We start from the raw sequence: 112788 nt of genomic DNA on the forward strand, positions 1-112788 counted from the left end.
GCCAGCTGCTGCCAGCTATCAACTGCTTGTGACCACTCCCGGGCACCTTCCCACAATTGGGCAAGCAGTTGGCGGTTTTCAGCACTTTGCTTCATCTGTCCCTTGGCCATGGCCGCTTCCAGCAGACGGGCTCCACGATAAGGCAGCCCTTGCCAGGCATAGAGACGGATCAGCTGATTGCGGGCAGACGCATCATCCATCAGTTTTCTGTCGATAGCTGTTTGCAACAGAGCCAACGCCTGATCGCCACGTTTGGCGGAGAGGTTGAGCGATACCGCCTGTTGCCACCATTTGCTCTCTTTGGGTTCGTGGCTGATCAACTCGGCCGCCTGATCGGCAGCCACGCCATAACGTTGCTGAGCGGTGAGGGCGGAGAGACGAATGATGGCGGCCTGTTTCTGCCAACCCTTCTTCAACAACTGTTCGCTCTGGCTGGCGGCGTCACCGTACTGCTTGTTGTGGTAATAGAGACCGGCCAGACGCAGGCGTAGTGCATCGTCTTGCTTGAGTGCCAGTGCCGCCTTGTAGCTGGCGATGGCACCAGACCAGTTGGATTGCTGGGCCTGAATATCGCCGCGCAGTCGCAGCAGCTGGAGCTGTTGTTGCTCGGGCCACTCTTTATAGGCAAGGGCCTGTTCGACATAACGGCTCGCCTGGGCGGTCTGTTGCAGATTGGCCGCCAGCGAGGCTTGCAGCTGCGCCAGCCAGGCACGCTCGGCATCGCTATTTGGCTTGAGGCCGGACGCCTTGCTCTGGGCTTGTTGCCACTGACCGGACTGATAGAGCTTCATCACGGGTTCAAGCTGACGGGAGAAGTGAGGGCTGACCTCCATCGCCAGACAGGCTTGGCCAACCAGGGCCAGCAGACAGATCCAGATCCGCAACATAGTTATGACTCCAGTTTGAATTTGAGCGTGATGACTTGCACCAGCTTGTCGGTAGCGCCCGGTCTCGGCTGATAGCGCCACTTGTTGATCGCCTGAATGGCCGCCCGCTCGAACTGACGCTTGGGCTTGGCCTCGACCACTTCCACATCTTGCACGCCACCTTCGGCATTCACGCTAAAGCGCAGGGTGACGAATCCTTCGATCCCTGACTGCTGGGCACGATAGGGGTAGACCGGCTCGATCCGTTGCAGCGGCATCAGCATGTCACCTGCGCCGATACCCGCTCCCTGCTGCTGACCGTGGTAGTTGCCACTCAATACCGGTGAGGTACTGGTCGCCACACCGGGGGCATAGACCTGCACCGCGCTGAGGCTGGAGACCAGATCCAGACTCGGCTCAACGGCCGCCAAGGGGGCCGCGGCAGGCATCGGCAGCGGTGTCGAGGCCAATGCCGCGGGAGGCTCTGGCAAAGGTTCAGGCTCCTGCGGCACCGGACGCTCGCGCACCTGCACCTCGGTCACCTCGTTCTGCATATTGATGACGATGGGCTTCTGTTCGCTCGCCACCTTCTCGCCCCGGGGCGGTTCAACCAGCGTGGCCATAAACAGCAGGATGCCCAGACTGAGGGCAATCCCCAGCCCCAGGCTCATCAGCTTGTATTTCATTTTGGCGCCACCGCCACGGCGATATTGGCGATACCCGCCGCCTTGGCCTCATCCATCACCCGCACCACCTTGCCGTGGGGCACCCGCTCATCGGCCTGGATCACCAGACTGGCATCGGGCTGCTCCGCCAGCAGGCGGGCGATGGTGGCCTGTACCCGCTCCACATCGATCTGCTTGCGGTCGAGGAAGATCTGACCCTGAGCCCCAATCGCCAGCATGATGCTGGAGGATTTCTGCGCCTTGGCCTGACTGGCCTGGGGTCTGTGCACCTCGAGTCCGGCTTCACGCACGAAGGAGGTGGTGACAATAAAGAAGATCAGCATGATGAACACGATATCCAGCATGGGGGTCATGTCGATCTGCACTTCGTCACGCTGGCGTTTGGATTGCCGTCTCATTGCATTACCTTCTCTTCTCGCAGGCCGTCCCGGGTCTTGGCCAGCGCACGCTTGGCCTGACTCTCGAGCCGACTGAGTAACAACACGCCGGAGAGCGCCACCACCATGCCCGCCATGGTGGGGATAGTGGCGCGGGAGATCCCGCCCGCCATGCTCTCCGGGTTAAAGCGGTTGGCCGCAGCCAACGCATCGAATACGCCGATCATGCCGGTCACAGTGCCCAGCAGCCCCAGCATGGGGCAGAGCACCACCAGGGTGCGGATGAAGATCAGATGACGGTTCAGTTCCAGCTCCGCCTGTGCCAGCCAGCGGCTGCGGATCGCTCGGGCGTGCCAGCTGTGGCGCTCGCTGCGGGCCTGCCAGCGGCCGAGCAGCTGTTGCTGCAACGGGCCAAAACCCAGATTGAGGTAGAGCAACCGCTCGATCATCAAAATCCACATCAGCACCAGCAGGGCCAGAATGACCCAGAGCACCGGGCCGCCACGGCCCATGAAGCTCTGCAGCTGTTGCCAGATGTCGAGCATCATGCTGCTCGCTCCATCCCGCCGTTATTGCTCTCGGCGCGCTCGGCCAGAATGCCGGCTACCTGCTGCTCCAGTACATTGGAGAGCTCGGTGAAGCGCGATTGCAGCAGGCTGTGGGCCAGGATCAGCGGAATGGCCGCCACCAGACCCTGTACCGTGGTAACCAGCGCCATGGAGATGCCGCCCGCCATGATCTTGGGATCGCCGGTACCAAACTGGGTGATCGCCTGGAAGGTGCCGATCATCCCGGTCACGGTACCGAGCAGACCCAGCATGGGGGCGATGGCCGCGATCACCTTGACCATGCCGATGCCGCGCTCCATGCGAGGAGTCTCCTGCAGGATCGCCTCATCAAGACGCAGTTCGAGGGTCTCCATGCTCAGCTCGGGGTGTTTGTCCGCCACCGTCAGCACCCGGCCGAGGGCGTTGTCGGCGTGATACTCGCCGCTCTTGAGCTGGCGGCGCACCCGACCCAGTTCGCGGGAGAGGCTCCACAGCCGTACCGCAGCGATACCCAAACCGATGGCGGCCAACAGCACGATAATGGCGCCGACCTGACCACCTTGTTGTACCTGCTGCCAGAAGGTAGGCGCCTGTGCCAGCATCGCCAGCAGAGTGCCATGCGAAGGATCCAGCGGCAGCGCTTCCCCTTCCTGACCCTGATAAGCCGCAACGGCAGAGAGCACGCTACCGGGCAGACCCAGTACCGGGCTCAAGCCTTCGGCGGTCGGTTGCAGGAAGCCTTCGCTCCCCAGCAGGGCAAAACTGCCAACCCGGGTCAGCAACTGCTCGCTGGCAGCCCCCTGGGCATCGAGCACCTTGCCGTTGAACTGAGCAATCCGGCCAGATTCGCGGATCTCCTGCAGCAGCGTGGCGGGCAGCAGGGCGAGGGCGGCGCGATCCGGCACCTGTTTATCCTGTGCCATGGCTTTCAGCGGGGCGAGACGCTCCGGGTACTGGCCCTCGACGGAGGATTCGCTCAGCAGCTTGACCGCATCGCTGGCGCCCTGACGGGTGACCGCGAAGATCTCGTTCATGTCGCCGGAGGCTTGCTCCCACTGGGCGTTAAGCTCGACCAGCTGCTTCTCGTTGCTGGCGAACTTGCCAGCCAGCTCCTTGCTCAAGCGCTGGGCCTCGGCCAGTCTGGCGCGGGCAGTGCCGAGCTCCTTGGCAACGGTCGCCAGATCTTGCTGAGCCTGCTGTTCACGAGCCTGTTCCTGCTGCTGCCACTCATCAGCGACAGCGGCATTGGCACCGCAGGAGAGAGCAATAAGGAGGGGGAACCACTTCATGGTGACTCTCATGATTGGGCCTCCTGACTACGGCTGACAGAGAGGGGGACATTGAGCAACTGGGGAACTTTCTTGTCGGCGGCCACATCCATCGCCTCGGCGATAGGGGAGAGCCACTGGCTGTCGAGGGCTTGCCACTGCTTAGACTCGGCAGACCAGCGCCATGCCTGACTGCGATCGGCCGTCATTGCCAGCAGGGAGACCCGACCCAGCGCCAGCACATCGACCCGACGCGGAGCACCATCCAGCTCCAGCTCGGCGGAATAGCTGTCCATCCGGCTGCCGTACTCGGCTTCAATCTGATAGGCCTGCAGCAGCTGACGGAATTTCTCTGCCTCGCTAACGTCTGCGCGGGCCAGGGTCGCTTTCAACTGTTCAACCCGCGCCAGCCGATCTTCCTTGCGCAGCGGAATGTCGTTTTGCACCAGCTGTTCCAGATCTGCCTGCATCTGCAACATCAGCGGGATCAAGCCCTGACGGGTCTCTTGCACCGCTTCCAGCTGCTGGCTCAATTTACCCAGCTCATTTTGCTGATCGGCCACCAGAGATTGCATGTAGCGGTTGTAGGCCTCGAGGTCACGCAGTTGCAGCTGGGCGTTTTGCAGCTCCAGTCGTGCGGCAACGGCGGCATCGGCGGCTTTTTCCACCCGCTGCTGGGAGGCTTTCCCGGCAGCTATGCTGTTCTTGAGGGCGGGAGCAACCAGCTCATCCCCGATGGCAGCAAAGTGGACTGACAGTGGCAGCAGGGCCACACCCCATAATTTGTTCATTGAAATACATCTTACTAATGATAACTATTATCATTATCTCAAATGCAGGGCGGACTGGCAACGAGAGGATTTTCTTGGCCTTTATGCACAAAAACAGGATAATTTTTAAACACGCACGGAATAAGTGGCGCCAATAGCCACCGCACAAATATAAATAACGAGAAAAAATCTTTTCGATCAGTGTGATAGAGATCGAAAAAGGAGAAAGTAATGCTCAACGATGCGATCTGGGAACATATCGACAAGTTCACCAAGGCAACAAAAACCAGCGATATCCAGCAACTGCTGGAGCGCTTCAGTCATCAAATGGGCTTTGATTACTTTCGGCTGCTGATTATTTTCCCCATCAGCATGCAAAAATCCCACGTGGCACTATTCAACAACTGTCCGACCACCTGGTTTGACGCATATAGCGAAAACCAGTATCTGACCCAGGATCCGGTGGTCTATCTGGGGCTGAAACAGACCCAGCCTATCTTCTGGAACAAGCTCGACTGCGACTCGCCCTGGCTGCCCAGCGCCAGCCGCGACGTGATGAACCTGGCCGCCGATTTCGGGGTACGCAATGGCGTCTCCTTTCCGCTGCACACCCCGCAGGGGGAGCACGGCATCCTCTCATTCATCACCAAGGAGAAATCCAACTCCGATCTGATGTTTGAAAATGTTCCGCTGCTGTCGTTCTGCGCCAGCTACATCTTCAACTCCGCGCTGCAACTGATCAAAAGCAGACCGGATATGATGAAATACCTGACCGAACTGTCGGATCGGGAGAAGGAGTGCCTGTTCTGGGCCAGCGAGGGCAAGACCTCCTGGGAGATCGCCACCATCCTCGGCATCAGTGAGCGGACGGTTAACTTCCATCTGACCCAGGTGACCAACAAAACCGACTCGAAGAATCGCAGTCAGGCCATCGCCAAAGGGATCACCAGCGGCATCATAGTGCCCTCCCTCGACGAGGTCACCATCACCAACCTGCGGCTGTCGTAACCCCTCAGCCGAAACAAAAAGAGCCGCAATTGCGGCTCTTTTTCATTTGAGAGAGTGACTTACTCGACGGTCACCGATTTTGCCAGGTTGCGCGGCTGGTCGACGTCAGTGCCCTTGATCAGGGCAACGTGGTAGGAGAGCAGCTGCAGCGGCACGGTATAGACGATGGGGGCGATCATCTCTTCCACATGGTTGAGGTTCATGACCCGCATGGTCTCGTCGCTCTTGAAGCCGGTATCGGCATCGGCGAACACGTAGAGGATACCGCCACGGGCGCGCACCTCTTCCACGTTGGACTTGAGCTTCTCCAGCAGATCGTTGTTCGGCGCCACCACAATGATGGGCATCTCGGCATCGATCAGCGCCAGCGGGCCATGCTTCAGTTCACCAGCGGCGTAGGCTTCGGCGTGGATGTAGGAGATCTCTTTGAGCTTGAGCGCCCCCTCCATGGCGATGGGGTACTGGCTGCCGCGGCCGAGGAACAGGCTGTGCTGCTTGTCGGCAAACTCTTCGGCCAGGGTTTCGATATCCTTGGCCAGTGCCAGGCTCTCTTTAATACGCAGCGGCAGGGCTTGCAGCGCCTTGACCAGTTCGGCCTCGGCGGCGGCGCTCAGGTGGCCACGGCAGTGACCGACCGAGGCCACCAGCATCAGCAGGCCAGCCAGCTGGGTGGTGAACGCCTTGGTGGAGGCCACACCAATTTCTGCCCCCGCGCGAGTCATAAAGGCCAGATCCGATTCACGCACCAGCGAAGAGCCCGGCACGTTGCAGATAGCCAGCGAGCTCATGTAGCCGGATTCCTTGGCCAGACGCAGCGCCGCCAGGGTATCGGCGGTCTCGCCGCTCTGGGAGAGGGTCACCAGCAGGCTGTTGGGGCGCACTACCGATTTGCGATAGCGGAACTCGGAGGCGATCTCCACATCGCAGGAGACGCCAGCGATCTCTTCGAACCAGTAGCGGGCCACCATGCCGGAGTGATAGGAGGTACCGCAGGCAACGATCTGCACGTGTTCGACCTTGTCAAAGATGGCGCGCGCGCCGTTGCCGAACGATTCGACCACCACGTGATCGCTGCCCAGACGCCCTTCCAGGGTGTTGGTGATCGCTTTGGGTTGCTCGTGGATCTCCTTGAGCATGTAGTGACGGTATTCACCCTTGTCACCGGCATCGTGGGAGAGTTCGGACTCCTGCTCTTCGCGCACCACAGCGTTGCCGTTGGTATCGAAGATCTGCACATCGCGGCGGGTCACTTCGGCCACATCCCCCTCTTCCAGGAAGATGAAGCGACGGGTCACCGGCAGCAGCGCCATCTGGTCGGAGGCGATAAAGTTCTCGCCGATACCGCGGCCGATCACCAGAGGTGAACCGGAGCGGGCAACCACCACGCGGCTGTCGTCGCGGCTGTCCATCACCACGGTACCGTAGGCACCGCGCAGCTGCTTCACCGCAGTCTGCATGGCGGCCAGCAGGCTACCGGCGCTCTTCAGCTCGTGATGGACCAGATGGGCAATCACCTCGGTATCAGTGTCGGAGCTGAACACATAGCCCAGCGCCTTCAACTCTTCCCGCAGCTCTTCGTGGTTCTCGATAATGCCGTTGTGCACCACCACGATATGCTCGGAGACGTGGGGGTGGGCGTTGCGCTCGGAGGGCTCGCCGTGAGTGGCCCAGCGGGTATGGGCGATGCCGGTACCACCGTGAACGGACTGCTCGTCGAGCGCCTTGGCCAGCTCGGCCACCTTGCCCAGACGGCGAACCCGCTGCAACGGCTGGTTGGCGCTAAACACGGCCACACCGGCTGAGTCATAACCGCGGTACTCCAGACGGCGCAGTCCCTCTACCAGAATTTCAGCCACATCACGTTGGGCGACAGCCCCGACGATGCCACACATACACTTCTCCTTGAGATGCAAATCGTAAAGTCAGTTGGATGGTTCAGAGCTCGTGTCAGCAAGTGACCGGGGCGCAGATAAGCGTCACCCCCTGGGCTTGAATCTGTTCTCTGGCCTCGCTGGCCAGCCCCTCGTCGGTCACCAGGGTATGGATGCTCGACCAGGGAAGTTCGAGATTGGGGATCTTGCGGCCGATCTTCTCCGATTCGACCATCACAATGACCTCCCGCGACACCTCGGCCATGACCCGCGACAGGCCCACCAGCTCGTTGAAGGTGGTGGTGCCACGCTCCGGGTCGATGCCGTCGGCACCGATAAAGAGCTGGTCGAAGTCGTAGGAGCGCAGCACCTGTTCCGCCACCTGCCCCTGGAAGGATTCGGAGTGAGGGTCCCAAGTGCCACCGGTCATTAACAGGGTAGGCTCATTTTCCAGCTCGCGCAGGGCTCCGGCCACATTGAGGGAGTTGGTCATCACGATGAGGCCGCGCTTGTTGCCCAGCATGGGGATCATGGCGCTGGTGGTGCTGCCGCTGTCGATGATGACGCGGTTGTGATCACGCAGCCGCTCGGCCGCCGCACGGGCAATGGCTAACTTTCGGTTCGAAACTTGCTCAGGGTTGACCTCGACCACCATCTCACTCGGCAAAGGGACAGCACCACCGTAACGGCGCAGCAGCAGACCGCCGGTCTCCAGTACCGCCAGATCTTTACGGATAGTCACTTCGGAGGTAGAAAAGTGTTTGGCGAGGGCGTCGACGCTCACTTCACCCTGCTCTTGTACCAGGGTCACTATGGTGTGTCGGCGTTGTTGAGTATTACGTTTGGTCATTTTTAAGTTTCGATTCGAAAGAACATCGAAATATTAGCCCCTTTTTCGGAAAAATAAAACAGCAAATAGGATCCGATTTGGTTCGATGCCAGAATGGGGTGCCAATTTGCGACGAGGATGCCATGCAAAAGAGAGTCATCTGGCTGGTGGAGGATGAGGCCAGCATCGCCGACACCCTGATTTACGCCCTGCAGACCGACGGGTTCGAGGTGGAGTGGTTCATGCTGGGCCAGCAGTTGCTGACACGACTGGAACAGACGCGACCCGACTTCCTGATCCTCGATGTGGGGCTGCCCGACATCAGCGGCTTCGAACTCTGCAAGCAGGTGAGGGCGCTGACCGATATCCCCCTGATGTTCCTCACCGCCCGCAGCGAGGAGATAGACCGGCTGATCGGGCTGGAGATCGGTGCCGACGACTATGTGGCCAAACCCTTCTCGCCACGGGAAGTGTGTGCCCGGGTGCGGGTCATCCTGCGCCGCAGCCAGCCCGTCGCCCCCCAGCCCAGCGCCCTGCTGGTACTGGATGAGGAGCGGGCCCGCATCCATTTTCGCGGCCAACCGCTGGCCCTCACCCGCTACGAATATCTGCTGCTCAAGACCCTGATGCAGGCGCCGGGGCGGGTCTACTCCCGCCAACAGCTGATGGACCTGGTGTGGCAGGATGCGGAGGAGAGTCTGGATCGCACCGTCGATACCCATATCAAGACCATCCGCGCCAAGCTGCGCGAACATGATCCCGAGGCCAACCTGATCCTCACCCACCGCGGGCTGGGCTACAGCCTGGAGCTGGCATGAGACTCGGACTGCAACTGCTGTGCGGCCTGCTGCTGATCTTCGCGCTGGCCGCCTGGTTCGTGCTGGAGATCTTCGTCGAGGAGATAAAACCGGGAGTGCGCAGCGCCACCGAGGATACTCTGGTAGACATGACCCAGCTGCTGGCACCGCTGGCGCTCGATGATCTGAAAGAGGGCAATATGATGAACGGGCGGTTGGCCAGCGCCTTCGCCCGCCTCAACCAGAATCCCATCAATGCGATGATCGATGGCCACCTCAAGCAGCAGGCGGAGTACCGCATCTATGTCACTGACCAGAAGGGCATGGTGATTTACGACTCCGACGGCACGGATCTGGGCAAAGACTATTCCCGCTGGAACGATGTCTACCGCACTCTGCGCGGCCAGTATGGCGCCCGCAGCACCCGCACCGATCCCGACGATGCAGCCAGCTCGACCATGTATGTGGCGGCGCCGCTGCGGGAAGGGGCCGAGATCATCGGCTCCCTCACCGTCGCCAAACCCAATCGCACCCTGATGCCTGCCATCGAGCGCGGGGAACAGGAGCTGCTGCGGGCCGGCGGCCAGATGCTGCTCATCTCGCTGCTGATCGGCAGCCTGCTGGTGTGGTGGCTCAACCGCGCCATCGGCAAGCTGGTGCACTACGCCGACTCGGTCAGCAAGGGGGAGGCGGCACCGCTGCCGCAGTTGCACACCGTCGAGCTGGATCGGCTCGGCCGCTCGCTGGAGACCATGCGCCACCAGCTCGATGGCAAAAGCTACATAGAAGCCTATGTGCACAGCCTGACCCACGAGCTGAAGAGCCCGCTGGCCGCTATTCGCGGGGCAGGGGAGATTTTGGCCGAAACGCCGCCCCCCGAAGTTGCCAAACGCTTTATCGGCAACATCAATCAGGAGAGTGCCCGCATGCAGCAGCTGATCGAGCGAATGCTGCAACTGGCGCGGCTGGAGTCGGGGCAGGGGCTGGATCGCCAGTCGGTGGAGCCAGCGAAACTGGGCAAGCGCACCCTCGATGCCCGCCAGATCATCGCCCAGCGCCGTCAGGTCGAGTTGGTGGCCGAGCTGGCCAGCGCGCCGAAACAGAAGTGGGATCCGCTGTTGGTGGAGCAGGCCATCGGCAACCTGTTGGATAACGCCATCGACTTCTCTCCCGCCAACGGGCAAGTCACCCTGAGCGGCAGCCAGCAGGAGGAGGGCTACTGTTTTCGGGTCACCGACAGCGGCCCCGGCATTCCCGACTACGCATTGCCGCGCATCTTCGAGCGCTTCTACTCCCTGCCGCGCCCCGACAAGGGCAAGAGCAGCGGTCTCGGGCTCAGTTTCGCCCATGAGGTGGCCCACCAGCATGGCGGCCGTCTGACCCTGAGCAACCGGCCAGAGGGAGGCGCGCTGGCGGAACTCTGGCTGCCATTCACCTAGTCCCCCCGCAACTTCACATTCCCCACACAAAGCGGCATTAGACTGCCGCTTTCTCTCATCCATTTGCTCAAGGAAATGCTATGTCCCGCCTGCTTCTCTCCAGCCTGCTGGCTGCCGGTCTGCTCGCAGCCCTGCCAGCCTCCGCCGCCAGCGGCTGCTTTCTCTATGCTGACGGCAACGGCCAGACCCTCTCCAGCGAAGGGGACTGCTCCAGCCAGCTGCCGCCCGCGTCCACCTTCAAGATCCCGCTCGCGCTGATGGGTTACGACAGTGGCTATCTGGTTGATGAAGAGCATCCGGCACTGCCTTACAAGCCGAGCTATGACGGCTGGCTACCCGCCTGGCGCGAAACCACTACCCCGCGCCGCTGGGAAACCTACTCGGTGGTCTGGTTCTCCCAGCAGATCACCGAATGGCTGGGGATGGAGCGCTTCCAGCAATACGTCGACCGCTTCGACTACGGCAACCGGGATCTCTCCGGCAATCCGGGCAAGCATGATGGTCTGACCCAGGCCTGGCTCAGTTCCAGCCTCGCCATCAGTCCGGAGGAGCAAGCCCGCTTCCTCGGCAAGATGCTGAGCGGCAAGCTGCCGGTCTCGGCGCAGACCCTGCAGTACACCGCCAATATCCTCAAGGTGAGCGAGATCGACGGCTGGCAGATCCACGGCAAGACCGGCATGGGCTACCCGAAGAAGCTGGATGGCAGCCTCAACCGCGATCAGCAGATCGGCTGGTTCGTCGGCTGGGCCAGCAAACCGGGCAAGCAGCTGATCTTCGTCCATACCGTGGTGCAAAAGCCCGGCAAGCAGTTCGCCTCCCTCAAGGCGAAAGAAGAGGTGCTGGCCGCCCTGCCCGGAAAATTGAAGACCCTGTAATCCCTCCAGAAACCGGCGCAATGCCGGTTTTTTTATCCCCCTTCACCACCACTTCACACAAGCCCATCACCCCTTCACGTCGGGCAGACAAACTCGCTCCATCCAACAAGGAGACGTGTCATGGTCAAACAGATATTCACCCACAAGATCTTTCTGCTGCTGTTGCTCAGCCTGCTGTTAATGATGCCGGTGCAATCCATCATGGAGCTGAACCGGGAGCGTCAGGCTTACCGCAGTCAGGCCATTCACAGCATCATGGCCAGCAGCAGCGGCCCGCAACGACTGATGGGGCCTATTATCGTGCAGCCCTATACCCGTTCGGTGACGGTCGAGCAGGAGGGCAAGCGCTTCGTCCGTCAGGAGCAGATCTACCGCTACCTGCTGCCGGAGCAACTGGATATCAAGGCCAACATGGAGGTCACCCCGCGCAAGCTGGGCATCTATCAGGCGCAGGTCTACCAGACCCAGCTCACCCTCTCGGGCTACCTGCCTACCCGACAGAGTCTGCTGGATAATGCGAACCCACCGCTTGATGAAGCGGCCGAGCTGGTGGCGGGCAAACCCTACCTGAGCCTGGTGCTCTCCGATGCCCGCGGTATCAACAGCGTCCCCGAACTGCAACTCGGCACACAGCGGATCCCGTTTGCCCCCGGCGCCCGCCTAGGTGACGCGCTCGCGGGTATCCATGCTCCGCTCGACAGCCTGCCGCAACAGGATGGCACCTTTCATCTGGAGCTCAATCTGCAGGGGATGAACACCCTCGACATAGTACCGCTGGGCAAGGAGAGCACCCTGTTGCTGGCGGGCAACTGGCCCCATCCCAACTTTATCGGCGACTTTCTGCCGGGCAGTCGCACCCTGAGCCCGCAAGGGTTTGAGGCCAACTGGCAAACCAGCTGGTTCGCCAGCGACATGGAGACCCGCTTCAACCGGATGATGAACGGGGGCGATAGCAATCTCTCCACTTTCAGCGTCAGTCTGGTGCAGCCGGTGGATCACTATCAACTCAATGAGAGGGCGGCCAAATATGCCCTGCTGTTTATCGGCCTCACCTTTATCAGCTTCTTCATGTTCGAGCTGCTCAAGGGGCTGAGGGTTCACCCGATCCAGTACGCGCTGGTGGGCATGGGGCTGGCTATCTTCTATCTGGTGCTGCTAGCCCTGACCGAACACCTCGGCTTTGGCTGGGCCTATCTGGTGGCCGCACAGGCCAGCGTACTGCTCAACGGTTTCTACCTCAGTCATGTGCTGGGTGGCCCGAAACAGGGGATCGGCTTCGCAGCGCTGCTCGGGCTGGTCTATGCCATCCTCTACAGCCTGCTGCAGGCCGAAGAGATCGCCCTGCTGCTCGGCGCCCTGCTCTTGTTCGCCACTCTGGCACTGATCATGATGCTGACCCGCAAGCTCGACTGGTATCAGGTGATGGACTACAGCGCACCCGCGACCACATGGGCGGCCCCCCAGTCATCGACCAGTGACACCAACCATCAGTCATAAGCCCAAAAAAACCGGCGCCATCAGGCGCCGGTTCTATTTTATTGATCGGGCATCACTTCTTCTTGACCGGACGAGCCCAGTTCTTGATGTGACGCTGGGGTACCCGGGTTATCACGAGTTCATTTTCACCCACGTCCTTGGTAATAGTAGAGCCGGCACCCAGGGTGGCACCCTTGCCGATGCGAACAGGCGCTACCAGTTGGGTATCAGAACCGACGAACACATCGTCCTCGATGATGGTCTGGAATTTGTTGACCCCGTCGTAGTTGCAGGTGATGGTACCGGCACCGATGTTCACCCCGGCACCGATCTCGGCATCACCCAGATAGGTCAGATGACCGCACTTGGAACCAACCCCAAGACGGGCCTTCTTCATCTCGACGAAGTTGCCAACGTGCGCATCCTGCTCCAGAACCGCCCCCGGACGCAAGCGGGTAAACGGACCCACTGAGCACTGTTCTGCCACCTGTGCACCCTCGATGACCGAGTAGGGTTTCACCTCGGTGTGATCGCCAATGACACAATCTTTCAGTACGCAACCGGCTCCGATACGAACATGATTGCCGAGAGTCACCTTGCCCTCAATGATGACGTTTGCATCAATAACAACCTCTTCACCAATTTCCAAAACCCCACGCAAATCAAAGCGTGCGGGGTCGATCATGGTTGCGCCTGCAATCATCAGTTTCTCAGCCTGCATCTGCTGATAGCTGCGCTCAAGTTGGGCCAATTGCACCCGATTGTTGGCCCCTTCAACTTCAGCGGCACGCTCTGGATGCACAGCGGCAATCGGGCAATTATCGCCGTGAGCCATGGCGATCACATCCGTCAGATAGAACTCACCCTGGGCATTCTTGTTGTCGAGACGAGACAACCATTGACGCAACTGGCCCCCATTGGCCACCAGCACGCCGGTATTCACCTCACGGATCGCCAGCTGTTCGGCATTGGCATCCTTCTGCTCGACGATACCGACTACCTGACCATTTTCACGGACGATGCGGCCATAGCCGGTGGGGTTGTCCAGTACCACGGTCAGCAGTGCCATCCCGTTTTCAGCCTTGGCAGCCAGCAGTCGCTGCAGGGTCTCTGGCTGGATCAGCGGGGTATCGCCGTAGAGCACCAGCACATCGTCTTCATCCTTCCAGAACGGGATGGCCTGGGCGACGGCATGACCGGTCCCCAGCTGCTGCGCCTGCAGCACCCAGTTCACATCGGCCGCCACGATCCGCTCTTTCAGCAGCTCGGCACCGTGGCCATAAACCAGATGCAACTGCTCGGCACCGACCTGACGGGCGGTATCGATCACATGGGAAACCATAGGTTTGTTGGCTACCGGGTGCAGTACCTTGGGCAGGGAAGAGCGCATACGGGTACCTTTACCCGCAGCCAGGATCACGACGTTGAGAGACATGACTTCGACCTTGAACTTGTGTGGAAATACTCGGCGGAGTCTATCGAACGGGTAAAAAAAAAGCGACCCGAAGGTCGCTTTTTACATCACCGTTATTAGCGGTAATTCTTTTTGACGATATCGATGACTCGCAGTTGAGCCATCGCCTTGGCCAGCTCGGTGGCGGCCTGGGCGTAGTCGATATCACCATGGGAGCTGTGGATCCGCTCTTCGGCTGCACGCTTGGCTTCCTGGGCTTTCGCCTCATCCAAGTCGTCAGCACGAATCGCGGTGTCCGCAAGCACGGTCACGGATTCAGGTTGTACTTCCAGCATACCGCCGGAGATGTACAGCACCTCTTCAGTTCCGTTCTGCTTCACCAAGCGGACCAGGCCCGGCTTGATGGCAGTCAGCAACGGAGCATGACCGTGGCGGAGACCCAACTCACCTTCGGAGCCTGATACCTGAGCGGATTGCACGCGACCGGAAAACAGTTTTCCTTCGGCGCTCACCACGTCCAGGTGAAAGGAGATCATCTCTGCCATGGGCCCTCCTGTCGAGGCTTACAGTTTCTTGGATTTCTCGACGACTTCGTCGATACCGCCAACCATGTAGAACGCCTGCTCGGGCAGATCGTCATACTCGCCTTTCAGGATGCCCTGGAAACCACGGATGGTCTCTTTCAGCGGCACGTATTTACCCGGAGAACCGGTAAACACTTCTGCTACGAAGAACGGCTGGGACAGGAAACGCTCGATCTTACGGGCACGGGCTACGGTCAGTTTGTCTTCTTCTGACAGTTCATCCATACCCAGGATGGCGATGATGTCCTTCAGCTCTTTGTAGCGCTGCAGTACGGTCTGAACGCCACGAGCGGTCTCGTAGTGTTCTTTGCCAACCACCAGCGGATCCAGCTGACGAGAGGTAGAGTCCAGCGGGTCAACGGCCGGGTAGATACCCAGTGCCGCGATTTGACGGGACAGTACGACAGTCGCATCCAGGTGGGCGAAGGTGGTCGCCGGAGACGGGTCAGTCAAGTCATCCGCAGGCACGTAAACGGCCTGTACGGAGGTGATGGAACCAGTCTTGGTGGAGGTGATACGTTCTTGCAGAACACCCATCTCCTCGGCCAGGGTCGGCTGGTAACCTACTGCGGAAGGCATACGGCCCAGCAGTGCGGATACTTCGGTACCGGCCAAGGTGTAACGGTAGATGTTGTCCACGAAGAACAGCACGTCACGACCCTCGTCACGGAACTTCTCAGCCATGGTCAGGCCGGTCAGCGCAACGCGCAGACGGTTTCCGGGCGGCTCGTTCATCTGACCGTAAACCAGAGATACTTTGTCCAGTACGTTGGACTCCATCATCTCGTGGTAGAAGTCGTTACCCTCACGGGTACGCTCACCTACACCGGCGAACACAGAGTAACCACTGTGCTCGATCGCGATGTTACGGATCAGCTCCATCATGTTTACGGTTTTGCCTACACCGGCACCACCGAACAGACCAACCTTACCACCCTTGGCGAACGGGCATACCAGGTCGATAACCTTGATGCCTGTTTCCAGCAGATCGTTACTGTTGGACTGATCTTCGTAGCTGGGGGCAGCGCGGTGGATAGACCAGCACTCTTCTTCACCGATCGGACCTTTTTCGTCGATTGGCTCGCCCAGTACGTTCATGATCCGACCCAGAGTCGCAGTACCGACCGGAACCTGGATGGATTTACCGCTATTCACTACTTCCAACCCACGACGCAGACCGTCGGAGGAGCCCATGGTGATGCAACGAACGACGCCGCCACCGATCTGTTGCTGAACTTCCAGCACCAGACCCTGGCCTTGACCTTCGCTAACGACCTTCAGTGCATCGTACACCTGGGGCACGGCATTCTGCGGGAACTCGATGTCCACCACAGCGCCGATGATTTGGACGATGAAACCGTTACTCATGTCAAATCCTCTAAACCTTTGATAACCCTTGCCTTACACCGCAGCAGCACCGGATACGATCTCTGTCAGCTCCTGGGTAATACTGGCCTGACGGGCCTTGTTGTATACCAGTTGCAGATCGTTAATCAGGTTACCGGCGTTGTCAGTCGCGGCTTGCATGGCAACCATTCGGGCTGCCTGTTCACTTGCCAAGTTTTCCACTACACCCTGGTAAACCTGAGATTCGACGTAGCGAACCAGCAGGGTATCCAGCAGCTTCTTGGGATCCGGCTCATAGAGGTAATCCCAGTGGTGTTTCTTGGCGAGCTTGCTGTCTTCAGTTACGGGCAAAGGCAGCAGTTGATCGACCCGTGGTTGCTGCACCATGGTGTTGACGAACTTGTTGTACACCAGATACAGCTTGTCAATCTCACCGTTGTCGTAAGCCTTCAGCATGACCTTGACTGAACCAATCAGGTCATTGACGCTCGGACTATCGCCCAGTCCTGCGACATGAGCTTTAACCTTGGCGCCGTGCCGTTCAAAGAAGTTGGAGGCCTTGTTACCGATCAGTGCCAAGTCAACCTTGGCACCTTTCGCGCTCCATTGCTTCATATCATTGAGGGCAGCCTTGAACAGGTTGATGTTCAGACCACCACACAGGCCACGGTCGGTGGAGACGACGATGTAACCCACTCGCTTGACCTCACGTTCGATGAGGTAGGGGTGCTTGTATTCCAAGTTCCCCTGAGCGATATGGCCGATCACCTTGCGCATGGTTTCAGCGTACGGACGGCTGGCAGACATGCGTTCCTGCGCACGGCGCATTTTGCTTGCTGCCACCATTTCCATAGCGCCGGTGATCTTCTGAGTGTTTTTCACACTCCCGATCTTGTTACGTATCTCTTTTGCGCCGGCCATCTCTTACTCTCCATCAAGTGGCAGCTCACGCTGCCACACACGCTTACCAGGTCTGGGTTGCTTTGAAGCTATCCAGCAACGCAGTCAGCTTGCCAACGATCGCGTCGTTGTAGTCGGCTTTGGCATTGATTTCAGCCATCAGCTCGGCATGCTGGGTATTGGCGTAAGAGAGCAGAGCGGCTTCGAAGTCGACGATTTTGTTCAGCTCGACATCGGAGAGATAGCCTTTCTCGGCGGCGAACAACACCAGAGACTGGTGAGCCACGCTCAGCGGAGAGTACTGCTTCTGCTTCATCAGCTCGGTCACTTTCACACCGTGATCCAGCTGCTTGCGAGTCGCCTCGTCCAGATCGGAAGAGAACTGGGCGAATGCCGCCAGTTCGCGATACTGGGCCAGCGCGGTACGGATACCACCGGACAGCTTCTTGACGATCTTGGTCTGAGCAGCACCACCTACACGGGATACGGAGATACCCGGGTCAACCGCCGGACGAATACCGGAGTTGAACAGCTGTGAAGTCAGGAAGATCTGACCATCGGTGATGGAGATCACGTTGGTCGGAACGAACGCAGATACGTCACCCGCCTGGGTTTCGATGATCGGCAGCGCGGTCAGAGAGCCGGTCTTGCCTTTCACTTCACCCTTGGTGAACTTCTCTACGTACTCGGCGTTAACGCGAGCAGCACGCTCCAGCAGACGGGAGTGCAGATAGAAAACGTCACCCGGGTAGGCTTCACGTCCTGGCGGACGGCGCAGCAGCAGGGAAATCTGGCGATAAGCTACGGCCTGTTTGGACAGGTCATCATAGATGATCAGCGCGTCTTCACCGCGGTCACGGAAGTACTCACCCATGGAGCAACCGGCATACGGAGCCAGGTACTGCAGAGCAGCCGCTTCGGAGGCAGAGGCAACAACCACGATGGTGTTGGCCAGGGCGCCGTGCTCTTCCAGCTTGCGCACCACGTTGGCGATGGTGGAGGCCTTCTGGCCAATCGCAACGTAAACACACTTAATGCCGGAATCTTTCTGGTTGATGATGGTGTCGATCGCGATGGCGGTCTTACCAACCTGACGGTCACCGATGATCAGCTCACGCTGGCCACGACCGATAGGGATCATGGCATCGATGGCTTTCAGACCGGTCTGGACCGGCTGGTCAACAGACTTACGCTCGATAACGCCCGGTGCGATCACTTCGATCGGCGAGAAGCCGTCGTTGTCGATCGGACCTTTACCGTCGATCGGCTGACCCAGGGTGTTCAACACCCGGCCCAACAGACCACGACCTACCGGCACTTCCAGAATGCGGCCAGTACCTTTTACTTTCATTCCTTCTGACAGACCGTCATAGGAACCCATAATCACCGCACCGACGGAGTCACGCTCCAGGTTCAATGCCAGAGCGTAGCGGTTGCCCGGCAGCTCGATCATCTCACCCTGCATGGCATCAGCCAGGCCGTGAATACGAATGATACCGTCGCTCACAGAGACGATAGTACCTTCGTTACGCGCTTCGCTCTTTACATCAAACTGCGCAATGCGCTGCTTGATCAGCTCGGCGATTTCAGTGGAATTCAGTTGCATGCTCTAATACCCCAATCAAGATTGCAGCGCGTCAGCCATGCGATCCAGCTTACCGCGGACTGTGCCGTCGATTACCAGATCACCGGCCTTGATGAGCACCCCGGCCATCAAGGACGCATCGATGCTGCAATTCAGCTTCACTTTGCGCGCGAGACGTTGTTCCAGAGAAGCCTGAATATTGGCTTTCTGCTGGTCGGTCAGTTCGATCGCCGAAATCACGTCAGCCTGAACCTCTTTATCCAGTTCAGCTTTGAACGCTACAAATTCAGCAACGACTGCCGGCAGCACACCCAAGCGACCATTCTCGGCCATCACCCGGATCAGGTTCTGGCCATGCACGTCGAGTTGCTCACCACAGACACCGACAAACAGTGTTGCCAGCTCGGCGGCGGCTACAGAGCCGTTTACCAGATTGTGTATGGTCTCGTTTTCCGCTACTTGCGCAGCGAAACCGAGCATACCCAGCCACTGGTCAACCGCCTTGTGCTCAACGGCAAACTCGAAAGCAGCCTTGGCGTAGGGGCGAGCGATTGTAGTCAGTTCAGACATAGCCCCGTTCCCGTTACAGTTCTGCTACCAGTTTGTCGACGATGTCGCTGTTGGCAGCCTGGTCGATTTGACGCGCCAGGATCTTCTCTGCACCAGCAATGGCAAGAGCAGCAACCTGCTTACGCAGTTCTTCTTTGGCACGATAACGTTCAGCTTCGATCTCGGCACGGCCCTGAGCCAGGATTTTCTCCCGCTCGGCCTGGGCACCGACAGTCGCCTCATCAATGATCTGGGCCTTGCGTTTATTGGCCTGTTCAATGATTTCAGCAGCCTGCAGCTTGGCTTCCTTCAGCTGATCGACGGCATTGGCCTTGGCCAAATCCAGATCTTTCTTGGCTCGTTCGGCAGAAGAGAGGCCGTCAGCAATAGCTTTCTGACGGGCTTCGATGGCTGCAATCAGCGGCGGCCATACGAACTTCATGCAGCACCAGACAAAAATAATGAAAGCAATTGTCTGGCCAAGGAGGGTGGCGTTGATACTCACAACCAAGACCTCTCTATGTGAAATTTAAAAAGAAAGTGACAACAACCGCATCACTTATCAGGCTGCAACACCGAAGATCAGGTACAGAGCCATACCAACCACGATCATCGGGATCGCATCAACCAGACCCATTACGATGAAGAAGTTGGTACGCAGGATAGGCATCAGGTCAGGCTGGCGAGCAGCACCTTCCAGGAACTTGCCACCCAGCAGAGAGATACCGATAGCGGCACCGACAGCGGCCATACCCAGCATGATTGCAGCGGCGAAGTAAATCATTTCCATCTTTATATTCTCCAAACAGAGCGAGTAAACGTAACAGGATTAATGGTCTTCACTGGCCATCGACAAATAGACGATGGTCAACACCATGAAGATAAAAGCTTGCAGAGTAATTACCAGAATGTGGAACAGCGCCCAAGGCACACTAAGCAGCCATTGGGACCACCACGGTAGCAGACCAGCGATCAGGATAAAAACCAGTTCACCGGCATACATGTTACCAAACAGTCGCAAACCCAAAGAGATGGGCTTGGAGAGCAGGGTAACCAACTCCAGCGCGAGGTTAACAGGTATCAATGCCCAGTGATTGAAAGGGTTGAGGGTCAACTCTTTCGCAAACCCCGAGATACCTTTCATCTTGATACTGTAAATAATGATCAAGGCGAAGACACCCAGAGCCATGGACATGGTGATGTTAACATCGGCGGAAGGAACTACTCGCAAGTAGGGGATGCCCAGCACTTGTGCTGTGTAGGGCAGGTAGTCAACCGGGATAAGATCCATCAGGTTCATCAGGAAAACCCAGATGAACACGGTCAGAGCCAGCGGAGCAATCAGCCGGTCCTTACCGTGGAAGATACCCTTGACGGTGTCATCCACAAACTCGACAACCATTTCTACAAAACACTGCAGTTTGCCTGGCACACCGCTGGTCGCCGTAGCGGCAACTTTACGGAATATCCAGATAAACAGAGCGCCGAGGACAACGGAAAATATCATGGAGTCGATATTTACCGCCCAGAACCCCGAACCCACTTGCAGATGGTGCAGGTGGTGGGAGATGTATCCCTGAGTAGTCAGGGCTTCTCCGGTTGCAGCCATGAGTTTTCCTAGTAGCGGTTATTGAGAACGATCGTAATGACCCATTGGAAAAACAAGGAAAGTGCATAAGTGACATAGAGCGGAAGATGCTCCGACTCCACGTTCGTGAGAACAACCACAAAAAGTGCGACTGTACTTACCAGCTTAATCCCAGCTCCAACATAAAAATCCCACAACACCCAACCCGCACTCCCAGGGCCAAGTTGTCTATTCAAGGTAAAAAGACTGAATAGTAGTTGTGGGATAAGATATATCCCTCCCCCATAGAGGGAGGAATATCCGGCTGGAACTCCTTTAAGGTAACCCCATGCTGAGCTCACAGCCAGGATCAGGAGTAGCTGGCAACCCAAGATAGCCAAGGCAAGAGTCAACCCTTTCCAGGCTTCTCTTCGATACACCATACCCTCCTGAACATTACAGAACTGTAAAAATCGAACATTGACATCGACGATTCAACAGCTCTTAAAGCCGGTCAAATTATACCCTTGAGGGCAGCTATTGCAATATGACAAAAACCCTTAATTTTTGCGGCTTTCCGCGACAAATCAAGGTTATGGCCATATAGAAAGGAATGGATGTTTTATTACTACAAAAAGCGTAAAAATCACGATTCCGACACGCCAAAATAGCCCAATATACGGTCCAAATCGGACAAATTCTCGTAACTTATTACTAACTTTCCGCTATCCCGCTTGCCAGGCTGAAGTTGCACCTGATTACCAATTTTTTCTGCCAGTTGACGCTCCAGGTAGCCAATCTGCGGATCACGGACCGGTTCGACTCTGGCTTTTGCCGGTTCGAGTGCTTTTTGCACCAGCTTCTCGGTATCGCGCACGGTCAGCCCTTTCTGGGCAACCAGCTTGGCCAGTTCGGACTGGGCCTGGCCACTCAGGGCCAGCAGGGCACGGGCATGGCCCATGTCGAGGTCACCATGCTCAACGAAACGTTTTACGTCGTCGTTGAGCTGGTTGAGACGCAGCAGGTTGGTCACCGTGGTGCGGGACTTGCCCACCGCCTCGGCCACCTGCTGGTGGGTGAGTTCAAATTCGGTCAGCAATCTTTGTAAAGCGACCGCCTCTTCGATGGCATTGAGGTCTTCCCGCTGGATGTTCTCGATCAGCGCGATGGCGACGGCAGCCTCGTCGGGCACATCCTTGACGATGCAGGGCACCACCTCGAGCCGCGCCAGCTGGGACGCACGCCAGCGTCGTTCACCGGCGATGATCTCGAAAGCATGTTCGCCAAGGGGGCGTACCACGATGGGCTGGATCACTCCTTGGACACGGATGGAGTTGGCAAGCTCTTCCAGGGCATCCTGGGACATGTCCTTGCGGGGCTGGTACTTGCCGGACTGCAACCACTCCACCGGCAGCTTGCGCAGCTCGCCCTGATTGGTGGGGGCCATTGCTTGCTCGGTACGTTGATCGCTCATTACCTGTTTCTGGCGGGCAGCCGTGCTGGTACTGAGCAGGGCATCCAGCCCCTTGCCCAGTCCACGTTTTTTCGGAGTCATACGCTCTCTCGGTCTGCGATGGTCGCCTGACGCTCCTGCTCCTGACGGCGCAGGATCTCGCCAGCCAGAGCCAGGTAGGCCTTGGCGCCCACCGATGATTTGTCATAGTGCATGGCCGGCGCACCGAAGCTCGGTGCCTCCGCCAGTCTGACATTGCGGGGAATGATGGTGCGGTAGACTTTATCGCCGAAGTGCTGTTTTAGCTGATCGGACACATCATTGGCCAACCGGTTACGGTGATCGTACATGGTGCGCAGCACCCCCTCGATCTTGAGATCCGGATTGACCACAGCGGCCAGCTTGCTGATGGTGTCGACCAGGGCGGTCAGCCCCTCCAGCGCGTAATATTCGCACTGCATGGGCACCAGCACGGAGTCGGCGGCGGCCATGGCGTTCACGGTCAGCATGTTGAGAGAGGGCGGGCAGTCGATGAAGACGTAGTCGTATTTGTCCCGCACCGAAGCCAGCGCATTGCGCAGGCGGATTTCGCGGGCGAAAAATTCCATCAGACGGATTTCGGCCGCGGTCACGTCTGCGTTGGCGGCGATCAGGTGATAACCCCCGGTAGTTTCGGGGATGATCACTTCGCTGATGGGGGCATCCTCGATCAGCAACTCATAGGCGGTGCGCTCGACATCATACTTGTCGACACCGCTGCCCATGGTGGCATTGCCCTGCGGATCCAGATCGATCACCAGCACCTTGCGCCGGGTGGCAGCCATGGAGGCGGCCAGGTTCACACAGGTGGTGGTTTTACCCACTCCACCCTTCTGGTTGGCTATGGCGATGACTTTTCCCACACGATCCCCTAAATGAAACTGCGACCCTATTCGGGCTGGATATGTTTGAATTCCAGCAGATGACGTTCGCCTTCCAGCTCCGGCACCCGCAACTCATGACAGGCTACCAGACGGATATTGGCAGGCAACTGGGCCAGCTCCTGCTCGGGATATTGTCCCTTGAGTGCTAGGAAGCAGCCCTGTTCTGACGGCAGGTGGTGACACCAGCTCAGCATGTCCTCCAGCGAGGCAAATGCCCGACTCAGTACACCATCAAATCCCACCTCGGGTTGATACTCTTCAACCCGGGATTTGACCGGCGTCACATTGGTCAGCCCCAGCTCCTGGATCACCTGACGGATGAAGTTGATCCGCTTGCCCAGACTGTCGAGCAGGACGAACTGCTTGTCCGGATTGATGATCGCCAGCGGCAATCCCGGCAGGCCGGGACCGGTCCCCACGTCGATGAAGCGCTCACCGTGCAAGTGGGGGCTTACCACCAGGCTATCGAGGATATGCTTGACCAGCATGGAGTCCGGATCTCGCACCGAGGTGAGATTGTAAGCCTTGTTCCACTTGTGCAGCAACTCGACCAACTGCACCAGTTGGCTCTTTTGGGTATCGGTGATAACAATTTCGGCCTGCTTGAGCAGGCCGTTCAATCTTTCCAGCATATTTTCCAACGGTAAGAATCCTCAGGCGGTTTTACGCAGCAGGCCGTGTTTTTTCAGGTGAACCAGCAGGATGGAGATGGCCGCCGGGGTGATGCCGGAGATACGGGAAGCCTGACCAATGGTCTGCGGCTTGGCATCGTTCAGCTTGGCTTTCACCTCGTTGGAGAGGCCGTTCACCTCGCGATAGTCCAGATCCAGCGGCAGCAGGGTGTTCTCGTTGCGCAGCTGCTTTTCCACTTCATCGTGTTGACGCTCGATGTAACCGGCGTACTTGATCTGGATCTCAACCTGTTCGGCCGCGGCAGGATCGGTCACGGAAGGACCGACACCTTCGATGGCCATCAGCGCATCATAGGTCACCTCGGGACGACGCAACAGCTCTTCCAGACTCTGTTCGCGGGTCAGCGGGGTGTTGACCAGGGCGTTGACCGCTTCCAGTGACGGATGTTGCGGGTGGATCCAGGTTGAACGCATGCGCTGACGCTCCAGCTCGACCTGTTCCATCTTGGCGTTGAATTTGCTCCAGCGCTCGTCATCCACCAGACCCAGCTCGCGACCGATGGCGGTCAGGCGGATATCGGCGTTGTCTTCACGCAGCAGCAGGCGATATTCGGCGCGGCTGGTGAACATGCGGTAAGGCTCGCGGGTCCCCAGGGTGGAGAGATCATCCATCATCACGCCCATGTAGGCCTGATCCCGACGCGGGTTCCAGGGATCCTTGTCCTGGGCACGCAAGGCCGCGTTCAAACCGGCCATCAGGCCTTGTGCCGCTGCCTCTTCGTAACCGGTCGTGCCGTTGATCTGGCCAGCGAAGAACAGGTTTGGAATGCACTTGCTCTCCATGTTGGCCTTGAGATCCCGCGGATCGAAGAAATCATATTCGATGGCATAGCCGGGGCGGGTGATGTGGGCGTTCTCGAAGCCGCGCACGGAACGGACGATCTGCACCTGCACGTCAAACGGCAGGCTGGTGGAGATCCCGTTCGGATAGAGTTCGTGGGTGGTCAGGCCTTCCGGCTCGACGAAGATCTGGTGCGCCGTCTTGTCGGCGAAACGGGTGATCTTGTCTTCGATCGACGGGCAGTAGCGCGGGCCGATCCCCTCGATCACCCCGGCGTACATGGGGCTGCGATCCAGGTTATTGCGGATCACCTCGTGGGTACGCTCGTTGGTGTGGGTGACGTAGCAAGGCACCTGACGGGGATGCTGGCTGGCATTGCCGATAAACGAGAAGACCGGACGCGGATCGTCGCCGTGCTGTTCCTGCATGACGGAGAAATCGACGCTGCGAGCATCGATGCGCGGCGGGGTGCCCGTCTTGAGACGATCGATGCGCAGCGGCAGTTCGCGCAGGCGCTGGGCCAGGGCGATCGAGGGAGGATCCCCGGCACGGCCGCCCTTGTAGTTTTCCATCCCTATGTGGATCAACCCGTTCAGGAAGGTACCGACCGTCAGCACCACAGTTTTGCCGCTGATGCGGATCCCGCTCTGGGTGACCACACCGGCAACACGATCCCCATCCATGATCAGATCGTCACAAGCCTGCTGGAAGATCTTCAGGTTCGGGTAGTTCTCCAGCATCTGGCGAACGACAGCCTTGTAGAGCAGGCGATCCGCCTGGGCACGAGTGGCTCGTACTGCCGGGCCCTTGGAGGAGTTGAGGGTGCGGAACTGGATCCCGCCAAGATCGATGGCACGCGCCATGATCCCGCCGAGTGCGTCAACTTCCCTGACCAGGTGTCCCTTGCCGATCCCGCCGATCGCCGGATTACAGGACATGTGTCCCAGCGTATCGATATTGTGGGTCAGCAACAGGGTGTTCATGCCCATACGGGCTGCCGCTGTTGCTGCTTCGGTTCCGGCATGACCGCCACCGACGACGATCACATCAAATTGTTCATGGTATTGCATTGGGATCACCTTGATCTGCACGCCTGAAGATCTTTATTTGCCTGGGCTAAAGGGCGGAACATTCTATCTGTTTCGCGTCCTGAGGGGAACGTCTACTTAACGTTCAGTATGAAGGGAGGATCCACTAATTAGATCTTAAGGATCTTTAGATCGATCTTTTACTGGATCTCTTATTAGGATCCGCCCTTTCTGTTGATAAGCACTTTTTGATCATAAAGATCATTAATTTAAGGACGATCCTAGCTTGTGGAAAAGCTTGGATCCTGGCCCGGTGAACAAGGGGATAACCAGGACTTTTATACACAGAGGTCTGTCAGTCTGGATCTAATACATGGATAACTATAGGTTTTGCAAAGCTTTACACCGTAGTTATGCACATTACCCCTGGGCGTTGTGGGTAACCTTGTAGAACAACTCCCCCGGATCAATCTGTTAATAACATGGTGGATAGTCGATCTGGGGATAAGTGGGGAGATCAAGCTTTTTTTCAGGATCTCCCGTACGCTGATCAGGCGATCATCGTCATCCAGTCGCGGATCCACACTTCTGCGGCATCTTCGGGGATCTCGTGTTGGGTCACATCGATGTCGAGTCGCTCGCCGATCCGGCTGGCTCCGCACTCGGCCAGCAGCCGATCCAGCGTCTTGCCGCCCTGGCAAAAGGTGTCATAACTGCTGTCACCAAGGGCGATCACGCCATATTTCAATGAATTAAGATCCGGATGCTGCTCGGCAAGATCCTTGGCGAAGGGTTGCAGGTTGTCGGGTACATCACCGGCACCATGGGTCGAGGTGACCACCAGCAGGATGGATCCCGCATCATCCAGTACCTCTGCCAGCTTGGCCGGGTTGTGGATCCGGGTCTGGTGGCCAGCCTGTTCCAGCAGGTTGGCGACGTGGTCTGCGACATATTCGGCGGCGCCCAGCATGGAGCCGACGACGAGATTGAGTTTGGCCATGGAATGGATCCTGATTTCAGACAAAGAAACGGAAAGCCGGATTCTACCGCCAAAGGGTGTGGATAAATATGGATAAAGCTTGGGGATAATGGATCCAGTCAGATAATGCCACCGGATCCATCCTGCCGATCTTTTTTCTGCTTCTTTATATTCCTCTCCATTTTCTTCTCCGCTAATGGCTCTCCTGATGGCTCCCATCTCCCGCGAAATCCTGCCAACGATGCAGCTAGATAACAATGTAGATGCAAATGATTAGCAATTATTGAATCGATTCGATCACGGCTCCTGTAGTAGGATTGCGCTGCTTTATTCGCCCATGGAACAGGGTGATGTCGTGACAAACGACCACAAATAACAATTAAAACAACATAACTCATTGATAAACGAGACTTTAATATGATTGCGCAAAAATACACTACAGGACCCGGCAAGAAGGGCGCCTTCGGCGTGCTTTCGCTCTCCGGTTTGCTCGTCTCCCTGCCGCTGATGGCCGAACAAACCACAGCTGAACTGCTCAAAGCCAGCGAAACCATGGTGGTGACCGGTACGGCCATGAAGGTGGAAGTGCCGATGGCCGAGACCCCTCGCGCCGTCTCCGTGGTTAATCGCGAAGAACTGGATCAGCACGCCGTGTTGCAGCTGGATGAAGCGATTCGCTACCGTTCAGGCGTATTGACTGGCCTCTATGGCTCAGACAACAACACCGACTGGTTCAAAGTGCGTGGCTTCGATGCCGCTTCCTATCTCGATGGAAGCATCCTGTTTGGCTCTGGTTACTATCTTTGGACGCCGGAACCGTTCGGCCTGGAGAGTGTGGAAGTGCTGAAGGGGCCCGCTTCAATGCTCTATGGCGTAGCGCCTCCGGGCGGGGTGATCAATGCCATCAGCAAGCGACCGACCGCCACGCCGCAAGGGCAGGTGGAGCTGCAGCTTGGCAGCCGGGATCATCGTCAGGTCGGGGTGGATGTCTCTGACGCGCTCTCCGACAGCAGCCGCTACCGGATGGTTGCTCTCTATAAAGAGCGTGATGGGGTGCTCACCGGCACCTACAACGATCGGGTTTATCTGGCGCCGAGCGTCACCTTCGATCTTTCGGATCGTACCAGCCTGACCCTGCTGGCCAGTTTTCTGCACGACGAAGGAGTCCCGACCAACGGCTTCTTCCCGGTCTATGGCACCCTGAATACGTCAGGTGGCCAGATTGATCCCTCCACCAACCTGAGCCAGCCGGATTACGATCGCAACCGCAATACCCAGATCTCCACCGGTTACGAGCTGGCCCACCAGCTCAACCAGACCTGGGAGTTCAAGCAGAACGTCCGCTTCAACTACAACGATCTGCTGCTGCGCCAGACCTATATCTATCCTTGGGCTGCCTGGCCCGCGACTCCCGATGAAAATATGCCGGTTCGTGGCCGTGGCATGATCTATCGGGATGGCAATACCAAGAGTGCCACTATGGATAATCAGATGGTGGGCTACTGGAACACCGACAGCACCGAGCAGACCCTGCTGCTTGGGGTGGATCTGCAGCGTCATGTCAACAAGGGGATGGAAGCGGATTCATGGATGGGAACCATAGATACCCAGAACCCGGATTACAGCGGCTTCCCTGGATTTGATGAGTCAACGGCCACTTACCAGAAAACAACCATGGCTCAAGAGGGGATCTATGCCCAGCATCAGATCCGTTGGGACGATCGCTGGTTGCTGACAGGAGGTGGTCGCTTTGACTATGTCGAGACCCATAACATCAGCAAAACATATGATAGAGATGAAAAGCAGTACGATCATGCGCTATCCCTTTCCGGCAGCTTGATGTATCTGGCCGACAACGGCATCTCGCCATATCTTGTTTATTCTGAGTCGTTCTTGATGTTGCCCGGGATCGATCCGAATACCAAAACTTCATATAAATCCCGTGAGGGAAAATTGTATGAAGCAGGCGTCAAATATGCGCCTGCCTTCCTCGACGGTTACATCAATTTGGCGCTGTTCGATCTGGCCCAGACCAACTCGCTGGTCTCTACCGGTTCCGGCCAGCAGACCCAGGCGGGTGAAGTGACCTCTCAGGGGGTTGAGCTGGAAGGGAGCGTGCAGGTGACCGATGCGCTACGTCTGACCGCTGCTTATACCTACACAGATGCCAAAACCAACGACACCGGCAGTGGCGATCGCCGTGCCAGCCTGATCCCGCGCCACCAGGCCTCCTTCTGGGGTAACTACAAGGTGCAGCAAGGGGTGGCTTCGGGTCTGGAGCTGGGTACCGGTGTGCGTTATATCGGTTCCAGCGTGGGTATTGGCGCCGTGAATGCGGACTATACCCCCATCTACGGCTCTGCCGAGGTGCCGGCCCATACCGTCTGGGATGCGATGATCGGGTATGACTTTGCCAAGAACTGGCGTGCCCAGCTCAACGTCAACAACCTGCTGGGTGAAACCTACGTGGCCAGTTGTGACTACTACTGCTACTACGGCGAGCCGCGCAGCGTAGTGGGCAGCATCAACTACCGCTGGTAATCGAAGTCGGGCGGGAACCAGGTTCCCGCCCTTCTTTTCACCCGCAGTTGTTCTGATCTCTCTGGAATACCGGTCCGTTATGGAACTCTTGTCTCTGGTTTATCGCCAATATCGTTGGCCTTTTATCGCTATCACCCTGCTCAGTCTGCTCAGTGCCGTCAGCGGGATTGGCGTCATTGCTTTTATCAATCAGTCTCTTATCGAATCTATAGGTGATCCGCTGCCGATCCTCGGTCAGCTGGTCGGCCTGATTGTGTTGCTGCTGGTGATCACACTCGGATCTCAGCTGGCCCTGACCACTCTCGGTCACCATTTTGTCTACCGGTTGCGCGGCCGTCTGCTCAAGCAACTGTTGGATACCGATGTCGCCCGTATCCGCCAGATTGGTCAGGGGCCGCTGCTGGCCTCCCTCTCCAGCGATATCGGCCAGATCACCATCGCCTTCGTGCGCCTGCCTGAGCTGGTGCAGGGGCTGGTGCTCACGCTGGGTTCTGCCCTTTACCTTGGCTGGCTCTCTCCTGCATTGCTCGGGGTGACTGCGCTCTGGGTCACCGTCACCATGGTGGTGGGCTGGTTGCTGGTGAACCGTGTTTATCGCCATCTCTCCCAAATGCGTCAGGCCGAAGATCGGCTCTATCAGAACTATCAGGCCATCATCGCCGGCAGCAAGGAGCTGGCGCTCAACCGCGAGCGGGCTCACTTCGTTTACCACCAGCTCTATGAGCAAAATGCCCGTGACTACCGCCAGCAGATCATTCGCGCCGACACCTATCACCTGAGTGCGGTGAACTGGTCGAATATCATGATGCTGGGGGCGATCGGTCTGGTCTTCTTTCTGGCCAACGGTCTTGGCTGGGCCAACACCAATGTGGCCGCCACCTTCGCCCTGACCCTGCTGTTCCTGCGCACCCCGCTGTTGCAGGGGATTGGCGCCCTGCCGACCCTGCTTGCCGCTCAGGTGGCGTTCGACAAGATCGCCGCCCTCAATCTGGCCGAGCCGGATGCGGACTTCCCGCTGCCGCCCGCCATCCGCCCCTGGCAGCGTATCGAGCTGGAGCAGGTGAGCTTTCACTATCAGGGGGAGGGCGGCTTTGCCGTCGGCCCCATTGATCTGGTCATCGAAAAGGGGGAGCAGATTTTCATCATCGGTGGCAATGGCTCCGGCAAGTCGACGCTGGCCATGCTGTTGACCGGCCTTTACCAGCCGGTATCGGGCCGGATCCTGTTGGATGGTGAACCCGTCACCGATCGCAACGGCTATCTGGCGCTCTTCTCCGCCATCTTCACCGATTATCACCTGTTCCAGCACCTGCTGGGGCCGGAACCCAAGGATGAGCTGGTGGCCGAGTGGCTGGAGCGGTTGCAGATGGGCAGCAAGCTCACCATCGAGGATGGCTTTATCGCCGATATCGATCTCTCCCAAGGGCAGCGCAAGCGGGTCGCCCTGCTGCTGGCGCTGGCCGAGCAGCGCGAGGTGATGCTGTTTGACGAGTGGGCTGCGGATCAGGATCCTCAGTTCCGCCGCATCTTCTATCAGGTGCTGCTGCCGCGCCTCAAGGAGATGGGCAAGACGGTGATTGCCATCAGTCACGATGATCACTACTTCCCGCTGGCCGATCGCCTGCTGGAGATGCGGCAGGGAAAACTCACCGAACTGACCGGCGCGCGCCGTGCCGCAGTGAGCCGTGATGCGATCGCCCACTTGGATTGCGAGGTGCCGGCTTGATGCCGGCACCGATGAGACTGGCGGCAAGCCAGCACAGGAATTGCTTATGTTCGAGATGAAATCAGCCAGTTTCACGGTCAATGACCGCACGCTGCTGCACCCCACCGACCTGCGTTTCGAGCAGGGACAGGTCTATGGCCTCATCGGCCACAATGGGTCGGGCAAATCGACCCTGCTCAAGCTGCTGGCACGCCAGCAACCCCTCAGCGACGGCGAGATCCTGTTCGATGGCAAGCCGCTACCCGACTGGGGCAACCGGGAGTTTGCCCGTCAGGTGGCCTATCTGCCCCAGCATCTGCCGAGCGCCGAGAATCTGCTCGGGCGGGAGCTGGTGGAGATGGGCCGCTACCCCTGGCGCGGCCTGCTGGGCCGGATGGGGGCGGAGGATCACCGTCAGGTCGAGCGGGCCATCGCCCTTACCCATACCGAACGCTTTGCCGATCGGCTGGTGGATACCCTCTCCGGCGGTGAGCGGGGGCGGGTCTGGCTGGCGATGCTGCTGGCCCAAGAGAGCCGCTTCATCCTGCTGGACGAGCCGCTGGCCGCGCTGGATGTGGCCCATCAGGTGGAGGTGCTGACACTGGTCAAGCAGTTGAGCCGTCAGCTAAACCTCGGGGTCATCATCGTCATTCACGACATCAATATGGCCTCCCGCTTCTGCGATCGGCTGGTGGCGCTCCACTCCGGCCGCCTGCTCACCCACGGCGAACCTGAGGGGATCATGACCAGCGAGACTCTGCACGCCATCTATGGCATTCCGATGGAGGTCATTCGCCACCCGGCTCATGCTCATCCCATCGCCATCGTCTGACCGGGGGGCTCTCTTGAACCGTTTATTGAAGAAGATGGCACCCTGCCTTATTAGCCTGCTGCTGCCACTAGCGGCGCAGGCCGACACATCCCCGATCGCCTCTGCGCCGCTACCCCGAATCGCCACTGTCGACTGGACCATAGCCGAAACATTGCTGGCGCTCGGGGTGACGCCGCTGGCGGTGGGGGATGCAGGCCCCTATCAGGCATGGGTCGGCGAGCCACGGCTACCCGCCGGGGTGGTGGATATCGGCCTGCGCACCCAGCCCAACCGTGAGCTGCTGGCAGAGCTCAAACCCGATCGCATCCTCATCTCGCCGCTGGCGGCCCCGCTGGCGCCAACTCTTTCCCACATCGCGCCGGTGAGCACCATAGCCCTCTATGATGGGCAAACCGATCTGTGGCAGCGGTTGCACGAGGTGACCCTGACTCTCGCCCGTATGGTGGGCAAAACCGCTGAGGGCGAACGGCTGCTGGCCGGGCTCGCTCGGGATCTCGCCAGCATGCAGGCCGGATTGCCTGCGGATCTGCCGCCCCTGCTGGTGGTGCAGTTTATCGATGAGCGCCATGTGCGGGTGTTTGGTCGCCACAGCCTGTTCGATGCGGTGATGACGCGGCTTGGGCTGCGTAATGGCTGGCAGGAGCAGACCAATGACTGGGGTTTCTCGGTGGTCAGCATCGAGCAGTTCATGACCTTGCCAACCGCGCGGCTGGTGGTGGTCGATCCCATTCCGGTCGGGGTGAGCGAACGGCTGCAGGAGCCTGGGCTGTGGCAGCATCTGCCGCTGGTACGGCAGGCGCCCGTGCTGCATCTGCCTGCGGTCTGGAGTTTTGGCGGCGTACTTGCCGCCCGCCGTTTCGCCGGTCTGCTCAGCGATGCATTGCTGCAAGATGCCGAGCGTATGGAGGCTAGCCGATGAAGCGACTGCTCACATCGCCGCTGCTGCGGCCGGTCTCGATCCTGCTGGGGTTGACCCTCTTGCTCGCGTATTGGGAGCTGGCTCGCCAGCTGCCCGGTGCGCTCTGGTGGCAGAGTCTCTTCGCCCCCAATCTGGATGATGTCAGCCAAGCGGTGGTGCATTTCAGCTGGCTGCCTCGCCTGGTTGTCACCCTGCTGGCCGGGGCGGCGCTCGGGCTGGCGGGCACCCTGATGCAGCAGGTGCTGCGCAACCCGCTCGCGTCACCCACCACTCTTGGGGTGGCCTCCGGTGCCCAGCTGGCATTGATGATGGTGACCCTGTTTGCCCCCTCCTGGTTGCTGCTGGGGCGGGAGTGGATCGCCATGGCCGGCGGCAGCCTTGCGATGGCACTGGTGTTTGCCCTGGCCTGGCGTCGCCAGCTCAATCCGGTGGTCATCATCTTTGCCGGGCTGGTGATCAACCTCTATCTGGCGGCCATCAGCATGGGGCTCTTGCTGTTCTTTCAGGAGGAGCTGAAAGGCTTGCTGGTGTGGGGCAGTGGCTCGCTAGTGCAGAACAGCTGGAGCGGGGTGAGTTACCTGTTGCCCCGCCTGCTGGCAGCCGCTTTGCTGGCCGCAGTACTGGTGCGCCCGCTGGCGGTGCTGGAGCTGGATGATGCCAGCGCCCGCAGTCTGGGGGTCTCCCTGCAGCATCTGCGTTTTGCCGGACTGGGGCTGGCGGTGTTTGTCACCGCCTGTGTGGTGAGCGTGGTGGGGCTGATCGGCTTTATCGGGCTGGCCGCACCCGCCATGGTGCGGCTGCTCGGGATCCGCCAGCTCGGCCAGCGGCTGCTGTGTGCTCCAATCCTCGGCGCCCTGCTGCTGGCGGCGACCGATCTGCTGCTGCAGAGTCTGAGTCGCTTCTGGCCAGTCTTGATCCCCACCGGCGCCATGACCGCCCTGCTGGGGGCGCCGCTGCTGCTCTGGTTGATCCCGCGCCTTGGCATCAAGTCGGGTACGCCGAAGGCAAACGCCGGTCTGCTGGTGGCCCGACATCCGGCACCGGCTCGCCTTATTGGCCTGTTGCTGGTCGGGCTGATGCTGGCCGTGGTCGCCTCCCTGCTGGTTGGACAGGGAATGACGGGCTGGAGTTGGCCGAGCTGGCTCCGCTGGCAGGCCCAGCTGGAGTGGCGGCTGCCGCGCACTCTGGCGGCGGGGGCGGCTGGCGTGCTGCTGGCGCTGGCGGGCACCCTGTTGCAGCGGGTCAGCAACAACCCGATGGCGAGCCCGGAGTTGCTGGGGGTGAGCGGTGGCACCTTTATGGGGGTGATAGCGACGGCGCTGTTGCTGCCTGCATTGCCCCTGCCGCTGATGCTGTCCGGTGGCCTGATCGGTGCCTTCGGCTGCCTGTTGCTGCTGGTGGTGGTTAATCGCAAGCAAGGCTTCCAGCCGGAGCGGATCCTGCTTTCAGGTATCGCCATCACGGCGTTGTTTGAGCCGCTGCAGGCTATCGCGCTGGCCAACGGTGACCTGCGGGTGCAGCAACTGCTCTCCTGGATGTCTGGTTCCACCTACTACGTCACCCTGCCGGTGGCCTGTGGGCTGGTGGGGCTGGCGCTGTTGATGCTGGCCGCCTGCCTGTTGGTGAGCCGTTGGCTTGATCTGCTGCCAATGGGGGCGGCGGTAGCCACCGCACTCGGCATTCGCCTCAACCGTGCCCAGCTTGCCATCCTGCTGCTGGTGGCCGTGCTCACCGCCAGTGCCACCCTGGTGGTCGGGCCGCTCTCTTTCGTCGGTCTGTTGGCACCGCATATGGCCAAGCTTATGGGGCTGGTGCGGGCTCGCTGGCACCTGCTTGGGGCCGCCGCTTCCGGCGCCCTGTTGATGGTCTCGGCGGACTGGGTCGGTCAGCAGATCCTCTTCCCGCAGGAGGTGCCGGTCGGGCTGGTCTCCACCTTGTTAGGGGGCGCTTACTTCATGTGGTGCCTGCGCCGCCTCTAAGTTCTCGGACAAAAAATAGACAATAAAAAGCCCGGGATGAACCCGGGCTTTTTATTGTCTGTCGTTCGGCGTTACTTGCCGATGCAGAATGTAAATAATCTATTATCTTCAATATGTTAGTAACTTTTCGGGGCAGCTTGGGGTAAAAGTAACTAAAACAGCATATTGAGAGGCCGCTCACGGGTTTCTGCTATCGTGCAGCGTTCCCACATAGTCTATTCTCGATCGTGCAGCCTTCCCATATGAATCAACTCGATGCTACTACACGCATTCAAAACCGCTTTTTAGGTGAGTTTTGAACATATTTTGCACCGACCATAGCACCGTCCGGTGCCTGGAAAGCCGCTTTTACTCTTCGAACCGTGCAAACTTCCCATAGGTGGTTAGGCTAACCGTGCAATCATCCCACATACCGCCAATTTAATCCCAGCCCTTTATCAGCCTGGCTGAGCGGGCTTTTAGGCCCTCTAGAATGGTGCTGCTGATGGCATCGGGGAAGCCCGCTGGCAATTGCTGGGTAACACGCTCAATAACATCATCAACGGAGTTGGCCAGTTCTGTCAGGATCTCTTCCATAGCAGAACGCTCAAATCCCACAGCTTTCGCCGTTTGGAAGAAATGACGCGGGAATATCTGCTCAATGGCGTATTTCTTTCCCTTGCTGCTTGCTAGGCCCATAGCGAGCTTGGCGTCCCTTCGGTTGAGGCCTCGGCCGCCAAACACTGGATAGACAGATAGGATGTCGTAAAAAGGGGTCAGGCGAAAACGCCCTTCCGGTTCAATAAAGACCGAGAAGTTCTTTGCATGGCCATCGGTGGCCGCCAGCAGCCAGAACAGGACCTGAGATTTCATGAACAGGTAGCGATCCTGTTCTGGTGTCGCAGAGCCCAGCAAGGTTTTCATGATGTCAGTGATCCCTGGTCCACCATGGCTCTCGTATTTCCGTGCTGACGGAACATTCAATACCTGACAGAAATCTTCTTGGGGAAGGCGCATGATCCAACTGCGATCGGCAGCGTAACGTCTGTCGAAGCGTTCCACAGCCAGTGCTTTGACCTGGCCAACCTGCATCATGAAGCAGTGAGGTACGGGTAGACCAAACTCCTTGGCAATCAGAGTGCAGAGATATTCGTTTTCTACGCTCTGGGAGAGGTCTATCGAGTAGGAGTGGCTTTCAATCTTGCCAATAGGGAGTTTGATAATGTGGGTTGTCGGCGTTGCGTTGAGTGGCAAGTACCAACGGCCATCGAGATAGAGCAGCGCTGTCTTTTCTTGCGCTCCGGCGATAGAGATCCGGAACTCCTCTTGCTCCCTGACCATCCCCAAAGGGATTCCTGATTTGTAGCTGGTCAGGATCTGCTCGAGCTCGCCATCGGAAAGTGCTTTGTAGTCGATTCGCCTGACATCTGGAACGTCGTGCCCTTCGGTAACCAGCTGTAATGCCCCTACGCTATCCTGGCCAATGCAACTGAGCAGATCGAAGGGCTGAGTTGATGCCGCTTGATAGCGTGCAACAACCCTGTTCCTCACCTCCGTATTATCTGGCAGCAGGTTGTCGAAGAAGTTATAGGCTTCATCGCCCCGGTAGGCCTGATGGCGCAATGGCATGGAAAGTGAGATGGGACGGCTGCCCGGTTGTGCCAGCCATGACTCATGGTACTGAAACTGATGGGCGCCGCTGGTAGTTTTGGTGAATGTGCCTACCCGATAGCCGTTCATGTAGACAGCCAGATTGGCCATTACCACTCCTCCTTCCAGCCCGATGCCGGACTCTCGGATGACTCATTGCGGGGTTTGATGTCCAGTGACAATTCGAGTGATGCGAGGATCTTGAACAGGGTTTCCAGCTTGGTGGACTCAGGATTGAGTTCGAAGCTAGAGACTGTGTCTTGCCTAATCCCCACTTTCTCGGCCACTTTGCCTTGAGAGAGCTTTTGAGAAAGCCTGGCATCCTTGATACAGGCGCTCAGCTGCTTGGCGCTGGTTACTTTCATGATTCTACAACCTGGTAGCGTGCCTTCTTCCAATTTACACGCTGTGGCAGGTATATCAATGTTTACCTGTTATAGGAGGTAAATATAACTTACACGCTATAGCCGGTATTAAACATTTATCCCCCATAGCGGGTAAGAGAACGGTAAGCGGAGATATGACGTCGAAGTTTCAATCAATATGGGCAGCCAACCAGTCGAGACCTTGATCTGCAAACGTGAACAGCTGGTCGCTATAGCCTTGAGCAATGACGCTACGGATGATCTCGGGGTCAATATTCAGATAGTCGTGCACCAGCGCATTGCGAAGGCCAATAATCTTGCGCCAGCCGATTAAGGTGTCGGGGGATAGCTCACCACGCTGGGCCAGGATTTCGAATGCCTGATAGGCATCCTGTGGGGTATGACTTGCCAATGCTTTAGCCCAGTGCTTTGCCACGCCAATACACGCTTCGATAGACACTTGTAGAGTTCGCTCAGCTGCGCGGTACTCCAGATTGGAAAGCGCACGCAGCGCCAGAATAGCCCGTATCTCTGACAACTCGGCCTTATAGCGCGACAGGCTGATGCGTAAAGCTCCTATATAGGCGTTATCACTCATCTTTACTCCACTCCTCAGAATGATGTTTGCTGATATAGGCTTGGCGATGGTGATAACCAAGTTCCATCTGCGACATTATCCGCGCCTCCTCTTGCAAACGCCGCCCCTCATCACGGCTATAGAGAGGACGATTTGCATCTACTACCGCAAAAGCCAACGGAATCGGGGCCTGATTGATATCGACGACCGAAAGTTTCCCTTCTGCCAACCCCATGGCACGTTGCCACTCCAGCGCGAGCAGTTCAGGGCGCAAGCGGTTTTCCAGTGCAGTACCCAGTGGTCCACACTGTTTGATTGGATCAAAGGCCACCGCCAGATCCCAGTCGCTGGCAGGACCTGCAGTCCCCTTGGCACGGGAGCCGTAAAGCCAAAGCACCTGCACCTGGGGGTTGCTGTTGGCTAGGGTAATCAGCTGGTGAATAACATCGCTGTCGGGTTTCATATTGGTACGGCCATTTGGTCGCTTGAGACAGAGTTCTGGTTAGTATGGTGCCACATGGTTGGGCTTTTGTACGTAACTTCCAGTAGCCTGCCGCGCTGCGCTTGGCTGCTGGCTTGTTCGGTGAGTCGAAAAAATGACTCACCTCAAAGCCCAGCTTCTGTAGATTTCCTCCTTTGGCATCCCATTCAGCAGATCAGGAATGGTGAGCAACGTCGCTTAAATACTCAAATACAACTCAAAAGCGACTTTGTGATGACGGATCACACTTAAAGTTTGTTCTGTCAGATCAGAAGGCTATCGAAAGGTCGTATTTCGATCGTCATGTGGTGGTTCTAAAAAGGTATACCCCATTAAAACCACTTAATACCCTCTCGAAAATCATATTGAAACCACTTATATTGAACCAATAAGTAGGAACCACTTTAAACAGACTGATGGGGGGTCAATGTTCATACGGGCGTATTTACGTGCATCAACTGTGGAACAGGATGCTGAGCGGGCACGAGAGCTGCTGATTGGTTTTGCTGCTGAGCATGGCCATCAGATTGCCAGTTTCTATGTAGAGAATGAGTCTGGTGCGACGCTGGACAGGCCTGAGCTTATGCGGCTGATCCGTGATGCTGCAGATCGTGACATTGTGCTGGTAGAGCAGATTGATCGTCTGGCTCGCCTCAATCAGACTGATTGGCAAACACTGAAGCAGCTTTTGGCACAGAAACAGCTCTCCATCGTTTCTCCTGAGCTTCCGACTTCCTGGGTGGCATTACAGGGGGACAGCCGCTCCGAGTTCACCAGCGCCATCTTGCAGGCTGTAAATGGCATGCTGTTGGATATGCTCGCAGCCGTCGCTCGTAAAGACTATGAAGATCGCCGTCGCAGGCAGCAGCAGGGTATTGCCAAGGCCAGGGATGAAGGGAAATACCGTGGTAGGCAGAAGGATGAGAAGAAGCGTCAGCACATCGCTAGGCTGTTGGTGACAGGCCACAGTTATTCCGTGATTCAGGAGATGCTTGGTTGCTCAAGGTACCTTATCGCCAGTGTGGCCAAGGAGACACGCAGTTAGCTCCAGAAGTAGTAATTTTTGATGACCGGCCCACCCTTGCGCTGTGGGCGTGGGGTTGTCTTGAGGGTTTTCGCTGTCCAGATGAGTGCGATGCTCAGCGCAGTGAACAGCCCGGCGGGCCAGTGCCAGCAGGTGAGTGCGGCAAGAGCCATTAACTGCAACCTGGCCGTGATGGGGCGCCTGGTGGCCCAGGCCAGTATTGGCCAGCACCAGTAAACCGGTGGCAGGCAGATCAGCAGCCATGCAAACAGCGTGTCGCCAAGTGCCATCAAGCCCAGCGCAACCACCGCCATGAGGGCGATATCAGCGATCGGTTTCATGGTGTCTCTCTTTTGCATGCGCCTTGTAGCTATACAGACTCCACACGAAGACAAGCGTGAAGAAGGCCAGCAAGCCAACCATCCCCCAACTGAACGAATCCATCGTGTTACTCCACCAATGAACATGATTTCAGCATGGCACCGAAGGCCTTGGTGTTCAATCAACTTATTGAAAATGTTGAGTTTGTTCGTTCGTGACAAAGTTGGAGTACTGGAATCCAGTGGCTTATTGGCCAGTGGAATCAGCGCCCTCATCCCCGGCCAATATCTGTCCAATTCCTTTCCACATAACTATCTATCTGGAATCTTGGTGCGGATATTCCAGATTGTGGAATGTCGCTTCAGAACGAGCACCTGGAACATTGATAGGAGCCTTCCCATCTATCTGGAATGTTCGTGCTGTTTTTCGCTCTGGAATGTTGGTTATCTTGTTGGAAGGGATGAGAGGCCTTGGTGTGCAGGAATTTATGGGGTGGGTTCCTATCTATCTGGAATCTTGGGGTTCTATTTTATAAAACATATACAGTTGCCTAGGACTCTTCAAATGCCCGCTCGCAATGGGCATGGTCAAAGCAATTGTCGCGGAAACCTCTTTTTGAGCAGACTCTGCTCTCCCTTGTTTGACCACCACCGCAAAAACGGCCCACCTCTGGTAGAACATGGGACGCCCAAGCGGGTCATCAGGTCTTTGATTTGCCCGAGGTACGCTTTCGGGTGACAGAGCATCAGCTGTTTCTCGGCACCTGTCATGGCTGCATTGCCCTGCAAAGTGGCCAGTTTCACCAGGGCATCAGCAAGATCCTGCAGCACTTTGGCTAGAGTTTCAGCTGAGGCGTCATCAGTGAGGCGAAAGAACCGGTCAGCTCCATGCTGACACCGACGTACCGGGCCATCAAACCGCACGTGCAGTTTGCCGCCTGTGTTAACGCCGAAGAAACCCGGTATAAGCGCGGCGGTGAGCTGCTTTGGATGTGGTTGGCACTGAGTCCGGTCGTAGTCTGCTTCATGATAGCATTTGGTCGTGGCCATGATGCCGCAAAGCTGTTGTCGGAACGCTAGCTTGGATTGACCCATGTCTGCAGCTAATTGCTGCTCAAGGACGATTGAGGTTAAACAACGTATCTTGCCGTTGGTTGAGACAACGAAGCGACTAGAACGTAGTCCGTTGGAGTGGTTGAGGGCTGTGGATCCCTCGTGCATCGAAAAAGCGGGCTACTCGCTGTCCGAGGAATTGGTGCTGTCAACACCGTCCCGGTTAACGGTTGCCACTGACCAACTCGAGCAGGCCGTCGCAAATCTTTCTGGATTGGTATTGTGAAGTTCTGGTTTACTATGGCCTCACTCATTACGCTGTACGTGCTGTAACATTGTTAGGAAAGTTACTTTTCAATGATAGATAACCCGTTGTTCTCTCTGCTTTGAGCTGGATATGCTGAAAAGAATTATAAAACTACTCAAGGTGCAGCCAAGCCTCAAGGCAAGTGATATAGCCCGTGACTTAGGTGTTTCTCGTAAATCAATAAATCAAGTTTTGCACAAAAATCCCGACATTTTTTTACAAGATGAGACCTTCCATTGGTCTTTGCAGGAAAGCGCTAGTTTTGAACTTGAATTAATCTCGGAAAGACGCTGGGTTACACAGGAGCATTTTGAACGAGCTTTAGATAACAAAGGCTCGCCACTTGACTCGAATTGCAGTGAAGTGCTCATCAAAATTACGGATGATAAACCCGTTTTGTTATGTGCAGCAGCAAGAATCCTTTCTCTTTCAAATCAATTGGTTATGGCTGGAAAGAGGGTTGTGCTCGATTTCACTAACAATAATTCAACCGTCTCATACTTGAGTCGTGCTTGCTTCTTTGCTCGACTTGATGAGGCTGTAGAAGTACTGCCGACAAGGCCACCAAATTCAGATTCTGAGCTCTACAAGGCAAACAACCTTTCATTAGTAGAACTGTTGGAAATATGCCCTGAAGATAATGTGCCGTCGCGCATTAAACAAAGCTTTGTGGATAAGTTTGGTCCCGAGCATTCAACCAAATTATTCACGCTCGTGGCCGAGATGGTCAGTAATGTTGAAGACCACTCAGAAACAAAGATCCCAGGTTTTGCTGGCCTTCAGGTGTATAGCAAAAAGAAAGGAAGATCTGTAATCGTTGTCATTTCTGATGGTGGTATAGGTATTTGTGCCTCGTTACGCCCAGTGTTGGATACACACTTTCCCGACATCGCAGTACGATTCCCGACCGCCGAACCGGACACTGACCCTCAGCTTATCATTCATGCGATGGAGCATAGAGGTCTAAGTCGGTTAGGTAAGGGACGTGGTGCTGGCCTCCATACTAGCCACGGGGAAGCAGCAACATTAGATGCAAAAGTTACAATCCGACAAGAAAATTTTGTTGTATATATGAAGTACAAGAATGGGAGTCTTCATGATAAGAGTTGGGTTACGAAACTCCCTAAAATCATGGGAACTCATATCGTTTTTGAGTTCTTTTTGACAGCCGAATAGGGTCTGGTTAAACTCGAGATATGAAACAGAAAAACTACACTTTAAACCTTCGTCAGTATGCCGATGAATCTAACCCCTATGGCACTAGTCGGGGTCGTAAGGCTCATGGGTTGCTTGTCAGGGACATAGATGTACTCCACGGCGCTTCAGTTGTCGGTATATCCCTTGCTGACATTGAAGCTGCTGATGTTTCTTTTTTCCGAGAAAGCATTATCTATACCGTTAAACGATATAGTAAGCAGATTGCGTTTTATGTTTTTGATATTACTGATGAAGATCTACTTTCCAACTTACACGGTGCTGCAATTTCCGGTGATCAAAGCCTAACCTGTTGGGTAGGTCATGAATGCAGATTTGTAGGCCCCGAGCCATCCGCCTCTAGCAAGGCTCTTTTGGATTTTGTTGTTGAGCATCGTGAAACTACCACTGCAAAAGCAGCATCAGCTTTAGATATCAGTGTTCAGAACGCTAGCACTCGGCTTAAGCGCCTCGCTGACGATGGCTTCTTGCTCCGTTCCGAAGAGTCAGCCGATAGTGGCGGGAAGGAGTTCGTTTACAAGGTGATCGGAAAAATCTGATTAAATGGCTTTCATTAACCAGAAAAAGGATCTACACTGCTTGCAGGTGGTCCTTTTTTAAGGGTTCTGGTTAAACAGCTTTATTTAATCGGCTTGGTTGGCATCGAGGAAAACGTAGCTGTGAGGAGTGAAATCGTGGCTTTGGGAGTGAAGGTTAATCTCAAAGAAGCATGGAGAGCTCCATACGAAAACAGCCATTGCGGGATGGTCTGGGATGCAAAAAGGAGGAGCTCTAAGCAAGAGCAGTCGAAAAGAGAATAGTTGAACTATAGAAGCCAAGTGCACTTCAGGTAAGCGCACCAAATAAAGGAGAGATTATAGATAATACAAACATTTCAACGATCGAATCGTTGAAGAAAAACCATAAGCGCTATGGCAATAGCGCTTGGCCGCGAAGAATCAAAAGCAAATGAATTATCTTCGTGTGTTGCCCATCAGTCAAGTGCTGATGTATGGGGTTTCTTTGGCGGTTACCAATAGGCTCCTTTAGAGCGTTTACCTAAACCATACAAGTACGGCAACGTACTGGGGATATTTCAAATGCAAGATAATCAACCGCAGCAACTCCGTCACCGCATCATTGAAGTGGCAGACCAATCCCTTGTTTACCGACCGGTAACAATGAACGACAGCACACCAACTGGGGCACAAATTGCAGCCGCAGCTGGGTTTAAACCCGATCAACTCCCGGTTGTACTGCAATCAATCTCGAACGGCTCTCTTGAGGATATCCGCCCTGACGAGGTCGTGAACCTTGGGGATGAAATTTGCCGTTTCATTGTGGTCGAATCCGACCGCACTTATCGGTTCACCGTCGATGGTGCCCGTTTAGAGTGGCCGTGCCGCCACATAACTGGGTATGTTGTTCGCGAACTGGGTGGTATCGGTGAGGATAAGACGCTGCTTCTGGAACGTGAAGATGAGGCTGACCTTGAAATCCAAAACGATGAGTTCATCAACTTGGATGAAACCGGTATTGAGCACTTCATCAGCCGTAAAACCACATGGAAGTTGAATGTGCAGGGTAAGGTATACAACTTTGATACCCCGACAATCGTGATCCGCGATGCGGTCATCCGCGCAGGTCTGAACCCAGACCAAGCATGGTATATCTTCTTCAAAGTCGCAGGGAAACCGAAGGTCGAGAAGGGCATTGATGATGTCATCGATCTACGCACCCCCGGCATCGAGAAGCTGCGCCTCACTCCGCGTGATGTAAACAATGGCGAGGCGTCTCCGGTACTTCGCCGCGAGTTTAACCTGTTGCCTAGTGATGAGCTGTACCTCAATAACATGGACTACCGCTGGGAGACCTGCGTGAGTGAGAGCTCCAACTGGTTGGTCATCCACGACTACGATCTGCCTGCTGGATACAACCATCAGAAAGTGAAATTGGCACTCTTGATCACCTCTGGCTACCCCATGAGCATGTTGGATATGTTCTATGTGTATCCGCTGCTGCTGCTGGCCAATGGCACTGAAATTCCCGCTACGCAAATTAGGGGGGTGGTCGATGGAGTTACGTTCCAAGGCTGGTCACGACATCGTCCGTGGAACCCTGCGACGGACACAATCGTCTCACAACTTGCTATGGCCGATGGCTGCCTTCTGAAGGAGGTGGGTCAATGAGCACGGGCTCTCGTCTGGTGTTGACGCAAGAAATCCATACCTCGCTCTGGGAACACCTGTTCCCAGGCGATGGCAAGGAGGCTGCAGCAATCCTGCTTTGCAACCGCAATAACGGCACACGCCAGAAATTCCTGGTTAAAGAACTGATTCCCATACCATACGACGAGTGTAAGTCGCGGTCCGTCGATTCCATTTCTTGGCCTGGCAGCTACTTAGAAAAAGCTATCGATGAAGCTGATGCGACATCAATGTCAATTTTCCTTGTGCACTCGCATCCTGCTGGTTTTCTGGAATTCTCTGACATCGACGATGAAAGCGATGCCCAGACCATGCCATCGCTGTTTCAAGGAGTCAGCACTATTCACGGTTCGGCATTAATGGTCTCGAGTGGTGAGATGTGTGCACGTATTTACCGCGATGGTAATCACTGCGAACCCGTGGAGCTGGTAACTGTCGCTGGCGACGACATCCACTACTGGTGGGCCAATACCAAAGTGCCAACTATGGCGTTCACCTCTGGAATGACGGACACCTTCAAGCGCCTTACTGTAGCTGTCATAGGTGTTTCCGGAACTGGTTCGATTGTGGCTGAGCAAGTGGCTAGGCTAGGCTTTGGAGAGATCCTGCTATTCGATCATGACCATCTGGAGAAGAAAAACCTGAACCGAATCCTGAACTCAACACTCGAAGATGCTCAAGCAGGCCGTTCGAAGGTGGAGATGTTCGCAGAGGCGATTCAGCGCATCAGAGGAGAGGATATAGCTAGGCCTTTTCACAGGACTATCTGCTCGCGGGATGCCATCCTTGCCGCTGCAAATGCAGATGTGATCTTCTGCTGTGTCGATACCTACCAAGCCCGCATGATCGCGGATCTTATTGCTTCAGCTTTTTTGATTCCATTACTTGATGTGGGGGTGAAAATCCCTACTCATGTTGATCCAGAAGACGGCAGGAAGATCACTGATGTGACCGGGCGAATCGACTATGTCAAACCAGGTGGCTCTACTTTGGCAGATCGTGGTGTCTACACCCCCACACTGTTGTACCAAGAGCACATGCGTCAATCAATGCCTGAAAACTACGAGGACCAATTGGCTCGTGGATACATAACAGGGGTATTGGATGAAGCTCCATCGGTAATTACTCTTAACATGCGAGCTGCATCCGCCTGTGTCTCAGAGTTCATCGCTAGGAGCTTCCCTTTCCGTGAGTACCCCAACAAGCAGTTTGCCAGAACCATTTTCAGTCTCACTGAGGCGGAAGAGGATTATCTTGATGAGAGTTCGTTCTCCAAGGCTGCAAATCCTCGTCTTGCCGAAGGTGGTAAGGAGCCCCTTCTTGGCTTGCCTAATCTGGAGATGATGTAGATGTCAATTTTCAAGAGGATATTTAACTATTTCTTACGGAAGGCTGAACCACTGCTCCCTCCTCGACGCTTAATCGTCATTGAAGGAGATTCGTTGCCCGAAAATATGCCTATACGTTCAATTATTCTCGCAAGAGATGGAGAGGAGGATTGGTGTATTGGGTTCAGATGTCCTTGTGGGTGTGGCCGAAAAATCGAGCTACTAATAATTGAAGAAGCAAAGCCACGCTGGGACTACAGCGTTAGTGATGATGGTTTGCCGACGTTACACCCTTCTGTATGGCTAAATAGTGGTTGTAAATCTCATTTTTGGCTGAGGAATGGGAAAATTTACTGGGTATAACTCTTGGGTCAGATTGAGCTGGTGATAGGCTCTGTTACTCAGGTCGTCAGTGAACTATCTGTAACCTCGGTAGTGAGTAAAACCGCCTACGAGAGCATCAGAAAGGTTAATTCAGTCAGGAACTGGGAACAGAAAAGTTAACTCCTAGTGCTGCGAGGTTCATTGAGCATCTGGATGGATGAGCAGGCCATTGAGACAGCATTGATACTAAAGGGGGACCTAGGGCTTACTCGTCCTCACTGTGTAATGGTCAACTAAATCCGGATACTCGGTTTCGCAATGCCGCTATCTCTATGACTTCAGTAAAATTTCTGTGGCCAGCTGCAGCCGGAGTATCCAGATGACCGAGATGACTAGGCCACTACATGAGTGGCCTTTTGCTTAAGGCGTGTCTGGGCCAATTAGCACACCTCTTCTGTTGCGCCGGTAGCAAGGTCACGCTGGCGATGGAGGGTGTCAATCTGTTTTCTGAGCAGACCGGAGGGGGAACCAGGAGCTGTCGCGCCAAACACATGTGGGTGGCCAAACACTATGAAGCTGTCTTTGGCGCGAGAGACTGCAACGTTCAGCATGTTATGGTTCATGTCGTAGAACTTGCCGGCACTGATGTCATTTTCACCATAGACGCTGGAGAACAGTACCAGGGTACGTTCATCTCCTTGCAAGCTATGTACTGTACCGACAGTTAGGCCGTATATCCCCACTTTTCCCAGTGCTTGCCGGATCAAACGAGCTTGTTTGCTAAAGGGAGTTATGATGCCAACAGCCAGTTTCAGCACCTCATCATCGTCCTTATCGGACCACTTGGGGTTTTGTTGGCGTGCATAGTCGAGGATTCTGCTTCGTTCTGCATTGAGCCACTCGGCGATATGGTCAGCTTCTCCCGGATTGCCACGACTACCGCCATAAGAGCGTGATGGAGAAGCCGTCTCCACCATGGAAAAGGTACCCCATGGCACGGGTTGCTTGGGGAAGCCGCGCAGTGGTTCGAGAACGCCTTCATAGACCATGGTGTTGCAATAGCCGACAATTGGGTCGTAGCAGCGCCTATGTTCGGTCAGATAGAGACCGCGCTGCAGGGGGGCAAATTGGTGATAGTGACACTGCCGTTGCGCTACACCCATGACCGACCCACTGCTGGCCAACAAACCGCTTTGATGCCAGAAGTCATCGTAGTCGTACTGCTCGTTGAGTAGCCCATATAACTCTAGGTTGGCGCGATCAACATAGGCGGGAATGCTCCAGACTGGCTCGATCTGATCCGTATCCCCCACAATCAACGCCCGTTTAGCCAGTGCAAAGCTGGCTGCGGCAACATCGGGGACGGCTTGACCAGCTTCATCGACAATCAACAGATCGATCTCATCGAACAGCGGGATATCTCGCCAACAGTTATCGCGCATCTCATAGGCCATAAAGGTCGACGGAATCATGTAAAATGTCGATACAAAACATGGTGTTATCTTAGCAAGTCGGCGCAATTTTCGTCTTAGCTTCCAAGGAGATTTTTTATCTTTGTCACCTCTACTGAGGAAACCTTCAAACTCCGTTAGCCAGCGAGCTTCCCAGTAGTGAGTCGCTAGTTTGAAGAGCGTGAAACGAAGCGAGCGATCGTTCACTTCATGCACTTGATCTTCCAGTGAGCACGAGAACAGCCGGGCTGGTCGGTTTATCTCAATCCAGTTGGTTAGGTCCAGAGTTGCTTCCTGGTAACCGGCTACCACCTGCTGTAGCTGGTTGAGAAGTTCTTCCGACTGTTGCCGTTCCCGGTGTGCCTGCTGAATTCGCTGATTGAGCAATGTCTCGACTGCGTAGTCGGAATGATCGTTCTGAAACAGTTCCCAGCTATTGAGCAAACGTGCGCTCTTGCGCTGCTCATGCCGCTTGAGCGGAGGTAGCCACATCAATAAACGGGACCAAACTGAGCGCCGTTCCCACAAGCTATACATTTCGTCGAGTTGCGATTTGGTTCGGCTGTAGTGCGCCTTGGCATAGTCATGTCTTTGCATGGCTTCTGTTATTTGCTCATGCAGTGAGTCCAGGCCTCCATGGCGGAGGTCGATCTCGCGAGCGTTACTCTGCACCTGTTCCAGCAGAGAGATCCCTATTTCAATTGCCTGCCTGGTCTGCAACAGCGCTCGATGTAATTGCTCTTGCACTTTGCTGACCGCGACAGCCTGGCCATTGAGCCACTGGCTGGCACAGGTTAAAAAATGCTCTTTGGCTCTATCCAGATACTCCCGCGTATGCCAGCTTTCCATGCAACCTTCGCCTTTTGGCCCTAGGTACATGTAGGAATTGTGAACATTCACCTTGCCGCTGGAACAGCAGTAGAGGCCATAGCTGTCGATTTCGGGGAGCCAGCGCCCTTTTAGGCTCTCTGTCAAACCCTCTTCATCGACCTTGGCAAAGCTTTCTAGAATATTGGTGACCGCTTGGTTGTTGTTCGAGGCCGCAACAATCAGTGGCGGCTCTCCCTGAGCCAGCGCCGCCTCACTCCATAGATTAGCTACCACTGAGCGAAGCAGGGTTGTCTTGCCTGTGCCGGGAGGGCCGTTAACGGCTAGGATCTCACCGTGTTGCTGTGCAAGGAAATGGTGCAGGGCATTGCGTTGTTTGGGTGACAGAGGGAACTCCCCTGTCATCTGGCCAAGATGCCCCTTGGCTCCTGTGTTCTGATGCTGCAGATCTTGATGGGGTGTTAGCGTAGGGGATTGCTCGGCACAAAACCGCTGGTAGAGCGGTGGGTACTGGCCGCTATCGCGCAGGTTGTTGAGTACCTTCAAAATGTTGGCTTTTGCCCCCACCACGTTGGGTTCGAGTTGTAGCAGGCTTTGCTCGCTCATCTCGAAGTCTGGGTGAATGGGCATGGCATGCAGTGGGGGAGCGGCTTGCATGCTGTTCTCGGCATTTGATGAGAGTGGATAGCCCACTACTGCTGCCAACATATGGCAGCAGTAAGCTACGAGTTGCTGCCACTCTACTATCCCCTCGTAGGGGTTGTGGGTCAGGAAGGCGTCAAGATCGACATAATCGCCGATGGGGTCCGTTGCACTCTGGTTAGGCGCTAGCCACTCCCGCGGGATCCAGGGGCGCTTGTTGGAAGGAAAGAGAGTGCCGTCAGCCACCACTCTGACGAACACGCCAACCGGTAGCAGCACTCGCCGTTTAAGGTTGTTGGTCTCTCCAAACTGGGAGGTCTGGAGATCGACGCGGGGGAACAAAACCAGCTCGGTCACTTCCAGTGGGGGTTGGCCGACAGGCTGTTTGGCATCGAGGATCTGTTTTGCCTGTACGGGGGAAATGCGCCCGTTTAGCCACACTTGGGTATCGATTGCTAGGTAGTCGGAGGAGGGATCTTCGACTTTCTCGATGCCCAGCACGGGCAACAGATTGCGATCATCCGGGCTGAGTCGCTCGGCATCGATCAATGACTGGCGAAAATAGCCGGTAAGATTGTGCAGAAAGGACATAAGATCCTACCTTCGTTGTTCTTTATAATGAAGCCGGATGGCTGGAATGGAGCATCCGTTTGATGCGTTATTCATTATCCCACTCATGCGCTGCTAGGTGATTACACACAAGCCCCTCTTGGGCTGAGTAATTAGCCCTGCTTTGACCAGATAAGTTTTTGCCCAACCAGCTCGAATACCTCGCGTAGAGGGCGAGCTTTGCCATCTGCTAGGCTCGCAAGTACGGCTGGCATCATGGCTTCGTAACTTGGCAGGTTCATTGATGCTTGGCTTGAGTTTGTATCGATAGAACATCTTGCCACATAGGTTCTGTTGGAACCATTCATGTCACTTCTGTATGTGCGCGAGCTGACATATTTTCTGCTACATACTAGCCAAAATTTCACATGTGCAATTTTTCTCAGAAAACGCTCTTGGTGCCCAAATTGGACAACTACAGCGACGAGGATTTCGCCAGCCCCCCGATACGCTCTTGCATGCTGATGATTGCTACGAGGAGACCATCTGCATGCGTGAACAAAATCCGCCGCTTTACGGTGACAACAATGGGGCAATCCTGAAAGAGCTTTATGAGCTTAAGCTGCTGGTAATCCAGCAAGGACAGGCGCAAAAAGAGGTGCTTTCTGCCGAGGAGTGCGCTGAGTTGCTGGGGGTTTCTGTCAGCTATGTGTACCGGCTGACCAGTGAAAAGCGTCTGCCGCATTACAAGCCACAAGGCAAAAAGATCTACTTCAAGCGCGTTGAGCTGCTGGATTGGCTGCTCTCCCACCGCATTTCACCGGACGCCGAACTCACTGAGCATGTAACCAAGCGTGTGCGGCAAGCTAGCCATGGGCGGTTGTGAGGTGGGTATGACACAGGATCTGATTACATCTCTCTGCCCCCAGGATCTCCGGTCGGCTTTTGTTGAGCCTCCAAAACCCCTCGATTTTGTCCTCCCGGGGCTGCCTGTTGGCTGCGTTGGTGCTTTGGTGTCACCGGGAGGGGTGGGCAAATCGATGTTGGCATTACAACTGGCAATGCAGATATCCGGTGGGCCGGATTGGATTGGGCTTGGCAATCTGGGCAGGGGAGCTGTGCTCTACCTGCCTGCCGAGGACCCTTGGCCTGTACTGCACCAGCGCTTGTTTGCCTTGGGCAGAGGTCTTGATGCTGAACTTCGTGCCAACGTTGAACGATACCTTCGTTTGATATCGCTTCAGGGTGCCAGCCCGAATGTGCTGGATAGCCATTGGTGGGAAGCGATTGCCATTTGGGCTGAGGGGGTCAGGTTGGTGGTTATCGATACACTGAGACGCTTTCACGATGCTGATGAGAATGCAGCCTGTGCTATGACACTGGTGCTGGGTCAGCTGGAACGGCTGGCCATGCTGAAGGGATGCGCTGTGTTGTTTGTACACCACACCAGTAAATCTGCGGCATTCCAAGAAGCTGGCGATCTGCAGCAGGCAAGCCGTGGTTCGTCGGTACTGGTTGACAACGTTCGCTGGCAGGCCTATCTCGCCACTATGACCAAGAAAGAGGCGCAGAAGCTGGGCGTATCGGTAGAGAAGATCCAGCTTTACGTGCGGTTTGGGGTAAGCAAAAGCAATTATGGGCCGCCACTACCGGAGCGCTGGCTGGAGCGGAAGGAAGGTGGCGTGCTGTACCCCGCTGGTTTTGACGAAATACACTGGGCTGGGGGCAAACGTGCCTTGCTTTGAATTGACTCATGCCCGGCACGACCATATGCACTGCCTTGCTCCCGGGTTGTTTAGGGCGATCTCGAATGGCCAACGCCGCCGTGACAAGCTGGAGGTGATTTACCGTTTGGATAACGGTAATCAGATTGAGTTTTCTGGGCCAGAACCCTTGGGGGCTGACGATTTGCGCGTACTTCAAGGGTTGGTTGCCCTCGCTGGGCTTGAATCAGAAAGTGGCAAGATTGGGCCTATTGCGAGTGGTGAAACCGGAGAGATATTACGAGACCTACTTCAGCTGCGTGGGATTGCCAACCAGCAGGATGTCTTGGTAGTCAAAAGCAGCTTGCGCAAACTGGCCAAGGAGATTGGTTACGCAAACCCTCGTGACACCAATACGGTGCGTCGCACTGTCGAGCGGTTGTGGAAGGTGTCGGTAATAGCACAGGTAGCAGGCTTGCGTAGTGGTTTTCGTCTGCTGGCGAACTATGCCAGCGATCCCCTGACCGATAGGCTCTTTGTGGCGCTTAATCCATTGCTGACCAATGCCATATTGGGTAATGGCCGATATACCTATATCGATCTGGCTGAGGTACGGCAACTGCGTAGTAGCACTGCCCGGATATTGCATCAGCGGCTTTGTGCCTGGATTGATTGTGGCCGCAGCAAGCCAGTAGGTTTAGATAAACTGGTCTCTTACGCTTTTCCTGATAAGTCCAGCGCGGCCACCAACCGAAAGCGGCAATCGCGAGTTCGCAAGGCACTGTGTGAACTGGCTGAACTGGGTTGGTCAATCAGTGAACATGCCAAGGGGCGGTTTACCATCGGCCGGCCTGCACTATCACGATAACGGTCACAAACTATCACGAAAGTGGTCACAAAGTTCACGATAACGGTCACAAGCCAATTCAGTGAAACCCAGTTACCGCTTGGGCTGCAGGGCGATCCTGAAATCCGATCTATATTATCTAAGATAATCTAGGCCAGCGCATGGTTGCGCTGGCCTATTTGTTGGCTCTTCCTGGCCATGATCTTGTCGAGGGTGCTTCTATCACCCCAAGACATTGGGGAAATCGAGCATGGCATCTCGGCGCCGCGATTCAAGAATGTCGGCGTAGATCTCGGTGGTTCTCAGCTCACTGTGCCCCAGCAAGCGGGAAAGGGCATAGATATCGACGCCGCGGTTAAGCTGGATGACGGCGAAGGTATGACGCGCGCTGTGGAAGGTTACCTTCTTGGTTATACCCGCCTGCAACGCCCACCGGGTGAGCTCCATGTTGTGCCAAGCCGAGTACTTGAGGCCCTTGAAGATCCGCTCTGTTGCCTTGCCTGGGCGCCCCATCAGCTGCATCGCCATGTCATTCAAATCCAGGTATTGCAGGCCGCTGGTCTTTTTCTGGGTGAATACGATACGGTAATGGCCATAGAAGGGCTCCAGCTCTGCCCAGGTCAGCTTGTGAATGTCGGACCAGCGCAAGCCAGTGCAACAAGAGAACAGAAAGGCGCGCTTAAGAACGTCGTACCGGCACTCGGCCTGGGCCAGGGCTCGTACCTCGTCTTCGGTCAGGTAAACCCGTTTGTTCTTCTCCCCCTGGATAGCTTTGACACGTCGTACCGGATTATCCGGTAGCAGCCGTTCCTGCTCAGCCTGGTTCAGGGCCGCCCTTAACTTGTTGAAATAGGCACTTTGGGTGTTGCGGCTCAGTGGTGTGCCGCTTTTGGTGCGGGCCTTGTGCATCAGGTAATGCCGAAACCCCTCCAGGAACAGCTGATCTACTTCCTCGAAAGTCAGCTCCGGCAGCTTATGGTACAGGCGTAAATGCTTGAGGGCTGATATCCAGATGGAGTGGTTGCTCTTGCTACCTGCCGCTTTTTGGTCTGTAACCTCTTGGAAGTACTCGAAGAAGCTGGCCTTGTAGGCGTTCGAGAAATCCAGATGGTGTTTACCAGTCTCGTACTCGAAGAGTCGCTTGGCGCGGATGGCTTCGGCTGCTCGCTGGGTTTCTTTGTTGTGGAGCCGCTGTGCTGGGGTACGCGGCTTGTCGTACAGGAAGAGATCCAGGGTCTCTCTGCTGCGTTTGTGCTTGCGGATGCCCGTGGTTTGGTCAAGGTAGGAGCCGGCGTAGTAGGTTAAGCGCAGAGCGCGCTTGCCTTCGGCGTCCGGTGCGCGGTATTCGATGCTGATCTTCATAAGTGTCCCCCAAAAGTACCCCAAGAGGTTACTTTGGGGTACTCTCGGGGTAAATTCTCACGAAACAAGATCAGGCAAGAATAGCCAGTAAAAAACAAAGTCCAATATTTACAATGTCTTATGTTCTCACTGGCTGCTTTTTATTGCTGATTTTTCACCACATTACTTGCCGATGCAGAAGCTGGAGAAGATACGGCCCAGCAGATCGTCGGAGCTGAATTCGCCGGTGATCTCGGAGAGGGACTCCTGCGCCAGGCGCAACTCTTCGGCCACCAGCTCGCCAGCCACGAATACTTCCAGCTGCTCCTTGGCCACCAGCAGGCGCTCGGCGGCGCGCTCCAGCGCATCCAGATGGCGGCGGCGGGCCATAAAGCCTCCTTCGGTGTTGCCCTGGAAGCCCATGCAGGCTTTCAGGTGCTCGCGCAGGGCGGGCAGCCCCAGCTCGGTCTTGGCGGAGATGCGATAGACGGCGTGGCCCTGCTCCTGGCTCGGCGCCAGATCCTCGCCGGTCAGGTCGGCCTTGTTGCGAATGACGGTGAGGCCGATGTTTTTTGGCAACCGATCAATAAATTCCGGCCAGATCTCTCGCGGGTCAACCGCGTCTGTGGTGGTGCCATCCACCATAAACAGCACCCGATCGGCCTGTTCAATCTCGGCCCAGGCGCGTTCGATACCGATCTGCTCCACCTTGTCCTGAGTGTCGCGCAGACCGGCAGTGTCGATGATGTGCAGCGGCATGCCATCGAGATGGATGTGCTCGCGCAGCACGTCGCGGGTGGTGCCGGCAATCTCGGTGACGATGGCTGACTCACGGCCTGCCAGGGCGTTGAGCAGGCTCGATTTGCCGGCGTTGGGGCGACCGGCGATCACCACCTTCATCCCTTCCCGCAGCAGGGCGCCCTGTTTGGCTTCCCCGCGCACGTCGTCCAGCTCGGACATGATGCTGTAGAGGTCGCCCGCCACCTTGCCGTCGGAGAGGAAGTCGATCTCCTCGTCCGGGAAGTCGATGGCCGCTTCCACATAGATGCGCAGCCGGATCAGGCTCTCCACCAGTTGCTGGATTTTGCTGGAGAACTGCCCCTGCAGGGAGTGCATGGCGCTGCGGGCGGCCTGTTCGCTGGAGGCTTCAATAAGGTCAGCGATAGCTTCGGCCTGGGCCAGATCCAGCTTGTCGTTGATGAAGGCGCGCTCGCTGAACTCGCCGGGCCGGGCAGGACGAATGCCGTCGATTTTCAGAATGCGGCGGATCAGCATGTCCATGATGACGGGGCCGCCGTGGCCCTGCAGCTCCAGCACATCCTCGCCGGTGAAGCTGTTGGGGGCTTTGAACAGCAGGGCTATGCCCTGATCCAGTACCTGGCCTTGCTCATCCTTGAACGGCAGATATTCGGCGTAGCGCACCCGCGGGAGCTTGCCGAGCACTATCCCGGCGACCTGTTCGGCGGCGGGGCCGGAGACCCGGACTATGCCGACGCCACCACGGCCTGGCGCGGTGGCCTGGGCCACGATCGTATCTGTTGTCATCTTGCTTGGCTCGTTTGTTCGCTGATAGGAAAACGTAGTGGGAGACATTGTAATAAAAAAGGCGGCCCGAAGGCCGCCTCTTTTGTCATCACGGGAAGATTAGCTGCGTGAATGCAGTCCTTTCTTCTCCAGCTGACGATAGATGATGGTCTGCTGGATGATGGAGATCACGTTGCTCACCAGCCAGTAGAGAGTCAGGCCAGCCGGGAACCAGAGGAACATGAAAGTGAAGATGATCGGCATGAACTGCATCACTTTCTGCTGCATCGGGTCGGTTACGGTGGTCGGGCTCATCTTCTGCAGATACCACATGGAGGCACCCATGAGGATTGGCAGCACGAAGAAGGGGTCCTTCACTGACAGGTCAGTGATCCACAGGGCAAACGGCGCGTGACGCAGTTCAACGGATTCCATCAGTGCCCAGTAAAGGGCGATGAAGATCGGCATCTGAACCAGAATCGGCAGGCAGCCACCCAGTGGGTTGACCTTCTCCTTCTTGTACAGCTCCATCATGCCCTGAGACATCTTCTGGCGGTCGTCGCCGAAGCGCTCGCGCAGGGCCGCAATCTTGGGTTGCAGCATGCGCATCTTGGCCATGGAGGTGTACTGGGCCTTGGTCAGCGGGAACATGATGCCGCGTACCAGCAGGGTCAGCATGATGATGGCCAGACCCCAGTTCTGGACGAAACCGTGGAACACGGTCAGCAGCCAGTGCAGCGGTTGGGCGATGAACCACAGCCAGCCGTAGTCGACGGTCAGGTCGAGGTGGTTAGCCACCTTGGCCATCTGGTCTTGCAGCTTGGGACCGACCCACAGCTTGCTGGTTACTTCAGCCTGTTGGCCGGCAGCCACGTCAACCAGCGGCGCCTTGTAACCGATGATGGCCTGGCCTTTACCAGGGATCACACGGCTGTAGAAGCTGTTGGTATCGTCGGCATTCGGTGCCCAAGCAGAGACGAAGTAGTGTTGCAGCATGGCGACCCAACCACCCTTGGTGGTCTTGTTCAGGTCGGCATCCTTCATCTCGTCGAAGGTGTACTTCTTGTAGCGGGTATCTTCAGTGGAGAAGGCACCACCACGGTAAGCGCTGGCTACCATGGCATGACCTTCCTGATCCTTCGGCGTTGCTACGGTCTGCTTCAGCTGACCATAGAACTGCACCTGAACCGGCTCGGCAGATTTGTTGTCGATCTTGTAATCAACGCCAACGGCATAGTCGCCACGCTTGAGGATGAACTCCTTGGTGAAGACCACGCCCTTGCTGTCGGTCCAGGTCATCGGAACGACGACTTGATCCTGACCATCGGCCAGTTGATAGCTGGTCTGGGCGGCTTCATAGGTAGGACGACCTTCGGCCTGACTGTCCGGACCGTTGCGACCCACCAGACCGCTCTGGGCGATATAGAGGTGCTCAGGCTTGCTGGTCAGCAGCACGAACGGTTGGTCCTTGCCCTCTTCCAGTTTGTGAGACAGCAGTTCGGCAGACACGATGTCGCCACCCTGGGTATCCAGGGTCAGCTTGAGCACGTCAGAGGAGACGGTGATCAGCTTGCGTGCGGCAGTCGCATTGGCTTGCTCGGAAACCTGAGGAATATCACCGGTCTGACCGGCTTCAGGTACGAAATGTTCGGTTTGGGCCACGGTAGTCGGGGCCGGCTTCGGAGCCTTGTCGGACTCCCACTGTTGCCAGAGCAGAAAGCTCACGAACAGCAAACCGATCAGGAGTAGATTGCGTTGTGATTCCATAGTTTTCAGTTTCTTCGCTTTGGTTGCGGAACCGGGTCATAACCACCCTCGGATAAGGGATGGCATTTTAATAGACGTTTGCTGGCTAACCAAACGCCTTTTATGAAACCGTGAAGTCGGATGGCTTCTATCGCAAATTGGGAACAAGTTGGAGTAAAACGGCAGCGCGGCCCGAGCAGAGGGCTAATGATTAGCTGATACAGGCGTATCAGTTTGATAGCTACCCATTGCAACGGCGTGACAGAGTGCGCCATAGCTTTTCCAGTAACTTGAACAGTTCCTCGTTATCCATCTCTTTCACACCGGCCTTGGCGATCACCACGATGTCGATAGCGGGCAGCTGATGTTGTTTGAGGCGGAAACTTTCCCGGACCACCCGTTTGACACGGTTACGCCAGACGGCACGCTTGAGTGCTTTTTTGGGCACAGCGAGACCAAGACGAGAGTGTTCGAGTGAATTGGGGCAGGCGAGAAGCGTAATTTGCGGGGAAGCAGCCCGGACAGGCTCGGCGAAAACGCGTTTGAAGTGTTCGGGAGTTAACAGACGTAACTCCCGAGAGAAGGTGTGCTGGGTAGGCATTAAACTACCAGACGGGCACGACCCTTGGCACGACGAGCGGCCAGAACTTTACGACCGTTGGCAGTTGCCATGCGGGCGCGGAAACCGTGAGAGCGCTTGCGCTTCAGGTTGGACGGTTGAAAAGTACGTTTCATGATTCGATTCCGTATTTCTGTACAGTTTTGATTGTCACACTTAGCCGACGCGCCAGCTATAGCGTGTGACGACTAGCAAAAGAGGCCGAATTCTAAACAGAGTTCGGCTTTTAGTCAATCCGCCGTTCCCTCTCATCCTGCCGTGGTCTTGAAAAGGCCGCTGCCGAGCGTGAGGATCCAGAGGATCAAGGGCTCCGGATTATACTGGCAACCCGGGGTTAAACAAGGGATCCCTCAATAAAAAAGGCGGCCAGGCCGCCAAAGAGAGAGCTATTTAAGGACTTTCCGCAAGAACTCCCGGGTACGGGGATCCTTGGGATCGACCAATATCTGATCCGGCGGGCCCTGCTCGACGATCCGCCCCCCTTCCATGAAGATCACCCGATCGGAAACATCACGAGCAAATTCAATCTCATGAGTCACCACCACCATGGTCTGGTGCTGGCGGGCCAACTCTTTCATCAGTCCCAAAACCTCGTCGACCCACTCGGGATCGAGGGCCGAGGTGGGCTCGTCAAACAGGATCACCTTGGAGTGGGCCGCCATGGCGCGGCCAATGCCGACCCGTTGCTGCTGGCCGCCGGAGAGGGAGGCCGGATAGGCATCCTGCTTGTCGGCAAGACCAATGTCCTTGAGGATGCCGAGCGCTGTGGCGCGGGCCTCAGCTTTTGGCTGCTTCCAGACGGTGATCAGCCCTTCGGCGATGTTGTCTAGCGCTGTTTTGTTGGCAAAAAGGGCGTAGTTCTGGAACACGAAGGAGGCCCGCTTGCGCAGCTCGATCGCCTGCTGTTCGCTGGCCTTGGCCAGATTCAGCTCAAGATCGTCGATGGCAAGGGTGCCCGCATCCGGGGTCTCCAGCAGGTTCAGGCAGCGCAACAGGGTCGATTTTCCGGTGCCTGAGGGGCCGATGATGACGACAATTTCCCCCTTTTTGACCTCCAGATCGATGCCGTTGAGCACCTGATTGCCGTGATATGCCTTGGAGAGGCCGGTTAGCTTGATCATGAGAGCCCTCCTTTAATAGGCACGGTTAAGACGAATTTCCAGCAGATGCTGCAAGCGGGTAAAGAAGATCACCACTACCCAGTAGATCAGCGCCACCGCCATAAAGCTCTCGAAGAACTTGAAGGAGGAGGAGGCTTCCATCTGCGCCTTGCCCATGATCTCGGCCACTCCCAGCGTGAAGGCCAGCGAGGTGCTCTTGATCATATCGATGAAGTAGTTCATCAGCGACGGGGTGGCGATACGGGCCGCCTGCGGCAGGATGATCCGCTGCATCGCCTGATAACGGCTCATGCCGATACTGAGCGCCGCTTCCATCTGGCTTTTGTGAATGCCGAGGATGGCTGCGCGGATCGACTCGGCCATATAGGCAGCGAAGTGCAGGGTCAGACCGACGATGGCGGCAGTAAAGGCATCCATCCCCACGAAGATTGGGAACAGCTGCGGCAGTCCGTAGTAGAGCAGGAACAGCTGAACGAGTAGCGGTGTACCCCGAAAGAACGAGATATAGAGCATCGCCAGCCAGTGAATCGCGGGGACGCGAAACACCCGTATTATCGCCAGGGCCAGCGAGAGTACGAGTGCCAGCACGAATCCCCACAGGGCCATTTCCATCGTGGTGCCCAGGTATTTGAGCAGGATGGGAAACAGCCCCAGCGTGTATTCGAGGTCAAATTCCATCATTTATTTGTCGGTGATGTCGGAAGCGAACCATTTCTCGGAGATCTGACGCAGGGAGCCATCCTTGCGCATGGCGGTCAGGGCCTCGTCGACCTTCTTCAGCAGCGCCTGTTTCTCCGGGGTCTTCAGGAAGGGCAGGGCGTTCTCGATAGTCTCGAACGGTGCGCCAGCCTGTTGCAGCGGCAGCTTGGACTCCTTGATTAGTTGGGCGGTGGAGACGCGGTCCATCACGAAGGCATCGATGCGACCCAGGGCGACATCCTGCTCGAAGGCGGAGTCATAGGTGCGGATGTCGATCTTCTTGTTCGTGTCGTTCTTGCGCAGCAGCTCTTCGAAGTTGGAACCCAGGTTCACGGCCACCTTCTTGCCTTCCAGATCCTTGATGCCGTGGATGGTGCTGTTGCCCTTGCGTACCACGATCTGGGCGCCGTCATAGACGTAAGGTTGGGAGAAGTCGTACTTCGCCTTGCGTTCGTCGGTGATGGTGATCTGGTTGGAGATGGTGTCGATGCGGCCGGTTTCCAGCATGCCGAACAGGCCGGAGAAGCTGGCGGTCACGAATTCGACCTTGTAGCCGGTGCGCTCGCCGATCTGGTTCCACATATCCACTTCAAACCCTTGCAGCTTGTCCTGCTTGACGAAGGTGAACGGGAAATATTTGCCGGACATGCCGACCTTGATGGTCTCCTGGGCGATGGCCTGACCGGACAGGGTGGCGAGCAGGATGGCTGCGCCGGAAATCAGTTTGATGGATGTTTTCATGGTGTTTCTCTCTCTCAATGTCTTGTATTTGTAGTTGTAATAACTGGTTTGGCCCTGATGTTATTGGAATAAAATTTAAAAAATAAATGACATTTGGTTATATGAAATAACAGGAGAGAAGCACGGGATCGACCAATCCGGACGGTGGATCAAGCTGTGGGTAACTTTGGGGATGAAATCCGATCCAAAGGCGCTGGATCCTTGAAAGTCAAGGATCTTATTTGCTGGATCCACCGGGCGATGGCTGGAGATCCGGCGGCTAAAAACGTAGAATAGCCGGTCTTTAGTTAATCAATCGACAGGAGTTTAGAGTGACTGCTTCGCTATGGCAGCAGTGCCTTAACCGGCTGCAAGATGAGTTGCCCTCGGCAGAATTCAGCATGTGGATCCGGCCGCTTCAAGCGGAGTTGAGTGACAATACTCTGACCCTGTATGCACCGAATCGCTTTGTTCTGGACTGGGTACGAGACAAGTATCTCATCCGGGTTAACGGCATCATCAACGAACTCTGCGGGGTCGACGGCCCCGCCCTGCGTTTTGATATAGGCAATCGTCCCCATCCTGTTGCTGTCGCCAGAGCGCCGGTACAGGGTGCCGCGCCTGTGAATAACTTGCAGAAGAGCTGGGAAAGCAAGGCTGAAGCCAAGCCCGAGCCGAACCACAAGAGCAACACCAACGTGAACTATACCTTCGAGAATTTCGTCGAGGGTAAGTCCAACCAGTTGGCGCGTGCGGCTGCCCGTCAGGTAGCGGACAATCCGGGTGGTGCTTACAACCCGCTGTTCCTCTATGGTGGCACCGGCCTGGGTAAAACCCACCTGTTGCACGCCGTTGGCAATGCCATCAAGGAGAGTAAAAAAGATGCCAAAGTCATCTATATGCACTCCGAGCGGTTTGTTCAGGACATGGTGAAAGCGCTGCAAAATAACGCCATTGAAGAGTTCAAGCGTTACTACCGCAGCGTCGATGCCCTGCTCATCGATGACATCCAGTTCTTCGCCAACAAGGAGCGCTCCCAGGAGGAGTTCTTCCATACCTTCAATGCCTTGCTGGAAGGTAACCAGCAGATCATCCTCACCTCGGATCGCTATCCGAAGGAGATCAACGGTGTCGAGGATCGCCTCAAGTCCCGCTTCGGCTGGGGCCTGACCGTGGCGATCGAGCCGCCGGAGCTGGAGACCCGCGTCGCGATCCTGATGCGCAAGGCAGACGAGAACCAGATCCATCTGCCGGACGAAGTGGCCTTCTTCATCGCCAAACGTCTGCGATCCAACGTCCGTGAACTGGAAGGCGCCCTCAACCGGGTGATCGCCAACGCCAACTTCACCGGCCGTGCCATCAACATCGATTTCGTGCGCGAAGCGCTGCGCGACCTGTTGGCACTGCAGGAGAAGCTGGTCACCATCGACAATATCCAGAAGACGGTGGCGGAGTACTACAAGATCAAGCTTGCGGATCTGCTCTCCAAGCGCCGTTCCCGCTCCGTGGCCCGTCCGCGCCAGCTGGCGATGGCACTGGCCAAGGAGCTGACCAACCACAGTTTGCCGGAGATAGGTGATGCCTTTGGTGGCCGTGATCACACTACCGTTCTTCATGCCTGCCGCAAGATCGAGCAGCTGAAGGAGGAGAGTCACGACATCAAGGAGGACTATTCCAACCTGATCCGTACCCTTTCTTCCTGATAACGGAATGGAGTGGACAGATGCAGCGCGAATATTCCAACCTGATCCGAATCTTTTCCTCCTAATCACAACGGAGAGCACAGATGCAGCTCGAAATTAGCCGTGAGGCCCTGTTACGTCCTCTGCAACTGGTGTCCGGCGCCCTCGGCGGCCGACCGACCCTGCCGATCCTCGGCAACGTGCTGCTTGATGTCAGCAACGGTCTGTTGTCACTGACCGGTACCGATCTCGAAGTAGAGATGATCGGTCAGGTCTATCTGAACGGGGCCAGCGAAGATGGCCGCACCACAGTACCGGCGCGCAAGCTGCTGGATATCTGCCGTGGTCTGCCGGAAGGCGCCGAGATCCGTCTCAATACCGAAGGCGAGCGCCTGATCATCCGCTCCGGTCGTTCCCGCTTCAACCTCTCGACCCTGCCGGCGACCGAGTATCCGAACATCGAGGATTGGGAATCCGTGCTCGAGTTCGATATCAGCCAGCTGGAGCTGAAGAAGCTGATCGATGCGACCCAGTTCTCCATGGCCAGCCAGGATGTACGTTACTACCTGAACGGCATGCTGTTCGAGAGCGAAGGTCACGGTCTGCGCACCGTGGCGACCGACGGTCACCGTCTGGCCACCTGCCGCCGCGAGGTAGTAGGGGAATCGCTGCCCGATCATCAGGTTATCCTGCCGCGCAAAGGGGTACTGGAGCTGGTGCGTCTGCTGGAGGCGGAAGACAAGCCGGTGCGGCTGCAGATCGGTCGCAGCAACCTGCGTGCTGCGCTGGACGGCTTCATCTTCACCTCCAAGCTGGTGGATGGCCGCTTCCCGGACTGGCGCCGCGTCATTCCGCGCAACAGCGACAAGGCCCTCATCGCCGGCCGTGAGGATCTGCGTCAGGCGTTTGCCCGCGCAGCCATCCTCTCCAACGAGAAATTCCGTGGGGTGCGTCTCAATCTGCAGGAAAACCTGCTGCGCATCACCGCCAACAACCCGGAACAGGAAGAAGCCGAAGAGCTGCTTGACGTACAATATGCCGCTGGCGAGATGGAGATCGGCTTTAACGTCTCTTATGTGCTCGACGTGCTGAATACGTTAAAATGTGACCAAATTCGGATTAGCCTGAGCGATTCCATCAGCAGTGCCATTATTGAGGATTTTGAACATCAGGATGCTCAGTACGTGGTGATGCCGATGCGGATCTAGTCGTGTCCCTGGTCAAACTCCAGCTCAGCGACTTTCGCAATATCCAGCAAGCCAGTCTCAAGCTGTCGCCCGGCCTCAACATTCTGGTCGGGTGCAATGGCAGCGGCAAGACCAGCGTGCTGGAAGCCATTCACTACCTTGGTCTGGGGCGCTCCTTTCGCACTCATTTGACCGGGCGGGTCATCCGCCAGGGGGAGAGGGCATTTACCCTTTTTGCCCAGTGCGAGCTGGAGGGGCGTCAGGTACCGATCGGTCTTGCCAAAGACAAGAGTGGCGAGACCCAGCTCAAGATTGCCGGGGCGCAGGCCCAGCGGCTGGCCGATTTGGCGGAGCTGTTGCCGGTGCAGTTGATCCATCCCGATGGCTTCAACCTGCTGACGGGCGGGCCTCAGGCTCGCCGTGCCTGGCTCGATTGGGGCGTTTTCCATCAGGAGCCAACCTTCTTTGCCCTGTGGGGGCGAGTGCGGCGGCTGCTGAAACAGCGCAATGCGCTGCTGCGCCAGAGTACCCAGTACCGCCAGCTGGCGTTCTGGGATCAGGAACTGGTGCGGCTGGGTGGTGAGCTGGCCGAGTTTCGCGCCAGTTATTGTCAGGCCATTACGCCCCTGATCAAGGAGATGACGGCGGATTTTCTGCCGGAATTCGATATCAGTCTCGGCTTTTACCGGGGCTGGGAGAAAGATACTCCCCTCGGCGATCTGCTGGAGGCGGGGTTTGAGCGGGATCGGGCGCTGAGCTATACCGGTGTCGGTCCACAGAAAGCCGATGTGCGCCTCAAGGCGAACGGGGTACCCGCTCAGGATATTTTGTCCCGGGGTCAGCTGAAGTTGCTGGTCTGCGCTATGCGACTGGCCCAAGGGCTCTATTTGAATCAACATAGCAGCCGTGGCTGTATTTTTTTAATTGACGATTTTGCCTCTGAACTGGATGTCGACAAGCGCCGCTTGCTGGCCGCAAGGCTGAAGCAGTGTGCGTCCCAGGTGTTTATCACCGCCATCGACACCGGTCAGCTCGCAGACATGATGGATGCGAATGACTGTAAGTTGTTCCACGTGGAACAGGGTAAAATCTCCGAAACGTTAGAGAAGGCAGAGAGTAAGCTATGAGTGAAAATACTTACGACTCCTCGAATATCAAGGTGCTGAAGGGCCTGGATGCGGTCCGCAAGCGCCCGGGGATGTATATCGGCGATACGGATGATGGCTCGGGTCTGCACCACATGGTGTTCGAGGTCGTCGATAACTCCATTGACGAGGCGCTCGCTGGCTACTGCTCCGATATTCTGGTCAAGATCCATTCCGACGGTTCTGTCTCTGTGCGTGACAATGGCCGGGGTATCCCGGTAGACATGCACGAGGAGGAGGGCCGCTCCGCCGCAGAGGTCATCATGACCGTGCTGCACGCTGGCGGTAAGTTTGATGACAACTCCTACAAGGTATCCGGCGGCCTGCATGGCGTGGGTGTCTCCGTCGTTAACGCCCTCTCTGACAAGCTGTTGCTGACTATTCGTCGTAACGGTCACGTCTACGAGCAGACCTATCATCTGGGTGAGCCGCAAGCGCCGCTCAAGCAGATTGGCGACAGCACCGGCACCGGTACCGAAGTTCGCTTCTGGCCGAGCCCTGCCATTTTCAGCGATACCCTGTTCCACTACGAGATCCTGGCCAAGCGCCTGCGCGAGCTCTCCTTCCTCAACTCCGGTGTCTCCATCCGTCTGCAAGACGAGCGTGATGGCCGCGAGGCGCATTTCTGCTACGAGGGTGGCATCAAGGCGTTCGTTGAATACCTGAACCAGAACAAGACCCCGATCCACCCGAAGGTGTTCCATTTCACCACCGAGCAGGATGGTATCGGTGTTGAAGTGGCGATGCAGTGGAACGACGCCTATCAGGAAGGGGTCTACTGCTTCACCAACAACATCCCGCAGCGGGATGGTGGTACTCACCTCGTTGGCTTCCGTACCGCGCTGACCCGTACTCTGAACTCCTATATGGACAAAGAGGACTACAGCAAGAAGGCCAAGTCTGCCGCAAGTGGCGACGATGTGCGTGAAGGTCTGATTGCCGTTATCTCCGTCAAGGTGCCGGATCCCAAGTTCTCCTCCCAGACCAAAGACAAGCTGGTCTCTTCCGAAGTGAAGACCGCCGTTGAACAGGCGATGGGTGAGAAGCTGGCCGACTTCCTGCTGGAAAACCCGGGCGATGCCAAGATCGTGGTCAACAAGATCATCGATGCGGCCCGTGCCCGCGAAGCGGCCCGCAAAGCCCGCGAACTGACTCGCCGCAAAGGCGCGCTGGATATTGCCGGTCTGCCCGGCAAGCTGGCTGACTGTCAGGAAAAAGACCCGGCTCTCTCCGAACTCTACATAGTGGAAGGGGACTCTGCTGGCGGTTCTGCCAAGCAGGGCCGCAACCGGAAGAACCAGGCCATCCTGCCGCTCAAGGGTAAAATCCTGAACGTGGAGAAGGCCCGTTTCGACAAGATGATCTCCTCGCAAGAGGTGGGCACCCTGATCACCGCACTGGGTTGCGGTATCGGTCGCGACGAGTACAACCCGGACAAGCTGCGTTATCACAACATCATCATCATGACCGATGCGGACGTCGATGGTGCGCACATCCGAACCCTGCTGCTGACCTTCTTCTATCGTCAGATGCCGGAAATCATCGAACGCGGCTACGTCTACATCGCCCAGCCGCCGCTCTACAAAGTGAAGAAGGGCAAGCAGGAGCAGTATCTGAAAGACGAAGACGCGCTGCTGCAGTACCAGACCGCCATGGCGCTGGATGGTGCCACTCTGCACGTCAACGAGTCTGCCCCGGCTATCGGTGGCGAGGCGCTGGAGCGTCTGGTCAACCAGCACCGCTCGGTGACTCACCTGATCACCCGCATGTCTCGTCGTGCGCCGGAAGCGGTACTGACCCAGCTGATCTATCAGCCGGAGTTGAACGAAGCGCTGCTGAACAGCGAGAGTGATCTGCTGGCCTGGTGTCAGGGTATGGAAGCCGTGCTCAACGAGAGCAACCACGGTATCCAGTACCAGATCCAGGTTCGTCGTGATGAAGAGCGCAGCCTGTACGTGCCGCACGCCGTGGTACGTCAGCACGGTGTCGATCGCGAATACCCGCTCAGCTACGACTTCCTGCAATCCTCCGAGTACCGTCAGCTGGTCTCGCTGGGCAAGGAGATCGCCAACCTGATCGAGGAAGGCGGTTACATCAAGCGTGGCGAGAAGGTGAAGCCGGTCTCCAGCTTCGTCGAAGCGGTCGAGTGGCTGATGGGCGAAGGCAAGCGCGGCATCTACATCCAGCGCTACAAAGGGCTGGGCGAGATGAACCCGGACCAGCTGTGGGAAACCACCATGGATCCGGAAGCCCGCCGCATGCTGCGCGTCACCATCGACGACGCCGTAGGCGCTGATCAGCTCTTCTCCACCCTGATGGGTGATGCCGTTGAGCCCCGTCGTGACTTTATCGAGACCAACGCCCTGCGCGTGGCCAACCTCGACGTCTAATCGACGCTGTCAGTTCGATATAAAAAAGCCGCTCCTTGTGAGCGGCTTTTTGTTTTTGGGCGGAAGAAGTTGCACGTTCCACGTGAAACATCGAGTCTGTGTATCAGGGATTTTGGCCACGAAAAGATCGTCGCCACTCGCTGGGGGAGATGGCAAAGCGGCCGCGGAAGTGGTTGCGCAGGGAGGTGGCACTCTTGAAGCCGACTAGCTCGGCGATGCGATCGATGGAATGGCCGCTCACTTCCAGCAGCTCCTGACTGCGCCTGAGCCGTTCCGCCAGCAGCCATTCACCCACCGAGAGGCCGGTTGCCTGATGAAAACGGCGGGTAAAGGTGCGTCGACTCATCAGGGTGAGAGCTGCCAGAGAGTCCAGGGTATGGGGCTCGGCCAGATGGGCACGCAGGTGGTCGAGCAACTGGTTCATCCGGACATCGCGGGTGGAGGCGGGTACTGGCTGCTCGATAAACTGGGCCTGCCCCCCTTCCCGGTGAGGCGGGATCACCAGCCGCCGCGCCACCTTGTTGGCGATGGCCGAGCCGTGGTACTGGCGTACCAGATAGAGGCAGCAGTCCAGCCCGGCGGCAGTGCCTGCCGAGGTGACCAGCCCCTCGTCATCCACATAGAGGGCGTTGGTATCGAGTTGCACGCAGGGAAAGCGGTGGCAGAAATCCTGTTCGTACTCCCAGTGGGTCGATGCCTTGCGACCATTGAGCAGCCCGGCGTAGGCGAGCACATAGGTGCCGAGACAGAGCCCGACCAGTCGGGCACCTCTGGCTCTGGCGGCAATCAGGGCATCGAGCAGCGCTGCGGGTGGCCGTGCTGCCGGGTCGTGCCAGAAGGGGATGACGATGATCTCCGCCTCGGCCAGCACCTCCAGCCCATGGGGAGCCTGAATGGTGAAGCCTTGCGCCGAGTGTGAATGAGGGTTGCCATCGCCGCAGCAGATCTTGAGCTCGAACAGCGGCTGGCCCGGCAGGATGTCGCCGAAGATGAGACAGGGGACGGCGCAGTGAAAAGGGCTGAAGTGATCGAAGGTCACCACGGCAACGATCGGGGTGGTCATGGTATTGGCTCCTCTCTGCGCGCAGACCACTCATCATAAGCGTTCGGCAGTGAAAGCCGAAGGGCCATGTCTGGCATGACCCTCCTGCGGATCACTGCGATATCGCCTCGCCATCTTCCGGCACACGTACCCGATCCATCATGCCCCGGTCCACCAGATAGTCGCGCAGCTCCTGGCGTGACAGCACGGCGTGGTTGACCGCCTCCATATGGCTGGCGATCAGCGTGGCTTGCGGTGCGGCCTGATATACGGCGGCGACATCTTCCTTGCTCATGATGATGGAACCGAGTCCGGGCACCTGTGCATCACCGCAGTTGAGGATGATGACCTCGGGTTGATGCTGTTGCAGGGCTTGCTCGACCGTGGGATGCCAGATGGTATCACCAGCCAGATAGAGGCACTGCTCATCGGGGTGGGAGAAGACCACGCCGCATACCTCTCCCATGCGCTCGCCCAGTACCGCCATCAACTGGTCGCTGCCGTGTTGGCCACCGGTCTGCTGCAGGCGAATGCCGGCAAACTCGGGCTGGTCGCTCAGCAGGCGCACATCCTCAAAGCCACTGGCACGAATGGCATCGGCATCCTTCTGATGTTGCACCAAGAGCGGCAAATGCTTGGGGAGCAGGGCTCTGGCTGCGTCATCCCAGTGGTCGGGATGGTCGTGAGTGACGATAACGGCGTCCACATCGACCAGCTCATCGATCGGTAGCGGCAGCTCGACCAGCGGATTGCGCAGATGGCTGTTGGCGGTGCCCTCAAAGCCGGGGAAGGCTCCCTTGGCCGAGAGCATGGGGTCGATCAGAAAGCGGGTGCCGGCATAGTCGAGCAGCAAGGTGGCGTTACGAACCTGGGTAATCTTCATGAGATGGCTCCATGTTGGCTGGTGGATATGCAACCAATTATGGAGTGCGGAGCGCATTGCCATCAGTGGCCCACGGGTCGATTATCATCACTATCGGGCCAAGAGGTTGATGTTCTACAGGTCGGTGCGGCCATTTAAAAAATTTGAAAAAATCCCCTTGAAAGGAAAAAGTGAGCCCCTATATAGGTAACAAGGCCGGAACGCTCGACAGAGGTTTCGACCAGGCGCCCGTCCATAAGGAGGGCAAACAATCCGTTATCGCTCATAAGAGGGTAATACTATGCGTTCTATCGACTTTTCTCCGCTCTATCGTTCTGCCATCGGTTTCGATCGTCTGGCCAATCTCATCGAATCTGCGGCCAGCAATGGCAATGCCGGTTATCCCCCCTACAACATCGAGCAGCTGGGTGACAACGACTACCGCATCAGCATGGCGGTGGCAGGCTTTACCCAGGAAGAGCTGGAGCTGAGCTTCCAGGAAAATCTGTTGACGGTGAAGGGCAACAAGCAGGCCGATACCGGGCGCAACTATCTCTATCAGGGGATCGCCGAACGTGGTTTCGAGCGCCGCTTCCAGCTGGCCGACTATGTGCGGGTGAAAGGGGCCGACCTGAAAAACGGCTTGCTGCACATCGAACTGGTGCGTGAAGTGCCCGAGGCTATGAAGCCGCGCAAGATCGAGATCAACGGCTGATAGCCTGAATTCACTGAAATTTTAAAATTTCCCGGGTGCCGATGACGGGCCTGTGGAGAGTTGAACCTGTTGCTTATTAGAAGGATAGGATTATGCGTAACCTCGATTTTTCTCATCTCTATTCCAACGCCGTCGGCTTCGAGCGGATGGCCCGCGAGCTGGAAGGTCTGTTCGAGCAGAAGACCGCCGCTTACCCCCCGTACAACATTGAAAAGTGCGATCAGGATGGCTATCGCATCACGGTCGCCGTGGCTGGCTTCGAGCGCGAAGAGCTGGAGCTGGAGACCGAAAACGGCACCCTCAAGGTGAAGGGGCGCAAAGGGGCTGCGGCCGGTGAGCGTCAGTTCCTCCATCAGGGAATTGCCGAGCGTGACTTCGAGCTCGCCTTCAAGCTGAGCCAGCACGTGGAAGTGCAGGGTGCCAAGCTGGAGCATGGTCTGCTAACCATCGATCTGGCTCGCGAGTTGCCGGAGGCGCTCAAGCCCCGCGCCATTCCCATCGGCAAACCCGAGCAGCTGGCGTTGCCCGGCTAAGCAAACCGGATCGCGATAAACAACAAAGGCCTGCATCTGCAGGCCTTTCTGTTTTTGTATCGCTGGATTGGATTAACCAGCGTAGAGGGCGTTTATCTCGTCGGCCAGAATGGTGATGCCGCGGCGCACCAGCTCCTCGCTCTGGGAGTAGTTGAGGCGGATGCACTCCTGGCTGTGGCGCCACTCGGGGTCATCGATGCCGGGGAAGAAGTAGTGACCCGGCACGATCAGCAGGTTCTTCGCCTTCAGTCGCTCGTACAGCTCCTGACAGTGGATCGGCAAGCCTTCAAACCAGAGCCAGAGGAAGAGGGCGCCTTCCGGTTTGTGGATATGGAAGCGCGGGTCGGGGATCGCTTCACGCAGCAGCTGTACCGCCAGCTCCGCCTTCTGCTGATAGAAGGGCTTCACCACCTGTTCGCTGAGGGCGATGATATCGCCGCTCTCGATCATCGGGATGGTGATGGCGGGCCCCAGACTGCCCGGCGCCAGATTGATGATGCCGCTCAGGTTGGTGATGGCCTGAATGATCTTCTCGTCGGCGATGACGATGCCACAGCGGGTGCCCGGCAGGCCCAGCTTGGAGAGGCTCATGCAGAGGATTGTGTTGGCGTTCCAGAACGGCTTGGCTTCGCTGAAGATGATGCCCGGGAAGGGGACGCCGTAGGCGTTGTCGATCAGCAGCGGGATTCCCTTGTCGCGGGCGATCTGATCGAGATGTTCGATCTCTTCGTCGGTCAGCACATTGCCGGTCGGGTTGGTCGGGCGGGAGACGCAGATCACCCCGATATCGTCACCTACCTGCAGACTCTCGAAATCCACGTGGTATTTGAACTGGCCATCGGGCAGCTTCTCGATGGTGGGCTTGTAGGCCACGAAGTAGTCGTCGGCTAGCGCCGAGTCGGCATAGCCGATGTATTCGGGGGCGAGCGGGAACAGCACCTTCTTCTTGCGGCCATCGGCAAATTCACCGGCCAGCAGGTTAAACAGGTAGAAGAAGGCATTCTGGCTGCCGTTGGTCAGGGCGATATTGCGAGCCGAGATATCCCATCCCAGCTCCTTGCTGAGCAGGGCTGCCAGCGCTTTGGTGAACCTGTCTTTGCCCTGTGGGCCGTCGTAGTTGGCCATCGCTTTGACCAGCTCGCCGTTGTCGAGCAGGCTCTTGGCCTCGGCCTGAAAGCGTTCCAGCATGGCGGGGATGGGGGCCGGATTGCCGCCACCCAGCATGATGGCGTCCGGATTGGTCAGCCCCTGATTGAGGTCATCCATGAGTTGGGTAATGCCGGCGTGGCGAGTGAACTTCTCGCCGAACAAGGAAAATTCCATTCAGTGACAGATCCAGATTTGAGTTACGGGGATGTAGCACCATAGCTCAGTTTAAAAGCGGGTGTCGATCAAAAAGATGGGACGTTCCACGTGGAACATGGTGCAAAAATCAAGCGTGGTTAAAAGCACCAACTGTTGGTTTAAAAATGACCGAGCGGGATGCATTTTGCGACTCAATTTGGTATCGATATATAGTTAATTTAAATAAAATCATCATGTTATGAATTGCGTGAGGATTGGCACAACTATTGGAATAGCTATCTGGTCATCTCAACCATACCGGAGCAAACCAGATGAAAAGCCTGATCGCCACCCTGATTGTGAGTGCCCTGAGCCTGAACGTGATGGCCCACGAAAACCCGCGGCCCGAGCTGGAGAGTGCCCAGCTGGAGCAGGATGTGCAGAGCGAGTTGCAACAGGCATCCCATGCCGTGGTGCAGGATGCGCTGCACAATCTCAAGCCGCTGGCGCTGGATACCCTGGTGGTGGAGGCGAGTCAGGCTGTGGCGACTCACCCCGAGAGCTGAGGTAGCGCAGGGGGGTCTGTCCCGTATGTTGTTTGAAGAAGCTGATAAAGGCGCTGTCGCTGGAGAACTCCAGCGCAGCGGCAATCCGGCTGATGGACTCGCTTTCTGCCAGCAGCTCCATGGCGCGCAACAGCCGCCACTGCTGGCGCCACGCCTGATAGCTCATGCCGGTCTCCCGCATGAAGATGCGGCCAATGGTCTTGTCACTGGCACCCACCCGTTCGGCCAGCCGGTTGAGCCGATCGGGCAGGGCATCTCCCCGTTTCAACTGCTGTAGCCAGCCGCCCAGTCTGGGATCCGTCGGCAGCGGCAACTGCCACGACTCCCGCGGCGCCAGCCTCAATTCTTCCATAAACAGTGCCACCGTCCGCTGTTGCTGCTCTTGCGGTTTGTCCCACGGCCAGAGCGCCATCCGCTCGATCAGTTCGTGCAGCAGCGGATTGACCGCCAGCACCTCCACCGTGCCGGGCAACTCGGGATGCGGCTGGAAGTAGAGTGAGCGGTAGGCCACCACACCACGCATCAGTACCCGGTGGGCAGTGCCCGCTGGCAGCCAGGCGGCGCGGGTGGGCGGCAGCAGGCAGACCCGATCTTCCAGCTCCATGGTCATGCAGCCGGATTGGGCGAACAACAGCTGATGGCGCTGATGTTGATGCAGGCCCGAGTCGTGCCAACCGAGGGCGGAGGCGATGCCGATCACGCTGCCCGTCAGCTGGTCGGGGTCAAAAGGGTGATCGGGAAGAATAAAGGCCATATGTCCGATTTTTGATGTTTATAGTCCTGTTTATTGTAATCAGACAATTGGTATCTCTCTAGAATGGCGACCTCTTGTGAAGGAGGTTTGTCATGAACAACAAGTTGCCACCGCTCTGGCTGGTGGTGGGATTGATGATGTTTCCCCAAATTGTGGAGACCATCTACAGCCCGGTCCTGACCCACATCGCTACCGAGTTTCAGGTGAGCGAAGGGCAGGCATCCCAGACCCTGTCGGTCTATTTTCTGGCGTTTGCGGTAGGCGTGGTCTGCTGGGGGCGGCTCTGCGATCTGATCGGGCGGCGTCCCGCCATGCTGGCCGGTCTGCTCACCTATGGTGTAGGCACCCTGCTGGCGCTGCTGGCCAATCAGTTTGAAACCCTGCTGCTGGCCCGGGTTATCTCGGCTTTTGGCGCCGCGGTGGGATCCGTTGTGACCCAGACCATGCTGCGCGACAGCTATCAGGGCAGCGATCTGGCGCGGGTCTTCTCGGTGATGGGCATTGCGCTCTCACTCAGTCCGGTGTTGGGGCTGCTCAGTGGCGGTCAGCTGGCGAGCGGGTTCGGCTATCTCGGGGTGTTCAGTGGTTTGCTGATACTGGCGGTAGGCTTGCTGCTGGTTGCCTGCTGGCAGCTGCCGGAAACCCGTCCGGCCACCACCCGGCAAGTCGCACTCTGGCCGCTGGCGTGCCGGATGATGAAGGATGGCGGACTCTGGCGCAGTGCCATGCTGGTCGCCCTGTTCAACACCATGCTGTTTGGTTACTACAGTCTGGCCCCGTTCCTGTTTGCTGGGTTGGGGTTGAGCACCGGCGAGTTTGGTTACTCGGGGATCTTGCTGGCGCTGGCGACTCTGCTCGGCAGCCTGCTCAACAAGCATCTGCTGGGGAGAGGGTGGCAACCGTCCTCTCTGATCCGACTGGCTTACGCTCTGGCGCTGGTCGCCGGGCTGCTGGTCTGGGCGAGTCAGTCCAGCCTCTGGTTCCTGTTGCCCATGATGGGTGTCGTCGTCGCTTTCGGGCTGGCTATTCCCAATGTGTTGAGTCAGGCGCTGCTGGCCTATCGCGAGGTAGCGGGCAGTGCTGGTGCCCTGTTCGGGCTTGGCTACTACCTGCTGCTCAGTCTGGGGTTGGCGGTAGCGGCCGGATTGCAGGATCTCGGCCTGTTGCTGAGTGGCTGCGGTCTGTTGGCGCTGATTTGCTGCGGGCGTCGTTCCACGTGAAACGTCAGTTGCCGATAAAGCGGTAGCCAATACCGGATTCGGTCTCGATAAGCGTCGGTTGCTGGGGGTTATCCCCCAGCTTTTTGCGCAGGCTGGCGATGACGATGCGCAGGTAGTGGGTGTCCTCCTTGTGGCTCGGCCCCCAGATGTCATTGAGCAGCTGGGTCTGCATCACCAGCTTGCCGGGGTGGCACACCAGCGCCTGCAGCAGGGCGAACTCCTTGCGGGAGAGAGGGATCTCCTCCTCCTTCATGGTCACCTTGTGGCTGCTGACATCCAGCGTCAGGCCGCATTGGGGGAAGTGGCGCCGCTCGCCGCTGCTGACGCCAGCTCGCTGGCGCAAGAGCACGCGAATGCGGGCCATCATCTCGCCGATGCCGAACGGCTTGCTCATGTAGTCGTTGGCGCCGGCATCCAACAGCCGCACCTTCTCCTGCTCCGAATCGCGGGCCGACAACACCAGCACAGGATTGGGGTGATGCTCGCGAATGGCCTGCAATACCTGAATACCATCGCCATCCGGTAGACCGAGATCGAGGATCACCAGATCGGGGTTGAGGTGGCGATACTGCTCCAGCCCTTCATTGACCCCCACCGCCTCACTCACCTGATGCCCCTCGGCAATCAGGCTGATCCGCAGAAAGCGACGGATCGCCGCTTCATCATCTATGACCAGAATGTGTGCCATCGAACCTCCAGAGGCGAATGGTGGGAGGGGCTGATTGACCCGATCTGGCGGTCAGCCATCAGACCTCCGGTGAATTGAGGGCTAGCGGCAGGGAGATGCGCATGCAGGTGCCGTTGCCATTGGGGCCGGAGAAGGCCCAAATCTTGCCGCCGTGGGCCTCTATCATAGCGCGGGAAATGGCGAGGCCAAGCCCGGTGCCACGGCTACCGCAATCGCCCACCGGCTGGGTGTAGAAGAGGTTGAAGATCTTCTCCCGATCCGACTCGGCGATACCGACCCCGATATCTATGATATCGATGATGAGATCGGGCTCGGCCACCATCACCTTGAACTCGATAGGGGTGCCTGCCGGCGAGTAGCGGGAGGCGTTGTCGAGGATATTGACCAGCACCTGCTCGATCAGGGCGCCATGGACATATAGCTGGGGCACATGCTGATCGAAATGGACCAGCAGCTTGTGCTGGCGCCAGGAGGAGTCGAGCCGCTTGCGGGCGCTCTCCACCAGATCCGCCAGATCGACCCAGTCCCGTTTCAGCTGGAAGTCGGGGGAGCCGATGCGGGTCATATCCAGCAGATTCTGCACATAGCTGTGCAGGCGGCGTGCCTCCTCCTGCACCGAGTGGAGCAGTTCGTCACGGTCTTCGGCGGGGATCCGGTCACCATATTCCAGCAGGGTGCTGCCAGCCCCCATGATGGTCGCCAGCGGCGTTTTCAAATCGTGGGAGACCGAGGAGAGCAGAGCGGCACGCATCCGGTCGGTCTCCGCCTGTAGCTGGCTGTCGGCCAGCCGCTCGTTGAGGTCGATCCGCGCCAGCGCGGCGCGAATGTCGGTGAGCAGCGCCTGCAGCTGGTGTTCGGCAGAGGAGGAGAGCGGATTGGCCAGCGTTATGCCGATCACCAGATCGTCGCTGAGATGGTGATACTGGGCCTCGGCAGCATTGAGGGTGGCGGTGTGGGCTCCGGCGCTCTGCTTCTGGGCCAGACACCAGTCGATGGCCGCCTTGTCGGTCTGCCCGGGCCTGTGCTTCTCGTTGCCGAGCCTGTCGTTGAACTCCTTGTCGATCACCACGGTTGGCTGGCCTAGCGCCAGTGAAATGGCCTGGGCACCTTGTCTGAGCACCTCCTCCGGGCTGCTGGCGGTGGCCAGCCCCTGACTGAGGGAGAGCAGAGCATTGCCCAACTGCTGGGTCTCGCGCAGACCGATCAGCTGTTGCCGCTGGCGGGAGGCGAGCCGTCCCGCCGTCATGCCGACGATAAGCAGCACAAACAGGGTGAGCAGGTCGCTGTGGTTGGCGACGCTCAGGGAGAAGTAGGGGGCGGTGAAGAGCAGATTGTGGGCGATAAAGCCCAGCACCGCCGCCAGCGTAGCGGGCACCAGACTGGTGGTGAGGGCGGTCGCCAGCACCCCCAGCACGAAGATGAGCGGCAACGCTGCGGGCGGCAGCCAGTAGGAGAGCCCCCATGCGGCGGCCGAGGTGATCCCCATGATCACCACTGCCAGCAGACTGTGGTGAATATCCTTCGGGGTCGGGACGCGCATCCCCACTTCGGGCTTCTGCTTCTCGGTATCGACCAGCGTGATTTCGAGCCCCTGAGCCTGCTTGAGCAGGTGTTGCACCAGCGAGCGACGCCACGGTGCCTTGTGGGGTTTGCCGAGCAGCAGCTGGGAGACCTGCTGCTGTTCGGCGGTCTCCAGCAGGGTGTTGGCGACCGCCGGACTGGAGAGGGTCAGCACTTTGGCACCGAGGTGGGAGGCGAGCGCCAGCGCCTGCTCCACATCAGCAGAGCGGCGGCCATTGCTGTCGACATGCACCACCAGCCACGGAAGCTGGCGGCGCTGGGCAAAGCGGTGGCCGTAGCGCACCAGCGCCGAGCCGTGCAGGTCGCCGAGGCAAACCATCAGCTTGCCCCGCAGCGGCAAGGTGCTCTTGCCTGCTGCCTGCCACTGTAGTTGCAGATCGCCCTCCACATGGCTGGCGGCGGTCTGCATCGCCAGTTCCCGCAATGCGGTGAGGTTGTTGAGGGAGAAGAAGGATTGCAGGGCAGCCTTGGCCTGATGGGGCACATAGACCTTGCCCTCCTTGAGGCGGCCGAGCAGCTCCTTGGGGGGGAGGTCGATCAGCACCAGACTGTCGGCTTCCAGCAGCACCTGATCGGGCAGGGTCTCTTTCACCCTGACCCCGGTCAGCTGCCACACCAGATCGTTGAGGCTCTCCAGATGCTGCACGTTGAGGGTGGTGTAGACGTCGATCCCGGCGTTGAGCAGCTCCTCCACATCCTGCCAGCGTTTCTCGTGGCGGCTGCCGGGAGCGTTGCTGTGGGCCAGCTCGTCCACCACGGCGATGGCCGGTTTGCGGGCGAGCAGGCCGTCGAGATCCATCTCTTCCAGTCGCTGCTGGCGGTGCATGTGGATCTTGCGCGGCATGATGGCGAGCTTGTCGAGCAGAGCCAGCGTCTCCTGCCGGCCGTGGGTCTCCACCACGCCGATCAGGATGTCTACCCCCTCTTTGGCCTGTTCCCGCACCGCCTGCAGCATGGCGTAGGTCTTGCCCACGCCGGGAGCGGCCCCGAGAAACACCTTCAGCTTGCCCTTGTGCTCCTGTTCCAGGCTCGCCAGCAGGGCGTCGGCCCTTACCTCATCACGCATCCCCATGCTCCTGCATCAGACTCGTCAGCAGGGCATCAGCGCTTGCTACATCAGCCATTGTTATCCCTATCGAGCCAACCGCCCGTTGCGAAAATCGAGGTCATCACAAAACCGGAATGGGCGCCATCAGGAGCCCTTTTTATGATCCAGTTGCAGATTCAGCTGGAGAATGTTGACCACCTGCGGGCCAAGGATACCAGCTTGTGTGGCCGACTTGATCTGCTCCGTCAGTTGGGCGGGATCCAGTCCACGTTCTTTGGCGACGCGGTTGACCTGAGCCAGCACCGCATCCAGCGGCAGGTGGGGATCGAGGCCGGAGGCGGAGCGGGTCAGCATGGCGGGGGAGCTGGTTCCCGGCTGTGCCTTGGCTGCCTGTTCGGCAAACTCTGCCCGCAGTGGCGAGCTCATCCCCAGATTGCTGGCGCTGCCGCCAATGGTGTTGAAATCGCTGGCGGAGGGACGGGGATGGAAGTAGTCAGCTCGCTCGAATTTCTGCCCCAGCAGGGCGCTACCGATGAGTTGCTGTTTACTGTCGGTCAGCTGGCTGCCGTTGGCCTGCCAGGGGAACAGCAGTTGGGCCAGCCCGGTCACCGCCAGCGGATAACCCACGCCCAGCAGCAGGGTCAGGGTCAACAGGGTTCTGATTGCTATCATGATTCTCTTGCTCCAAAAGGATGGTTGGGGATGCGGGTCTGACCCGCATCCCGGTTATGTCGTTACACCAGACCCAGGCCGGTAATGACCAGATCGATCAGCTTGATGCCGATAAACGGCACCAGCAGACCACCGACCCCGTAGATCAACAGGTTGCGGCGCAGCAGGCTGGCGGCCGAGCCTTTCAGGTCGACACCACGCAGTGCCAGCGGCACCAGCGCCACAATGATCAGGGCGTTGAAGATGATGGCCGACAGGATGGCGCTCTGCGGGCTGCCCAGCTGCATCAGGTTCAGTGCCCCCAGTTGCGGGTAGGCGGCGATGAACAGGGCTGGCAGGATGGCAAAGTACTTGGCCACGTCGTTGGCGATGGAGAAGGTGGTCAGGGCGCCACGGGTCACCAGCAGCTGTTTGCCGACCAGCACCACATCCAGCAGCTTGGTGGGGTTGGAGTCGAGATCCACCAGATTTCCCGCCTCCTTGGCGGCCTGGGTACCCTCGTTCATGGCCAGACCCACATCAGCCTGTGCCAGTGCCGGTGCATCGTTGGCACCGTCGCCGCACATGGCGACCAGACGACCATCGGCCTGCTCCTGCCGGATATAGGCGAGCTTCTTCTCCGGCGTCGCTTCGGCGATGAAGTCATCCACCCCGGCTTCGGCGGCGATGGCTGCGGCGGTTTTCGGGTTGTCGCCGGTGATCATCACGGTACGGATCCCCATATGGCGCAGGATCTGGAAGCGAGCCTTGATACCGGGCTTGATGATGTCCTTGAGGTAGACCACCCCCAGCAGTTTCTCCTGAGTACAGACCAGCAGCGGAGTCCCACCCTGACGGGCGATGCTGTCGACTGACTTGAGCACCAGCTCAGGTACCGCCTTGCGGTCGAGGCTGAGGTAGTTCAGCACGGCATCTACCGCACCCTTGCGATATTGATGACCGTTGCGATCCAGTCCGCTCAGCCGGGTTTCGGCGCTGAAGGGGATCACCTTGTCGCTCTCCAGCTGACTCGGCTTGGCCATGCTCTTGCTGGCCAGAGTCAGGATGGATTTGCCCTCCGGGGTGTTGTCACCCAGCGAGGCCAGCATGGCCGCTTGTGCCAGCAGGGCGGGGTCGACGCCGGGGGCCGGGATCAACTCGTCGGCCATCCGGTTGCCGAAGGTGATGGTGCCGGTCTTGTCCAACAGCAGGGTGCGCACGTCACCGGCCGCTTCCACGGCACGGCCAGACTTGGCGATGACGTTCAGCTTCACCAGTCGATCCATACCGGCAATGCCGATGGCGGAGAGCAGGCCGCCGATGGTGGTCGGGATCAGGGTGATGAAGAGAGCGATCAGGTAGAGACGCGGTACCTGGGTGCCGTTGTAGTCGAGGAACCAGGGCAGGGTGGCGACCACCAGCAGGAAGATCAGGGTCAGACCCACCAACAGGGCATCGAGTGCCATCTCGTTGGGGGTCTTCTGGCGCTTGGCCCCTTCCACCAGTGCGATCATCCGATCCAGCGTGCTCTCGCCCGGATTGTTGCTGACGCGCACCCAGATCTCGTCGGAAACCACAGTTGTGTTGCCGGTCACGCCGCTGCGGTCGGTACCCGACTCGCGGATGACGGGGGCGGATTCACCGGTGATGGCCGCCTCGTTGACCGAGGCGATGCCGGCGATCACTTCGCCGTCGGCCGGGATCATCTCGCCGCTGCGTACCAGCACCAGGTCCCCCTTCATCAGGCTGGTGGCGGGTACCCACTCGCCCTGACCATCTTTGGCATTCGCCACACGACGGGCCTTGAGCTGGCTCATGCCCGCCTTCAGGCTGTCGGCTCGCGCCTTGCCGCGCCCCTCGGCCAGGGTTTCCGCGAAGTTGGCAAACCAGAGGGTGAGCCAGAGCCAGGCGGTCAGCTGCCAGGCCAGCGAGGGGGCGACGCCGGAGAAAGGTTGCCCCAGCAGGGACTCCACGGTCGCCATGACTGCGGCCAGCCAGAGGGTGAACAGGATGGGGCTGCCAAACAGCGCCTTGGGATTGAAGCGATAGAGGGCCTCAACCATTGCCTGGATGATCTGTGATTTCTGTTTTTTGCCCTTCACCAACATGGTGTCGGTGCTCATTGCAGTGGACTTGCTCATTGGAAAGCTCCCAGCATCAGATAGTTGGCCATTGGCATCCGGATGGTGATCGACAGGGTCAGGTTCATCAGAGTGCCCCTCCGATCAGGCTCAGATGTTCGGCCACCGGGCCCAGTGCCAGCACCGGCAGGAAGGAGAGACCACCTATCAGCAGGACGGTGATGATCAGCAGGGTAACGAACAGCGGACCGCTGATGGGGAAGTCCCCTTCGCTCGTCTCCTGACGGGGCGCGCGGGCCAGCTGACCGGCTATGGCCAGTACCGGAATGATGTAGCCGAAGCGACCGAGCAGCATGGCCAGACCGATGGCGATGCACTGCCAGTTGTCACCGGCGGCAAAACCGGCGAAGGCGGAGCCGTTGTTGCCGGCAGCTGAGGCGTAGGCATAGATGAGGCGTGACAGACCGTGCGGGCCATCATGGCCGATGATGGTGCTGGCATCTGGCATCAACAGGGTGACACCACCGATCACCAAAACCCCCACCGGCATCACCAGCATGCTGGCGACCACCCACTTCATCTCGGTGATGCCGAGCCGTTTGCCCAGATAGGTCGGGGTGCGTCCCACCATCAGGCCGCACAGGAATACGGTCAGCAGCACGAACAGCATCATGCCGTAGATACCGGAGCCGACCCCGCCGAAGATGACCTCACCCAGCAGCATGTTGATCATGCCCACCATGCCGCCGAGCGGAGTAAAGCTGTCGTGCATGGCGTTGACGGCACCGTTGGAGGCGGCAGTGGTCGCCACTTCCCAGATGCTGGAGAGCACAGGGCCGAAGCGGCTCTCCTTGCCTTCCCAGTTGCCAGTCATGTTGCTGGCGTCAGTGGTGAGTTGGGCGAGGGCGGGATCTGGTTTCAGCTCCTGGGAGAGGGAGACGAAGAGCCCCAGCACCAGCATGAGGGTCATGGCACCGAGAATGGCGCGGCTGTGGGCCATGTCCTTCACATAGCGGCCCAGAGTAAAGACCATGGCGGCAGCGATGGTGAGCAGGGCGACCATCTCCAGCCAGTTGGAGAGGGCTGTCGGGTTCTCGAACGGATGTGCCGAGTTGATGCCGAAGAAGCCACCGCCGTTGGAGCCCAGCTGCTTGATGGCAATTTGCGAAGCTGCCGGGCCGAGCGGCAGCAGCTGCTCCTGACCCTCCACACCGTGGAACGGCAGATAGGCGGAGAGGCTTTGCGGCACCCCTTGCCACACCAGCACCAGCGCCATGATCAGCGCGATGGGCAGCAGCACATAGAGGCAGAAACGCACCAGGTCCTGCCAGAAGTTGCCAAGGTTGATGGTCTGCTGACGGGCGATACCGCGGAACAGGGCAATGGCGACGGCAGCGCCCGTCCCTGCGGAGACGAAGTTCTGGGTGGTCAGGCCTACCATCTGGCTGAAGTAGGAGAGGCTGGCCTCACCGGAATAGGCTTGCCAGTTGGTGTTGGTCATAAAGCTGACCGCGGTGTTGAATGCCAGTTGCCAGCTCAGACCCGGCAGCTGTTGCGGGTTGAGGGGCAGCAACCCCTGCGCCATCAGGATCAGGAACAGCAGACCGAAACCGGCGCCGTTGAAGGCCAGCAGGCTGAGGGCGTAGGACTTCCAGTCCTGCTCTCGTCCATCGGTGCCACAGCAAGCCAGCGTGGCGCGCTCGACCGGTGCCAGCCAGCGGATTTTGCCTTCAAATACCCGGTAGATGTAGTTACCCAGCAGCGGTGCCGGCAGCAGAACCAGCAGCACGAAGGCCACCGGATAGATTATTTCTTGCCACATGTTCTAGTTCCTCACTCGTGGTCACGGTGCGTCAGGGCACGCATTGGATTGCTCACGAGGCTCGGCAGTTTGCTGGCCACCGGGTAGATAATTTCTTGCTGCATATAGGTAGTCCCTCACTCGTGACTGCGCGTGAGTGCGCGCATCAGATAGGCCATCAAGGCGAGGACGAGCAGCAGATATAGCCAATTCATATCGACTCCATTGAGATAATTAGCTGCGAGAGCCGATGTAAGACCATATCGACTCTGTTGGTGTCATTGACGCTGAAAAGGGTATGTAAAACAGGCGTAAAGGCGCCATAAAGCGCCATGTGGCAGGCGTAAAATCGGCGTAAAGAACGGCGGATTTGCGAGAGAAATAGCGAGGAGGGATCAAAAAACCCGGCCTGAGCCGGGTTTGGGAGAAGGGGTTAGATGGTTGTCGAAGCTGGCTCCTCGTGAAAGGTCAACTTCATCTGCCCTTAGCGCATAGTGACGAACTCTTCTGCACTGGTCGGATGGATCGCCACGCAGTTGTCGAAATCAGCCTTGGTGGCGCCCATCTTCATGGCGACGCCGAAGCCTTGCAGGATCTCGTCCATCGCAAAGCCGATACCATGCAGACCGACCACCTTCTCTTCCGGGCCGACACAGACCAGCTTCATCCGGGTGGGCTGGCGATGCTGGGTTAGTGCCGAGTACATGGCGGTGAACTGGCTGCGGTAGACCTTCACCTGGTCCTCGCCGTATTCGGCGATGGCTTCCGGTTCGGTCAGGCCTATGGTGCCGATGGGCGGGTGGCTGAACACCACGGTCGGCACCAGATCGTAGTTGAGGTGCTCGTTCGGCTTGTTGTTGAACAGCCGTTCGGAGAGGCGACGGCCCGCGGCGACAGCCACCGGGGTGAGTTGGATGCGCCCCGTGTTGTCACCCACTGCATAGATGTTGGCGACGGAGGTGTTCTGGAACTTGTCGGTCGGGATAAAGCCCTTCTCGTCCAGCGTGATGCCAGCGGCAGCCAGGTTGAGGTTGTCGGTAGCCGGTACCCGGCCGATGGCCCAGATCAGGCAGTCAACGGTGAGGTGGCGACCATCTTCCAGTTGCAGGGTAAGGCTGTTGTCAGCGTTCTTGAGCACGGCTTTGGGAATGGCGTGGGGGTGCAGCTTGGGCCCTTCCTGCGCCATGATTTCGACCAGAGTCTCGTGGATCATGGGGTCGAAGTTGCGCAGCGGCGCGTGCTTGCGCACCACCAGATGGGTCTCTGAGCCGAGTGCCTGCATCACGCCAGCGATCTCGACTGCGATGTAGCCAGCACCCACCACGGCAACCCGCTTGGGCTGGCTTTGCAGGTCAAAGAAACCGTCGGAGTCGATACCCAGCTCGGCACCCGGGATGGCCGGAATTTCCGGGCGGCCACCGGTGGCGATCAGGATGTGATCGGCCGTGTAGTGCTCGCCATTGACCTCGATGGTGTTGCTGCTGACGAAGCGGGCGAAGCCCTTGATGACGGTGATCTGGTTCTTGCCCAGCACGTTTTGATAGGACTGGTGAATGCGGCCGATGTAGGCCTGGCGGGACTCGACCAGCTTGGCCCAGTTGAAGTGGTTGAGGGTGGTGTCAAAGCCGTAGTCGGCGCCATATTTCAGGGCATCGGCGATCTGGCCGGCATACCACATGGCCTTCTTCGGTACGCAGCCTACGTTGACGCAGGTTCCACCCAACTCTTTGGCTTCAATCAGGGCAACTTTCTTACCGTACATGGCAGCCCGGTTGGCAGACGCAATACCGCCGCTGCCGCCGCCGATGGCGATATAGTCAAAATGCTGTGCCATTGCGAGGTTCTCCGCTCATTAAGAATGCAATCACAGCATGATGGGGATAAAGCGGCTGGCTCACAAGAGCCAGCGCTCAGTTATGTTGGATCGGCAGGCGAATATGGAACTGGGCGCCCTGGCCCGGTTCGCTGGCACAGCTGATACGGCCTTTCAGCAGTTGCACCACCAGGTTGTAGATAATGTGGGTGCCCAGACCGCTGCCACCCTGACCCCGCTTGGAGGTGACGAAGGGATCGAAGATGCGCGGCAAGATTTCGGGCGGGATGCCGCGGCCGTTGTCCGAATAGTCGATAAACAGCTCCTCTCCCTGCTGTTCCACCTTGATGGTGATCTTCTTCGGTTTGTCCCAGCTGTCGAACCCGTGGTTGATGGAGTTGAGGATCAGGTTCGAGTAGATCTGGGTAAAGCTGCCCGGGAAGGAGAAGATTGACAGCTTGGGATCGCACTGGATATCCACTTCGCACTGGCTCTTCTTCAGTTTGTGGCCAAGCGAGACCACCACCTGATGGAGGTTGTCGGCGAGGCTGAAGTTGTAGCGTGCTTCCGATGACTGGTCGACAGCTACCTGCTTGAAGCTGGCAATCAGCTCAGAGGCGCGGCGCAGGTTGCTCTGCAGCAGCTGCATCGACTCGTCGAGGTTGACGGTGAACTCGTTGAGATAGGAACGCGACAGCTGTTTTGACTCTATATGAGATTTGAAATCGGCAACCCGTTCCTGCAGGTAGGAGGAGGCGGTCACACTGATGCCGATTGGGGTATTGATCTCATGTGCCACCCCGGCCACCAGCGAGCCGAGGGAGGCCATCTTCTCCGACTCCACCAGGGTTTGCTGGGCCTGTTTCAGGTCGTCGTACGCCTTGCCCAGCTGGTTGTTGGCTTCACTCAGGCTGCGGGTACGTTCCACCACTTTTCCTTCCAGCTGCTCATTGAGTTGGATAATCTCCCGCTCGACCTTTTTCAGTTGGGTGATGTCGTAGCCGAACCCGATCTGGTACTTGAGGTTCGGCCCTTCATAGAAGGGTACGAAGGTCCACTGCAGCACCAGCTCGTGGGCCTGCTGGTCATGCATGATGACCTCTTTGTCTGCCAGTGACCCCTCTTCGTTCAGGATATTGTTCAGCTCTTCCCGCTGGGTCGGGCTGACGAAGAGATCCAGCCAGTTGTGCTGGAGCAGCTCCTGTTGGTGATAACCGGTCAGCAGGATGGCTGCCGGATTGATGCTGGCGATGGTGAGATCCGGCTCCATACAGCAGATGACCATGTTGGCCGAGTTGATCAGGGTGGCGGAGAAATCCCGCTCCTGTTGCAGTTGTTCGACCGCCTGATGGCGGGCAACCAGCTCGTCACGCAGTCGGGTACGCATCTGGTTGAGGGTGGAGACCAGGGTATCCAGCTCATCGGGTTTCTTGCGCGGCTGCGGGCGGCCTTCCAGCTCCAGCGCCATGTCGAGCCGATCGAGGTTGAACTTCTGGGCGTAGTTGGCGATGCGGTTGATGTGCCTGACTACCAGATAATAAATGATGATCAGGATGCAAAATGAGACCACCAGGGTCTTGATGGTCTGGCTGACCATGATCAGCACCGATTTTTCGATGAGGCGCTGGTAGATCTGCTCGAGAGAGGCAGCAACGAACAGCTTGCCGACGATTTCACCCTGATAGGTGAGGTTGAATTCGCGGGAGATATCATAGCTTTCCCGCTCGACCCCCTGGGTCAGCAGCGGGACTTCGGAGTTGCCGAGCATCTCCTTGACCATCACGAACTGCATGTTGGGCAGGTTCATGATCCCTTCAATTTGCACTTTGACCTGCTCTTCATCCAGGTTCCACAAGCTGGCGGCGATGGGTTGCAGGAACGAGGCCTCGATCTGGCCGATGCTGTCTTCGATGACGGCGACATCCTTGCGGTAATCCCACGCGAGTTGCAGCGCCGTAATGATCATCGCCAATACGGTACTGCAGACCAGAATGTAGGAGAGCAGGCGATATGAGAGTCCGTTGCGGCCTACGGCCTTGGCGGTCTTGGAGAAGAGTCCTGACATGGCGTCCTTGCGGTCTGGATGTGGTGTTTTTTAGTTTAACTGCTTCATGCACTTATGTCGTCTTTCCTGCGAAGCATAAAAAAGGCCCCGATACGGGGCCTTTGCATGTGATTGATGATTAATGTCCGCCGTTTGCTTTGGGCGGAATGGTTTCATCGAATACCGGCAAGGGTTTGTGCTCGGACGCCAGATAGGTGTAGATCACCGGCAGCACGAACAGGGTGAACAGGGTACCGATGGCAAGACCTGCCACGATGACGATACCGATGCTGAAACGCTGTGCCGCACCGGCGCCTGCGGCGTAGAGCAGCGGGATCAGACCGGCAATCATGGCGGCCGTGGTCATCAGGATCGGACGCAGACGCACCTTGGCGGCCTGCATCACAGCTTCCATCCGGTTCATGCCGCGCAGCAACTGCTCTTCCTTTGCTACTTCACAGATCAGGATACCGTGCTTGGTAATCAGACCCACCAGGGTGATGAGGCCCACCTGGGAGTAGATGTTCATGGTCGCCATACCCCATGCAAGGGCAATCAAGGCCCCGCTGATGGCGAGCGGTACAGAGACCATGATGACCAGCGGGTCACGCACCGACTCGAACTGGATTGCCAGCACCAGGAAGATGATGGCCAGTGCCAGCGCGAAGGTGGCATAGAGTGCATTGCCTTCGGTGACGAACTGACGGGCTTCACCCATGAAGTCGTAACGATAGCCTTGCGGCAGCTTCTCGTCGGCGGTGGTCTGGAACCAGTTGATTGCATCACCCATGGCCACGCCCGGAGCCGGAACGGCGCCTATGGTGGCAGAGTTTAGCTGGTTGAAGTGGGGCAGGGCGCGAGGCTCGCCAACCACTTCAATGCTGATCAGGCTGCCGAGCGGGATCGACTTGCCATCTGCGGCCCGCACGTAGTAGCCCTTGATGGACTCCGGATTGAGACGGTATTTGCGCTCGACCTGCGGGATTACCTCGTAGGAACGGCCATCCAGGTCGATACGGTTGACGTAACCGTCCGCCATCATGGTGCCCATGGTGATACCGATATCCTGCATGGTGATGCCGTAGGCACCCGCCTTGTCCTTGTCGATGCGGATCTTCATGGTGGCGGAGTCGTAGTTCAGATCGAGATCCGAATAGACGAACTGACCGTTACTCTGCGCCGCTGCCAGAATTTCACCGGCCACCAGGAACAGGCTTTCGAAGCTGTTCGGGGTGGTGATGACGAACTGGATAGGCAGACCACTCGATGCACCCGGCAGTTCCGGGAACTGGAAGGTGGTGATTGCCATACCCGGGATGTCTTTCACCAGATTGGCGACCCGATCCAGCACCTCTTTCTGGCTAGCTTCACGCTGGCTCCAGGGCACCATGGAGGCGATACCGAACGCCTGGTTGGCGTTGAACACCCCTGAGAAGACCTGGGAGAAGGCGATCTCGGGCTGGTCGTCCAGGATCTTGTTCACATCCGCCATGGTGTTTTCGATGTAGTCCAGGTTGGCGTTGGACGGTGCGGTACCCAGCACGGCCATTACCCCCTTGTCCTCTGACGGTGCCAGTTCGCTCGGGATGAACTTGAACAGCAACGGCAGGCTGGCGAACACGATGACGGCGAACACCACGATGACGGGGCGCTTTTTCATCACGGCGTGCAGCATGCTGTCGTAGCGATCGGTCATCCGCTCCAGCAGGTGGTGGACCGTGCTCTCGAACTTGCCCGGTTGCTCGTTGGCCTTGAGCATCTTGGAACACATCATCGGTGACAGAGTCAGGGCGATGATGCCCGAGACGAACACGGCACCAGCCAGGGTCAGGGCAAACTCCTTGAACAGGGAGCCGGTGATGCCCCCCATCAGGGCGATAGGGGCGTATACCGCCGCCAGGGTAACCGTCATGGCGATAACCGGTACCGCGATCTCGCGGGTACCGATAATGGCGGCCCGGAACGGTTCTTCCCCCTCCTTGATATGGCGGTCGACGTTCTCCAGCACCACGATGGCGTCATCCACCACCAGACCGATCGCCAGCACCATCGCCAGCAGGGTCATCAGGTTTATCGAGAAGCCGAACATATCCATCATCATCACTACGCCGATAAGACTGAGCGGAATGGTGATGATCGGGATGATGACCGCGCGGAACGAACCAAGGAACAGGGTGATGACCACCAGAACGATGGCGGCTGCCTCCAGGATGGTCTTGATAACCTCGTGGATGGACTCGTTGATCGCCACGGTGGAGTCATACATCACGTTGAGACGCATGGTGCTCGGCATATTGCGCTCAAGGCTCGGCAGCAACGCCAGCACATCGTGGGCGATGTTGATGGGGTTGGCTGTCGGCGCGGCGTTGACCGCCATGACCACTGCTTCGCGGCCATTGGCGCTGGCGCGATAGATGTCGTGGCTCTTCTCGAGGGTCACCTTGGCAATGTCGGAAAGGCGGATCACCTTGCCGTCACGGGTAGCAACGACCAGACGCTTCAGCTCGTCGACATCCTTGACCTGGGTCTCGGCGTTGCCGTTGAACAGGGTAAAGTAACCGGTCGCCTGACCTGTCGCGGACTGATAGTTGTTGCTGTTGAGCACCGTCATCACGTCACTGGCAGTCAGGTTGAAGGCCGCCATCTTGGCCGGATCCAGCCATACCCGCAGGGCAAACTCGACACCGCCGTAGAGGTCAACCTTGGAGACCCCGCCGACAGTAAAGAGCTGCGGCTTGATAACCCGCTCCAGATAGTCGGTGATCTGGCTGGAATTGAGCTCCGGGCTGGTAAAGCCGAGGTAGAGCACCGCCGTGGTTGAACCGGTGGAGGAGGTGACCGACGGGTCTTCCGCCTCTTTCGGCAACTGGGAGCGCACCGAGTTCACCTTCGCCAGGATGTCGGACAGCGCGGCGTTGGGGTCGGTGTTGAGCTTCATGTACGCAGTGATGGTGGAACTGCCCAGCTGGCTGGAGGAGGTCATGAAGTCGATGTTGTCGGCTTGCGCGACCGCCTGTTCCAGCGGCTGGGTGATGAACCCCTGGATCAGATCAGAACTGGCGCCATAGTAGCCAGTGCTGACGGTGATCACCGTGTTGGTCACCTCGGGGTATTCCCGTACCTGCATCTTGAAGATGGCCTGAAAGCCCAGCAAGGCGATCAGGAAGCTGAGCGAGATCGCCAGCACAGGCCGTTTTATAAATATGTCAGTAAATCGCATCGCAGATCTCCGCGCTTACAGCATCGGGGTTTGTGCCGGAACGGCCAGGGCATCGTTCTCGACCACATGCACCTTGGTGTCGTTGCTCAGGCGAACCTGACCCGACAGTACGATCTGGTCACCGGCCTGGATGCCGGAGAGTACATGCACATCGTTGCCACGGCGCTCACCGGCCTTGACCACAACCTGCTTGGCTCGCAGTACTTTTACCTTGTTACCCTCTTTGTCGGTTTCTTCGCCCTCTTTGAGCACGTAGACGTTCTGACCGTAAAGGGTGAAGGAGATAGCGCTCTGCGGGATCACGATCTGATCTTTCACCGTCGGCAAAATGATGCTGGCGCGGGCGAACATACCGGACCGCAGTTGACCGTCGTTGTTCGGAATGTCTGCCTGTACCTGGATCAGGCCGCTCTGGAAGTTGACCGCAGGCTCGATGGCGGTGATATGACCGTCAAACTGGGTTTGCGGATAGGCATCCACATTGATCTTGATGGTCTGGCCCAGCTTGATTTTGGAGATATCGGTCTGGGGCACGGTGAAGCGCAGGCGCATCACGCTAGTATCCTCCAGGCGCACGATATCGGTGCCCGGCTGCAGATACTGACCGAGGAACACATTGCGCAGGCCGACCACGCCGCTAAAGGGCGCACGGACTTCACGACGGGCAATGGTCGCCTTCAGACTCTCGATATCCGCTTCCAGCGAGCGATAGGCCGCTTCCGCCTCATCCAGCTGCTCTTTGGAGATGGAGCTGGTCTTGTAGAGGTTCTGGAAACGATCGAACTTGGCTTTTGCCGCCGGCAGCTTGGCCTGGGAGGCGCGCAGATTGGCCCGCTCCACGGTGGAGTCCAGGCTCAACAGCAGCTGGTCAGCCTTGACCGGTTTGCCCGACTCAAAGGTGATAGCATCAATGGTGCCGGCCAGTTCGGTGGAGAGGGTTACCCCCTGATTCGGTTCGATGAAGCCTATCGCTTCGATGGTCGGTACCCAATCCTGCGCCTTGGTCACCATGGCGGTGACGGGGAACTCGGGTTCCGGCCGGTTGGCCATGTATTGGGCAATCATCTTCTGTTTGAACAAATTGAAGCCGATGACGCTGCCAAACAAGGCGATCGCTATCAGCAACATAATGGCCATCCACTTTTTCATGAACAGGCTCCTGAGGTGGAAAGATTGGGGGATAAAATGGCATTCCAGCTGGCCTGGATCGCGGTTTCCAACTGCGATTCGGTCAGCGTGATGTTGTGCACCCTGCACTGCAGGGCCAGATGCATGACACTGTCCAGACTCAACACCTGGAGTGCCCGTATCGGTAAATCAATAAACAATCCTTGTTCAACGCCCTGTTCAAAAAATCGGTCCAGAGGCTCCCAGGCAGCCAGAATGACAGGATTGGTCTCCAATTCTGCCCCTAGCGGAGAGCTCTCGTACTGCAATTTGCACCGGATAGCGTTGGGTTCGTTAACAAAAATGGCATGAATATTGAGCCATAATTGGCGAAATTGTTGAAATGAAACTTTATCGATCGCTACATCTGCCATGACCATGGGGACACACTGCAAGATAGTGTGCTGATGCAGTTGCCGGATCAGATCATCCTTGTCACCGAAGTAGCGATAGATGGTGCCGGTGGCAACATTGGCCTTCTTGGCGACTTCTGCAATCGACAGACCATGAAAACCCCGTTCACCCAGCACCTCATGGGCCGCGTTGAAGATGCTCTCTTTTTTATCCAGAATCATCAGTGTGACTTTCGATTGAATGAACGTTCATTCATTCTAGATGGGCACAACATCAAGTCAAGACGGCAAGATGAACTGATGCGGGGATGTATGCCTTTTGTCAGGCTACAGGCAGGAATGTGGAAGAAAAACACACAGATTGCCTGAAAAAACAACGAACAGTCCTTCGGTGACAGAAAAGTGTAGACAAACCAGAAACCATAATTAATAATGCGCCCCGTTCGACAGCGTAGCGCCCGTAGCTCAGCTGGATAGAGCGCTGCCCTCCGGAGGCAGAGGTCACAGGTTCGAATCCTGTCGGGCGCACCATCAAAAGTGCGTCGGTTAAACGGGCGTTGTTGTGGAACAAAAGCAGCTGTGGTGGCTGTAGCTCAGTTGGTAGAGTCCCGGATTGTGATTCCGGTTGTCGTGGGTTCGAGCCCCATCAGCCACCCCATTTTACAGCTTGTCAGGTACGCGAAGGTGGCGGAATTGGTAGACGCGCTAGCTTCAGGTGTTAGTGCCCCCCGGGTGTGAGGGTTCGAGTCCCTCTCTTCGCACCATACTTGCTGTATGACGAGGATGACCATCAGGTCGTCTTTGTTTTTTTGAAGTAAACTATTTTGAAAGAAATAGCCTCGGTGATTAGCGCAGTCCGGTAGCGCATCTGGTTTGGGACCAGAGGGTCAAAGGTTCGAATCCTTTATCACCGACCACATTTAGAAAAACCTCGCTTCGGCGGGGTTTTTTGCTTTCTGGCCTCCGCTGGGCCAGTACTCTCTCCCTGTTACGTCTGTTTACACTCTATTTGGGCAGCGCGCCCTGCCTTTCGGTTATGCTTCAGCCTCGAGTCACTGACAACCGGATGTCATCGGCCCATTTCAGGCATTTTCCATGAATAACAAAATTTCCTTTGCTTGCTCTCCCGCCCTGCTGGCTGCCTTGCTGCTGGGTGGCTGTACCATCAAGCCGCCATCCACCGATGTGATGATGGGCTCCATTGCATCACAACCGCAGGAGGAGCGTTCTCTCTCCCCCTTGCTGACCAGCGGTGATTTTTGCGTTGCGGTGTCCCAACAGAAGGTGTTGGCACAACCTTGCAGCGGAAAAGACGATCAACTATTCGAGTGGGATCTGGGTGAGTTGCGCCTGCAGGATCTCTGTTTGCAAGCCAAAAACGACAGCGAGTTGATGCTGGCACCCTGTGACGGTCAGGCGCAGTGGGAGTGGCAGAAAGATAAGCTGTTCAACAGCAAGGTCTCTCGCTGCCTCGATGTGGCCGGGCGACGCCATACCCCCGGCACGCCGCTGCGGCTGGCTGAATGCTACGGCGGGGCGAACCAGAGCTTCAGCTGGCAGCGGCCCAATCCCTGGCTGGAGACCCTGAAAAAACAAAGCCTCACATGGTGAGGCTTTGCTGTCTCTATTCGGCGTTAGAGGAAAGATGCACTCCGACTGGGCGGAGCGTCGCGGTGCTTGCTGCCGAGCGGGATCAGGCGGCAGACATCCTCACTACCCGCCCCCTCGAGCGAATCGAGCCGGTTGATCAGCAGAGATTGAATGCCCTGTAGTTGGTTGGCTTGCTCCAGCGTTGCTATCAGCTGCCGTGAGTCTCTCTCATCTTCCACCTCCTCTTCATAAAAGAGGGGGGTGACACCGCGCAGAATCGTCATCTGGTTGAGTAACATGGGTTTGTTGGACAGTGCCCAGATTGGATTGTTCAGGTTGCTGCGAGAGATAGCGGTGACTGCATCTCCCTGTGAGGTCAGCACCGCGATACCACAGGATTGATCGTGACTGAACGCAGCCGTCATTGCTGCCAGCGCCATGCAGTGGCTGGATTGATCGCTGTTAGGGGACGCTTTCTGCCAGCGTGGTTGAATCGGGTCTATTTCACGTTCTGCTCCGTGTGCGATGCGAGCCATGGCTTCCACTGCCTCGACTGGATAGAGACCTGCCGCTGATTCGGCTGACAACATGACAGCATCCGTGCCGTCTATCACCGCATTTGCGATATCCAGCACCTCGGCTCGGGTTGGCATGGGGCTGCTGATCATGGACTCCATCATCTGGGTGGCCGTGATGACCGGTCGGCCGAGCTGATGACAACGTTTGATCAGCTTCTTTTGTACGCCAGGCAGTCTGGCATCGCCAATCTCTACCCCCAGATCTCCACGTGCCACCATGACGATGTCTGCGGCGCGAATAACCTCGTCCATCGCCTCGACCGAGGCCACCACTTCCGCTCGTTCTACCTTGGCGACGATGGCAGCATGGCTGCCTGCGGCCCGGATCAGCGTTCTGGCCTCAGCAAGGTCGGCAGCACAACGAGGGAAGGAGACGGCGATAAAGTCGGCCTCGATCTGGCTGGCAATAAGAATATCGGCTCTGTCCTTGTCGGTGAGTGCCGGGGCGCTGAGCCCTTCACCCAGTACATTTATCCCCTTGCGGTCGGAGAGGGAGCCACCGATCTGCACCCGGGTGAAGATGCTGCTTCTTTCGATATGCAGGACCTCAAGCTGGATCCGGCCATCATCCAGCAGCAGGATGTTGCCGCTGCGTACGTCGTTGATCAGCTCCGGGTAGTCGAGGCCGACGCGATCCTGATCGCCCGGTTGGTCACCTGGAGCCGCATCAAGGATAAAAGAGGCGCCAGGGGTCAGGGTAATGATCCCTGTGGCAAAGCGGGCAATACGGATTTTTGGGCCTTGCAGGTCGGCCAGTATCCCGATATGGAGCCCCAGCCGGGCGGCGGTCGTGCGGATCAGGCTGGCGGTGGCAATATGTTGCTCACCGCTGCCATGGGAGAAGTTCAGGCGAAACACATTGGCGCCAGCCTCCATCAGTTTTTCCACCATGTCGGCCGTTGAGCTCGCAGGGCCCAGAGTGGCAATGATTTTGGTTTTACGCATCGGAAACATCCCTTCTCGGATTTGGCAATGAAAAATGGTGGTCAATTGACCACCACTTGTCTGTTGCAAGATCAATATTCGACCACTTTTTTGGCGTTCCATACCGTCAAGGCGAGCAGCATGGAGACCACGGATGCGCCGAGCCAGAAATACTGTGCACTGCTGAAGTCATAGTGAGTGACACCATCGATCACGCTGGTTTTGATCAGGGCGGCGGAGACCAGCTCCTGACAGGAGGCTGCGATGTAGGAGCAGAGGCCGATAAAGCCCTTTACTGCGCCTACGGCGGTTTTTGGCATCAGGTCACAGGCTGTCAGGCCCGCCAGGAACACGACCAGTCCCCCTATGGCATAACCGATCAGCGCCAGCGCAACGGCATCCATCATGCGGCTCTGCGGGCCCCAGAACATCAGGCACATACCGGCAATGTTGGCCAACCCGTAGAGCAGGGTCGGGATGTGACGGTTGGCGTTGAAGATTTTGTCGGAGATGATGCCCGCTAGAATGGCGCCGAGGAAACCGGCGATGGGGTAGGCAGACATGGCAAAACCCGCATCGATCAGGTTGTACCCTTTCTGCTCTTGCAGATAGAGCACGGCCCAGGAGCTCATGGCGTAGCGAGACATGTACATGCAGGCACAGGCTGCCGCGATCAGCCATACGGTCGGCTGTTTAAGCACAAACAGCTGGGCGCGACGGATCTCGGCTGGCTCGACCTTCTTGGTGATCTCTGCTTGTTCGCCAAAGGCAACGGCGGGTTCTGGCAGGGCATAGGTCTGCGGGCGATCTTTCAGCACCAGATACATGCACAGCGCGGCAGCCAGAGAGGTAAGACCGGCACCGATAAAGCCCGCTTTCCAGCCGAAGAAGCTGACGATACTGGCGGTCAGGATCCAGGAGATGCCTTCACCGATGTTGCGAGAGCCGCCCCAGATGGAATAAACGGAGCCCCGCTGTTTGGGGGAGAACCACTGGAAGATGGAGACGCAGGATGGTGCGGAACCGACCGATTGGAACCAGCCATTCAGACCCCACATCAGCACCAGGAAGAAGGTTGCGGTATTCATGCCCATCAGGATGGTACAGATGGAGGAGAGACCGAGCGAAACCGACATGAAGCGGCCAATGTTGGCGTAGTCGGATAGGAAGCCGTTCGAGAACTTGCCTACGGCATAGGTAAACAGGAAGGCGGAGCCAATGATCCCCAGCTCTTCCAGCGTCACTATGCCGGCGTCCAGCATGGGTTTCTTGACCACGTTCAAACTCATTCGGACGACGTAGAACATGGCGTAGCCGAGTACCAGACCGAGGAACACCTGCCATTGGTACTTGCGGTAAATCGAGCGGATTTTATCGGGCGAGGCATCCATGACCGGAAGGTCTGCTCGCGTTTTGAAAAAGTTGAACATATTGTTCTCCGTGTATGTTGGGCAGCAAGGTTTCAGAGGAAGCTCTGTTAGCTAGAGCCATCATATGAAAGGAGAAAACGGGGCGGCAAAATGGCCGAAATGAGTCAAACTTGACTCAATCGTGTGGGTTTCATGGGGCGAAAATGACTTCTTTTGACTGTCCCGGTAACGAGCGATGAATAACAATAGGCTCCTGTAACAGGGAGGTGAGTCAAAACTGGCTCACCCCTGATGAAATGATTTTTACCCCTTGTGTTGAATATTGGATGTGCCGCACATAATCCGATAATTGCCAGCGAGCCGACAGAGAGACCATGCCCATATTTTGCCGACAGCTCCCGTTTTTGCTGGTCGCGATCCTGCTGCCTTTGACCCCTCTCCATGCCTCGACCCTGACGGTATTGACCTCCTTTTCGGAGGCACCGGTCAAGGCGGTGATCGAGGGGTTCTCCCGGCAATATCCGGCGATCCGCGTTGAGGTCATCTATCGCCGGACTCTTCCCGCCTTGAGGCTGCTGACGGCAGATGATGCTCCCGGGGTCGACATCATCATGTCTTCATCCCCGACTTTTTTTCACACGCTGGATCAGGCTGGTTTGCTGGCCGGTTTATCGGCTGAAACAGAGCCTCCCGATTGGCTGACTCCCCATATGTTGGGGCTGGGCAACAAGGTGGCCGTGGTTGGATACTCGGGCAGCGGCATCATGTATAACCGCCGCTATCTGGACAAGTACCACCTGCCGGTACCGACTACCTGGCAGCAGCTGGCTTCGCCACAGTTCATGGGGCATGTGATGATGAGCTCCCCTTCCCAGTCAGGTACGACCCATATGATGGTGGAGAGTGTCTTGCAGCAGTATGGCTGGGAGCAGGGATGGGCACTCCTGATGAGGCTCGGCAGCAATCTGTCGGCCATTACGGCCCGCAGTTTCGGGGTTAGCGACGGGGTGACTCGTGGTCTGGCCGGTGCCGGTCTGGTGATCGACAGCTATGCCCGCAACAGTCAGGCTCGTTTCGGTCACGTTGGCTTCAATATCCTGCCTGATGCAGTGATCCTGCCTACCTATCTTGGCGTTGCTCGCAGCAGCGAACATCCGGCCAATGCGGCCCGCTTCATCAAGTATCTGTTATCCGCCAAGGGGCAGGCCATTATTGCCACCCCTGGTATGGCCAAGGTGACGCTGAATCAACCACGCCTTGCCAGCGAGGCCAAATATGTCACCGACAAAGATCTGCTGTACCGGCGCGCCGGTCTGCTCAAGGCGTTGTTCGAGCAGACCATTACCCAGCAGTTACCGCGGTTGAAGCTCACCTGGCAGGAGATCAACGGCGCGGATACCCGTGGTGATCCTGCCCGTGAACGCCTGCTGGAACAGGCAAGAGCCAAGGCCAGTACTCCCCCTTTGAGTGAGCTGGAGGCTAGTGACCCGGCCCTGCTGGCGCAGTTTGACGGACTGTATGAACGAGATCAGAGCAATCCGCAAACCGAGAAGGTGATGCACCAGTGGCGCCAGGCTATGGAATCTCGTCTTGGCGAGGCTCGCCTGCTGGTCGATCAGGCGGTCAAGCCATGATGGGCTGGGGTCGCTTGTTGCGCTTGCCGAGAAGTCTGGGGCGCCGTCTTATTCTCGCGTTTGTTTCCATTACGGTCCTGACCTGTGTCATGGGGATGGCGGCTTACATGGTGTGGGGGCGGCTGGGGCAGCAGGTAAATCAGATTGTTGAAGAGAGCCTGCCGGCCATCGGCAGCGCCTATCAGCTGGAGCGGGCCAGCTCCCGTCTGTTGCTGCTATTGGCACAGTTGCGTGATAACCGGGATCCGGTGAAATACAGCCAGCTTTCTGCGGCGGTCTCCAGCACCCTGCTTGATATCCGCAACGCATATCCTCGGGGCAGTGAGGATGAGCGCTCACAGCAGCAGGCGTTCGCCGAACTGAACTTGCTAGTGGAAAATCATGGTACTTACCTCAAGCGCCAGATCGATCATCTTGAGTCGTTGCAACAGTTACAGAAGCGAATTAACTGGCTGCATCAGGATTTGGTGGACGATGTGGCGCCGCTGTTGCAAGAGGTAGAGTGGCATCTCACCGGTATGGTTGGCAGCCCGAATGACATGGGGGAGTTCGGCTCCGTCATCAAGGAGTTCTCTGCCTTGCAAGACCTTACGTTCAAGGAGAATGAGCTGCTGGCGCTGGTCAACGAGGTGATTGCCCAGCGCAATCAGCAGGATCTGGAGAGTGCATTTCTGTTTATCGGCTACAAGATCGACGAGATGGATGAACTGATCTCCCGCCTGGCCGAGTATCCTTCGACCGTAAGCTATCGCCAGATCCTGCAGGATATCGTGACGCTGGTTAAACCGAACGGACACCTTTACTTGTTGTTGCAAGCCGATGCGCAAACCCACCAACAGCTAACAGCACTACGGCCACAGCTTGATAGCGCTGTCTCTCGCTACCATCAGCGGGTCTCTCTGATCGTGACCGAGGCGAACCGCTCCCTGAGTGCGCTCGGTCGCAACAGTAGCCAAATGGTAGCAACGGGCAAGCTGGTGATCCTGGTGGTGCTCGGACTGTCCGTCTTGCTCAGCATTTTCGTGCTGGTGGTGCTGATTGGGCGCAGGTTGATTGGCCGACTCGATACCCTGGGGCAGGATCTTGCCCGGGTTGCGGAAGGTCAGATGGATGCGGTGGTCAGAACGCAAGGCCGGGACGAGATCGGTCTGCTGGGGGAGAGCCTGCGCCACTTCTGTCAGCAGATGCAGCAAATGGAGAAGGCCAATGCCCTTAACCTCATCAATAACACCCAGGCCTGCTTAATTACCTGTCATCCCGATGGCACCATAGAGTCGGTCAACCCCAGTGCCTTGACCCTGTTTCAGCAGACAGTGATCAAACCGGAACAACCTCTGTGGCAGGTATTCCCCGATGATGCCAAGGCCATGCTGGCTGCCCAGTTCGAGCCTGGGCAGCAACTGCTCACGCTGGGCTACAGTGAGTGCACCATTGCCACCGGTGCTGACAGTCAGCCCCGCTTCCTGCACTTCAACCTGCGCCGGTTCGAGCAGGGGCGTGGACACAGGTTCATTATCACCATCACGGATGTGACCCGGCAGGAGATAACGGCCCGAGAGTTGGGGTCGCTTGTGGCTGAGCGTACCCGGGAGCTGACAGAGAACAACCGGCTGCTTGCCGCAGAGGTGGTGCAGCGGCAACAGGCAGAACATAACTTGCTGCAGGCGCAGGATGAGCTTATTCAGGCGGCCAAAATGGCCGTGGTGGGGCAGGCGATGACCAGTCTGGCCCACGAACTCAATCAGCCGCTGTCAGCCATGATGACCTACCTCTACACCAGCCGTGCGGCGCTGGATGCCGGTCACTACCACTCTCTGGGCATCGATCTTGGCAAGATCGAGAAACTGAGCCAGCGCATGCATCGCATCATTACCGCCTTGCGCAATTTTGCCCGTAAATCGCCCACCCCCGATACCCGCATCCGGCTCGATCCGAAAGAGTTGGCCGATCAGGCGCTGTTGCTGCTAGAAACCCGTGCGAAGCGCGATAGCTGCCAGTTGCACAACGAGCTGCCGGATGGGCTGTGGATTGAGGCTGATCCCGTGCTGGTTGAACAGGTATTGGTCAATCTGCTGGTCAACGGGATGGATGCCATCGCCGGACGGGATCTGCGCCAGATCCGTCTGCTGTGTCTCGCACAGGAGGGCGGGTCGCTGCGGATCGGGATTGCCGACAGTGGACCCGGATTTGGGGAGGCCATCCTGCCCAAACTTTTTACCCCCTTTACTACCTCCAAAGAGGTGGGATTGGGGCTGGGATTGACCATCTGTCGCTCCCTGCTGGCGCGCTGCGGGGCGGATATCTTGCTGGGCTCCACGCTGGAGAGGGGGGCCATGGTTATAGTGGAATTTGCCGGGGGGCGTGAGCCACCGAAGGAGATGAAAAGCGATGCTGTTACCCCATAATCGTCAGGCCAATGTGTTGCTGGTGGACGACGATGAGGACGTGTTGGAGTCCTATTGCCACCTGTTGCGCCTATCCGGCTACCAACCCAGGGCAACCACCTCTCCCCATGAGGCGTTGGCATTGTTGTCACAGCAATGGCCGGGGGTGGTCGTGTCCGATATCTATATGCCCGCCATGAACGGCATGGAGCTGCTGGACCGGGTGCTGGAGATCGATGGCGATCTGCCGGTCATCATGATCACTGGGCACGGCGATATCCCTTTGGCGGTGCGGGCAGTCAAGCTGGGGGCCTTCGATTTTCTGGAAAAACCGCTTAATCCCCAGTCGTTGCTCGATCTGCTGGAGCGGGCCTGTGCACAACGCAGCGCGATCATGGTCCAGCGTAGCGAGATCCGGGCGGCGGTTGAGGATGAGCTGATCGGCACCAGTCCGCAACTGGTCGCGATCCGCCAGCAGATCAACCAGTTGGCGCAGACCGACAAGGATCTGATGCTGGAAGGGGCGCCGGGTTCCGGCCGCTACACGCTGGCGCAGTTGCTGCACAAGATAAGTGCGCGCAAGGCGCATCCATTCCACCTTCATGATTGTACGTCAGCGAGCTCCCTGAGCGAGATCCAGGCCAGCCTGGTCAAGGCGGAACAGGGGACGCTGGTGCTGCAATCACCGGCAAGGCTGACGGCAGAGTGCCAGCGCTGGCTGGGCAACCATCTGCTGGAGCAGGAGCGGCGGGGAGAGAAGTTACTGCGTACCATCGCCCTGTTTGAGGAGTCTCCCGAGACGCTGGTTGAGCAACAACTACTGATGCCCCAGCTCTACTACTTTCTTTCCCAGGTGAGACTCAAACTGCCGAGGCTGGTTGAGCGAAGCTGCGACATCATTCCCCTTTTTCGCCATTTTTTGCGAGAAGGGTGCAAGCGGATAGGCAAGACGGTGTCAGCAGTGGATCGCGCCTATCTGGAGACTCTCAAGCGCCACCAGTGGCCCGGCAATATTCGCGAGTTGAGAAACGTGGCCGAACTCTATGCGGTCGGGATCATCAAGCTGGCGGGCTCTGAGCGGGCCATCCCCGGCGCGAATGCCAAGGAGCCGCTGGACGATCTGGTCGACGAGTTTGAACGGCGGGTGATTGAGGACACCCTGTTCCTCTTTTCTGGCCGGGTGACCGAGGCGGTGGACAAGGTTGAGGATGAACGGGTCGGCAGGGCCTGTGCCATGGGATGTGGTGCTGCGGGTGGCTACGCTTGTGCCGCGACCTTTGCCAAGCTGGGAGCCGGTTGGGGGGCCTCTTTGGGCAGTCTTGGCACGCCAGTCGGCGCTATCGCCGGCGCTGTGGGTGGCGCCTTGCTGGGCGGGGCGACCGGAGGCGGGCTGGGTCTGTTGCTTGGCCGTTCCATCGATCGGCAGATTTCACGGGAATATTGCTGCACGGCCTGTGATTACCGTTTCAAGCGGTGAGCACGCCAACTTCGGCACAGTGACAGCCATGGATACCACACCGGGTATCCATGTTGATCTGCTTCTGGCCTGAACTCAGGCGGCGCTGACGCTCTCCAGCTCGAACAGCTTCTCCAGATAGACGGCGACGCCATCTTCGTCGGAGGTGAGGGTCTGCTCATACTCCGGCAGCGCCATTTTCAGGCGGTCATGGGCGTTGCCCATCACGATACCGCGTCCCACCATGGTCAACATCTCGAAGTCGTTCATGCCATCCCCGAAGGCGATCGCCTCGGACATATCGAACCCGTTCTGCTCCAGCACGGCACGCACCGCATTGCCCTTATGCACCCCGGCGTGCATCACTTCGAGACAGTCCGGCAGGGAGAAGGTGACGTTGAGCTGATCGCCATAGCGCTGGTTGAGGTGTGCCTCGATTTTCAGCAGCTTCTCGTGGTCGCCGATGTAGAACACCTTGTTGATCTGCTCTTTCGGTTCCTGCTTCAGGTCATCGACCAGACGGTAGGTGAACCCTGACTCGTCGTGGAACTGCAGCAGCCAGGGCAGCTCCTCTTCCACCACCCAGTCATCACCCTGATAGACATTGAGGTGGATAGAGGGGTCGCGCTCCAGCGCAATCAGTTCTGCGGCGATCTCGGTCGGCAGCGGCTGGTTGAAAATCAGCTGATCCTGTTTGTCATGGACCACGGCGCCATTGGAAGTAATAAGGTAGATGTCCATCCCCAGCGCATCGCGGAAGCTGCGAACGTCAACGTGATGACGGCCGGTGGCGACCACGAATTTCACACCTTGTTCTACCAGGCGGTGCAGGGTATCCCGGGTACGGGGAGAGATCTGGTGCTGCTTGTTGAGCAGAGTGCCATCGAGATCGGATACAACTACCTTGAACATCATTACCTCGGCATCGATTGAAAACAGGGGCAGTTTACCTTAGCCCGCACTGTCACCCCATTTATTTAGGGTTACAAAAAATAGCCAGCTCAGAAGCGGGCGAAAAAGTCGACCGTCGCGGTCAGGGCGGGCTGGCGCTTGTCATCGGATTCGATAAACAGCTCGTGCCAGGCACCCTCGATGCGCAGTGGTTTGCCCCCTTCGCACTTGGCAATGGTGCAGAAGCGATCCTGCGCGGCATTGTCCACCACGCTGTCGTTGCCAGCCTGCAGCACCAGCAGCGGGGTTTTGATGGCGCCCGCATCGGCGATGGCGGCATCGGCACCTGTGATCCCCTGATAAATCCAGTGGGCGGTGGCGCCACCCAGCTTGATCTGCGGGTGCTGCTCGTAGAGTTGGCGGAACGCTTGATAGCGGGGCTGGCTGTGAGTCAGTTCGTTATCGGCAAAGCCGTGATCCTGATAGGCGCCCTGACCGGGGCCGTAGGGAGGCTCGCCAATCCAGCCGCCGACCGTGCCTATGGTGCTCGCCAATCCCTTGGCCAGCCACTTGGGCAGACCGCCGAGATTGATGCCCAGCATGGGGGAGGAGAGCACGGCCGCCTTGATATCATCGGGCCAGCGTTCCAGATAGCGGGCCGAGATGGCTCCGCCCATGGAGTGGGCCAGCAGGAACAGCTTGGCAGGCTGGTCCGCCATGATTATCTGGTCGTGAAACTGCTTTAGATCGACCACATAATCGTCGAACTGGTCGACATATCCCTTCTGTGGATCATCCAGCATCCGGTCGGACATCCCCTGACCGCGATGGTCGATGAGATAGAGGCTGTAGCCCTGACGCCAGAGATCCCACGCCAGCTCCTGATACTTGAGGTAGCTCTCGACCCTGCCATTGACGATCAGGATGGCGCGATCAACCTTGGCTTGCCGTAGCGCGACATAGCGGATGGTGACGCCATTCTTGCCCTTAAACTCTCCTTCAACCGCATGCTGGCGCCAGAAGTCGGGCAGGGTTTGCTGGTAGAGGCTGGGTACATCGGCTTCGCTGGTGAGCTGATAGGTATTGGTCACGGCAAGGGCTCCGGCAGAAAACAGGGTCAGGGCCAACAGGGAAAGAGAGAGGGGTTTCATCAGGCACACTCCTGTTGCCAATGGTGATAAAGGGCGGCGATATCCCCCGAGCAGAGCAGCGCCATGCAGGCTTGCAAGCGAGGCAGTGGCCAGTCCCACCACTGCATCTCTTGCAGCATGAGGATCTGCTCATCGCTGAAACGGCGGCGGATCGGTTGGGCCGGGTTGCCGCCGACTATGGTGTAAGGGGCCACATCTTTGGTCACCACGGCGCGGGTGGCGATGACGGCGCCATCACCTATGGTGATGCCGGGCATGATCATCGCTTCCGAGCCGATCCAGACATCGTTGCCAATCCGGGTGTCCCCCTTGCGCAGAAAGCCGCTGCGGGCCCCTTCGCCAAAGGTGTCGGGATTGAACGGGAAGGTGGAAACCCAATCCAGCCGGTGGCCCTGATTGCCCGCCAGCATGAAGGTGGCGCCCGAGCCGATGGAGCAGAACTTGCCGATGATCAGCCGATCCACCTCGCCCCAGAGGCCGCTCTCCCAGGTGTCGCGGGTCGAGCCATCGCCGAGCAGGTAACGGACGCAGTGATCCTCGAACGGCTTGCCGTGGTAGTAGCCGGAGTAGTAGCTGTAGTCGCCGGCCTCTATGTTCGGGTTGGTCAGGTGATCCCGGATGATTTGCGATTCCAGCCAGCTGCCAAAAGGGTTCTCCATCACTCCTCCTGCGGATCGTCCTGCTCGCTCTGCTGCGCCCACCCTTTGCGGGTCAGCTGCATCCGCTGCCACCACTCTTCGTCCGCCAGAATTTCACCGGCCGGGCCGAGCTGGGGGTAGGGCATCTCTTTCTCTTTGCAGAGCTGGGCATAGATAGGATAACCCCCCTCGAACAGGATGCTGTTCTGCTCCTCCAGCGTGAGCGGGCAGCCGCGTTGATAGCAGCCGGCCAGCTCGCGCTGGCGCTGCGCCTCGTAGAGGATGGCGGCGGCAGCCACCGAGACGTTGAGGGACTGCACCATGCCCACCATGGGGATGACGATATGGTGGTCGGCCAGCGCCAGCGCCTCCTCACCGATGCCATGCTTCTCCTGACCCACCAGAATGGCGGTCGGTTTGGTGTAGTCGATGGCGCGAAAATCGACCGAGCTGTCGGAGAGGTGGGTCGCCAGGATCTGCATGCCGGAGGCTTTCAGCTCGGCAACGGCTGTGCCGATATCCGGGTGCAGTTTTACATCCACCCAGTTCTGGCTGCCGCGGGCGGTGCCTTTGCGCTTGTGGATCCAGGTTTTGGGCCAGACCGCGTGTACCCGGTGGATGCCGATGGCATCGGCGGTACGCACGATAGCGGCCAGATTGTGAGGTTTATGGACCTCTTCCATGCAGACGGTCAAATCGAGCTGACGCTGGGCCAGCATGTCGGTGATGCGCTTGAAGCGTTCGGGGGTCATGGCTTGTCTCTATAAAAGCAGCAGGCGGCTTGCGCCGCCTGTGTTCAGTTCTTCTGTCGGCTCACCTTGAGCACGTTGGGCATGACGCGGATCTTGCGCATGATGTTGGCCAGGTGGATGCGGCTCTTGGTGGTGATGAGCAGGCTGACCTGATAGACCCGGCCATCCTTCTCTTCGGTGCTGATGGCGTGAATATTGGCGCCGGTGGCGGCAATCACGTTGGCCAGCTCGGCCAGCGCACCCTGATGGTTGACGATCTCGATGCTGATGCCGGTGCGGAACTCCTGTTCCTGCTCCTTGTCCACTTCCCACTGCACCGGCAGGTACTTGTCCGGCTCCTTGCTGTAGCCCTTGATGTTGCGGCAGGCTTCCTGGTGGATAACCAGACCCTTGCCCGGACTGATATGGGCGATAATGGCATCTCCCGGGATCGGGCGGCAGCAGTTGGCGAAGGTGACCAGCATGCCGTCGGCACCCTTGATCGGCATCTTCTTGCTGCTGGTTTTGGGCTGCTCTTCCGGCGGTAGTTCATCCCCAAGCATGCGGCGCGCCACCATGACGCTCATGGCGTTGCCGAGGCCGACATCGGCCAGCAGCCCCTGCAGATTCTCATGCTTGGTATCGGCCAGCACCTGCTTGATGCGTGGCTCGGGGATGTCTTCGATATTCTTGGCGCCCAGCGCATGGTTGAGCAGGCGGCGACCCAGCACCACCGACTCTTCGGTGCGCAGGTTCTTGAGGAACTGGCGGATCTTGGAGCGAGCCTTGGTGGTCACCACGAAGTTGAGCCAGGCTGCGTTGGGGCGAGCGCCCGGCGCCGTGATGATCTCCACCGTCTGACCCGAGTGCAGCGGGCTGCTGAGCGGGTAGGGGTGGCGGTCGACCCGTGAACCGACGCAGGCATGGCCGATGTCGGTGTGCACCGTGTAGGCGAAGTCCACCGGTGTGGCGCCAGCGGGCAGCTCCATGATGCGCCCTTCCGGCGTGAACACGTAGATCTCGTCGGGGAAGAGGTCGGTTTTGACCCCTTCGATAAATTCAAACGAGCTGCCGGCGCTCTGTTGCAATTCCAGCAGGCTCTGCATCCAGCGCTGGGCGCGGATCTGGGCAGTGGTGCCCGAACTGTCGCCATCCTGCTTGTAGGCCCAGTGGGCGGCAACCCCTTTGTCGGCCATCTGATCCATGAACTCGGTGCGAATTTGCACCTCCACCGGTACCCCGTGCGGCCCCACCAGAGAGGTGTGCAGCGACTGGTAGCCGTTGGTCTTGGGGATGGCGATGTAATCCTTGAAGCGGCCGGGGCGTGGTTTGTAGAGGCTGTGCATCTGCCCCAGCACCCGGTAACAGGTATCTATGTCCTTCACCTTGACACGAAAGGCGTAGATATCCATTACCTCATGAAATTGCAGCTCTTTTTTCTCCATCTTGTTGTAGATGGAGAACAGATTCTTCTCGCGGCCACTGACCTGATGCTCGATCCCCGCCTCTTTCAGGCGACCGCTGATTTCGCTCTGGATGGAGTCGATGATCTCGCGGCGATTGCCACGGGCGCGGCGCACCGATTCGCGCAACACGCGGGATCGCATGGGATAGAGCGCCTCGAAGCCCAGCTCTTCCAGCTCGTTCTTCATGGTGTGAATACCGAGGCGGTTGGCGATGGGGGCGAAGATTTCGAGGGTTTCCCGAGCGATACGGCGGCGCTTGTCAGGGCGCAGGGAGCCCAGGGTGCGCATATTGTGGGTGCGGTCGGCCAGCTTGATCAGAATGACCCGGATATCCTGGGTCATCGCCATCACCATCTTGCGGAAGTTCTCGGCCTGCGCCTCTTTGCGATCGCGAAACTTCAGCTTGTCGAGCTTGGAGACCCCGGCCACCAGTTCTGCAACCGCGTTGCCGAATTGTTCGGCCAGATCGGCCTTGGTGACAGAGGTGTCTTCGATGACGTCGTGCAGCACGGCGGCCATCAGGGTTTCATGATCGAGGCGCATGTCACCCAAGATCCGGGCAACGGCAACAGGGTGGGTGATATAGGGTTCGCCACTGGAACGCATCTGGCCCTGGTGGGCATCACGGGCCACCACATAGGCTTGCTTGAGCTTCTCAACCTGCTCTGGCGGCAGGTAGGAACTGGCTATTTCTTTAAGGTTTTCAAATAAATACAAGACAGTCCCCGCAGCGGTGAAACGGCAATTCGTGGAATTGAGGGTATAGCCCTGAGTTTGCGAGGTTTTCGAGCGGTTGTAAATGGGGATGAACAGTCGGCACCCGGGAGGGTGCCAACCGGAGGAATAACTTAACCGCGGCCTTCGGCGATGGCAGCAACGGCAGCCAGCTCGGCGGCTTCCTGCTCTTGCTGTTCGTAGCGGTCCTGGGTGTCCATCACTTGATTGTTCACCAGACCCAGCTCGATCTCACGCAGGGCGATCACAGTCGGCTTGTCGTTCTCTTCGTCGACCAGGGGATCTTTGCCTTGTACCGCGATTTGACGAGCGCGGCGCGCGGCGACCAGCACCAGGTCAAAACGGTTACCTACCTGTTTTACAGCATCTTCTACAGTAACGCGTGCCATGCAGGACTCCAGTGTTTGGGCTTTCTGTTTAGAAAAGCAGTGTTTAAAAATGACGCAAAAGTTTACTTGTTTTTGGCTTACTCTGCCAGTAGCTGTTGCAGCAAGTTTTTTTGAGCCTGTTGCTGGTGACGTATCTCCAACCGTTGGCACTCAATAATGGACCTGAGCTGGAACAGCGCCTGCTCGAAGTCTTCATTGATAATGACATAGTCATACTCGTCGTAGTGCACCATTTCGGCAATGGCTTTCGCCATCCGGCCGGCAATCACTTCGGCGCTGTCCTGACCGCGCCCAATCAGGCGGCGTTCCAGCTCTTCGCGGCTGGGGGGCAGGATGAAAATGGATTTGGTCGGCATCTGCTCGCGGATCTGGCGGGCACCTTGCCAGTCGATATCGAGGAATACGTCGATCCCCTTGGCCAGGCAGGCTTCGATGGTGGCGCGGGAGGTGCCGTAGTAGTTGCCGAACACTTCGGCCCATTCCAGAAAATCACCACGCTCGATCAGCGCCTTGAACTCTTCCACCTGAACGAAGTGGTAGTGTACGCCGTGCTCTTCGCCCGGGCGGGTGGCGCGAGTGGTGTGGGAAACCGACAGCTGCATCTTGCCCGCAGTGTTATGTTGGGTCAGCAAGGCATTGAGCAGACTGGATTTACCCGCGCCGCTCGGAGAAGAGATGATATAGAGAGTGCCTTGTTGCGCCATATTATTACCTTTAATCGAAACCGCTGTTTTGGTTGTAGCAGAGACCGCCGTCTTGTGCCCGAAAGGGAGACAGCCAAACGCAAAACGCGGAAAATTCTTGAGTCAGGAGGATGTAAAGGCGGCGAATTTTACCAGAAGGCGGCGAATAAAAAAACGGCCGGAATCATATTCCAGCCGATCAAAGTATTCGTAGCTTGCTGCGGGAGCGTAACCCACATCAGCCTGCATTGTGCCTTTGGCTGAGGGCAGAGGCTATCAGGTTATCCCTGCCTGATGGCTCGGAATTCCCGAGGTGCCCTGTCACTGCGGCAGCTGACGATCGGCGCAGAGCCGATCGAACGCGGCGATCACCTGCTCGCTGGTGATTTTTCGCATGGCCTCCGGGTCTTTGAGACGGGTGCGCCAGCTCAATTCGGCCAGCGGCTTGCCGGTCTCCTGCTCGACCAGCTCCTGATAGACGCTGACCACGTAGTCGCGGCACAGATAGGGGCCGGTGCGGGCCGGATTGTGGTGGGCATAGAGACCGATCACCGGCGTGCCCACTATGGTGGCCATATGGGTGGGGCCGGTATCGGGGGCCAGTACCAGACTCGCCTCGCTAATCAGCGCCAGCAGCTGCTTGAGGTTGGTCTGCCCCACCAGATCGACCGGCTTGCTCTGGCTGAGTTGCCGGATCTCGGCGGCCAGATCTCGCTCCAGCTTGGCCGGCCCGCCACAGAGATAGACCTGAAAGCCCTTGCTGGCGGCGTGATCCGCCAGCGCGGCATAGCCTGCGGCCGTCCAGTTTTTGAATGCCTTGCTGGCGGCGGCGCAGATCAGCAGGGTCGGTTTGCCGCCAATCTTCTCCTTTGCCCACGCCTGATGTTCGGCGCTGATGGGCAGCTGCCAATCCGGGGTCAGATCCTGGATGCCGAGTTCTTTGGCGAAAGCGAGGAAACCGTCCAGCACATGGGGAGAGGCAGGCGAAGGCACCTTGTGGTTGGTGAACAGCCACTGGCCGTCGTTGGCCCGCTCCCGATCAAACCCGAGTTTGACCTTGGCCTTGATGCCGAGGGTGGCGATGCTGGCTCGCATCGCTGCCTGCAGGTGGAGCAGGGCATCGAATTTGCGCCCCTTGAGGGTCTGCCAGAGATCGCGATAGCCGCGCCACCCCTTGCTCTTGTCGAAGGGAATCACCTCGACGCCGGACAGATCGGCAAACAGGGTTGCCTCGATTTTGCCCGTGATCCAGGTGATACGGGTCTGTGGCCACTCCCGCTGGATGACCCGTACCAGTGCCAGCGCGTGGCAGCAGTCGCCGATGGCGGAGAGCCGCAGAATGCAGATGGAGGAGGGAGGCGTTTGAAATAGCGGCATGATGTGGCGCACGGCTGGCAAAAAGGGTGGATGGCATTATGCAAACTCCCCTCTGGATTGTAAAATTGCGCGCAATCGTCAGCCGGGCTTTGCCACCGGAATAGCCGCCATGGCTGGCACATGTTGCGGGCATGCCACAGTCGCAGCCTCATCGCCCATAAACAGGGGCGATCAACGACCCACCGAGCGGGATCTCCACGATGCGAGTACAGACCGAACACAACCAGATCTGTTGGTATGCCGAAGGGGCCTTTCGCGACCCCTCTCCCCAGTTATTCGATCCTGCCTGGTGGCAGAACAACCGTCAGGTGGTGGGAACCTCCATCGGGCGGGGGGTGACCTGGTTCGTCAAGGATGAGTCCCGCCATCTGGTGCTGCGCCACTACTATCGCGGCGGCATGGTGGGCAAGGTGGTGCGGGATCGCTTCTGGTTCGAAGGGGTCGAGTCGAGCCGTGCCATGGCCGAATACACCCTGCTGGCCAAGCTGTGTGAGCTGGGGTTGCCGGTGCCGCGTCCGTTTGGTGCCCGCATGGTCAAACAGGGCCCATTCTATCGTGCCGATATCCTGATAGAGCGAATTCGCGGTGCCAAGGATATGGTGGCACTGCTCAAGCAGGGGCCGGTGGCGACCGAGGTATGGCACAAGATAGGTCAGACGGTGCGTCAGCTGCACGATGCCGGGGTCTATCACGCCGATCTCAACAGCCACAACCTGCTGCTCGATAAGGAGGGCAAGGTGTGGGTGATCGATTTTGACAAGGGTGCGATCCGCTCCCCCGGCGAATGGCAGAAGGCCAATCTGGAACGCTTGCTCCGTTCATTCAATAAAGAGTCTCAACTGCATACCAGTTTCCACTTCGTACCGGAGAACTGGCAGACCTTGATGAACGGGTATCAGGGAAAAGCACTCTGACCCTGTTGCTCGGCGTGAACGCCAATGTTACTTATTGAGCAGGTATTCAGATCCTGTTTCGAGGCGCCCCATGGAAATGCTCAAGACACCTTTGGTCGATGTGACTGCCCGGCTTGATCCGGGTCTGCTGTCTGATGCCATGGCGCTGCTGGAGGCGGGGATCTGGAGCTGGTCAGCCCAACATGGACTGCAGCGTGATCCCTCCTGCCTGCGCCTGTTGGGATTGGGAGAGAGTTGGCCGGATGATCTTGGCTGGCTGGATCGGGTTCATCCCGACGATGTTGCCCGGCTGGAAGATGCCCTGCTCGCTTGCCAGAGCGGCCGCAGCAGCGGTCTGCGCCTCGAATACCGCATTCTGCATCATCACGGTCACTACATCCGGCTGGAAGAGCGGATGCGTCGTGATGAGCGGGGTTATCTGCTGGGGGTTGTCCGTCACCTCGATCCCGCTGCCGTGCTGGTGGAGGAGCGACATGGCATCGATCCGCTGACCGGACTGGAGAGCCGTGGCCGTTTCGAGCAACTGCTGGAGGAGCGGCTGGCGACCGAGAGTGGCACTTTCAGTCTGCTGCAGTTTTCGGTCGATCACATGGCCAAAATCCAGCAACTGTTTGGCGAAGCGGCTTGCGACGCCATGCTGGCCAAGCTGGCGCGTATCGTACGCCACGAACTGCGGCGGGAAGATCCCTTCGCCCGCTGGGATGAGGACGGTTTTATCCTGATGCTTTCCCAGACCGAGCGGATGAGTGCGCTGGAGATCGCCGAGCGGCTGCGCCTCGAGATTGCCGATGCCAGCCTGCTGTCACAGCGGCCGGTCACCGTCAGCATCGGGTTGGTGCAGAGTCAGGCTGGCGAGCAGCTCGATCATCTGCTGGCCCGGCTGGCCAGCTGTCACAGTCAGGCCAGACGGGAGCACAATACCGTTGTCGGCTGAGTGTGGTCAGGGTTGGCCGCGCTTGTCACGCTGGCAGACCCAGAGCGAGGCCAGCATCAGCAGGCCGCCGATGGTCAGTCGGGTCAGGTCGGTATCCTTGCCCCAGAGCAGCAGATTGACCAGCAAGCCGGCCGGAATGAGCGCATTGTTCATAATGGCCAGCACCCCGCTGGTGACCAGCGTCGCCCCCTTGTTCCAGAGGAAGTAGCCGAGGCCGGAGGCTCCCACCCCCAGCCAGAGCAGAATGCCCCACTGCAACCCTGACGTTGGGTATTGCGGCTTGCCCAGCAGCCACCAGGCGGGCAGTGCGATCACCAGCGCTCCCAGATAGAAGCAGCCGAACACCGCCAGTTGCGGCGGTTGCTCCGCCTCCCTTGCCAGCAGTACCTTGTAGCCCACTTGACCCAGGGCGAAACAGAGGTTGGCCCCCTGCACCACCAGAAATCCCAGCACATAACTTTCGGTCAGGCCGTCGAAGCGGATGACGGCAGCCCCGACCACCGCCAGCAGGGCGCCCCACAGATAGGTGGGCTTGAAGCGGCGCTCCAGCAGATCGTGGAGCAGGGTGACGTAGATGGGGGTGAAGATGGTAAAGACCAGCACTTCCGGCACTGTCAGCAGCAGGAAGGAGTGGTAGTAGAAGAGATACATGATGCCGAGCTGGATGGCGCCCAGCGCCATCAGCTTGGCCGCCAGGTCGGGGCGCAGCCAGCGGCGGCGCAGGAAGGGCAGAAACACCAGACTGGCGAGGGCGATGCGGGTCAACACCGAGAAGTAAGCATCCACCTGGCCAGCGAGGTAGACCCCGATCAGGCTGAAGGAGAATGACCAGAGCAGGGTGACCCCTATCAAGTAGTTCATGTGTTTGATTTATCGTCAGTTGTCAATTTTAAGGGGGGCTATGATGGCCGAGATGGAAGCGGCAATCCAGCGTTTATGGGCGCGATTGCCACAGGTCGGAGCATTTTCCTTTACCGCCAGCAATGGCGAGGGGTCGGCGACCGACTGGAATGGTCGGGGCGAGGGGCGTGTGCAGGTGACCGATCATCAGGGGGGCTGGCTCTTTAACGAGCAGGGGCGTTACATCACGCCTCATGGCAGGGAACTCGCCATGCACAACCGCTTCTGGTGGCAACGTAGTGAGCGGGGGATCCGCCTTTCTCACCTGCGTTATGAAGCGCCGGTTGAACTGTTCGAGCTGCTGCCGCAAGGAGATGGCCGCTGGCTGACCGCCGAGCCCCATCTGTGCGGGGCGGATCACTACAGTGCCGAGTTGACCGAGATCGACGGCGGTTTTCTGCTGAGCTGGCAGATCACCGGGCCGCGCAAGAACGAGCGACTCAGCTATCGCTATCTGATCTGACGCCGGCTGGCAGGCATAAAAAAACCGGCGCAGAGCGCCGGTAGCGGGGGACAAATCGGAGGTTTTTTAAAACAGTCCCAAAAACAGGAGAGATAGACTCTCGTCACACATTCAGAGATGGACTTCAGGCATTCAGGGCATAGCTCAGCATGGCTTGCAGCTTGCTATCGAAGAACCAGGGCAGCAGTACCATCAGCAGGCCCAAGATCCCGGCCAGCCGCTGGCGATACTGCCAGCCGGCAATCAGTACCAGACCACCGCACAGTGTGGTCAGGATGCCTGACATAGGGAGACCTCGCGCTGCATGCGACGCTGCTGCGCCCACTGGTTCATGGCGACCGAGCCGAGGATCAGGGCCAGGGCCACGCCGGTGGTGGGGTGGATCTGCTCGCCGAGGAACAGGGCGCCCAGCATCACACCGAACAGCGGCACCAGATAGTTACTGAAGGAGGCGAACGTCGGGCCGGCCTTCTGGATCAGCGCCATGTAGAGGAAGTAGACCAGACCGGTACAGAGGGTACCCAGCACGGTGATCGCGCTCAGGGCCTGTGTGCTCGGCAGGGTCAGGCTGCTGAGGTCAACCATGAAGGGGGCGACCAGCAGCAACTGGATTGCCGAGGAGATCAGGATATTGCGGGCGACCACGACCGGATGGTCCTTGGCGAAGCGCTTGATCATCAGCAGGCCGATGGCGAAGCAGCTGGCACCCAGCAGGATGGCCATGGCACCGAGCAGACCGGCGTTCATGCCCTGGGAGAGTTTCGGCCAGAACAGGGTGAGCACACCGGCAAAGCCGATGATCACGGAAAGCAGACCGGTTTTGGTGATTCTTTCACCAGAAATAAACAGCGGTGCAGCCAGAATGGTCACAAACGGGATACAACCCATGACCACGGCGGCGATGGCGCTATCCACATACTGTTGGCCCCAGGCGACCATGATGAAGGGGATGGTGGCATCCAGCAGGGCGATCAGCATATAGGTGCGCCACGGAGTGTGCTCACTCTTGAGCCGCATGAACAGGCAGAGCAGACCCAGGGTCAGGCTGCCGCACAGGGCACGACCGGCAGCCACTAGAATGGGGGGCAACTCGGCAACGGCCTGGTGCATGAAAATGAATTGGGAACCCCACAGCAGGCCAATGGCCAGCAATAACAGATAGCTACGCATTTGAATCTCCGATGTATTAAGCCAGCGCATTCTAGGCAATCTGTTACTATGGTAAAAATGAATTGTCGGCATTTAACTATGGCTAATATCGATGGATAGCTCGCTCGCCCGTCTCGACCTCAACCTGCTCGCCGTATTCGACATGCTGATGCAGGAGCGCAATGTCACCCGTGCCGCCGAACGGCTGCATTTGTCCCAATCCACTGTCAGTCACGCCTTGGGGCGGCTGCGGGTGGCGCTGGATGACCCGCTGTTCGTGATGAGTCGGCGCGAGATGATGCCGACCGAGCGGGCCAAGGCGCTGGCCGGGCCGGTTCGTCAGGCGCTGGCGATGCTGGAGCAGGGATTGCGGCAGGCCAAGGGGTTTGATCCCGCCACTGCGCGGCGGATTTTCCGCATCGCTACCCCGGGCTCGGTGGAGCACGGGCTGGTGCCGGTGCTGGTGGAGAGGCTCCATCGGCAGGCCCCTCACTGTCGGCTTGAGGTGTGCGAGCTGGCCGACAGCAACTACGAGCGGGAGCTGGAGAAGGGGGAGCTGGATCTGGTGATCGGTTTCGCCGGGGCGAATCATCTCTCACCCCGCTTGTGGCGGGAGGAGTGGTTCAACAACCCGCTGGTCTGCCTGTCGCCCCTTGGCAGCGAATTGCCCGATGTGCTGACTCCGGTCGAGCTGGTGAGCCGTCCCCACATCCACACCTCCAGCTGGGGTCACAGTCAGGCGATGGTGGAGCTCTGGCTGGCCCGTTTCGGGGTGGAGCGGGAGCTGGGCGTGCGGTTGCCGAGCTTTATGGCGGTGCCGCCGCTGATGGCGACCGGCCGCTATCTGGTGGTGGTGCCCGAGATGATCGGGCGCCACTTCTGCCGCTACTACCCGCTGCGGATGCATCAACTCGACCCCGCCATCCCCATCGTCTACCTGATGGCGGGGCACCCGCTCACCGCCCATGACGAGGCGATCGGCTGGTTCAAGAGCCTGCTACACCAGCTGGTGTTCGACCTCTATGGCGACGATGCGCTCGGGACTCTCGCTCAGCGGATGTTGGCGAAGTAGTCGAGCCCCATGGCGCTTTTCACCTCCGCCAATACCTCATCGGTGATGATGCGGGCCTGCTCGGTGCCCTGATAGAGCAGTTCCAGCAGCATCTTCTTGTCGGCAATGGCCGCGGCACGGCGCTCCCGCATCGGGGCGAGCAGGGTCTGCAGGCAGTCATTGAGCACCTGTTTGCAGCGCATGTCCCCCAGTCCGCCTCGTCGGTAGTGGGCCTTCATCTCGGCGACCAGCGCCTTGTCGGGGTGGAAGGCATCGAGATAGGCGAACACCGTATTTCCCTCCACCTGACCCGGATCGCTCACCTTGAGGTGGTTGGGATCGGTATACATGGCGAACACCGCCTGT

102 protein-coding genes, 4 tRNA genes and 1 pseudogene (2 of these 107 only partly in view) are annotated in these 112788 nt (G+C 57.9%); 40 read left to right on the plus strand and 67 right to left on the minus strand.

The window, feature by feature from the left end; translation table 11 throughout:
* The 6 genes in view from ACTG2G_RS10825 to ACTG2G_RS10850 are tightly spaced (at most 2 nt apart) and all read right to left on the minus strand, a layout consistent with a single transcriptional unit that may run on beyond the window.
* Nucleotides 1–887, minus strand: the 5' portion of a protein-coding gene (locus ACTG2G_RS10825) for a hypothetical protein (protein ID WP_021230421.1). It extends 292 nt beyond the left edge of the window; the window shows 887 of its 1179 coding nt (coding positions 1–887); its start codon is at nt 885–887; the stop codon falls past the left edge of the window.
* Between the two features lie 2 nt (nt 888–889).
* The gene (locus tag ACTG2G_RS10830) at nt 890–1552 is read right to left on the minus strand and encodes an energy transducer TonB (RefSeq protein WP_139732756.1); all 663 of its coding nucleotides are present in this window, start codon (nt 1550–1552) and stop codon (nt 890–892) included.
* A complete protein-coding gene (locus ACTG2G_RS10835) occupies nt 1549–1950 on the minus strand; it encodes an ExbD/TolR family protein (protein WP_005339369.1) in 402 nt (133 codons plus the stop codon). The genes ACTG2G_RS10830 and ACTG2G_RS10835 overlap by 4 nt, the downstream gene beginning before the upstream one ends.
* Nucleotides 1947–2477, minus strand: a complete 531-nt coding sequence (locus tag ACTG2G_RS10840) for a MotA/TolQ/ExbB proton channel family protein (protein ID WP_005339367.1) — start codon at nt 2475–2477, stop codon at nt 1947–1949. The genes ACTG2G_RS10835 and ACTG2G_RS10840 overlap by 4 nt, the downstream gene beginning before the upstream one ends.
* A complete protein-coding gene (locus tag ACTG2G_RS10845) occupies nt 2474–3778 on the minus strand; it encodes a MotA/TolQ/ExbB proton channel family protein (RefSeq protein WP_439985419.1) in 1305 nt (434 codons plus the stop codon). Before ACTG2G_RS10845 ends, ACTG2G_RS10840 begins: the two co-directional genes overlap by 4 nt.
* On the minus strand, nt 3775–4536 hold the full coding sequence (locus ACTG2G_RS10850; RefSeq protein WP_005339362.1) for a DUF3450 domain-containing protein: 762 nt from the start codon (nt 4534–4536) through the stop codon (nt 3775–3777). Before ACTG2G_RS10850 ends, ACTG2G_RS10845 begins: the two co-directional genes overlap by 4 nt.
* Before the next feature lie 210 nt (nt 4537–4746).
* Here ACTG2G_RS10850 and ACTG2G_RS10855 point away from each other — a divergent pair, with 210 nt between their 5' ends.
* On the plus strand, nt 4747–5523 hold the full coding sequence (locus tag ACTG2G_RS10855) for a helix-turn-helix transcriptional regulator (protein WP_005357256.1): 777 nt from the start codon (nt 4747–4749) through the stop codon (nt 5521–5523).
* A gap of 59 nt (nt 5524–5582) precedes the next feature.
* Here ACTG2G_RS10855 and glmS read toward each other — a convergent pair whose 3' ends face one another.
* Both glmS and ACTG2G_RS10865 read right to left on the minus strand, forming a co-directional pair.
* Complete coding sequence (gene glmS / locus ACTG2G_RS10860; protein WP_421336550.1) at nt 5583–7415, minus strand: glutamine--fructose-6-phosphate transaminase (isomerizing); 1833 nt, start codon at nt 7413–7415, stop codon at nt 5583–5585.
* A gap of 55 nt (nt 7416–7470) precedes the next feature.
* Nucleotides 7471–8244, minus strand: coding sequence for a DeoR/GlpR family DNA-binding transcription regulator (locus ACTG2G_RS10865; protein WP_005355851.1), 774 nt, complete (start codon nt 8242–8244; stop codon nt 7471–7473).
* Nucleotides 8245–8366: 122 nt separating this feature from the next.
* Between ACTG2G_RS10865 and blrA the strand changes: the two genes are divergently transcribed.
* The 4 genes from blrA to creD all read left to right on the plus strand — a co-directional run bounded on the left by blrA (nt 8367) and on the right by creD (nt 12831).
* Nucleotides 8367–9041, plus strand: a complete 675-nt coding sequence (gene blrA, locus ACTG2G_RS10870) for a beta-lactam response regulator transcription factor BlrA (protein WP_033138557.1) — start codon at nt 8367–8369, stop codon at nt 9039–9041.
* On the plus strand, nt 9038–10459 hold the full coding sequence (gene blrB, locus ACTG2G_RS10875; RefSeq protein ID WP_439985420.1) for a beta-lactam sensor histidine kinase BlrB: 1422 nt from the start codon (nt 9038–9040) through the stop codon (nt 10457–10459). Before blrA ends, blrB begins: the two co-directional genes overlap by 4 nt.
* A gap of 80 nt (nt 10460–10539) precedes the next feature.
* Nucleotides 10540–11334 carry an OXA-12 family class D beta-lactamase gene (blaOXA, locus tag ACTG2G_RS10880; RefSeq protein ID WP_219594924.1) on the plus strand — a complete coding sequence of 265 codons (795 nt, stop codon included), beginning with the start codon at nt 10540–10542 and terminating at the stop codon, nt 11332–11334.
* 120 nt (nt 11335–11454) lie between these two features.
* Nucleotides 11455–12831 (plus strand): cell envelope integrity protein CreD, encoded by a 1377-nt coding sequence (gene creD / locus ACTG2G_RS10885; RefSeq protein ID WP_429204844.1) that lies wholly within the window; start codon nt 11455–11457, stop codon nt 12829–12831.
* Nucleotides 12832–12883: 52 nt separating this feature from the next.
* Here the strand turns inward: creD and glmU are convergent, their stop codons facing one another.
* The 15 genes from glmU to mioC all read right to left on the minus strand — a co-directional run bounded on the left by glmU (nt 12884) and on the right by mioC (nt 26633).
* Nucleotides 12884–14245 (minus strand): bifunctional UDP-N-acetylglucosamine diphosphorylase/glucosamine-1-phosphate N-acetyltransferase GlmU, encoded by a 1362-nt coding sequence (glmU, locus tag ACTG2G_RS10890; RefSeq protein ID WP_439985421.1) that lies wholly within the window; start codon nt 14243–14245, stop codon nt 12884–12886.
* Nucleotides 14246–14340: 95 nt separating this feature from the next.
* Nucleotides 14341–14769: a F0F1 ATP synthase subunit epsilon gene (locus tag ACTG2G_RS10895; protein WP_005339345.1), complete on the minus strand. Its 429-nt coding sequence runs from the start codon at nt 14767–14769 to the stop codon at nt 14341–14343.
* Nucleotides 14770–14787: 18 nt separating this feature from the next.
* Entirely contained in the window at nt 14788–16176 is a 1389-nt protein-coding gene (gene atpD, locus ACTG2G_RS10900) for a F0F1 ATP synthase subunit beta (protein WP_005339344.1), read from the minus strand.
* A gap of 33 nt (nt 16177–16209) precedes the next feature.
* A complete protein-coding gene (gene atpG, locus ACTG2G_RS10905) occupies nt 16210–17076 on the minus strand; it encodes a F0F1 ATP synthase subunit gamma (protein ID WP_005339343.1) in 867 nt (288 codons plus the stop codon).
* A gap of 43 nt (nt 17077–17119) precedes the next feature.
* A complete protein-coding gene (atpA, locus tag ACTG2G_RS10910; RefSeq protein WP_005339342.1) occupies nt 17120–18661 on the minus strand; it encodes a F0F1 ATP synthase subunit alpha in 1542 nt (513 codons plus the stop codon).
* Between the two features lie 15 nt (nt 18662–18676).
* Nucleotides 18677–19210 (minus strand): F0F1 ATP synthase subunit delta, encoded by a 534-nt coding sequence (gene atpH, locus ACTG2G_RS10915; RefSeq protein WP_439985422.1) that lies wholly within the window; start codon nt 19208–19210, stop codon nt 18677–18679.
* A gap of 13 nt (nt 19211–19223) precedes the next feature.
* Nucleotides 19224–19694 (minus strand): F0F1 ATP synthase subunit B, encoded by a 471-nt coding sequence (gene atpF / locus ACTG2G_RS10920; protein WP_439985423.1) that lies wholly within the window; start codon nt 19692–19694, stop codon nt 19224–19226.
* A gap of 57 nt (nt 19695–19751) precedes the next feature.
* Complete coding sequence (gene atpE / locus ACTG2G_RS10925) at nt 19752–19979, minus strand: F0F1 ATP synthase subunit C (protein WP_370881544.1); 228 nt, start codon at nt 19977–19979, stop codon at nt 19752–19754.
* Nucleotides 19980–20018: 39 nt separating this feature from the next.
* Nucleotides 20019–20798, minus strand: coding sequence for a F0F1 ATP synthase subunit A (gene atpB, locus ACTG2G_RS10930; protein WP_439985424.1), 780 nt, complete (start codon nt 20796–20798; stop codon nt 20019–20021).
* A gap of 8 nt (nt 20799–20806) precedes the next feature.
* Nucleotides 20807–21199, minus strand: a complete 393-nt coding sequence (locus tag ACTG2G_RS10935; RefSeq protein ID WP_439985425.1) for an ATP synthase subunit I — start codon at nt 21197–21199, stop codon at nt 20807–20809.
* 203 nt (nt 21200–21402) lie between these two features.
* Nucleotides 21403–22311, minus strand: a complete 909-nt coding sequence (locus ACTG2G_RS10940) for a ParB/RepB/Spo0J family partition protein (protein WP_439985426.1) — start codon at nt 22309–22311, stop codon at nt 21403–21405.
* The gene (locus ACTG2G_RS10945) at nt 22308–23111 is read right to left on the minus strand and encodes a ParA family protein (protein WP_421338752.1); all 804 of its coding nucleotides are present in this window, start codon (nt 23109–23111) and stop codon (nt 22308–22310) included. Before ACTG2G_RS10945 ends, ACTG2G_RS10940 begins: the two co-directional genes overlap by 4 nt.
* A 26-nt stretch (nt 23112–23137) precedes the next feature.
* Nucleotides 23138–23764 carry a 16S rRNA (guanine(527)-N(7))-methyltransferase RsmG gene (rsmG, locus tag ACTG2G_RS10950; protein WP_376901850.1) on the minus strand — a complete coding sequence of 209 codons (627 nt, stop codon included), beginning with the start codon at nt 23762–23764 and terminating at the stop codon, nt 23138–23140.
* A 21-nt stretch (nt 23765–23785) separates the two neighbouring features.
* Nucleotides 23786–25675 carry a tRNA uridine-5-carboxymethylaminomethyl(34) synthesis enzyme MnmG gene (gene mnmG / locus ACTG2G_RS10955; RefSeq protein ID WP_005357220.1) on the minus strand — a complete coding sequence of 630 codons (1890 nt, stop codon included), beginning with the start codon at nt 25673–25675 and terminating at the stop codon, nt 23786–23788.
* Nucleotides 25676–26183: 508 nt separating this feature from the next.
* Nucleotides 26184–26633: an FMN-binding protein MioC gene (gene mioC / locus ACTG2G_RS10960; protein WP_033138545.1), complete on the minus strand. Its 450-nt coding sequence runs from the start codon at nt 26631–26633 to the stop codon at nt 26184–26186.
* 396 nt (nt 26634–27029) lie between these two features.
* Here mioC and ACTG2G_RS10965 point away from each other — a divergent pair, with 396 nt between their 5' ends.
* From ACTG2G_RS10965 to fhuB, 5 genes are all read left to right on the plus strand, one after another.
* Entirely contained in the window at nt 27030–29153 is a 2124-nt protein-coding gene (locus tag ACTG2G_RS10965) for a TonB-dependent siderophore receptor (RefSeq protein ID WP_429204851.1), read from the plus strand.
* Between the two features lie 79 nt (nt 29154–29232).
* Nucleotides 29233–30879 (plus strand): multidrug ABC transporter permease/ATP-binding protein, encoded by a 1647-nt coding sequence (locus tag ACTG2G_RS10970; protein ID WP_429204853.1) that lies wholly within the window; start codon nt 29233–29235, stop codon nt 30877–30879.
* Between the two features lie 46 nt (nt 30880–30925).
* A complete protein-coding gene (locus ACTG2G_RS10975; protein ID WP_124930500.1) occupies nt 30926–31690 on the plus strand; it encodes an ATP-binding cassette domain-containing protein in 765 nt (254 codons plus the stop codon).
* A 34-nt stretch (nt 31691–31724) separates the two neighbouring features.
* A complete protein-coding gene (locus ACTG2G_RS10980; RefSeq protein WP_244776332.1) occupies nt 31725–32609 on the plus strand; it encodes an ABC transporter substrate-binding protein in 885 nt (294 codons plus the stop codon).
* The gene (gene fhuB / locus ACTG2G_RS10985) at nt 32606–34588 is read left to right on the plus strand and encodes a Fe(3+)-hydroxamate ABC transporter permease FhuB (protein ID WP_439985427.1); all 1983 of its coding nucleotides are present in this window, start codon (nt 32606–32608) and stop codon (nt 34586–34588) included. The genes ACTG2G_RS10980 and fhuB overlap by 4 nt, the downstream gene beginning before the upstream one ends.
* Before the next feature lie 420 nt (nt 34589–35008).
* On the opposite strand, the gene ACTG2G_RS10990 is transcribed toward fhuB, so the two are convergent.
* From ACTG2G_RS10990 to mntA, 4 genes are all read right to left on the minus strand, one after another.
* On the minus strand, nt 35009–36328 hold the full coding sequence (locus ACTG2G_RS10990) for a type II toxin-antitoxin system HipA family toxin (RefSeq protein WP_421387181.1): 1320 nt from the start codon (nt 36326–36328) through the stop codon (nt 35009–35011).
* A complete protein-coding gene (locus ACTG2G_RS10995) occupies nt 36328–36582 on the minus strand; it encodes a helix-turn-helix domain-containing protein (protein ID WP_042013334.1) in 255 nt (84 codons plus the stop codon). The genes ACTG2G_RS10990 and ACTG2G_RS10995 overlap by 1 nt, the downstream gene beginning before the upstream one ends.
* A gap of 169 nt (nt 36583–36751) precedes the next feature.
* Entirely contained in the window at nt 36752–37180 is a 429-nt protein-coding gene (hepT, locus tag ACTG2G_RS11000) for a type VII toxin-antitoxin system HepT family RNase toxin (protein ID WP_075112289.1), read from the minus strand.
* On the minus strand, nt 37173–37622 hold the full coding sequence (gene mntA / locus ACTG2G_RS11005; protein ID WP_421387180.1) for a type VII toxin-antitoxin system MntA family adenylyltransferase antitoxin: 450 nt from the start codon (nt 37620–37622) through the stop codon (nt 37173–37175). The genes hepT and mntA overlap by 8 nt, the downstream gene beginning before the upstream one ends.
* Nucleotides 37623–38067: 445 nt before the next feature.
* Here mntA and ACTG2G_RS11010 point away from each other — a divergent pair, with 445 nt between their 5' ends.
* Nucleotides 38068–38685, plus strand: coding sequence for a recombinase family protein (locus ACTG2G_RS11010; protein WP_031227892.1), 618 nt, complete (start codon nt 38068–38070; stop codon nt 38683–38685).
* Here ACTG2G_RS11010 and ACTG2G_RS11015 read toward each other — a convergent pair.
* Nucleotides 38682–39005: a hypothetical protein gene (locus ACTG2G_RS11015; RefSeq protein WP_021231525.1), complete on the minus strand. Its 324-nt coding sequence runs from the start codon at nt 39003–39005 to the stop codon at nt 38682–38684. The two genes, ACTG2G_RS11010 and ACTG2G_RS11015, sit on opposite strands and share 4 nt — an antisense overlap.
* Before the next feature lie 678 nt (nt 39006–39683).
* Here ACTG2G_RS11015 and ACTG2G_RS11020 point away from each other — a divergent pair.
* The 6 genes and pseudogenes from ACTG2G_RS11020 to ACTG2G_RS11045 all read left to right on the plus strand — a co-directional run.
* Nucleotides 39684–40052 (plus strand): annotated as a pseudogene (locus ACTG2G_RS11020) (IS66 family transposase); the annotation flags it as partial.
* A 382-nt stretch (nt 40053–40434) separates the two neighbouring features.
* The gene (locus ACTG2G_RS11025) at nt 40435–41520 is read left to right on the plus strand and encodes a hypothetical protein (RefSeq protein WP_439825103.1); all 1086 of its coding nucleotides are present in this window, start codon (nt 40435–40437) and stop codon (nt 41518–41520) included.
* 20 nt (nt 41521–41540) lie between these two features.
* Nucleotides 41541–42098 (plus strand): hypothetical protein, encoded by a 558-nt coding sequence (locus tag ACTG2G_RS11030; RefSeq protein ID WP_199773228.1) that lies wholly within the window; start codon nt 41541–41543, stop codon nt 42096–42098.
* Between the two features lie 540 nt (nt 42099–42638).
* Entirely contained in the window at nt 42639–43727 is a 1089-nt protein-coding gene (locus ACTG2G_RS11035; protein WP_161653284.1) for a multiubiquitin domain-containing protein, read from the plus strand.
* A complete protein-coding gene (locus ACTG2G_RS11040) occupies nt 43724–45094 on the plus strand; it encodes a ThiF family adenylyltransferase (RefSeq protein ID WP_103829311.1) in 1371 nt (456 codons plus the stop codon). Before ACTG2G_RS11035 ends, ACTG2G_RS11040 begins: the two co-directional genes overlap by 4 nt.
* A 105-nt stretch (nt 45095–45199) precedes the next feature.
* A complete protein-coding gene (locus tag ACTG2G_RS11045; protein WP_373887361.1) occupies nt 45200–45436 on the plus strand; it encodes a DUF6527 family protein in 237 nt (78 codons plus the stop codon).
* A gap of 401 nt (nt 45437–45837) precedes the next feature.
* On the opposite strand, the gene ACTG2G_RS11050 is transcribed toward ACTG2G_RS11045, so the two are convergent.
* Entirely contained in the window at nt 45838–48909 is a 3072-nt protein-coding gene (locus ACTG2G_RS11050; RefSeq protein ID WP_439985428.1) for an AAA domain-containing protein, read from the minus strand.
* Nucleotides 48910–49002: 93 nt separating this feature from the next.
* Nucleotides 49003–49203 carry a winged helix-turn-helix domain-containing protein gene (locus ACTG2G_RS11055; RefSeq protein WP_218972701.1) on the minus strand — a complete coding sequence of 67 codons (201 nt, stop codon included), beginning with the start codon at nt 49201–49203 and terminating at the stop codon, nt 49003–49005.
* Between the two features lie 214 nt (nt 49204–49417).
* Between ACTG2G_RS11055 and ACTG2G_RS11060 the strand changes: the two genes are divergently transcribed.
* From ACTG2G_RS11060 to repC, 3 genes are read left to right on the plus strand one after another with little or no spacing between them, the layout of a single operon-like run.
* Nucleotides 49418–49753 carry a helix-turn-helix domain-containing protein gene (locus ACTG2G_RS11060; RefSeq protein WP_064978382.1) on the plus strand — a complete coding sequence of 112 codons (336 nt, stop codon included), beginning with the start codon at nt 49418–49420 and terminating at the stop codon, nt 49751–49753.
* 7 nt (nt 49754–49760) lie between these two features.
* Nucleotides 49761–50612, plus strand: coding sequence for a helicase RepA family protein (locus ACTG2G_RS11065; protein WP_439985429.1), 852 nt, complete (start codon nt 49761–49763; stop codon nt 50610–50612).
* 25 nt (nt 50613–50637) lie between these two features.
* Nucleotides 50638–51438 (plus strand): replication protein C, IncQ-type, encoded by an 801-nt coding sequence (gene repC, locus ACTG2G_RS11070; RefSeq protein WP_439985430.1) that lies wholly within the window; start codon nt 50638–50640, stop codon nt 51436–51438.
* A 201-nt stretch (nt 51439–51639) separates the two neighbouring features.
* Here the strand turns inward: repC and ACTG2G_RS11075 are convergent, their stop codons facing one another.
* The 9 genes from ACTG2G_RS11075 to ACTG2G_RS11115 all read right to left on the minus strand — a co-directional run bounded on the left by ACTG2G_RS11075 (nt 51640) and on the right by ACTG2G_RS11115 (nt 59208).
* Nucleotides 51640–52779 carry a site-specific integrase gene (locus ACTG2G_RS11075; RefSeq protein WP_421269183.1) on the minus strand — a complete coding sequence of 380 codons (1140 nt, stop codon included), beginning with the start codon at nt 52777–52779 and terminating at the stop codon, nt 51640–51642.
* 162 nt (nt 52780–52941) lie between these two features.
* Nucleotides 52942–54303 carry a tRNA uridine-5-carboxymethylaminomethyl(34) synthesis GTPase MnmE gene (gene mnmE / locus ACTG2G_RS11080; protein WP_439985431.1) on the minus strand — a complete coding sequence of 454 codons (1362 nt, stop codon included), beginning with the start codon at nt 54301–54303 and terminating at the stop codon, nt 52942–52944.
* Between the two features lie 99 nt (nt 54304–54402).
* A complete protein-coding gene (yidC, locus tag ACTG2G_RS11085) occupies nt 54403–56049 on the minus strand; it encodes a membrane protein insertase YidC (protein ID WP_005342319.1) in 1647 nt (548 codons plus the stop codon).
* Between the two features lie 5 nt (nt 56050–56054).
* Complete coding sequence (gene yidD, locus ACTG2G_RS11090; RefSeq protein WP_010672280.1) at nt 56055–56303, minus strand: membrane protein insertion efficiency factor YidD; 249 nt, start codon at nt 56301–56303, stop codon at nt 56055–56057.
* Nucleotides 56270–56629 carry a ribonuclease P protein component gene (rnpA, locus tag ACTG2G_RS11095; protein WP_005339313.1) on the minus strand — a complete coding sequence of 120 codons (360 nt, stop codon included), beginning with the start codon at nt 56627–56629 and terminating at the stop codon, nt 56270–56272. The genes yidD and rnpA overlap by 34 nt, the downstream gene beginning before the upstream one ends.
* Nucleotides 56629–56763, minus strand: a complete 135-nt coding sequence (gene rpmH, locus ACTG2G_RS11100; protein ID WP_005307156.1) for a 50S ribosomal protein L34 — start codon at nt 56761–56763, stop codon at nt 56629–56631. Before rpmH ends, rnpA begins: the two co-directional genes overlap by 1 nt.
* 270 nt (nt 56764–57033) lie before the next feature.
* On the minus strand, nt 57034–57768 hold the full coding sequence (locus tag ACTG2G_RS11105; protein ID WP_439985432.1) for an amino acid ABC transporter ATP-binding protein: 735 nt from the start codon (nt 57766–57768) through the stop codon (nt 57034–57036).
* A gap of 12 nt (nt 57769–57780) precedes the next feature.
* Nucleotides 57781–58449: an amino acid ABC transporter permease gene (locus tag ACTG2G_RS11110; protein ID WP_439985433.1), complete on the minus strand. Its 669-nt coding sequence runs from the start codon at nt 58447–58449 to the stop codon at nt 57781–57783.
* Nucleotides 58450–59208 (minus strand): amino acid ABC transporter substrate-binding protein, encoded by a 759-nt coding sequence (locus ACTG2G_RS11115; protein ID WP_244775586.1) that lies wholly within the window; start codon nt 59206–59208, stop codon nt 58450–58452.
* A 311-nt stretch (nt 59209–59519) separates the two neighbouring features.
* On the opposite strand from ACTG2G_RS11115, the gene dnaA reads away from it, so the two are divergent.
* From dnaA to gyrB, 4 genes are all read left to right on the plus strand, one after another.
* Nucleotides 59520–60890, plus strand: coding sequence for a chromosomal replication initiator protein DnaA (gene dnaA, locus ACTG2G_RS11120; protein WP_005339307.1), 1371 nt, complete (start codon nt 59520–59522; stop codon nt 60888–60890).
* A gap of 83 nt (nt 60891–60973) precedes the next feature.
* On the plus strand, nt 60974–62077 hold the full coding sequence (gene dnaN / locus ACTG2G_RS11125) for a DNA polymerase III subunit beta (protein ID WP_005339306.1): 1104 nt from the start codon (nt 60974–60976) through the stop codon (nt 62075–62077).
* A gap of 2 nt (nt 62078–62079) precedes the next feature.
* The gene (gene recF / locus ACTG2G_RS11130; protein WP_439985434.1) at nt 62080–63183 is read left to right on the plus strand and encodes a DNA replication/repair protein RecF; all 1104 of its coding nucleotides are present in this window, start codon (nt 62080–62082) and stop codon (nt 63181–63183) included.
* Nucleotides 63180–65591 carry a DNA topoisomerase (ATP-hydrolyzing) subunit B gene (gene gyrB / locus ACTG2G_RS11135; protein WP_069529351.1) on the plus strand — a complete coding sequence of 804 codons (2412 nt, stop codon included), beginning with the start codon at nt 63180–63182 and terminating at the stop codon, nt 65589–65591. The genes recF and gyrB overlap by 4 nt, the downstream gene beginning before the upstream one ends.
* A 103-nt stretch (nt 65592–65694) precedes the next feature.
* Here the strand turns inward: gyrB and ACTG2G_RS11140 are convergent, their stop codons facing one another.
* Nucleotides 65695–66654 (minus strand): helix-turn-helix domain-containing protein, encoded by a 960-nt coding sequence (locus ACTG2G_RS11140; RefSeq protein WP_429204873.1) that lies wholly within the window; start codon nt 66652–66654, stop codon nt 65695–65697.
* A 91-nt stretch (nt 66655–66745) separates the two neighbouring features.
* Nucleotides 66746–67516, minus strand: a complete 771-nt coding sequence (locus ACTG2G_RS11145; protein WP_429204875.1) for an MBL fold metallo-hydrolase — start codon at nt 67514–67516, stop codon at nt 66746–66748.
* A gap of 280 nt (nt 67517–67796) precedes the next feature.
* Between ACTG2G_RS11145 and ACTG2G_RS11150 the strand changes: the two genes are divergently transcribed.
* Nucleotides 67797–68210, plus strand: a complete 414-nt coding sequence (locus tag ACTG2G_RS11150; protein WP_005339298.1) for an Hsp20 family protein — start codon at nt 67797–67799, stop codon at nt 68208–68210.
* A gap of 92 nt (nt 68211–68302) precedes the next feature.
* Nucleotides 68303–68743, plus strand: a complete 441-nt coding sequence (locus ACTG2G_RS11155; protein WP_236294203.1) for an Hsp20 family protein — start codon at nt 68303–68305, stop codon at nt 68741–68743.
* Between the two features lie 72 nt (nt 68744–68815).
* Here the strand turns inward: ACTG2G_RS11155 and ACTG2G_RS11160 are convergent, their stop codons facing one another.
* Entirely contained in the window at nt 68816–70066 is a 1251-nt protein-coding gene (locus tag ACTG2G_RS11160) for a valine--pyruvate transaminase (protein ID WP_421387161.1), read from the minus strand.
* 293 nt (nt 70067–70359) lie between these two features.
* Here ACTG2G_RS11160 and ACTG2G_RS11165 point away from each other — a divergent pair, with 293 nt between their 5' ends.
* Nucleotides 70360–70593, plus strand: coding sequence for a hypothetical protein (locus tag ACTG2G_RS11165; protein ID WP_439985435.1), 234 nt, complete (start codon nt 70360–70362; stop codon nt 70591–70593).
* Here ACTG2G_RS11165 and ACTG2G_RS11170 read toward each other — a convergent pair.
* Nucleotides 70523–71347 carry an AraC family transcriptional regulator gene (locus ACTG2G_RS11170; protein WP_429204878.1) on the minus strand — a complete coding sequence of 275 codons (825 nt, stop codon included), beginning with the start codon at nt 71345–71347 and terminating at the stop codon, nt 70523–70525. The two genes, ACTG2G_RS11165 and ACTG2G_RS11170, sit on opposite strands and share 71 nt — an antisense overlap.
* Nucleotides 71348–71439: 92 nt before the next feature.
* Between ACTG2G_RS11170 and ACTG2G_RS11175 the strand changes: the two genes are divergently transcribed.
* Nucleotides 71440–72567: a multidrug effflux MFS transporter gene (locus ACTG2G_RS11175; protein WP_429204880.1), complete on the plus strand. Its 1128-nt coding sequence runs from the start codon at nt 71440–71442 to the stop codon at nt 72565–72567.
* Between the two features lie 4 nt (nt 72568–72571).
* Here the strand turns inward: ACTG2G_RS11175 and ACTG2G_RS11180 are convergent, their stop codons facing one another.
* The 10 genes from ACTG2G_RS11180 to ACTG2G_RS11225 form a co-directional block, all read right to left on the minus strand.
* Nucleotides 72572–73255 (minus strand): response regulator, encoded by a 684-nt coding sequence (locus ACTG2G_RS11180; RefSeq protein WP_047439862.1) that lies wholly within the window; start codon nt 73253–73255, stop codon nt 72572–72574.
* A gap of 58 nt (nt 73256–73313) precedes the next feature.
* Nucleotides 73314–75902, minus strand: coding sequence for a sensor histidine kinase (locus ACTG2G_RS11185; protein WP_021230454.1), 2589 nt, complete (start codon nt 75900–75902; stop codon nt 73314–73316).
* 126 nt (nt 75903–76028) lie between these two features.
* On the minus strand, nt 76029–76556 hold the full coding sequence (locus ACTG2G_RS11190; RefSeq protein ID WP_439985436.1) for a potassium-transporting ATPase subunit C: 528 nt from the start codon (nt 76554–76556) through the stop codon (nt 76029–76031).
* Nucleotides 76557–76618: 62 nt separating this feature from the next.
* Complete coding sequence (gene kdpB, locus ACTG2G_RS11195) at nt 76619–78676, minus strand: potassium-transporting ATPase subunit KdpB (protein WP_005355771.1); 2058 nt, start codon at nt 78674–78676, stop codon at nt 76619–76621.
* 67 nt (nt 78677–78743) lie between these two features.
* Nucleotides 78744–80438 carry a potassium-transporting ATPase subunit KdpA gene (kdpA, locus tag ACTG2G_RS11200; protein ID WP_100652169.1) on the minus strand — a complete coding sequence of 565 codons (1695 nt, stop codon included), beginning with the start codon at nt 80436–80438 and terminating at the stop codon, nt 78744–78746.
* Between the two features lie 463 nt (nt 80439–80901).
* Nucleotides 80902–82251, minus strand: a complete 1350-nt coding sequence (gene gorA / locus ACTG2G_RS11205) for a glutathione-disulfide reductase (RefSeq protein WP_421387153.1) — start codon at nt 82249–82251, stop codon at nt 80902–80904.
* A gap of 76 nt (nt 82252–82327) precedes the next feature.
* A complete protein-coding gene (locus tag ACTG2G_RS11210; protein WP_421387151.1) occupies nt 82328–84295 on the minus strand; it encodes an ATP-binding protein in 1968 nt (655 codons plus the stop codon).
* Between the two features lie 118 nt (nt 84296–84413).
* A complete protein-coding gene (locus ACTG2G_RS11215; protein ID WP_005355755.1) occupies nt 84414–87494 on the minus strand; it encodes a multidrug efflux RND transporter permease subunit in 3081 nt (1026 codons plus the stop codon).
* A 15-nt stretch (nt 87495–87509) separates the two neighbouring features.
* Entirely contained in the window at nt 87510–88643 is a 1134-nt protein-coding gene (locus ACTG2G_RS11220; protein ID WP_005339268.1) for an efflux RND transporter periplasmic adaptor subunit, read from the minus strand.
* Nucleotides 88640–89236, minus strand: coding sequence for a TetR/AcrR family transcriptional regulator (locus tag ACTG2G_RS11225; RefSeq protein WP_421231413.1), 597 nt, complete (start codon nt 89234–89236; stop codon nt 88640–88642). The genes ACTG2G_RS11220 and ACTG2G_RS11225 overlap by 4 nt, the downstream gene beginning before the upstream one ends.
* A gap of 232 nt (nt 89237–89468) precedes the next feature.
* Here ACTG2G_RS11225 and ACTG2G_RS11230 point away from each other — a divergent pair.
* From ACTG2G_RS11230 to ACTG2G_RS11250, 5 genes are all read left to right on the plus strand, one after another.
* Nucleotides 89469–89545, plus strand: a tRNA-Arg gene (locus ACTG2G_RS11230).
* 51 nt (nt 89546–89596) lie between these two features.
* Nucleotides 89597–89672: transfer RNA gene (locus ACTG2G_RS11235), tRNA-His, on the plus strand.
* 20 nt (nt 89673–89692) lie between these two features.
* Nucleotides 89693–89778, plus strand: a tRNA-Leu gene (locus tag ACTG2G_RS11240).
* Nucleotides 89779–89854: 76 nt separating this feature from the next.
* Nucleotides 89855–89931 (plus strand) — tRNA-Pro (locus ACTG2G_RS11245).
* A 178-nt stretch (nt 89932–90109) separates the two neighbouring features.
* Nucleotides 90110–90625 carry a ricin-type beta-trefoil lectin domain protein gene (locus ACTG2G_RS11250; RefSeq protein ID WP_113740712.1) on the plus strand — a complete coding sequence of 172 codons (516 nt, stop codon included), beginning with the start codon at nt 90110–90112 and terminating at the stop codon, nt 90623–90625.
* Between the two features lie 23 nt (nt 90626–90648).
* On the opposite strand, the gene pyk is transcribed toward ACTG2G_RS11250, so the two are convergent.
* A complete protein-coding gene (gene pyk, locus ACTG2G_RS11255) occupies nt 90649–92127 on the minus strand; it encodes a pyruvate kinase (RefSeq protein WP_421387147.1) in 1479 nt (492 codons plus the stop codon).
* Between the two features lie 71 nt (nt 92128–92198).
* On the minus strand, nt 92199–93536 hold the full coding sequence (locus ACTG2G_RS11260; protein ID WP_421387145.1) for an MFS transporter: 1338 nt from the start codon (nt 93534–93536) through the stop codon (nt 92199–92201).
* A 314-nt stretch (nt 93537–93850) separates the two neighbouring features.
* On the opposite strand from ACTG2G_RS11260, the gene ACTG2G_RS11265 reads away from it, so the two are divergent.
* From ACTG2G_RS11265 to ACTG2G_RS11275, 3 genes are read left to right on the plus strand one after another with little or no spacing between them, the layout of a single operon-like run.
* A complete protein-coding gene (locus ACTG2G_RS11265) occupies nt 93851–95110 on the plus strand; it encodes an ABC transporter substrate-binding protein (RefSeq protein ID WP_421387144.1) in 1260 nt (419 codons plus the stop codon).
* Complete coding sequence (locus ACTG2G_RS11270) at nt 95107–97515, plus strand: ATP-binding protein (RefSeq protein WP_421387142.1); 2409 nt, start codon at nt 95107–95109, stop codon at nt 97513–97515. The genes ACTG2G_RS11265 and ACTG2G_RS11270 overlap by 4 nt, the downstream gene beginning before the upstream one ends.
* Nucleotides 97499–98971: a sigma-54-dependent transcriptional regulator gene (locus ACTG2G_RS11275; RefSeq protein WP_421387140.1), complete on the plus strand. Its 1473-nt coding sequence runs from the start codon at nt 97499–97501 to the stop codon at nt 98969–98971. The genes ACTG2G_RS11270 and ACTG2G_RS11275 overlap by 17 nt, the downstream gene beginning before the upstream one ends.
* A gap of 75 nt (nt 98972–99046) precedes the next feature.
* On the opposite strand, the gene ACTG2G_RS11280 is transcribed toward ACTG2G_RS11275, so the two are convergent.
* The 8 genes from ACTG2G_RS11280 to ACTG2G_RS11315 all read right to left on the minus strand — a co-directional run bounded on the left by ACTG2G_RS11280 (nt 99047) and on the right by ACTG2G_RS11315 (nt 107011).
* Nucleotides 99047–99862, minus strand: a complete 816-nt coding sequence (locus tag ACTG2G_RS11280) for a Cof-type HAD-IIB family hydrolase (RefSeq protein WP_005339262.1) — start codon at nt 99860–99862, stop codon at nt 99047–99049.
* 89 nt (nt 99863–99951) lie between these two features.
* Complete coding sequence (locus tag ACTG2G_RS11285; protein ID WP_429204892.1) at nt 99952–100992, minus strand: alpha/beta fold hydrolase; 1041 nt, start codon at nt 100990–100992, stop codon at nt 99952–99954.
* Complete coding sequence (locus ACTG2G_RS11290) at nt 100992–101651, minus strand: CatB-related O-acetyltransferase (protein WP_064334995.1); 660 nt, start codon at nt 101649–101651, stop codon at nt 100992–100994. Before ACTG2G_RS11290 ends, ACTG2G_RS11285 begins: the two co-directional genes overlap by 1 nt.
* Nucleotides 101651–102382: a tRNA (guanosine(18)-2'-O)-methyltransferase TrmH gene (trmH, locus tag ACTG2G_RS11295; RefSeq protein WP_021230464.1), complete on the minus strand. Its 732-nt coding sequence runs from the start codon at nt 102380–102382 to the stop codon at nt 101651–101653. Before trmH ends, ACTG2G_RS11290 begins: the two co-directional genes overlap by 1 nt.
* A gap of 44 nt (nt 102383–102426) precedes the next feature.
* Nucleotides 102427–104544, minus strand: a complete 2118-nt coding sequence (spoT, locus tag ACTG2G_RS11300; protein ID WP_005339255.1) for a bifunctional GTP diphosphokinase/guanosine-3',5'-bis pyrophosphate 3'-pyrophosphohydrolase — start codon at nt 104542–104544, stop codon at nt 102427–102429.
* Nucleotides 104545–104675: 131 nt separating this feature from the next.
* On the minus strand, nt 104676–104951 hold the full coding sequence (gene rpoZ / locus ACTG2G_RS11305; protein WP_005307060.1) for a DNA-directed RNA polymerase subunit omega: 276 nt from the start codon (nt 104949–104951) through the stop codon (nt 104676–104678).
* Between the two features lie 77 nt (nt 104952–105028).
* Nucleotides 105029–105655 carry a guanylate kinase gene (gene gmk, locus ACTG2G_RS11310; RefSeq protein WP_429204895.1) on the minus strand — a complete coding sequence of 209 codons (627 nt, stop codon included), beginning with the start codon at nt 105653–105655 and terminating at the stop codon, nt 105029–105031.
* 300 nt (nt 105656–105955) lie between these two features.
* Nucleotides 105956–107011, minus strand: a complete 1056-nt coding sequence (locus tag ACTG2G_RS11315; RefSeq protein WP_429204897.1) for a glycosyltransferase family 9 protein — start codon at nt 107009–107011, stop codon at nt 105956–105958.
* 200 nt (nt 107012–107211) lie between these two features.
* On the opposite strand from ACTG2G_RS11315, the gene ACTG2G_RS11320 reads away from it, so the two are divergent.
* A complete protein-coding gene (locus ACTG2G_RS11320) occupies nt 107212–107925 on the plus strand; it encodes a 3-deoxy-D-manno-octulosonic acid kinase (RefSeq protein ID WP_005339249.1) in 714 nt (237 codons plus the stop codon).
* A gap of 70 nt (nt 107926–107995) precedes the next feature.
* Complete coding sequence (locus tag ACTG2G_RS11325) at nt 107996–108859, plus strand: GGDEF domain-containing protein (RefSeq protein WP_421387135.1); 864 nt, start codon at nt 107996–107998, stop codon at nt 108857–108859.
* A gap of 6 nt (nt 108860–108865) precedes the next feature.
* Here the strand turns inward: ACTG2G_RS11325 and ACTG2G_RS11330 are convergent, their stop codons facing one another.
* Nucleotides 108866–109720 carry a carboxylate/amino acid/amine transporter gene (locus ACTG2G_RS11330; protein ID WP_219594900.1) on the minus strand — a complete coding sequence of 285 codons (855 nt, stop codon included), beginning with the start codon at nt 109718–109720 and terminating at the stop codon, nt 108866–108868.
* Nucleotides 109721–109760: 40 nt separating this feature from the next.
* Between ACTG2G_RS11330 and ACTG2G_RS11335 the strand changes: the two genes are divergently transcribed.
* A complete protein-coding gene (locus ACTG2G_RS11335) occupies nt 109761–110222 on the plus strand; it encodes a DUF6314 family protein (protein WP_082182184.1) in 462 nt (153 codons plus the stop codon).
* Between the two features lie 124 nt (nt 110223–110346).
* On the opposite strand, the gene ACTG2G_RS11340 is transcribed toward ACTG2G_RS11335, so the two are convergent.
* On the minus strand, nt 110347–110508 hold the full coding sequence (locus ACTG2G_RS11340) for a hypothetical protein (RefSeq protein ID WP_005339236.1): 162 nt from the start codon (nt 110506–110508) through the stop codon (nt 110347–110349).
* A complete protein-coding gene (locus ACTG2G_RS11345; protein WP_005355734.1) occupies nt 110493–111392 on the minus strand; it encodes a DMT family transporter in 900 nt (299 codons plus the stop codon). Before ACTG2G_RS11345 ends, ACTG2G_RS11340 begins: the two co-directional genes overlap by 16 nt.
* A gap of 91 nt (nt 111393–111483) precedes the next feature.
* Between ACTG2G_RS11345 and ACTG2G_RS11350 the strand changes: the two genes are divergently transcribed.
* Complete coding sequence (locus tag ACTG2G_RS11350; RefSeq protein ID WP_439985437.1) at nt 111484–112443, plus strand: LysR substrate-binding domain-containing protein; 960 nt, start codon at nt 111484–111486, stop codon at nt 112441–112443.
* Here the strand turns inward: ACTG2G_RS11350 and trpS are convergent.
* Nucleotides 112422–112788: the end of a tryptophan--tRNA ligase gene (trpS, locus tag ACTG2G_RS11355; protein ID WP_103252027.1), read on the minus strand. Its footprint extends 647 nt past the window's final position; 367 of the gene's 1014 nt are visible here — the last part of the coding sequence; the start codon falls outside the window, past its right edge; its stop codon occupies nt 112422–112424. The two genes, ACTG2G_RS11350 and trpS, sit on opposite strands and share 22 nt — an antisense overlap.

This window comes from Aeromonas sp. 55A (assembly GCF_051919665.1).
GTDB lineage: Bacteria > Pseudomonadota > Gammaproteobacteria > Enterobacterales > Aeromonadaceae > Aeromonas > Aeromonas veronii.

What these genes read in the sequence shown, in the direction of transcription:
- ACTG2G_RS10830 (WP_139732756.1), bottom strand. Translation starts at nt 1,552, where the DNA reads ATGAAATACAAGCTGATGAGCCTGGGGCTGGGGATTGCCCTCAGTCTG.
- ACTG2G_RS10835 (WP_005339369.1), bottom strand. Translation starts at nt 1,950, where the DNA reads ATGAGACGGCAATCCAAACGCCAGCGTGACGAAGTGCAGATCGACATG.
- ACTG2G_RS10840 (WP_005339367.1), bottom strand. Translation starts at nt 2,477, where the DNA reads ATGATGCTCGACATCTGGCAACAGCTGCAGAGCTTCATGGGCCGTGGC.
- ACTG2G_RS10845 (WP_439985419.1), bottom strand. Translation starts at nt 3,778, where the DNA reads ATGAGAGTCACCATGAAGTGGTTCCCCCTCCTTATTGCTCTCTCCTGC.
- ACTG2G_RS10850 (WP_005339362.1), bottom strand. Translation starts at nt 4,536, where the DNA reads ATGAACAAATTATGGGGTGTGGCCCTGCTGCCACTGTCAGTCCACTTT.
- ACTG2G_RS10855 (WP_005357256.1), top strand. Translation starts at nt 4,747, where the DNA reads ATGCTCAACGATGCGATCTGGGAACATATCGACAAGTTCACCAAGGCA.
- glmS (WP_421336550.1), bottom strand. Translation starts at nt 7,415, where the DNA reads ATGTGTGGCATCGTCGGGGCTGTCGCCCAACGTGATGTGGCTGAAATT.
- ACTG2G_RS10865 (WP_005355851.1), bottom strand. Translation starts at nt 8,244, where the DNA reads ATGACCAAACGTAATACTCAACAACGCCGACACACCATAGTGACCCTG.
- blrA (WP_033138557.1), top strand. Translation starts at nt 8,367, where the DNA reads ATGCAAAAGAGAGTCATCTGGCTGGTGGAGGATGAGGCCAGCATCGCC.
- blrB (WP_439985420.1), top strand. Translation starts at nt 9,038, where the DNA reads ATGAGACTCGGACTGCAACTGCTGTGCGGCCTGCTGCTGATCTTCGCG.
- blaOXA (WP_219594924.1), top strand. Translation starts at nt 10,540, where the DNA reads ATGTCCCGCCTGCTTCTCTCCAGCCTGCTGGCTGCCGGTCTGCTCGCA.
- creD (WP_429204844.1), top strand. Translation starts at nt 11,455, where the DNA reads ATGGTCAAACAGATATTCACCCACAAGATCTTTCTGCTGCTGTTGCTC.
- glmU (WP_439985421.1), bottom strand. Translation starts at nt 14,245, where the DNA reads ATGTCTCTCAACGTCGTGATCCTGGCTGCGGGTAAAGGTACCCGTATG.
- ACTG2G_RS10895 (WP_005339345.1), bottom strand. Translation starts at nt 14,769, where the DNA reads ATGGCAGAGATGATCTCCTTTCACCTGGACGTGGTGAGCGCCGAAGGA.
- atpD (WP_005339344.1), bottom strand. Translation starts at nt 16,176, where the DNA reads ATGAGTAACGGTTTCATCGTCCAAATCATCGGCGCTGTGGTGGACATC.
- atpG (WP_005339343.1), bottom strand. Translation starts at nt 17,076, where the DNA reads ATGGCCGGCGCAAAAGAGATACGTAACAAGATCGGGAGTGTGAAAAAC.
- atpA (WP_005339342.1), bottom strand. Translation starts at nt 18,661, where the DNA reads ATGCAACTGAATTCCACTGAAATCGCCGAGCTGATCAAGCAGCGCATT.
- atpH (WP_439985422.1), bottom strand. Translation starts at nt 19,210, where the DNA reads ATGTCTGAACTGACTACAATCGCTCGCCCCTACGCCAAGGCTGCTTTC.
- atpE (WP_370881544.1), bottom strand. Translation starts at nt 19,979, where the DNA reads ATGGAAATGATTTACTTCGCCGCTGCAATCATGCTGGGTATGGCCGCT.
- atpB (WP_439985424.1), bottom strand. Translation starts at nt 20,798, where the DNA reads ATGGCTGCAACCGGAGAAGCCCTGACTACTCAGGGATACATCTCCCAC.
- ACTG2G_RS10935 (WP_439985425.1), bottom strand. Translation starts at nt 21,199, where the DNA reads ATGGTGTATCGAAGAGAAGCCTGGAAAGGGTTGACTCTTGCCTTGGCT.
- ACTG2G_RS10940 (WP_439985426.1), bottom strand. Translation starts at nt 22,311, where the DNA reads ATGACTCCGAAAAAACGTGGACTGGGCAAGGGGCTGGATGCCCTGCTC.
- rsmG (WP_376901850.1), bottom strand. Translation starts at nt 23,764, where the DNA reads ATGCTGGAAAGATTGAACGGCCTGCTCAAGCAGGCCGAAATTGTTATC.
- mnmG (WP_005357220.1), bottom strand. Translation starts at nt 25,675, where the DNA reads ATGCAATACCATGAACAATTTGATGTGATCGTCGTCGGTGGCGGTCAT.
- mioC (WP_033138545.1), bottom strand. Translation starts at nt 26,633, where the DNA reads ATGGCCAAACTCAATCTCGTCGTCGGCTCCATGCTGGGCGCCGCCGAA.
- ACTG2G_RS10965 (WP_429204851.1), top strand. Translation starts at nt 27,030, where the DNA reads ATGATTGCGCAAAAATACACTACAGGACCCGGCAAGAAGGGCGCCTTC.
- ACTG2G_RS10970 (WP_429204853.1), top strand. Translation starts at nt 29,233, where the DNA reads ATGGAACTCTTGTCTCTGGTTTATCGCCAATATCGTTGGCCTTTTATC.
- ACTG2G_RS10975 (WP_124930500.1), top strand. Translation starts at nt 30,926, where the DNA reads ATGTTCGAGATGAAATCAGCCAGTTTCACGGTCAATGACCGCACGCTG.
- ACTG2G_RS10980 (WP_244776332.1), top strand. Translation starts at nt 31,725, where the DNA reads ATGGCACCCTGCCTTATTAGCCTGCTGCTGCCACTAGCGGCGCAGGCC.
- fhuB (WP_439985427.1), top strand. Translation starts at nt 32,606, where the DNA reads ATGAAGCGACTGCTCACATCGCCGCTGCTGCGGCCGGTCTCGATCCTG.
- ACTG2G_RS10990 (WP_421387181.1), bottom strand. Translation starts at nt 36,328, where the DNA reads ATGGCCAATCTGGCTGTCTACATGAACGGCTATCGGGTAGGCACATTC.
- ACTG2G_RS10995 (WP_042013334.1), bottom strand. Translation starts at nt 36,582, where the DNA reads ATGAAAGTAACCAGCGCCAAGCAGCTGAGCGCCTGTATCAAGGATGCC.
- hepT (WP_075112289.1), bottom strand. Translation starts at nt 37,180, where the DNA reads ATGAGTGATAACGCCTATATAGGAGCTTTACGCATCAGCCTGTCGCGC.
- mntA (WP_421387180.1), bottom strand. Translation starts at nt 37,622, where the DNA reads ATGAAACCCGACAGCGATGTTATTCACCAGCTGATTACCCTAGCCAAC.
- ACTG2G_RS11010 (WP_031227892.1), top strand. Translation starts at nt 38,068, where the DNA reads ATGTTCATACGGGCGTATTTACGTGCATCAACTGTGGAACAGGATGCT.
- ACTG2G_RS11015 (WP_021231525.1), bottom strand. Translation starts at nt 39,005, where the DNA reads ATGAAACCGATCGCTGATATCGCCCTCATGGCGGTGGTTGCGCTGGGC.
- ACTG2G_RS11025 (WP_439825103.1), top strand. Translation starts at nt 40,435, where the DNA reads ATGCTGAAAAGAATTATAAAACTACTCAAGGTGCAGCCAAGCCTCAAG.
- ACTG2G_RS11030 (WP_199773228.1), top strand. Translation starts at nt 41,541, where the DNA reads ATGAAACAGAAAAACTACACTTTAAACCTTCGTCAGTATGCCGATGAA.
- ACTG2G_RS11035 (WP_161653284.1), top strand. Translation starts at nt 42,639, where the DNA reads ATGCAAGATAATCAACCGCAGCAACTCCGTCACCGCATCATTGAAGTG.
- ACTG2G_RS11040 (WP_103829311.1), top strand. Translation starts at nt 43,724, where the DNA reads ATGAGCACGGGCTCTCGTCTGGTGTTGACGCAAGAAATCCATACCTCG.
- ACTG2G_RS11045 (WP_373887361.1), top strand. Translation starts at nt 45,200, where the DNA reads ATGCCTATACGTTCAATTATTCTCGCAAGAGATGGAGAGGAGGATTGG.
- ACTG2G_RS11050 (WP_439985428.1), bottom strand. Translation starts at nt 48,909, where the DNA reads ATGTCCTTTCTGCACAATCTTACCGGCTATTTTCGCCAGTCATTGATC.
- ACTG2G_RS11055 (WP_218972701.1), bottom strand. Translation starts at nt 49,203, where the DNA reads ATGTTCTATCGATACAAACTCAAGCCAAGCATCAATGAACCTGCCAAG.
- ACTG2G_RS11060 (WP_064978382.1), top strand. Translation starts at nt 49,418, where the DNA reads ATGCGTGAACAAAATCCGCCGCTTTACGGTGACAACAATGGGGCAATC.
- ACTG2G_RS11065 (WP_439985429.1), top strand. Translation starts at nt 49,761, where the DNA reads ATGACACAGGATCTGATTACATCTCTCTGCCCCCAGGATCTCCGGTCG.
- repC (WP_439985430.1), top strand. Translation starts at nt 50,638, where the DNA reads ATGCACTGCCTTGCTCCCGGGTTGTTTAGGGCGATCTCGAATGGCCAA.
- ACTG2G_RS11075 (WP_421269183.1), bottom strand. Translation starts at nt 52,779, where the DNA reads ATGAAGATCAGCATCGAATACCGCGCACCGGACGCCGAAGGCAAGCGC.
- mnmE (WP_439985431.1), bottom strand. Translation starts at nt 54,303, where the DNA reads ATGACAACAGATACGATCGTGGCCCAGGCCACCGCGCCAGGCCGTGGT.
- yidC (WP_005342319.1), bottom strand. Translation starts at nt 56,049, where the DNA reads ATGGAATCACAACGCAATCTACTCCTGATCGGTTTGCTGTTCGTGAGC.
- yidD (WP_010672280.1), bottom strand. Translation starts at nt 56,303, where the DNA reads ATGGCGCACTCTGTCACGCCGTTGCAATGGGTAGCTATCAAACTGATA.
- rnpA (WP_005339313.1), bottom strand. Translation starts at nt 56,629, where the DNA reads ATGCCTACCCAGCACACCTTCTCTCGGGAGTTACGTCTGTTAACTCCC.
- rpmH (WP_005307156.1), bottom strand. Translation starts at nt 56,763, where the DNA reads ATGAAACGTACTTTTCAACCGTCCAACCTGAAGCGCAAGCGCTCTCAC.
- ACTG2G_RS11105 (WP_439985432.1), bottom strand. Translation starts at nt 57,768, where the DNA reads ATGATCAAGCTAACCGGCCTCTCCAAGGCATATCACGGCAATCAGGTG.
- ACTG2G_RS11110 (WP_439985433.1), bottom strand. Translation starts at nt 58,449, where the DNA reads ATGATGGAATTTGACCTCGAATACACGCTGGGGCTGTTTCCCATCCTG.
- ACTG2G_RS11115 (WP_244775586.1), bottom strand. Translation starts at nt 59,208, where the DNA reads ATGAAAACATCCATCAAACTGATTTCCGGCGCAGCCATCCTGCTCGCC.
- dnaN (WP_005339306.1), top strand. Translation starts at nt 60,974, where the DNA reads ATGCAGCTCGAAATTAGCCGTGAGGCCCTGTTACGTCCTCTGCAACTG.
- gyrB (WP_069529351.1), top strand. Translation starts at nt 63,180, where the DNA reads ATGAGTGAAAATACTTACGACTCCTCGAATATCAAGGTGCTGAAGGGC.
- ACTG2G_RS11140 (WP_429204873.1), bottom strand. Translation starts at nt 66,654, where the DNA reads ATGACCACCCCGATCGTTGCCGTGGTGACCTTCGATCACTTCAGCCCT.
- ACTG2G_RS11145 (WP_429204875.1), bottom strand. Translation starts at nt 67,516, where the DNA reads ATGAAGATTACCCAGGTTCGTAACGCCACCTTGCTGCTCGACTATGCC.
- ACTG2G_RS11150 (WP_005339298.1), top strand. Translation starts at nt 67,797, where the DNA reads ATGCGTTCTATCGACTTTTCTCCGCTCTATCGTTCTGCCATCGGTTTC.
- ACTG2G_RS11155 (WP_236294203.1), top strand. Translation starts at nt 68,303, where the DNA reads ATGCGTAACCTCGATTTTTCTCATCTCTATTCCAACGCCGTCGGCTTC.
- ACTG2G_RS11160 (WP_421387161.1), bottom strand. Translation starts at nt 70,066, where the DNA reads ATGGAATTTTCCTTGTTCGGCGAGAAGTTCACTCGCCACGCCGGCATT.
- ACTG2G_RS11165 (WP_439985435.1), top strand. Translation starts at nt 70,360, where the DNA reads ATGAAAAGCCTGATCGCCACCCTGATTGTGAGTGCCCTGAGCCTGAAC.
- ACTG2G_RS11170 (WP_429204878.1), bottom strand. Translation starts at nt 71,347, where the DNA reads ATGGCCTTTATTCTTCCCGATCACCCTTTTGACCCCGACCAGCTGACG.
- ACTG2G_RS11175 (WP_429204880.1), top strand. Translation starts at nt 71,440, where the DNA reads ATGAACAACAAGTTGCCACCGCTCTGGCTGGTGGTGGGATTGATGATG.
- ACTG2G_RS11180 (WP_047439862.1), bottom strand. Translation starts at nt 73,255, where the DNA reads ATGGCACACATTCTGGTCATAGATGATGAAGCGGCGATCCGTCGCTTT.
- ACTG2G_RS11185 (WP_021230454.1), bottom strand. Translation starts at nt 75,902, where the DNA reads ATGCGTGATGAGGTAAGGGCCGACGCCCTGCTGGCGAGCCTGGAACAG.
- ACTG2G_RS11190 (WP_439985436.1), bottom strand. Translation starts at nt 76,556, where the DNA reads ATGATAGCAATCAGAACCCTGTTGACCCTGACCCTGCTGCTGGGCGTG.
- kdpB (WP_005355771.1), bottom strand. Translation starts at nt 78,676, where the DNA reads ATGAGCAAGTCCACTGCAATGAGCACCGACACCATGTTGGTGAAGGGC.
- kdpA (WP_100652169.1), bottom strand. Translation starts at nt 80,438, where the DNA reads ATGTGGCAAGAAATAATCTATCCGGTGGCCTTCGTGCTGCTGGTTCTG.
- gorA (WP_421387153.1), bottom strand. Translation starts at nt 82,251, where the DNA reads ATGGCACAGCATTTTGACTATATCGCCATCGGCGGCGGCAGCGGCGGT.
- ACTG2G_RS11210 (WP_421387151.1), bottom strand. Translation starts at nt 84,295, where the DNA reads ATGTCAGGACTCTTCTCCAAGACCGCCAAGGCCGTAGGCCGCAACGGA.
- ACTG2G_RS11215 (WP_005355755.1), bottom strand. Translation starts at nt 87,494, where the DNA reads ATGCGATTTACTGACATATTTATAAAACGGCCTGTGCTGGCGATCTCG.
- ACTG2G_RS11220 (WP_005339268.1), bottom strand. Translation starts at nt 88,643, where the DNA reads ATGAAAAAGTGGATGGCCATTATGTTGCTGATAGCGATCGCCTTGTTT.
- ACTG2G_RS11225 (WP_421231413.1), bottom strand. Translation starts at nt 89,236, where the DNA reads ATGATTCTGGATAAAAAAGAGAGCATCTTCAACGCGGCCCATGAGGTG.
- ACTG2G_RS11250 (WP_113740712.1), top strand. Translation starts at nt 90,110, where the DNA reads ATGAATAACAAAATTTCCTTTGCTTGCTCTCCCGCCCTGCTGGCTGCC.
- pyk (WP_421387147.1), bottom strand. Translation starts at nt 92,127, where the DNA reads ATGCGTAAAACCAAAATCATTGCCACTCTGGGCCCTGCGAGCTCAACG.
- ACTG2G_RS11260 (WP_421387145.1), bottom strand. Translation starts at nt 93,536, where the DNA reads ATGTTCAACTTTTTCAAAACGCGAGCAGACCTTCCGGTCATGGATGCC.
- ACTG2G_RS11265 (WP_421387144.1), top strand. Translation starts at nt 93,851, where the DNA reads ATGCCCATATTTTGCCGACAGCTCCCGTTTTTGCTGGTCGCGATCCTG.
- ACTG2G_RS11270 (WP_421387142.1), top strand. Translation starts at nt 95,107, where the DNA reads ATGATGGGCTGGGGTCGCTTGTTGCGCTTGCCGAGAAGTCTGGGGCGC.
- ACTG2G_RS11275 (WP_421387140.1), top strand. Translation starts at nt 97,499, where the DNA reads ATGCTGTTACCCCATAATCGTCAGGCCAATGTGTTGCTGGTGGACGAC.
- ACTG2G_RS11280 (WP_005339262.1), bottom strand. Translation starts at nt 99,862, where the DNA reads ATGTTCAAGGTAGTTGTATCCGATCTCGATGGCACTCTGCTCAACAAG.
- ACTG2G_RS11285 (WP_429204892.1), bottom strand. Translation starts at nt 100,992, where the DNA reads ATGAAACCCCTCTCTCTTTCCCTGTTGGCCCTGACCCTGTTTTCTGCC.
- ACTG2G_RS11290 (WP_064334995.1), bottom strand. Translation starts at nt 101,651, where the DNA reads ATGGAGAACCCTTTTGGCAGCTGGCTGGAATCGCAAATCATCCGGGAT.
- trmH (WP_021230464.1), bottom strand. Translation starts at nt 102,382, where the DNA reads ATGACCCCCGAACGCTTCAAGCGCATCACCGACATGCTGGCCCAGCGT.
- rpoZ (WP_005307060.1), bottom strand. Translation starts at nt 104,951, where the DNA reads ATGGCACGCGTTACTGTAGAAGATGCTGTAAAACAGGTAGGTAACCGT.
- gmk (WP_429204895.1), bottom strand. Translation starts at nt 105,655, where the DNA reads ATGGCGCAACAAGGCACTCTCTATATCATCTCTTCTCCGAGCGGCGCG.
- ACTG2G_RS11315 (WP_429204897.1), bottom strand. Translation starts at nt 107,011, where the DNA reads ATGCCGCTATTTCAAACGCCTCCCTCCTCCATCTGCATTCTGCGGCTC.
- ACTG2G_RS11320 (WP_005339249.1), top strand. Translation starts at nt 107,212, where the DNA reads ATGCGAGTACAGACCGAACACAACCAGATCTGTTGGTATGCCGAAGGG.
- ACTG2G_RS11325 (WP_421387135.1), top strand. Translation starts at nt 107,996, where the DNA reads ATGGAAATGCTCAAGACACCTTTGGTCGATGTGACTGCCCGGCTTGAT.
- ACTG2G_RS11330 (WP_219594900.1), bottom strand. Translation starts at nt 109,720, where the DNA reads ATGAACTACTTGATAGGGGTCACCCTGCTCTGGTCATTCTCCTTCAGC.
- ACTG2G_RS11335 (WP_082182184.1), top strand. Translation starts at nt 109,761, where the DNA reads ATGATGGCCGAGATGGAAGCGGCAATCCAGCGTTTATGGGCGCGATTG.
- ACTG2G_RS11340 (WP_005339236.1), bottom strand. Translation starts at nt 110,508, where the DNA reads ATGTCAGGCATCCTGACCACACTGTGCGGTGGTCTGGTACTGATTGCC.
- ACTG2G_RS11345 (WP_005355734.1), bottom strand. Translation starts at nt 111,392, where the DNA reads ATGCGTAGCTATCTGTTATTGCTGGCCATTGGCCTGCTGTGGGGTTCC.
- ACTG2G_RS11350 (WP_439985437.1), top strand. Translation starts at nt 111,484, where the DNA reads ATGGATAGCTCGCTCGCCCGTCTCGACCTCAACCTGCTCGCCGTATTC.